General features: G+C 69.0%; 94 protein-coding genes, 2 tRNA genes and 4 pseudogenes. 59 read left to right on the forward strand and 41 right to left on the reverse strand.

The features are described 5' to 3' along the window. Both ACYVK3_RS02120 and eccE read right to left on the reverse strand, forming a co-directional pair. Window positions 1-425, reverse strand: a pseudogene (locus ACYVK3_RS02120) (hypothetical protein); the annotation flags it as partial. Beyond that, a complete protein-coding gene (gene eccE, locus ACYVK3_RS02125; RefSeq protein WP_460495610.1) occupies window positions 422-1675 on the reverse strand; it encodes a type VII secretion protein EccE in 1254 nt (417 codons plus the stop codon). The gene eccE and the pseudogene ACYVK3_RS02120, both read right to left, overlap by 4 nt. A gap of 130 nt (window positions 1676-1805) precedes the next feature. Here eccE and ACYVK3_RS02130 point away from each other — a divergent pair, with 130 nt between their 5' ends. Beyond that, entirely contained in the window at window positions 1806-3140 is a 1335-nt protein-coding gene (locus tag ACYVK3_RS02130) for a S8 family peptidase (protein ID WP_460495611.1), read from the forward strand. A 67-nt stretch (window positions 3141-3207) separates the two neighbouring features. On the opposite strand, the gene ACYVK3_RS02135 is transcribed toward ACYVK3_RS02130, so the two are convergent. Then, window positions 3208-3489 (reverse strand): WXG100 family type VII secretion target, encoded by a 282-nt coding sequence (locus ACYVK3_RS02135; RefSeq protein WP_460495612.1) that lies wholly within the window; start codon window positions 3487-3489, stop codon window positions 3208-3210. 34 nt (window positions 3490-3523) lie between these two features. Continuing rightward, window positions 3524-3832, reverse strand: coding sequence for a WXG100 family type VII secretion target (locus ACYVK3_RS02140; protein WP_460495613.1), 309 nt, complete (start codon window positions 3830-3832; stop codon window positions 3524-3526). A 624-nt stretch (window positions 3833-4456) separates the two neighbouring features. Between ACYVK3_RS02140 and ACYVK3_RS02145 the strand changes: the two genes are divergently transcribed. The 3 genes from ACYVK3_RS02145 (at window position 4457) to ACYVK3_RS02155 (ending at window position 7245) form a co-directional block, all read left to right on the forward strand. Continuing rightward, window positions 4457-4621: a hypothetical protein gene (locus ACYVK3_RS02145; RefSeq protein WP_460495614.1), complete on the forward strand. Its 165-nt coding sequence runs from the start codon at window positions 4457-4459 to the stop codon at window positions 4619-4621. Window positions 4622-5380: 759 nt separating this feature from the next. Then, entirely contained in the window at window positions 5381-5944 is a 564-nt protein-coding gene (locus ACYVK3_RS02150; protein WP_460495615.1) for a hypothetical protein, read from the forward strand. 50 nt (window positions 5945-5994) lie between these two features. After that, on the forward strand, window positions 5995-7245 hold the full coding sequence (locus tag ACYVK3_RS02155; RefSeq protein WP_460495616.1) for a WXG100 family type VII secretion target: 1251 nt from the start codon (window positions 5995-5997) through the stop codon (window positions 7243-7245). 89 nt (window positions 7246-7334) lie between these two features. On the opposite strand, the gene ACYVK3_RS02160 is transcribed toward ACYVK3_RS02155, so the two are convergent. Further along, entirely contained in the window at window positions 7335-8765 is a 1431-nt protein-coding gene (locus ACYVK3_RS02160; protein ID WP_460495617.1) for a S8 family serine peptidase, read from the reverse strand. A gap of 640 nt (window positions 8766-9405) precedes the next feature. Here ACYVK3_RS02160 and ACYVK3_RS02165 point away from each other — a divergent pair. Next, a complete protein-coding gene (locus ACYVK3_RS02165) occupies window positions 9406-9540 on the forward strand; it encodes a hypothetical protein (protein ID WP_460495618.1) in 135 nt (44 codons plus the stop codon). A 263-nt stretch (window positions 9541-9803) separates the two neighbouring features. Continuing rightward, the gene (locus tag ACYVK3_RS02170; RefSeq protein WP_460495619.1) at window positions 9804-10079 is read left to right on the forward strand and encodes a hypothetical protein; all 276 of its coding nucleotides are present in this window, start codon (window positions 9804-9806) and stop codon (window positions 10077-10079) included. A 20-nt stretch (window positions 10080-10099) separates the two neighbouring features. Here the strand turns inward: ACYVK3_RS02170 and ACYVK3_RS02175 are convergent, their stop codons facing one another. The 3 genes from ACYVK3_RS02175 to eccCa all read right to left on the reverse strand — a co-directional run bounded on the left by ACYVK3_RS02175 (window position 10100) and on the right by eccCa (window position 16740). Further along, window positions 10100-11554, reverse strand: a complete 1455-nt coding sequence (locus ACYVK3_RS02175) for a plasmid pRiA4b ORF-3 family protein (protein WP_460495620.1) — start codon at window positions 11552-11554, stop codon at window positions 10100-10102. Between the two features lie 48 nt (window positions 11555-11602). Further along, window positions 11603-12640, reverse strand: coding sequence for a hypothetical protein (locus ACYVK3_RS02180; protein ID WP_460495621.1), 1038 nt, complete (start codon window positions 12638-12640; stop codon window positions 11603-11605). 74 nt (window positions 12641-12714) lie between these two features. Beyond that, the gene (eccCa, locus tag ACYVK3_RS02185) at window positions 12715-16740 is read right to left on the reverse strand and encodes a type VII secretion protein EccC (RefSeq protein ID WP_460495622.1); all 4026 of its coding nucleotides are present in this window, start codon (window positions 16738-16740) and stop codon (window positions 12715-12717) included. A 245-nt stretch (window positions 16741-16985) separates the two neighbouring features. Between eccCa and eccD the strand changes: the two genes are divergently transcribed. The 3 genes from eccD to ACYVK3_RS02200 all read left to right on the forward strand — a co-directional run bounded on the left by eccD (window position 16986) and on the right by ACYVK3_RS02200 (window position 20896). Next, the gene (gene eccD / locus ACYVK3_RS02190; protein WP_460495623.1) at window positions 16986-18401 is read left to right on the forward strand and encodes a ubiquitin family protein; all 1416 of its coding nucleotides are present in this window, start codon (window positions 16986-16988) and stop codon (window positions 18399-18401) included. Between the two features lie 41 nt (window positions 18402-18442). Then, window positions 18443-20008 (forward strand): type VII secretion protein EccB, encoded by a 1566-nt coding sequence (gene eccB, locus ACYVK3_RS02195; RefSeq protein ID WP_460495624.1) that lies wholly within the window; start codon window positions 18443-18445, stop codon window positions 20006-20008. Between the two features lie 81 nt (window positions 20009-20089). Then, window positions 20090-20896, forward strand: coding sequence for a nuclear transport factor 2 family protein (locus tag ACYVK3_RS02200; RefSeq protein ID WP_460495625.1), 807 nt, complete (start codon window positions 20090-20092; stop codon window positions 20894-20896). 58 nt (window positions 20897-20954) lie between these two features. On the opposite strand, the gene ACYVK3_RS02205 is transcribed toward ACYVK3_RS02200, so the two are convergent. Further along, window positions 20955-21725 (reverse strand): SGNH/GDSL hydrolase family protein, encoded by a 771-nt coding sequence (locus tag ACYVK3_RS02205; RefSeq protein ID WP_460495626.1) that lies wholly within the window; start codon window positions 21723-21725, stop codon window positions 20955-20957. Window positions 21726-21923: 198 nt separating this feature from the next. Further along, on the reverse strand, window positions 21924-22697 hold the full coding sequence (locus tag ACYVK3_RS02210; protein WP_460495627.1) for a GntR family transcriptional regulator: 774 nt from the start codon (window positions 22695-22697) through the stop codon (window positions 21924-21926). A 231-nt stretch (window positions 22698-22928) separates the two neighbouring features. Here ACYVK3_RS02210 and ACYVK3_RS02215 point away from each other — a divergent pair, with 231 nt between their 5' ends. The 10 genes from ACYVK3_RS02215 to ACYVK3_RS02260 all read left to right on the forward strand — a co-directional run bounded on the left by ACYVK3_RS02215 (window position 22929) and on the right by ACYVK3_RS02260 (window position 33909). Next, the gene (locus tag ACYVK3_RS02215) at window positions 22929-23852 is read left to right on the forward strand and encodes a transporter substrate-binding domain-containing protein (protein WP_460495628.1); all 924 of its coding nucleotides are present in this window, start codon (window positions 22929-22931) and stop codon (window positions 23850-23852) included. 11 nt (window positions 23853-23863) lie between these two features. After that, window positions 23864-24640, forward strand: coding sequence for an amino acid ABC transporter permease (gene ehuC, locus ACYVK3_RS02220; RefSeq protein WP_460495629.1), 777 nt, complete (start codon window positions 23864-23866; stop codon window positions 24638-24640). Further along, a complete protein-coding gene (locus ACYVK3_RS02225) occupies window positions 24637-25305 on the forward strand; it encodes an amino acid ABC transporter permease (RefSeq protein ID WP_460495630.1) in 669 nt (222 codons plus the stop codon). Before ehuC ends, ACYVK3_RS02225 begins: the two co-directional genes overlap by 4 nt. After that, the gene (ehuA, locus tag ACYVK3_RS02230) at window positions 25286-26101 is read left to right on the forward strand and encodes an amino acid ABC transporter ATP-binding protein (RefSeq protein WP_460495631.1); all 816 of its coding nucleotides are present in this window, start codon (window positions 25286-25288) and stop codon (window positions 26099-26101) included. The genes ACYVK3_RS02225 and ehuA overlap by 20 nt, the downstream gene beginning before the upstream one ends. A 276-nt stretch (window positions 26102-26377) precedes the next feature. Next, a complete protein-coding gene (locus ACYVK3_RS02235) occupies window positions 26378-27058 on the forward strand; it encodes a potassium channel family protein (RefSeq protein WP_460495632.1) in 681 nt (226 codons plus the stop codon). A gap of 1 nt (window position 27059) precedes the next feature. After that, window positions 27060-28409, forward strand: coding sequence for a TrkH family potassium uptake protein (locus tag ACYVK3_RS02240; protein WP_460495633.1), 1350 nt, complete (start codon window positions 27060-27062; stop codon window positions 28407-28409). Window positions 28410-28498: 89 nt separating this feature from the next. Continuing rightward, complete coding sequence (locus ACYVK3_RS02245; RefSeq protein ID WP_460495634.1) at window positions 28499-30931, forward strand: sensor histidine kinase; 2433 nt, start codon at window positions 28499-28501, stop codon at window positions 30929-30931. A gap of 19 nt (window positions 30932-30950) precedes the next feature. After that, entirely contained in the window at window positions 30951-31349 is a 399-nt protein-coding gene (locus ACYVK3_RS02250; protein ID WP_460495635.1) for a roadblock/LC7 domain-containing protein, read from the forward strand. Between the two features lie 235 nt (window positions 31350-31584). After that, complete coding sequence (gene ctaD, locus ACYVK3_RS02255; RefSeq protein WP_460495636.1) at window positions 31585-33261, forward strand: cytochrome c oxidase subunit I; 1677 nt, start codon at window positions 31585-31587, stop codon at window positions 33259-33261. Between the two features lie 93 nt (window positions 33262-33354). After that, window positions 33355-33909: a cysteine hydrolase family protein gene (locus ACYVK3_RS02260; protein ID WP_460495637.1), complete on the forward strand. Its 555-nt coding sequence runs from the start codon at window positions 33355-33357 to the stop codon at window positions 33907-33909. 3 nt (window positions 33910-33912) lie between these two features. Here the strand turns inward: ACYVK3_RS02260 and ACYVK3_RS02265 are convergent. Both ACYVK3_RS02265 and ACYVK3_RS02270 read right to left on the reverse strand, forming a co-directional pair. Beyond that, window positions 33913-34674: pseudogene (locus tag ACYVK3_RS02265) on the reverse strand (isoprenyl transferase); the annotation flags it as partial. A gap of 148 nt (window positions 34675-34822) precedes the next feature. Further along, window positions 34823-36649: a phosphoenolpyruvate carboxykinase (GTP) gene (locus tag ACYVK3_RS02270; protein ID WP_460495917.1), complete on the reverse strand. Its 1827-nt coding sequence runs from the start codon at window positions 36647-36649 to the stop codon at window positions 34823-34825. A gap of 166 nt (window positions 36650-36815) precedes the next feature. Here ACYVK3_RS02270 and ACYVK3_RS02275 point away from each other — a divergent pair, with 166 nt between their 5' ends. Then, window positions 36816-37022, forward strand: coding sequence for a hypothetical protein (locus tag ACYVK3_RS02275; protein WP_460495638.1), 207 nt, complete (start codon window positions 36816-36818; stop codon window positions 37020-37022). A 215-nt stretch (window positions 37023-37237) separates the two neighbouring features. Beyond that, the gene (locus ACYVK3_RS02280; RefSeq protein WP_460495918.1) at window positions 37238-37591 is read left to right on the forward strand and encodes a VOC family protein; all 354 of its coding nucleotides are present in this window, start codon (window positions 37238-37240) and stop codon (window positions 37589-37591) included. Between the two features lie 1058 nt (window positions 37592-38649). Here the strand turns inward: ACYVK3_RS02280 and ACYVK3_RS02285 are convergent. The 6 genes and pseudogenes from ACYVK3_RS02285 to ACYVK3_RS02310 all read right to left on the reverse strand — a co-directional run. Then, window positions 38650-39783, reverse strand: a pseudogene (locus ACYVK3_RS02285) (HNH endonuclease signature motif containing protein); the annotation flags it as partial. A gap of 364 nt (window positions 39784-40147) precedes the next feature. After that, window positions 40148-40702, reverse strand: coding sequence for a hypothetical protein (locus tag ACYVK3_RS02290; RefSeq protein ID WP_460495639.1), 555 nt, complete (start codon window positions 40700-40702; stop codon window positions 40148-40150). A gap of 61 nt (window positions 40703-40763) precedes the next feature. After that, window positions 40764-41435: a hypothetical protein gene (locus ACYVK3_RS02295; RefSeq protein WP_460495640.1), complete on the reverse strand. Its 672-nt coding sequence runs from the start codon at window positions 41433-41435 to the stop codon at window positions 40764-40766. Window positions 41436-41444: 9 nt separating this feature from the next. Further along, window positions 41445-44054, reverse strand: coding sequence for an FtsK/SpoIIIE domain-containing protein (locus ACYVK3_RS02300; protein ID WP_460495641.1), 2610 nt, complete (start codon window positions 44052-44054; stop codon window positions 41445-41447). Further along, a complete protein-coding gene (locus ACYVK3_RS02305) occupies window positions 44051-44830 on the reverse strand; it encodes a hypothetical protein (RefSeq protein ID WP_460495642.1) in 780 nt (259 codons plus the stop codon). The genes ACYVK3_RS02300 and ACYVK3_RS02305 overlap by 4 nt, the downstream gene beginning before the upstream one ends. A 14-nt stretch (window positions 44831-44844) precedes the next feature. Beyond that, window positions 44845-45111 (reverse strand): hypothetical protein, encoded by a 267-nt coding sequence (locus tag ACYVK3_RS02310; protein WP_460495643.1) that lies wholly within the window; start codon window positions 45109-45111, stop codon window positions 44845-44847. A gap of 182 nt (window positions 45112-45293) precedes the next feature. Between ACYVK3_RS02310 and ACYVK3_RS02315 the strand changes: the two genes are divergently transcribed. From ACYVK3_RS02315 to ACYVK3_RS02325, 3 genes are all read left to right on the forward strand, one after another. Then, window positions 45294-46598, forward strand: coding sequence for a PhoH family protein (locus ACYVK3_RS02315; RefSeq protein WP_460495919.1), 1305 nt, complete (start codon window positions 45294-45296; stop codon window positions 46596-46598). A 70-nt stretch (window positions 46599-46668) separates the two neighbouring features. Continuing rightward, a complete protein-coding gene (locus ACYVK3_RS02320; protein WP_460495644.1) occupies window positions 46669-47364 on the forward strand; it encodes a lysozyme family protein in 696 nt (231 codons plus the stop codon). Between the two features lie 107 nt (window positions 47365-47471). Further along, window positions 47472-47918 (forward strand): DUF2784 domain-containing protein, encoded by a 447-nt coding sequence (locus tag ACYVK3_RS02325; RefSeq protein ID WP_460495645.1) that lies wholly within the window; start codon window positions 47472-47474, stop codon window positions 47916-47918. Here ACYVK3_RS02325 and ACYVK3_RS02330 read toward each other — a convergent pair. Further along, window positions 47828-48556 (reverse strand): DUF998 domain-containing protein, encoded by a 729-nt coding sequence (locus ACYVK3_RS02330; RefSeq protein ID WP_460495646.1) that lies wholly within the window; start codon window positions 48554-48556, stop codon window positions 47828-47830. The genes ACYVK3_RS02325 and ACYVK3_RS02330 overlap by 91 nt on opposite strands. Window positions 48557-48720: 164 nt before the next feature. Between ACYVK3_RS02330 and ACYVK3_RS02335 the strand changes: the two genes are divergently transcribed. The 5 genes from ACYVK3_RS02335 (at window position 48721) to ACYVK3_RS02355 (ending at window position 56146) form a co-directional block, all read left to right on the forward strand. After that, the gene (locus tag ACYVK3_RS02335; RefSeq protein ID WP_460495647.1) at window positions 48721-50490 is read left to right on the forward strand and encodes a thioredoxin domain-containing protein; all 1770 of its coding nucleotides are present in this window, start codon (window positions 48721-48723) and stop codon (window positions 50488-50490) included. Window positions 50491-50660: 170 nt separating this feature from the next. Beyond that, complete coding sequence (locus tag ACYVK3_RS02340; RefSeq protein ID WP_460495649.1) at window positions 50661-52349, forward strand: ABC transporter ATP-binding protein; 1689 nt, start codon at window positions 50661-50663, stop codon at window positions 52347-52349. Next, complete coding sequence (locus tag ACYVK3_RS02345; protein ID WP_460495650.1) at window positions 52346-54097, forward strand: ABC transporter ATP-binding protein; 1752 nt, start codon at window positions 52346-52348, stop codon at window positions 54095-54097. The genes ACYVK3_RS02340 and ACYVK3_RS02345 overlap by 4 nt, the downstream gene beginning before the upstream one ends. A 109-nt stretch (window positions 54098-54206) precedes the next feature. After that, window positions 54207-55112: an alpha/beta fold hydrolase gene (locus tag ACYVK3_RS02350; RefSeq protein ID WP_460495651.1), complete on the forward strand. Its 906-nt coding sequence runs from the start codon at window positions 54207-54209 to the stop codon at window positions 55110-55112. A gap of 59 nt (window positions 55113-55171) precedes the next feature. Further along, window positions 55172-56146 carry an aldo/keto reductase gene (locus ACYVK3_RS02355; RefSeq protein ID WP_460495652.1) on the forward strand — a complete coding sequence of 325 codons (975 nt, stop codon included), beginning with the start codon at window positions 55172-55174 and terminating at the stop codon, window positions 56144-56146. Between the two features lie 39 nt (window positions 56147-56185). Here ACYVK3_RS02355 and ACYVK3_RS02360 read toward each other — a convergent pair whose 3' ends face one another. After that, a complete protein-coding gene (locus tag ACYVK3_RS02360) occupies window positions 56186-57100 on the reverse strand; it encodes a glycoside hydrolase family 19 protein (protein ID WP_460495653.1) in 915 nt (304 codons plus the stop codon). A gap of 384 nt (window positions 57101-57484) precedes the next feature. On the opposite strand from ACYVK3_RS02360, the gene ACYVK3_RS02365 reads away from it, so the two are divergent. Continuing rightward, window positions 57485-58498: a potassium channel family protein gene (locus tag ACYVK3_RS02365; RefSeq protein ID WP_460495654.1), complete on the forward strand. Its 1014-nt coding sequence runs from the start codon at window positions 57485-57487 to the stop codon at window positions 58496-58498. A gap of 118 nt (window positions 58499-58616) precedes the next feature. Here the strand turns inward: ACYVK3_RS02365 and ACYVK3_RS02370 are convergent. From ACYVK3_RS02370 to ACYVK3_RS02385, 4 genes are all read right to left on the reverse strand, one after another. Then, a tRNA-Ala gene (locus ACYVK3_RS02370) sits at window positions 58617-58692 on the reverse strand. A 90-nt stretch (window positions 58693-58782) separates the two neighbouring features. Next, window positions 58783-60333 (reverse strand): dolichyl-phosphate-mannose--protein mannosyltransferase, encoded by a 1551-nt coding sequence (locus ACYVK3_RS02375; protein WP_460495655.1) that lies wholly within the window; start codon window positions 60331-60333, stop codon window positions 58783-58785. Window positions 60334-60364: 31 nt separating this feature from the next. Beyond that, a complete protein-coding gene (locus ACYVK3_RS02380) occupies window positions 60365-62506 on the reverse strand; it encodes a transglycosylase domain-containing protein (protein WP_460495656.1) in 2142 nt (713 codons plus the stop codon). Window positions 62507-62676: 170 nt separating this feature from the next. After that, window positions 62677-63324 (reverse strand): hypothetical protein, encoded by a 648-nt coding sequence (locus ACYVK3_RS02385; protein WP_460495657.1) that lies wholly within the window; start codon window positions 63322-63324, stop codon window positions 62677-62679. Between the two features lie 123 nt (window positions 63325-63447). Here ACYVK3_RS02385 and metG point away from each other — a divergent pair, with 123 nt between their 5' ends. Further along, the gene (gene metG, locus ACYVK3_RS02390; protein WP_460495658.1) at window positions 63448-65238 is read left to right on the forward strand and encodes a methionine--tRNA ligase; all 1791 of its coding nucleotides are present in this window, start codon (window positions 63448-63450) and stop codon (window positions 65236-65238) included. Window positions 65239-65372: 134 nt separating this feature from the next. On the opposite strand, the gene ACYVK3_RS02395 is transcribed toward metG, so the two are convergent. Then, a complete protein-coding gene (locus ACYVK3_RS02395) occupies window positions 65373-66488 on the reverse strand; it encodes a hypothetical protein (protein WP_460495659.1) in 1116 nt (371 codons plus the stop codon). A 272-nt stretch (window positions 66489-66760) separates the two neighbouring features. Here ACYVK3_RS02395 and ACYVK3_RS02400 point away from each other — a divergent pair, with 272 nt between their 5' ends. Beyond that, window positions 66761-67594: a TatD family hydrolase gene (locus ACYVK3_RS02400; protein WP_460495660.1), complete on the forward strand. Its 834-nt coding sequence runs from the start codon at window positions 66761-66763 to the stop codon at window positions 67592-67594. A gap of 384 nt (window positions 67595-67978) precedes the next feature. On the opposite strand, the pseudogene ACYVK3_RS02405 reads toward ACYVK3_RS02400, so the two are convergent. Next, a pseudogene (locus tag ACYVK3_RS02405) lies at window positions 67979-69397 on the reverse strand (copper resistance CopC/CopD family protein); the annotation flags it as partial. Here ACYVK3_RS02405 and ACYVK3_RS02410 point away from each other — a divergent pair. Beyond that, complete coding sequence (locus ACYVK3_RS02410; RefSeq protein ID WP_460495661.1) at window positions 69282-70007, forward strand: DsbA family protein; 726 nt, start codon at window positions 69282-69284, stop codon at window positions 70005-70007. The pseudogene ACYVK3_RS02405 and the gene ACYVK3_RS02410 sit on opposite strands and share 116 nt — an antisense overlap. A 1-nt stretch (window position 70008) precedes the next feature. Here the strand turns inward: ACYVK3_RS02410 and ACYVK3_RS02415 are convergent, their stop codons facing one another. Genes ACYVK3_RS02415 through ACYVK3_RS02430 form a run of 4 tightly spaced genes read right to left on the reverse strand, consistent with a single transcriptional unit; the run spans window position 70009 to window position 72577 of the window. Continuing rightward, entirely contained in the window at window positions 70009-70758 is a 750-nt protein-coding gene (locus tag ACYVK3_RS02415; protein WP_460495662.1) for an energy-coupling factor ABC transporter ATP-binding protein, read from the reverse strand. Next, window positions 70755-71516 (reverse strand): energy-coupling factor transporter transmembrane component T family protein, encoded by a 762-nt coding sequence (cbiQ, locus tag ACYVK3_RS02420; protein ID WP_460495663.1) that lies wholly within the window; start codon window positions 71514-71516, stop codon window positions 70755-70757. Before cbiQ ends, ACYVK3_RS02415 begins: the two co-directional genes overlap by 4 nt. Continuing rightward, window positions 71513-71869: a PDGLE domain-containing protein gene (locus tag ACYVK3_RS02425; protein ID WP_460495664.1), complete on the reverse strand. Its 357-nt coding sequence runs from the start codon at window positions 71867-71869 to the stop codon at window positions 71513-71515. Before ACYVK3_RS02425 ends, cbiQ begins: the two co-directional genes overlap by 4 nt. A 3-nt stretch (window positions 71870-71872) precedes the next feature. Next, window positions 71873-72577, reverse strand: coding sequence for an energy-coupling factor ABC transporter permease (locus ACYVK3_RS02430; RefSeq protein ID WP_460495665.1), 705 nt, complete (start codon window positions 72575-72577; stop codon window positions 71873-71875). Between the two features lie 201 nt (window positions 72578-72778). On the opposite strand from ACYVK3_RS02430, the gene bcp reads away from it, so the two are divergent. From bcp to ACYVK3_RS02475, 9 genes are all read left to right on the forward strand, one after another. Continuing rightward, a complete protein-coding gene (bcp, locus tag ACYVK3_RS02435) occupies window positions 72779-73249 on the forward strand; it encodes a thioredoxin-dependent thiol peroxidase (protein WP_460495666.1) in 471 nt (156 codons plus the stop codon). A gap of 736 nt (window positions 73250-73985) precedes the next feature. Next, window positions 73986-74219, forward strand: a complete 234-nt coding sequence (locus ACYVK3_RS02440) for a mersacidin/lichenicidin family type 2 lantibiotic (protein WP_460495667.1) — start codon at window positions 73986-73988, stop codon at window positions 74217-74219. A gap of 20 nt (window positions 74220-74239) precedes the next feature. Beyond that, window positions 74240-74479, forward strand: coding sequence for a mersacidin/lichenicidin family type 2 lantibiotic (locus tag ACYVK3_RS02445; RefSeq protein WP_460495668.1), 240 nt, complete (start codon window positions 74240-74242; stop codon window positions 74477-74479). 92 nt (window positions 74480-74571) lie between these two features. Then, the gene (locus ACYVK3_RS02450) at window positions 74572-77871 is read left to right on the forward strand and encodes a type 2 lanthipeptide synthetase LanM family protein (RefSeq protein ID WP_460495669.1); all 3300 of its coding nucleotides are present in this window, start codon (window positions 74572-74574) and stop codon (window positions 77869-77871) included. Next, window positions 77858-78352: a hypothetical protein gene (locus tag ACYVK3_RS02455; protein ID WP_460495670.1), complete on the forward strand. Its 495-nt coding sequence runs from the start codon at window positions 77858-77860 to the stop codon at window positions 78350-78352. Before ACYVK3_RS02450 ends, ACYVK3_RS02455 begins: the two co-directional genes overlap by 14 nt. After that, complete coding sequence (locus tag ACYVK3_RS02460; RefSeq protein WP_460495671.1) at window positions 78349-80490, forward strand: peptidase domain-containing ABC transporter; 2142 nt, start codon at window positions 78349-78351, stop codon at window positions 80488-80490. The genes ACYVK3_RS02455 and ACYVK3_RS02460 overlap by 4 nt, the downstream gene beginning before the upstream one ends. Window positions 80491-80498: 8 nt before the next feature. Continuing rightward, window positions 80499-80969 carry a hypothetical protein gene (locus tag ACYVK3_RS02465; RefSeq protein ID WP_460495672.1) on the forward strand — a complete coding sequence of 157 codons (471 nt, stop codon included), beginning with the start codon at window positions 80499-80501 and terminating at the stop codon, window positions 80967-80969. Next, window positions 80966-81688 carry a P-loop NTPase family protein gene (locus ACYVK3_RS02470; RefSeq protein WP_460495673.1) on the forward strand — a complete coding sequence of 241 codons (723 nt, stop codon included), beginning with the start codon at window positions 80966-80968 and terminating at the stop codon, window positions 81686-81688. The genes ACYVK3_RS02465 and ACYVK3_RS02470 overlap by 4 nt, the downstream gene beginning before the upstream one ends. After that, complete coding sequence (locus ACYVK3_RS02475; protein WP_460495674.1) at window positions 81685-82551, forward strand: ABC transporter permease subunit; 867 nt, start codon at window positions 81685-81687, stop codon at window positions 82549-82551. The genes ACYVK3_RS02470 and ACYVK3_RS02475 overlap by 4 nt, the downstream gene beginning before the upstream one ends. Before the next feature lie 64 nt (window positions 82552-82615). On the opposite strand, the gene ACYVK3_RS02480 is transcribed toward ACYVK3_RS02475, so the two are convergent. Then, window positions 82616-83422: an AfsR/SARP family transcriptional regulator gene (locus ACYVK3_RS02480; RefSeq protein WP_460495675.1), complete on the reverse strand. Its 807-nt coding sequence runs from the start codon at window positions 83420-83422 to the stop codon at window positions 82616-82618. A 1210-nt stretch (window positions 83423-84632) separates the two neighbouring features. Between ACYVK3_RS02480 and ACYVK3_RS02485 the strand changes: the two genes are divergently transcribed. Further along, window positions 84633-86912, forward strand: a complete 2280-nt coding sequence (locus ACYVK3_RS02485; RefSeq protein ID WP_460495677.1) for an NACHT domain-containing protein — start codon at window positions 84633-84635, stop codon at window positions 86910-86912. Window positions 86913-87030: 118 nt separating this feature from the next. On the opposite strand, the gene ACYVK3_RS02490 is transcribed toward ACYVK3_RS02485, so the two are convergent. Further along, window positions 87031-87112 (reverse strand) — tRNA-Leu (locus ACYVK3_RS02490). A gap of 125 nt (window positions 87113-87237) precedes the next feature. On the opposite strand from ACYVK3_RS02490, the gene rph reads away from it, so the two are divergent. The 3 genes from rph to ACYVK3_RS02505 all read left to right on the forward strand — a co-directional run bounded on the left by rph (window position 87238) and on the right by ACYVK3_RS02505 (window position 89489). Beyond that, window positions 87238-87963, forward strand: a complete 726-nt coding sequence (gene rph, locus ACYVK3_RS02495) for a ribonuclease PH (RefSeq protein WP_460495678.1) — start codon at window positions 87238-87240, stop codon at window positions 87961-87963. A gap of 7 nt (window positions 87964-87970) precedes the next feature. Beyond that, entirely contained in the window at window positions 87971-88561 is a 591-nt protein-coding gene (gene rdgB / locus ACYVK3_RS02500; protein WP_460495679.1) for a non-canonical purine NTP pyrophosphatase, read from the forward strand. Between the two features lie 73 nt (window positions 88562-88634). Beyond that, a complete protein-coding gene (locus ACYVK3_RS02505) occupies window positions 88635-89489 on the forward strand; it encodes an SDR family oxidoreductase (RefSeq protein ID WP_460495680.1) in 855 nt (284 codons plus the stop codon). Window positions 89490-89502: 13 nt separating this feature from the next. On the opposite strand, the gene ACYVK3_RS02510 is transcribed toward ACYVK3_RS02505, so the two are convergent. After that, window positions 89503-89961: a peroxiredoxin gene (locus ACYVK3_RS02510; protein ID WP_460495681.1), complete on the reverse strand. Its 459-nt coding sequence runs from the start codon at window positions 89959-89961 to the stop codon at window positions 89503-89505. 192 nt (window positions 89962-90153) lie between these two features. Between ACYVK3_RS02510 and ACYVK3_RS02515 the strand changes: the two genes are divergently transcribed. Then, window positions 90154-91290: a lytic polysaccharide monooxygenase gene (locus tag ACYVK3_RS02515; RefSeq protein WP_460495682.1), complete on the forward strand. Its 1137-nt coding sequence runs from the start codon at window positions 90154-90156 to the stop codon at window positions 91288-91290. An 82-nt stretch (window positions 91291-91372) separates the two neighbouring features. Further along, complete coding sequence (locus tag ACYVK3_RS02520) at window positions 91373-92254, forward strand: hypothetical protein (RefSeq protein WP_460495683.1); 882 nt, start codon at window positions 91373-91375, stop codon at window positions 92252-92254. A 110-nt stretch (window positions 92255-92364) separates the two neighbouring features. On the opposite strand, the gene ACYVK3_RS02525 is transcribed toward ACYVK3_RS02520, so the two are convergent. From ACYVK3_RS02525 to ACYVK3_RS02535, 3 genes are read right to left on the reverse strand one after another with little or no spacing between them, the layout of a single operon-like run. After that, window positions 92365-94005: a DUF885 domain-containing protein gene (locus ACYVK3_RS02525; protein ID WP_460495684.1), complete on the reverse strand. Its 1641-nt coding sequence runs from the start codon at window positions 94003-94005 to the stop codon at window positions 92365-92367. 21 nt (window positions 94006-94026) lie between these two features. Then, a complete protein-coding gene (locus tag ACYVK3_RS02530; RefSeq protein ID WP_460495685.1) occupies window positions 94027-94554 on the reverse strand; it encodes an NADH-quinone oxidoreductase subunit J family protein in 528 nt (175 codons plus the stop codon). Next, window positions 94551-95018, reverse strand: a complete 468-nt coding sequence (locus ACYVK3_RS02535) for a 4Fe-4S binding protein (RefSeq protein WP_460495686.1) — start codon at window positions 95016-95018, stop codon at window positions 94551-94553. Before ACYVK3_RS02535 ends, ACYVK3_RS02530 begins: the two co-directional genes overlap by 4 nt. A 152-nt stretch (window positions 95019-95170) precedes the next feature. Here ACYVK3_RS02535 and ACYVK3_RS02540 point away from each other — a divergent pair, with 152 nt between their 5' ends. Beyond that, entirely contained in the window at window positions 95171-95638 is a 468-nt protein-coding gene (locus ACYVK3_RS02540; RefSeq protein WP_460495687.1) for a hypothetical protein, read from the forward strand. A gap of 4 nt (window positions 95639-95642) precedes the next feature. Further along, window positions 95643-96362 carry a class F sortase gene (locus ACYVK3_RS02545; RefSeq protein ID WP_460495688.1) on the forward strand — a complete coding sequence of 240 codons (720 nt, stop codon included), beginning with the start codon at window positions 95643-95645 and terminating at the stop codon, window positions 96360-96362. A 477-nt stretch (window positions 96363-96839) separates the two neighbouring features. Here the strand turns inward: ACYVK3_RS02545 and ACYVK3_RS02550 are convergent, their stop codons facing one another. The 5 genes from ACYVK3_RS02550 to ACYVK3_RS02570 all read right to left on the reverse strand — a co-directional run bounded on the left by ACYVK3_RS02550 (window position 96840) and on the right by ACYVK3_RS02570 (window position 102787). Then, entirely contained in the window at window positions 96840-97655 is an 816-nt protein-coding gene (locus ACYVK3_RS02550; protein ID WP_460495689.1) for a sugar phosphate isomerase/epimerase family protein, read from the reverse strand. Then, window positions 97652-98743 (reverse strand): dihydrodipicolinate synthase family protein, encoded by a 1092-nt coding sequence (locus tag ACYVK3_RS02555; RefSeq protein ID WP_460495690.1) that lies wholly within the window; start codon window positions 98741-98743, stop codon window positions 97652-97654. The genes ACYVK3_RS02550 and ACYVK3_RS02555 overlap by 4 nt, the downstream gene beginning before the upstream one ends. Beyond that, window positions 98740-99894 carry a Gfo/Idh/MocA family protein gene (locus ACYVK3_RS02560; protein ID WP_460495691.1) on the reverse strand — a complete coding sequence of 385 codons (1155 nt, stop codon included), beginning with the start codon at window positions 99892-99894 and terminating at the stop codon, window positions 98740-98742. The genes ACYVK3_RS02555 and ACYVK3_RS02560 overlap by 4 nt, the downstream gene beginning before the upstream one ends. 196 nt (window positions 99895-100090) lie before the next feature. Next, window positions 100091-100453 carry a hypothetical protein gene (locus ACYVK3_RS02565; RefSeq protein ID WP_460495692.1) on the reverse strand — a complete coding sequence of 121 codons (363 nt, stop codon included), beginning with the start codon at window positions 100451-100453 and terminating at the stop codon, window positions 100091-100093. Further along, window positions 100454-102787 carry an SseB family protein gene (locus tag ACYVK3_RS02570; protein ID WP_460495693.1) on the reverse strand — a complete coding sequence of 778 codons (2334 nt, stop codon included), beginning with the start codon at window positions 102785-102787 and terminating at the stop codon, window positions 100454-100456. A 249-nt stretch (window positions 102788-103036) separates the two neighbouring features. Between ACYVK3_RS02570 and ACYVK3_RS02575 the strand changes: the two genes are divergently transcribed. The 9 genes from ACYVK3_RS02575 (at window position 103037) to ACYVK3_RS02615 (ending at window position 110638) form a co-directional block, all read left to right on the forward strand. After that, a complete protein-coding gene (locus ACYVK3_RS02575) occupies window positions 103037-104110 on the forward strand; it encodes a S8 family serine peptidase (RefSeq protein ID WP_460495694.1) in 1074 nt (357 codons plus the stop codon). 56 nt (window positions 104111-104166) lie between these two features. Then, window positions 104167-104925 carry an endonuclease III domain-containing protein gene (nth, locus tag ACYVK3_RS02580; RefSeq protein ID WP_460495695.1) on the forward strand — a complete coding sequence of 253 codons (759 nt, stop codon included), beginning with the start codon at window positions 104167-104169 and terminating at the stop codon, window positions 104923-104925. Beyond that, window positions 104922-105497 carry a TlpA family protein disulfide reductase gene (locus tag ACYVK3_RS02585; RefSeq protein ID WP_460495696.1) on the forward strand — a complete coding sequence of 192 codons (576 nt, stop codon included), beginning with the start codon at window positions 104922-104924 and terminating at the stop codon, window positions 105495-105497. Before nth ends, ACYVK3_RS02585 begins: the two co-directional genes overlap by 4 nt. Beyond that, a complete protein-coding gene (locus ACYVK3_RS02590; protein ID WP_460495697.1) occupies window positions 105494-106177 on the forward strand; it encodes an NUDIX hydrolase in 684 nt (227 codons plus the stop codon). The genes ACYVK3_RS02585 and ACYVK3_RS02590 overlap by 4 nt, the downstream gene beginning before the upstream one ends. Before the next feature lie 29 nt (window positions 106178-106206). Continuing rightward, the gene (locus tag ACYVK3_RS02595; RefSeq protein ID WP_460495698.1) at window positions 106207-107403 is read left to right on the forward strand and encodes a MarP family serine protease; all 1197 of its coding nucleotides are present in this window, start codon (window positions 106207-106209) and stop codon (window positions 107401-107403) included. A 336-nt stretch (window positions 107404-107739) separates the two neighbouring features. Continuing rightward, a complete protein-coding gene (locus ACYVK3_RS02600) occupies window positions 107740-108417 on the forward strand; it encodes a Crp/Fnr family transcriptional regulator (RefSeq protein WP_026924818.1) in 678 nt (225 codons plus the stop codon). A 157-nt stretch (window positions 108418-108574) separates the two neighbouring features. Beyond that, window positions 108575-108853, forward strand: a complete 279-nt coding sequence (locus ACYVK3_RS02605; protein ID WP_460495699.1) for a F0F1 ATP synthase subunit epsilon — start codon at window positions 108575-108577, stop codon at window positions 108851-108853. A 3-nt stretch (window positions 108854-108856) separates the two neighbouring features. Then, complete coding sequence (locus ACYVK3_RS02610; RefSeq protein ID WP_460495700.1) at window positions 108857-109291, forward strand: DUF2550 domain-containing protein; 435 nt, start codon at window positions 108857-108859, stop codon at window positions 109289-109291. Window positions 109292-109405: 114 nt separating this feature from the next. Continuing rightward, window positions 109406-110638 carry a serine hydrolase domain-containing protein gene (locus tag ACYVK3_RS02615; protein WP_460495701.1) on the forward strand — a complete coding sequence of 411 codons (1233 nt, stop codon included), beginning with the start codon at window positions 109406-109408 and terminating at the stop codon, window positions 110636-110638. Window positions 110639-110643 lie beyond the last annotated feature (5 nt).

Consider the following 110643-nt stretch of genomic DNA (forward strand, 5'->3'; position numbering starts at 1 on the left):
GGGGTCTGCGGGGTCGCCGGGCGGGGCGGCTGCGCGGCACCCCCTCGGGCAGGCGAAGGCGGTGAGGCGGATCCATGGCGCGCCGGGGAGACCGGCGGCACCGGGGCTTGGGCACCCGTGCCGTAGACGCGCGGGGCGCCGGGCGCCGGCGGGCGCTGCGCCTGCTGCTGGGGCCGCCCCGCGGGGGCGGCGGGCGGCGGCGGAGGCGGGGTGGACGGCCTGCCTTCCGGGCCGCCGCGGCGGGCGACCTTGACGGTGCCGCCCTCATCGTCGTCGACCGGGGTCTGGCGCGCGCTGTCGCGCTGCTCCTCGTCCTCGTCGCCGTCCTGGTGCCGGCCGCCGCGGTAACCGCCGCTTTGGTAGGTGCCGCCCTGGTACGTGCCGCCGCCGTACACGTTGCCGTTGCCGTTGCCTCGGTCGCTCATCGGGGACCTCCTCCGGTCGGGGCGGAAGCGTACGCGGCGGGGCCGTGTTCGCCGTCGAGTCGCTGCAGACGGACACCGAGCTGGTCGGCGACGTTGAGCATCTGGTTCTGCGCGGACTCCCATGACGCCTGGTCGAGCGCCAGGCGGACCACGGCGTCGACGGCGAGCTGGCGGCCGGTGACGCGGCCGTCGGGGTTGACCTTGCCGGACGTGCCGGCGGTGACCACGATGGAGACGGTCACGAACGCGGCGGGCACGCCGGACAGGGAGTCGACGGTGCGGTGCAGGGCCTGGGCGTCGCTGGGCCACTTGGTGATCCGGTAGGCGACGTGGCGCAGGCCGTCGGCGTACCAGTGGCTCCAGTCCTCGGCGGTGCGCTCGCCGGGCACGGGCGCGAAGGCGACGCCGAGCGACTGCTGGACGGCCTCGCGGACGCCTTCGGCGTCGAGGATGCGGTTGGGGACGCCGACGTTGCCGAGCAGCTTGGAGACGCGCTGGGCGGTGGAGGCCAGGGCCTTGTAGACGCCGTCGACCTCGCCACCGCGGTCGGCGGTGGCCTCGCGGGCGTCGCGGGCGCCGAGCCGGACGGCCAGCCACGCCTTGTGGTGGACGACGGCCGGGTAGTCGCCGAGCAGTTCGCGGTAGGAGCGGGCGGCGGCGCTGTTGTCGTAGGCGGCCAGGCCGACCGGCGTGGTGTGGCCGACGAGCTGGACGGCGGTGACGGGCACCGACGTCTCGTCGAAGAGCCGTTCCAGCCGCTCCAGCGGGATCGCCTTGGTGACGCCGTCGCTGGAGCCGATCTCGATGACGGCGAACCAGCCACCGTTGTCGTGGCCGATGCCGACGTTCTCGTCGCGGTCCTCGACGCCGGTGATGCCCAGGTCGGGGGCGATGCGGTGGAGGACCTCGGTGAGCTGCTCGGGGTCGAGCGCGCGGACGCGGCGCTTGAGCCGGGAACGCAGCGGCACGGTCTGGTACCACCAGTAGTCGCCCTTGCGCCAGAACGCGACGATCAAGATGGCCAGCGCGACGCCGCCGCAAGCGGCCTGGACGGGCAGCGAGAACCCCAAGCCCGCCAAGGCGATCGTCAGGGCTACTTCGACCGCGATCAGCTGCGAGACGGTGAGCGGGCCGAGCTTGCCCGACGAGCGCGTCGTGAACACGACCGTCTCGCCCGCGGTCGGCCCGCCCTGCTGCGCCTGCACCGACGCGGTGCCGCGAGCTTGCTGCTGCCCCTGCAACATCGTCATTTTGCGACGTCTCCATCATGAAGGTGAGTGGTCGTACCTATCGTAAGCGGACGAGTCCACCCAGCGGTGACCACCCGAGGCGTGGTGCGGGTGAACGTGCTCGTTGGCGGCCCGACGCTAGACTGTGCGGGTGCGAATCCTCCCGCGTCTTCCTCTCTATACAGCGGTCGCCGCATTGGCGGCGACTTGCACCCTGGTCATGTCCGCGACGCCGGCTTCGGCCCAGGACCTTGAGGACTGGGCCGCGAACCGGGGCGAGAACCTCGATCCCGTCCCGTGCGACGCTCCGGCCGAGGACGGCGCGGGCATCAACGGCAAGCCGTGGAACGTCGACGCCGCCGGCCTGCCGCTGGCGCACGAACACAGCACCGGCGTGAAGCCCGACGGCACCCCTGTCAAGGTCGCGGTCATCGACTCCGGCACTGAGGACGAGCACGCGACCTTCAACGGCAACGTCCTGCCCGGCGCCGACCCGTACGACCCCGGCAGCAGAGCGCAGTGCGACCGGCACGGGCACGGCACGGCGGTCGCCGGCATCATCGCGGGCGGCCACGACGAGCAGGGATTCGTCGGCGTCGCCCCGGAAGCCCAGATCGTCCCGTTCCGCCTCTACCCGACCGGGGAGGAGGGCGGCAACAACGATGAGATCCCCGATCAGATCGCCGACACGATCGACACCGCGGTCGCCGCCGGCGTCGACGTCATCAACATCTCGATCGCGGTGCTCCCGAGCGATGCGCTGGCGCAGGCCGTGGAGGACGCCTGGGACGCGGGTGTCGTCATCGTCGCCGCCACCGGCAACGAGCGGAAGCAGATGGACGACGAGCGGAACGACCCCGATAAACAGGTGTACTACCCGGCGAACTATCCCAAGGTGATCGCGGTCGGAGCGACCGACATCAACGGCGCCCTCTACGCCGAGGAGAACTTCGGCGAGAACATGGACCTGGTGGCGCCGGGCGAGAACCTGACCGTCCCGTCCAACGGCACCGACGGGTACCTCTCGGGCCAGTCCGGCACGAGCTTCGCCGCGCCGCACGTCGCTGGCGCGGTGGCGCTGCTCATCGCGAAGTACCCGGACCTGGCCACGCCGCAGTGGATCACCGATCGGCTCATCGCCACGGCCACGCCTCCGGCGGACGGCTTCAACCAGTACCAGGGCCACGGGCTGCTGAACATCCCGAAGGCGCTGACGGCGTCGATCGACGCGGACGAAGAAGAAGAGGAGCCTTCGGATGCGGCGGTGGTAGAGCCACGGGGCATTCAGCCCTTCCCGCCGGACTACGACCCGCTGGCGAGCGAGAAGACGATCGCGTGGGCGAGCCTGGGCGTCGCGGCCCTGCTCATCACGCTGGTGCTCGTGCTGAAGAAGATCATCCCGAGAGGGCGCCGGCGCGGCTGGCGACCCGGGAGCCGCAGATCCGACAACCTGCCGGCGACCGTGGAAACGGCGGAGACGCCGTAGCGCGGACAGCAAGAAACCCGGGCGATCCCGCGATCGGCCCGGGTTTCCGCTTGGTGCGCGGTAGCGCTTAGCCGAAACGGGCCGCGTTGGCGGCCTCGGTCTCCGCGAAGCGCTCCTTGGCGTTGTTGACAGCGTTGCCCACGCCGATGAGGATCTCGTTGATCTTCGCGAAGGCCTGGTCCCACTGCACCTTGGCCTCCTCGTAGGCGACTTTGTCGTCACCTTCCCAGTCCATGTTGTCGAGCTGGGTACGGAGATCGGTCAAGGTCCCCTCCATCTCGCCCGACTGCGACTGGATCTGGGCGTACGCGGACTCCAGGTCCTCGTAGCTAAGTTGGATACGTCCCATGACGGTTCACCTCTTTCCTTGCTTGGGGGTTTGGTTAAAGCTCGCCCTCGAAGGGGCTGAAGTCGGCGCCGGACTCGGCGTCCTGCTCGGCGGTCGCCGCAGCGCTCGAGTCGAGCTGGTCGGCGATGTCCTGCAGGGCGTCGAGCAGCTTGGCGGCCTGAATGTCCCAAGCCTCCATGACGCGCTGGAACGCACCAGCACCCTGGCCGGTCCAGGCAGCGGCGAGGTCGTCGCAGAGCGCCTTGAGGCTGTCGAGGTTTCCATCGACAGACAGCTTCGCGTTAACGGTGTCGATAGCAGCTTGACGGACTGTTTCTTCGTCCATAGCGATTAGGCCGCTCATCGTCTCACCTCCATGTGATAGAACCGGGGGCCGCGGCACTAGAGGACCTAGGCCGACAGGGGTATCCCAGTGAGTTTTTCATCGATTCGCAGTCACCTTAACCCGTCCGTGCAAACTCACCGGGTTGGCGGTGCGGCTCTCAGTTTACAAGTTCACCGCCCACCGCGTGTATCCCTACATCGTGCCAAGGCCCACAAGCCAGGCGAACACGCCGACATGGCCCCGTACGCCCCTCAATCACCCCCGCGACGCCGACAAGCAGGAGCCGTACGACACGGTCGGCGGCTTCGCGCAGCCGATCCGGCGGCGATCTCCTGGACGTGCGCTCGTGAGGAGTCCGAGACTTCTCTCGCAGGCTGCACTTAGGACCCGCTTCAGCACTACCTGTGGCACGACGACCTCGGTCGCGCGCTGCCGAGCCCTCGATCAAGACGGAACCAGCCGCACCTTGATTCACTGGATGCTTCCTCCGCGCTCTCTGCGGACCCGCCCCGAGCTCCCTGCGCGGGCCGGGCGAGCCGCTCAGGGAGTGGCTCATCCTGCGCGAACACTGCCGCCAGCCAAAAATCGTTGTTTGTGCCAATTTTGACACTTTGCACGAACTTCATGCCTACGATCGAGGGCATGTGGACAGTTCTCTGGATTTTGATCGTTGTCTGGGCGGTACTGGCGATCGTTGGTTTCGCCCTTGAGGGCCTGCTCTGGCTGGCCATCATCGGCATCGTGCTCTTCATCGGCACCATCGTCTTCGGGTTCATCAGACGAGCGGCAGGCCGTAAATCAGTCTGACGCGCCGATCCGGCCGCGACGGTTCGACCATCGGCCGGTTATCCAACCTCGCCGGCAGGGCCAACGCCCAGGCCGGCGAGGTGACCGAGTGCGCCCGCGAGCCCAAGTTCCTCACCAGGCGAACCGCTGCTTCAGGAGGAGGAGGCGGCGGCGGCTGTGCCGCGCCAAGCGGGCGACATCGAGGACCGTGACGGTGATGCCCCGCCTTGAGTGCTCCGGTCGGCCGAGTGACGGCAGGGGCTCCGCCTGAGCAGCGTCGAAGTCTGGGAGCGGGGCGCCTGGTCGAGTGAACCATCGGCGAAGGCTCGATGAATTTCTGTCGGGCCGTAGTGAACCCTACCGCTGACAGCGACCATGGAGGGTCTCCTTCCAATGGTTGCCGGGCGACCCGACGACTTTGATTGATACTCGGCTGACGGCGGCTCGCCTTCAATGCGAACCGGGCTTGAAAAGACGCGCACTACGCGTATCAAGCAGCGACACGCCGACTGTCCGGAAACGTCCGGAGAACGTGAGCGGAGTCCCACAGGCGTCTAGATCCGGATGTCGATCCTCGATGGAGTGCCTCCGCCTAGGCTTGCTCGCCTCTGGCGCGACATCCCCTGTTCGTGCCATGACCTTCGACCAGGTCTGCCCAGCTTGCGCCTTCTAGCTATGCTGGATCCAGCAAGCAATGGGCGGGTGGCCGTGCCCGGCAAGCGTGCCACCCGGCCTTCACCGCGTTAGCCCCCTGACCGAACTTCCTTGAGGTGAAATTCGATGGCACACATCGTAGGCGACAATGGAGAGCGGATCTACGTCGTCCAGGATGACTCCGCCGATGGGTACTCGCTGTACTCCTCGGTAGAGGGCAAACTCATTCTCGTTGACGAGGACGCGGTCAGCAACCTCAGCACGAAACTCGCCGGCATCCAGACCGAGCTCGATGACACCCGCCAGTTGGTGACCGGTGGGGACCTGACCCGGATCCGAAGTGCCACCTTCGCGTTCATGCCGCAGATCCAGTTCGAGCAGGTGGACGCCTTGAACCTCAAGCTCGGCGGCTTCGACGACGCGCTCGAGCTTCAGGAGGCTTACCGGGAGAACTTCTACAAGGGCAAGGCCCAGCAGATCGAGCGCATTCACCACGGCTACGCGACCGGGGAACAGGTCAGCCGGGACATCATGACCAACTATCTCGACGAGGACGGCAACGTCGAGGCCGACGTGACCCAGGTGGGCTCCGGGTTCGAGTCCAGTGGTGGGATCACTGAATCTGATGTGAATGAAGCCGACGACCTGCCCGCGGGCCAGGGCGACGACGGCGACAATCCCCAGACCTAGACCGGCTACGACAAGATTTTCAGCCTGAGCCCCAAGGAAGGAGTCCGGTTATGGCTGGTAAAGGCTTCGATTACTACCGCAACTCGTACACTCATGAGCAGCTCTGGGAGATGCTCGTCACTCAAGGTGACGCATGGAGCGTCGAGCAGGCAGGAAGTGTCTGGACGACCGCGAAGGGCGGTCTCGAATCCGCTCGCGACCAACTCGATGCCAGCATGCTCGAAACAGTCGACTACTGGCAAGGCCCCGCATCTGAAGAGTTTCAGCGCCGCATGCGCCTCGTCTACGAATACAGTCAGACGGCTGAAGAAGACATGATGCAGGCCGCGGAGCAGACGATTCCCGGTATCGCCCAGGACCTGGTCGATGCCCAGAGCAAGGCACAGAATCAGGACCTGTCGCCCGCGAGCGAACTCGAATACGAGGATTGGCTCGAAGAGGTCAAACAGGTCAAGCCGGAAGATCCGGATTACCTCGAGAAGCAAGAGCAGTACCGCACCGAGTACGAGCAGTACAAAACCGATCGGCATGATGCCATTGCGAAGATTGTGGCCGACCTCGGAGATCGGTACTCCGAACACAAGTCGATCCTCGAAGACCCGCCTGCACCTCCGCCCAGCGACATGCCAGGCAATTCGACCTACCAACCTCCGACTGGTGGAGTTTTCGGAAACGACGGAATGAACTCTGCCAGCTCCATGTCAGGCGCTCCCGGCATCGGCTCGGAGTCCGGGCCCGGCTCCGGAATCGGTGACGGAACTGGCTCCGGTGGCGGAATCGAGAACTCGGACTTGGACGACCTTGATCCTGTCGACGGCTGGGAACCCGGTTCGTATGACGACCTCGACTCCGACATCAGCGGCGGTCTGGCTGGCGGCGGGCCCCTCGCTCCTGTCGGTGGTGGCGGCTTTAGCGGTGGTGGCGGTGGCTTCACCGCCACCGGCGGTGGCTTCACGAGCGCCGGAACCGGCTTGTTCGGCCCTGCAGCGGGAGGCGGCTCAGGCTCCACCTCAAGCCGCGGGCCCGGAACCAACAGCCCTGCACGGAGTGGCGCAGCCAAGTCGACCACCGGACCTTCGAACACACGCGGCTCTGGTAGTGGCGGGCGTGGTGGCACGAACCCAACCAGTGGCCGTGGCGCTGGGCGCGGTATGGGCCGCGGCATGGGTCCGAATGGCGGCACCCGATCCGGTTACCACGACGATGATGAGGAAGAAGAGACGACGCGCGAGACCTGGCTGAAGGAAGACGACATGAACTGGAGCGCGAACCGCACTCCGGAGGAAGAAGTCGACGACTGACAGCTGGAGTTCGACAGAATGGGTGAGGGCGAACGATCAAGATCGTTCGCCCTCACCCATTCTGCTCTTGGCTTCTGGAAGAAGCGCTCCTAGCGCCGCTGATTCGGGTCGCCAGCTTGCCAAGGAGGACTCGGCTCTCCAGTATTTGGAGGCGGGCTGTAATTCGGTTGGCCTCCTGTCGGCGGACCACCGTATTGGCTCCCCGGCGTCGGAGCCGCACCATACTGCGGCCGATGCGGCTCCTGCGGTGCATAACCACTCCGAAACTGTTCGCCCCCCGGCACGAAAGCACCCGGCGAATCAGAGGTCGATGGTACTGACTTTCGACTGCGACCTCGGAGTACCAACCAAACCACGACCGCTGCACCCAGCAACACCGTAGCAGCCGCGACAATGATCACGGTGGAAATGCCGGTTCCAGATTTCTCAGCTGCGGCAGCTGACGGTCCCCCGCCTTCGGGCTCTCCTTCGGTTGCCCCAGCATTCTCATCGCCAGAATCCGCTCCGCTGGCTCCGGGCCCTCCTAGGGGGTAGCCGAGCGGGTTCTCGTCCACGGTCTCGATGCCCTCAGCGTTCACGGCTTGATCAGCGTTGACCACTCCGTACCCGAATACCTCAGTACGGTTATCACCACCGCCATCACCAGAGGTCTGGATCAATCGATTGACGGCATTGTTTCCATCCATATCGGAGTCGGACGCCAACATGAGAGCCACGGTTCCGCCCACGAGCCCAGTCGCTAGCGAGGTTCCTCGGCTGGTCTCATAGAGTTCTTGCTCCGGGTCATCACCCCATCCGAGAGACTCCTCCTGAAGCTTGGGGACCGTCATTTCGGATGCAGGAGCAGCAACTACCACTTCAGGCCCTGTAGTGCTCTCAGACCATGAATTGCCGGATTGATCCGTACCCGAGACTGCCACCACACCGGGAATGGACGCTGGATATGGAATCTCTCCGTCCGGCTCATTACCCGCAGCCGCGACGACGACAGTCCCGCTGTCGAGCGCATATTGGATCGCTTCGGTGAACTCTGGCCTAGGTTCACCGCCGAAGACGCCCCAGGACATCACCATTACGTCCGCACCATTGTCAACGGCCCATCGGATCGCTTCAACTTCGGTTTCGCCTCCAACGCCACCAGTGAGACCTTGGGTGGAAAGATCCGCGCCGGTACCATCGCGAACTGGGAGAATAGTCGCCGCAGGCGCCACGCTCAGAACCATGGCAGCGACTGCCGTCCCGTGCCCGTCCTGATCATTCCAAGCATCCTCTTCCTCTGAGAAGATCGAGTACCCGCGCTCGACACTCTTGTCCTCAAAGTAGGGATGTTCTGACATCCCCGTATCCACGACCGCCACCGTCACATCCTCGCCCTGAGTGGTTTCCCAAGCTCCATCAGCCTGGATTTGATCAGTGACCCACGTATTCGCGGTCGCCAGTTCGTCGTCTTGGGCAAGTGCGGCGGTCGGGGTGGCCGCGATGGCGCCGGCCAGCGCGAGCGTACCGATTCCTGCACCCACGGCGGTCCTCGCGCGGCTTGGAAGCTCGGTCAGACCTGGTCTGCGCTTGCGGAGTGTGGGATCGAGAGGTGTCGCCATGGGGATGGCCCCTTCCGTAGGTGAACCGATACAGCGCTGTCCGCTCTGTCCCACAAGATACCGGACCAGGCTCGGCCAGATAATCCCCAGCCAGCGGTCGTCAAGCGTTGGACCGGGGATTCAACTGCCGTTCAGCACTGCGACCGACCGTGGCGCGGGCTGAATCGGCCACACCGGACAACACGCCAGAGATGTGCCTGTTCTGAGGAGGATCCGGACTGCTAGCTTGTGTGCCGACCTCAGCACTACCGATAGGAATCAAGTGGTCACCCCACCGGTCTCCGTCCGCGGTTTGTCGCGCACATGTCCTCGCTCGGCCGATGTCGATCCCGTTGAGGGGACTTCGTAAGGTCCGGCGCTGACGTCTTCACCATGGAGCCCGATCAGTTCATCGGGCCGTGGATGCACTCTTCGGCGTTGAGGCGGAAGTCGAACGTGCCGGCGCTGCGCTGGCCGACGAGTGCGAGTCGGCGCGATGATCCTGTCATCGAGTCATACCGCCGTGGGCTCTGCCCTGGGGATCGCATCGTCTTGGTGGTGTGATCAGCGCGCTCTCGGATTCATGAGCCTGATCGGCAATCGCGGCGAGTACCTGGCCGTCTGTGCCGAGCAGGCGGTCGAGATCGACGACTACAACAACGCGACTTCGCCCGCTATCCCGGCCGTGATTCGGCCCAGGCTTCCGCCCGACTGGTAAGGGGCCGCAGTGAGCATCATCGGTTGGCAGTACGTGCGCGAATCTGATTTCGGTGTGCTGGAGTCGATTGCGCTCTCCTGGGCCTCGTACGTCGAGTCGATGGTGGACGGGCAGAGGCGCTCACCGGCACGATCGTCAAAGCGACGCTTGCAGAAGCGCATACGGACCTCACCGCGGCACAGACCGATCTCGACGACCTGTTGGTTTCCATCGAGGTCGGCAAGTAGTCGATTGTCGGTCCACCTGATGGCTATAGCGTTGTCGTGTCCGAGGATCTGGCCGCCGACATCGGCGGTTTCGACGTGTCGGCATCGCTCATGAGCCGGGCGGGTGTCACCGAGGCCCATCTCGCATCGGAATGGTGCTTCGAGAGCATTGGGCCTCGCTGGAATACGAGGCCTACCTTGATGACATTCCGCCGTCAGGAGGCATTGCTCCGGGCAGTGAGCGGGACCTGCCCCGAGGGGATTCCCGCGGAGCGGCTTTCCCCCGGCGCGATCGAGCCGTTCGCTTCGGGCTCTGCCGGCTCCTCGGGTTAGCCCCTGGCGTCCGGACTCTGTCACTCGGGAATGGTCGGGGTCCTCAGGCGAGCGTTGATGTTGCTGGGATCGAAGGGCTCCAGGTCCCCCTCGACGAATTCGTCGATCAGCTGGCGGTGGTCGGGGTGCGCCGGGTCCGCCAGGGCCTCTCGCAGGTGCTGCCAGGCCTCCATGCCTCCGGCCTCCTCCGGCGGGGCCGCTTCGGCGCCCGCGATGCAGCGAGGGTAGGCCTTGTCGTCCTCCGGGTCGTGCACCGCCTCGACGGTGATCGTGTGGTCCCAGTTGTCGGCGAAGTCGTACATGTAGGTGATGGCGTCCTCGGGCTCGCTCAGCACCTGCTCGATCGCGACATCGGCCTCGTTCTCGCAGGTGAGCGCCGCGTCCGCGCCGAACTCGCCGAACGGGGTGACGAAGCAGTGAGCGTGGCTTCCGGTCCAGGCGAAGGCGGCCTGGAGGATGTCGTGCAGCTCGGCCAGAGCGGTGTCGGCGGGGACTTCCAGGCGACGCCAGATCGGGGGGTCGGATCGGTCCAGGTCCACCCTGAGTTGGAAGATCCGGCTCGCCCGGCTCGACCGTTTCGGCGGCAGCGGCAACGCCTGGAAATCGAGCTCGGTGATCACCGTGTCGGCTTTCGCTCGGGCCGGGATGTGGCCGCCGTGTCCGGGCTGCTCGCCCACCAGGCCGGCCTCGTTGAGCCTTCGCCCCAGGAGGATGATCCGGCCGGGCAGCAGATCCGCCTCCAGGTCGTCCTCGGGTCCGTCGTCGTCCTCCTCGGCCCAGTGGTCGAGGGTCGCCCCGATCGCCCCGTCGAGGAAGACCCGCGCCTGCTCCTCGTCGAGGTCCTCGGCGATGGTCGGGATGTCGTCGAGCAGTTCGCCCGCTTCGACGCGTTCGACCAGGTCGTGGACGTGGCCTGGCGGGACGGGGTCGAGCATCGTGATCGCGCCGCAGTCGGTGTAGTCGACGCCGACGAGGAAGCCGTGCTCCTCGTTCGAACGGCGGAACAGCGCCAGCAGCCAGGCCTCCATCCGGTCGCCCGGGACCGTGATCTTCGTGAAGCGGGTCGGTTCGACCGGCAGGTGGAGCGCGTCGGCCCAGACCGGGTCGGCCACGCCCGCCGCGCCGAGCACGGCGTCGGCCTGACGGGCCAGGCTCGCCAGGTTCGGGTCGGGGCCCAGGCCCATGAAGACCAGCAGGGCTCGCGCACTGGTGTCGCCCTGGAGTGCGACGTCCTCCACCAGGCGGAGCGCCGCCCGCTCGGAGTCGAGCTGTTCGAGGCCGGCGAGGAGCCCGAGGATCGCGCCTCCCGCGAGTTCGGCCTCGAACGGGTCGGTCACCGCGGCCAGATCGTCGCCGATCGCCGCCATGTGCGGGCGCATCATCGCTACCAGCTCGTCGATCTCGCCCGCGTCGTGCCTCGCGGCGGCCCGCTGGTCGATACGCTCGCTGCGTCTTCGCTCACGTCGCCTGCTCATGACCCCATGCTGTCACTTCGGCGGGACCGTGGGAACCCCTCAGCCGTTCTAGTCCTCTTCGGTGCAGGGCAGTCCTTTGATCGTGTCCGCCTCGGGCATGACGCCGCCTTGGGCCTCCAGGCATTGGACGTGGGCGTCGACCCGTTCCAGGCAGCCGCTCTGGACCTCCAGCGCCGCGTCGTCGCCGAGGTTCAGGAACAGCGTCAGCTGGTCGCTTCTGCGGGCCGTCATCGTGGTGTGGTCCTCGTAGGTCGTGCCGTCGTGCAGGATCTCGTGGTCATCGCCGCTCCAGCTCTCGCGCACCGCGTCGGTGAACGCCGCCTCGGTGGTCGCGAAGTCGGCCAGCTCGTAGACGATCCAGTACCGGTAGGTCCGCAGGCCCGCCTCGGTCCGGTAGCCGCACGGCGTGACCTCGACGGTGCGGCTGACGAAGCCGGGGAAGCCTTCGAGGCTCACCGCGCTGCCGGTCACGGCCTCCTCCATGCGCGGCCAGACGTCCGATTCGTCGTACTCCCCCACCGGCGGGCCGGTCTCGGTGGACGCCTCCACCCATTCGCCCATCGAGAACGTCACGCTCACCGCCAGGATCGACCCCATGGCCCAGCAGAGGCTATCGGCGGCCACGAGCCTCTGCACGGGACGCGGTTCGGCCCGGTGGAGCCAGCGTTTCGACTTGTCGGTCATCGCGAGCGCCAGCGCGGCGAACGCTACGGGGCCGATGAACAGCGCGAAGATCACTCCCGCAGCGATCGACCGGCCGGGGTCGACGGGCGTCAAAAGGAGGATCTGCTGGACCGAGACCAGGACCCCGGCGGTGACGAGGTACAGCTGCGACCGCCTGCCGCCCCTGCCGAGCCAGACGATCGCCAGCAGGTTCACCGGGATCGTCGGCGCGAGCACCAGGAGGTACGACAGGCCGCGCTCGAACAGGTTCGTCTCGACTCCGCCGCCGACCCAGGCGTAGCCCTGCAGCGCGCGCCAGACCCACAGCCACAGGGCCACGACCATGGCGGTCTGCACGAGCAGCGCCGTTCGGAGGATCTGGACGCGTTTGGGTGGCCTGGTCTTCGGGCTCGGGGTGCCCATCGGTCTCCTGCAGGTGGGGGTCGGGCATGGGGATGGCCGCCGACGCAGCGCGGTCGGCGGCCATTCGGTTGTCGTTACGAGCCGTTCGGCGGGAGCAGCGTCGTCTGGATGAGCTGCTCGCCGTCCTTGCGGCGCACCAGGGTGCCACGGCCGGCGGGCTGCGGGCTGGGCCGCAGCTTGCCGAAGATCGCGCCCTCCTCCTTGCGGCCGCTCATGAGCAGGCCGGGGGATTCGAGCTGCTTGATCTGGCCCATCACCGGGTCCATCATCGAGCGCCCGGCGCCGGTGCAGCGGCGGGCGATGATGATGTGGAAGCCGATGTCGCGGCCCTGCGGGATGAGCTCGGTCAGGATGCTCATGGGGTTCTGCCTGGTCGCCACCATCTCGTAGTCGTCGACGATGAGGTACAGGTCGGGCCCGGTCCACCAGGAGCGGTCGCGCAGCGCCGCCGGCGAGACGTCGTCGCCGGGCAGCCGCTTCTCGATCGGCCCCTTGAGGTTCTTGCAGGACTGCTCGAACTGCTTGCCGGACATGGCGTAGTCCAGCAGTGTCGGCTTCGCGATCTCCTCGAGCATGCCGCGCCGATAATCGGCCATGATGACCTTGGCCTCCTGCGGCGTGTACGTCGACTGGATCTGCTTGGCGATGTGCCGCAGCAGGTTCGTCTTGCCGCACTCGGAGTCGCCCAGGATGAGCATGTGCGGCTCCTGCTGGAAGTCCAAGTACACGGGCTTGAGGCCGGCCTCGTTGAGGCCGATCGGGATGCCCGGTTTGGACCGGTCGACGGCTTGGAGGAAGTCGGTGACGTGCAGCTCGCGCGGCAGCAGCCGCACCGGCGGGCACGCCGGGCCCCTCCAGGCCTGCTTGACCTTCTTGACGAAGTCCTCGACGCCGCCCGAGAGGTCGTCGCCGTCGCGGATCCCGTCGATGCGCGGCACACCCGACAGGAAGTGGAGCTTCTGGAGCGACAGACCGCGGCCGGGCCGGTTCTTCGGCACGTTCGCGGCCTTCTTGCGGTCGATCTCGGACTCCATGTTGTCCGAGAGTTTCAGCTCCAGTTTGAGGCCGAACATGTCGCGCATGTTCATGCGGATGTCACCCCAGCGGGTGCAGGTGACCATGACGTGGATGCCGTAGGCCAGACCGCGGTTGCCGATGGCCCTGACCTGGTCGACGAACGGCTCGAAGTCCTCGCGCAGGGTCAGCCAGTTGTCGACGACGAGGAAGACGTCGCCGTACGGGTCGTCTTGGAACCGCCCTTCGGCCTTCATGCGCCGGTAGGAGCCCATGCCGTCGATCTTGTTGGCGGTGAAGAAGGCCTCGCGCTCGTTCAGGATGGACATGACCTCCTGAATGGTGCGCCGCACGCCCTCTTCCTCCTGGCGGCCGAAGACGCCGGCCACGTGCGGGAGGTCCTCGATGCCGCGCAGCGTGCCGCCGCCGAAGTCGAGGCAGTAGAACTGGACCTCGCGCGGCGTGTGCGTCAGCGCCATGGAGCCGATGAGCGTCCTGAGCATCGTCGACTTACCGGACTGTGCCCCGCCCGCGATGGCGACGGTGCCCTGCGCGCCGGACAGGTCGACGATGAATGGGCTGCGCTTCTGCTCGAACGGCCGGTCCTCGTCGCCGAGGACGGCGTGCAGCTTCCCGTTGAGCGCGAAGCCCGTCGGGGTGAGCCCGCGCACCGGGTCGGTCTCGAGCGGCGGCAGCAGCTGGTCGAGCGTCGGCGGCTCGTTCAGCGGCGGCAGCCACACCTGGTGGGCCGGGCGGCCCATGCCGAGGCAGTTGTTGACCATGACCTCGAGGTCGGAGAGCTTCTCGTTCTCCTCGTCGGCCGCGGTCTGCGGCAGCTCCTCCTCCGGTTCCTCGTCGACCTCGGGTTCGGGCGGCAGTTCGACGCGGCCGGGCAGGAACCGCTGCACCTTGTGCTGGACGGCGGCGATGCGCTCGGCGCGGGAGGCGACCCGCTTCGGCGGCTTGTAGGCGCCACCGACGTAGGCGGCGCGGAAGCGCACCAGGTCTTGGGTGCCGACCTGGAGGAAGCCGTGGCCCGGCTGCTGCGGCAGCTCGTAGGCCGCGCCGGTGCCGATGACCGTGCGCGACTCCTGGGCGGAGAAGGTGCGCAGTGCGACCCGGTAGGACAGGAACGTGTCCAGGCCCTTGAGCTTGCCTTCCTCGAGGCGCTGGGAGGCCAGCAGCATGTGCACGCCGATCGAACGCCCGATGCGTCCGATCTGGAGGAACAGGTTGATGAACTCCGGCTTCGCGACGAGCATCTCGGAGAACTCGTCGGCGATGATGAGCAGCGTCGGCATCGGGTCGAGCGGCTGGCCCGCGGCGCGGGCCTTCTCGTACTCCCACCGGTTGGTGAAGTTGCCGGCCCGGCGCAGCTCCTCCTGGCGCCGTACCAACTCGCCCTCCAGGGCGTCCTGCATGCGGTCGACCAGCTCGATCTCGTCGGCGAGGTTCGTGATGACCGCCGAGACGTGCGGCAGCTCGTCGAGGGCCGCGAACGTCGCGCCGCCCTTGAAGTCGACGAGGATGAAGTTGAGCTCCTCGGAGGAGTGCGTGGCGATCAGGGAGCCGACGATGGTGCGCAGCACCTCGGACTTGCCCGAACCGGTCGCGCCGATGAGCAGGCCGTGCGGGCCCATGCCGCCGACGGCGGCCTCCTTGAAGTCGATGTCGACGATGCCGCCGTCCGGGCCCGGTCCGATGGGGACCTTCAGGTAGTCCTTGATCGGCTTCTCGCGCCAGTGGATCGCCGGGTCGAGCGCGGCGGAGTCGTTGAAGCCGAGCATCTCCGGCAGGCTCGACGGGTTCGCCATCGGCGAGGCGTCCTCGTCGCCGGACTCGGTGGAGCCGCCGGCGCCCTTGAGCGTCAGCCGCCACGGGCTCAGGCTGCGGGCGATGCCCTCGGCCTGGTTGTAGGAGAGGCGGTCCGGCTTGCCCAGCACGCGCTTGCGTCCGGCCTGGTCGGTGCGGATCTCCTCGGGGGTGACGTCGAACAGCTTGATGTGCGGCCCGGGCTTGCGGGGCAGATAGCCGGAGAAGTCGAAGACCGTCACCCCGGCCATGCCGTCGGCGGCGATGATGCCCGTCGGGTCGATCTCGCCTCCGTCGAGGATGATGAGCAGGTGCCGCTCGCCCTCGGCGGCCGTCGCCCCCGGCGACCACCCGGCGCGGCTCGACAGCTGCTCGCGCAGCGCGGTCTCGAGCTGGCCGGTGGAGTTGTAGAACATGCGCACCGGTCCGGCGCCGTCCTCTTCGGACGGGTGCTGGAGGTGCGGCAGCCACTTCATCCAGTGCCACTCGGGCATCCGGTCGTTGTCGGCGACGACGGCGACCAGGACGTCGTCGGGCGAGTGCAGCACCGCGAGCTGGCAGATCTGGGCCCGCAGGTTGTCCATCACCAGGGCCCGCTCCCCGCGCAGGACCATGCGCCCGGCCTCGGTGTACTTCATGGACCTCGGGATGTCGATGACGTTGGAGTGCGCGGCCACGAAGCGGCGCAACGCCATCGACGTCATCGGCTCCAAGTCCTCGACCGGTTTCGTCTCCGGTGGCACCAGCTTCATCGTCATGCGCTGCTTGCCGACGCCGACGCGCACGTCGAGCGCGTCGTCGTCCTTCGAGCGCCGCTCCCACATCCGCCTCGAGCCGACCAGCGACCACAGGGCGCGCGGATCGGGGTGGCGCCAGCGCGCCGCCCGCCACTGCCGCTCCGCGCCCTTCCGGGCGCGGCGGCGGACCTGGTTGAGGTAGCGCATGTAGTCGCGCCGGTCGGCGTTGAACTCGGCCTTCTTCTGGCCGCGGTTCGAGGTGATGTTGGTGGCCATCATGCCGATCATGGACACGCCCATCATGGCGCCCATGGCCATCATGAGCGGGTCGATGCCACCGCCGGTCGCCCCGCCGCGACGCATCATCATGAGCGTCATCGCGGCGGCACCGCACAGCATCGGCAGGATCATCAGATACTGGCCGATGGATTTCGGCTGCGGGTCGGGCATGTCCGGCGGCGACTCGAGCAAGATGTCGCCGCGCGGAGCCTGCGGACCGCGTTTACGCGGCGGCCTGCGGAACAGTTTGGTCGTCACAATGGGTCCTTGTACTCACCGGGGGACGCGCCACCACGGCGCAGCTTGCGAGCCGTGATTCGGGATCCACGGTGAAGCTGGCGAGCCGTAATTCAGCGTTGCCGTATAAAAGATATAAGTGCGCTCTGTCGAGTATCGCACTATCAGGGTAGAGCCGCATCGCCACTGGGCGCGCGTGCCCGCTTGCGCGGTGGCCTTATCCTGTACAAGTCCCCCAAACTCGACCCGACCCGGAGGTTCGTGCGGTGAGCACCAAGTCGGCCACCCTCAGCAGGGTGACGATCGTCAGTCCTCGGACCAGGATCGACCTCGCGCTGCCCTCAGACGTTCCTCTATCGGACCTGCTGCCGACGATCCTGCACCAGGCCGGCGAGTACTACATCGACGAGGCCGGCGACAACGGCGGCTGGATCCTCTCCCGGCTCGGCGAGGAGCCGCTCGACACGGGGCACTCGTGCTCGCAGCTGTCGATCAACGACGGCGAGATGCTGTACCTCAACCCTGCCGACGCCGCCAAGCCCGAGATCGTCTTCGACGACGTCATCGACGCCGTCGCCACCGCCACCGAGCAGCGCGGCAACCGCTGGGACCACATGGCGACGAAGCGCTTCGCCGTGGGCGTCGGCACCGCCGCGCTCGCCGCCGGCGCGATCGCGGTCCTGTTCACCGGGCCGCCGCAGCTGCCGGGCGCGATCGTGGCCCTCGGCGTCGCGGCGATCCTCGTCGGCGCCTCGGCGCTGCTCTCGCGCGCCGTCGGCGACTCCCGCGCGGCCACCTACTTCGGCGTCACCGCCGTGCTCTACGCCGCCGTCGGCGGCCTGCTCATCGCGGCCGGGGACGCCACGATCTCCGAGCTCGCCGCGCCGCACGTCATGATCGCGGCGAGCGCGATCCTGCTGTTCAGCGTGCTGGGCATGGTCGCCGTCGGCGACATGGCCTCGGCCCCGGTGTTCATCACCTCGATCCTCGGCGCGATCGTCCTGGCCATCGCCGTGGCCTTCATGATGCTCATCGACACCTCCTCGGACCCCTCGACCGCCGCGACGGGCGCCGCCATCGCCGCGCCGCTGGCCCTGGCGATCCTGCCGGCCGCCCCGCGGCTGTCGCTCACCATGGCGATGGTGCCCACCCCGCAGCTGCCGTCCACCACCGAGGAGCTCAAGGAGGGCGATTCCGACCCCGTCGACGGCAAGCGGATCCTCAAGCTCTCCGAGCACGCCGGGAACTACTTGGAGGCGCTGTACGCCTTCGCGGCCGTCGTCGGCCTGGTCTCGGCGATCGCGCTGGCCTTCTCGGGCACCGTGCCCGGCGTCATCCTGGCCACCGTCATCGCACTGGTCCTGCTGAGCCGCTCGCGCACGATCGAGGACCGCCCGGCCCGCATCGTCATGCTCGCTTCGGGCATGGGCGGCCTGGCCGTCGTGCTCACGGCGATCTTCCTCGGCGGCGACACCCTCGTCCGCCTGGTCGCGATCCTCGGGGCGCTCGCCCTGCTGACGGTGATCGCGATGGTCTACGGCCTGGCCGTGGCCGGCAAGAAGATCGCGCCGACGTGGGGCCGCCTGCTCGACATCTGCGAGGCGCTCCTGATCGTGTCGATCCTGCCGCTGGCCGGCTGGATCTGCAATCTGTACACCTTCGCGCTGTCGATCAAGGGCTAGCTCCCCGACCCCCGAGCCGTTTCCGAGAGAGGCGAATTTCGATGCCGCAGATGCGTTCCCGCCGCGAGCAGGTGGACGCCCACCGCTTCATCACGTCGCGGATGAACCAGGCGCTGGTCCTGGCCAACCCCGACTCGGTCGAGCGCCCGCTGCGACGCATCGGCGTCTCGATCTTCGCGTCGGTGATGATCATGGTGCTCATCCTCGGCGGGTTCCTCATCGCCGCGCTGCTCAACAAGGGCAACGACGATCCGATGGCGAACCACATCATCTTCGAGAAGGGCACCAACGCGATCTACGTCTACACGACGATGTCGGGCAAGGAGCCGACCGAGGACGACCCGCTGAAGCTGTGGCCGGTGGCGAACTACACCTCGGCGCTGCTGCTGCTGTCGAGCCCCTACCAGGACGAGCCGCCGACGCAGTCGTTGAAGCCCGAGTCGCTCTCGGGCTACCCGCGCGGTTTCACGATCGGCATCGAGGGCGCCCCGCCGTCCCCGCCGCCGCCGGACAGCCTGCTGCAGAACGAGCTGTGGCACGTGTGCTCCTCGCCGGTGCGCGACGGCCGCAACGAGCACCTGGTGCAGGTGGCGGTGGCCAAGGACAGCGAGCCGGACATGCCGGCCGCCGAGCCGCTCGGCGAGCAGTGGCTCTACGCGCGGACCGTCGAGGGCGACATCTACCTGCTGACGAGCAACCGCAAGTACAAGATCGCCGACGATGAGTACTTCAACAAGGTCGGCCACGACGAGGACGACGTGGCGACGGTGAAGAAGGAAGTCATCGACACCATCTCGCCCGGACCGGACCTGGCCATCACCCCCCGGCCCGAGTTCGGCACCCCCTCGGACGTGACGATCGACGGCATCGAGGCGAACTACGGGCAGCCGGTCCAGGAGGGCTCGTCGCTGTACGTCCTCATCGAAGGGGCCGACGGGGCGACGTTCGCGCCGATCTCCGATGTCATGCGCCAGCTCCTCGAGCCGGAGTACGGCGCCGGCGTGACTCTCGAGATCAACTCCACGCACCTGACCGAGCACGGCGCACAGGGCGACTACGAGGAGGGCTCGTTCCCGGCGGCCATCCCTGCCGAACCGGTCACGGTGTCCGGCAACCGCCCGGCGGTGTGCAGCACCTTCGACCCGACCGCGACCGGCGAGGCCGCGAACATGGTGATCGGCACGTACGAGACGGCGCCGAAGCTGCTCACAGACCACGCCGAGTCGATCACGATGGACGACGGCACGATCATCGCCACCGGCGACCCGGTCGCCCAGACGGTCCTGCCCTCGGGACACGCGGCGCTGGTCAGCCCCCAGCAGCAGCCGGGCACGACCGTCAAGAGCGTCACGTACCTGATCGACAGCCTCGGCTACAAGTTCGGCATCCAGGACTCCGGCACGCAGCACGGCTCCACCAAGGCCCTGCTCGGCTACAGCAGCGTGGAACCGGTCGGGGTGCCCGAATCGGTGCTCTCGCTCGTGCAGGCCGGCGCGGTCCTCGATCCGGAGGAGGCCCGCAGCGAGCTCGACCCGAGCGGCGAGAGCCAGGTGCCGTTCGATTCGGGCGAGAGTGAGGAGGCGGCGGCCGAGGAGGGCGGCGAGTAGCCGCGATCTCGCGGGGGCATGTCCGAGTCGCACCCGCGTGTTAACTTGGTGCGACAGCACCGTAAGACATGAGGACGCATCATGGCCTATCCGCCGCAGAACCCGGGTTACGACCCGAACCAGCAACCGCCTCAAGGGCAACCCGGCGGCTACTCCCCGCAGCAGCCCGGCTATGGACAGCAGCCCGGCTATGGGCAGCAACCGGGGTACGGCCAGCAGCCGCAGCAGCCGGGGTACGGCCAGCAGCCCGGCTATGGGCAGCAGCCTGGCTACGGCCAGCAGCCCGGATACGGGCAGCAACCTGGCTACGGCCAGCAGCCCGGATACGGCCAGCAGCCTCCCGGCTTCCCGCCGGCGCCGCCGCAGAAGTCGAAGACGGGCCTGATCATCGGCGTCTCCATCGGCGCCGTCGTCCTCATCGCCGCGATCGCCCTCGTGATCTGGCAGCCGTGGAGCGGGGGCGCCGGTGACGCGCCTTCGGCCGGGGACTCCCCGGAGACCGTCGTCCAGAACTACATGGACACGACGATCTCGTCGCTGGAGGCGAACGGCTTCTCCGACCTGCCGGGCTTGTTCGAGGACATTCGACCGTACCTGTGCGAGAGCGCGCAGAGCGACATCGACACCATGATCCAGGAGTCCACCGACGCGGCGGAGCTGGAGGGCATGGAGGAGATGCTCGAAGGCGCCGAGTACAGCGCCGACTACGAGATCACAGGATCCTCCGAGAGCGGTGACACCGCTGTCGTCGACGTGACGATGACCGGCGAGATCACGATGGCCGAACTGGGCTCCACGCCCATCGACACCGAGATGAGCCTCGACATGGTCAAGGAGAACGACACCTGGCTGATCTGCGACAGCGAGGCCGCCAACCTCATGGAATAGATCCGACGGATTGTGAGGGCCCCGCCGGACTCACCGGCGGGGCCCTCGTCGTCTCGTGTCACAGCACGTTGGACAGTGCGCCGAAGTAGCCGGCGTTCTGGCCGTCGCGGTTGGGGTGGTAGGACTCGGCGATGGGCCAGGAGATCCCGTTGAGCCATTCGGCGTCGTCGCAGACCGAGTGCCCGTCGAAGCGGCCCCGGACGTCGACGTACCGGAAGCCGTAGTCGCCGGCGACCGAGCCGATCGCCGCGGCGAGCAGATCGGCGGCGGAGTTGAGCCGCGCCTGCTCTGCGGGGCTGATCCTGGTGATGGCGTTGCACTCCTCGCCGTTGAACAGACGCGGGTACCCCAGCACGATCACCTCGGCGTTCGGCGCGGCCCTGACGATGGCGTCGTAGGCGGCGCGCAGGCGACCGGGCAGCTCGCTCTGGATGTAGCGCTCGGCCGCGTCGATCTGGCCGTCGCACGTCAACGGGTAGGGGTAGGCGCACTGCTGGATCACCGAGGACCAGCCGGTGTCGTTGCCGCCGATGGTGACGGTGACCAGGTCGGTGCCGGACGACAAGGAGCCCAGTTGCTCGGCGATGAGGTCGCCGGTCTTGGCGCCCGAGCATGCGGCGAAGGTGAAGTCCGCGCCGAGGTCGCCGGCGAGCAGGCTCGGGTAGGCGTACTCGCTGCGGCTGCAACCGGAGCCGTCGTCGAGGTAGGCGCGCGTGCCAAGCCCAGAGGCGTAGGAGTCGCCGAGTGCGACGTATTCGACGGTCTGCGCCTGGGCCGAGGCGGGGATGAAAAGGACGGCGGTGAGCATCGCGGTGATGGCAGAGCCCACCAATGTGGAGATTCGCCGGGGATATATCATTTTGGGCTCCGTCTCGAGTTTTGTCCGGGGGACTGGAGCCCTGTTTATATCAATTTCACAACGGACAATCCACGAGCGGAATGTGAAGAGTCGGAATAATGACGCAGCCCGTTCTACTTGAGAGGCAGCGTGATCAAGGGCGAGCTTCGGGGGCCGGCGGGACCGGGCTCAGACGCCTTCGGGCAGATCGAGGCGGTCGAGGGGCTGCGGTTCGTCGGGAGTCTCGGCCTGCAGACGCTCGTCTTCGTCCTCTTTGGCCCGCTCGGGCTCGGCGAGGAGCCGCCGGACCTCCTCCTTGAGATGGGACTCCAGCAGCGAGCCGAACCGTTCGGCGTCGCCGTCGGTGAGCGCGCCCAGCAGGACCACATGCTCGGCGGCGAGATCGCGGTGGACCTCGAAGTTCTCGTACATCGAGAAGGTGCACAGGCGCGTCTCGATGAGCAGGGTGCTCATCATGCGCTCGAAGCGAGCCGATCCGCCCGCGGCGGCCAGGAGCCGGTGGAAGTCGAGGTAGGCGTCGCCGAGCTCGCGGGCGTCGTCGTTGCGCAGGGCCCGCTGCATGCGCCTGACCTCGGCGGCCATCTCCTTGAGCATCAGCCGCCGCTCACCGGAGGGCAGCTTGAGGAGCCGGCGTCCGAGCTCGGGTTCGATCCGTGCGCGCAGCCAGTGGACGTCGCGGACGTCGTCGGCGGTCATGGTGCGCACGGCCAGACCGCGGCGGCGCGGGATGACGAGCAGGCCCTCGGCCGTGAGCCGCTGCATGGCCTCGCGCAGCGGCCCGCGGCTGACGCCTAGCTGGTAGGCGAGTTCGGCCTCGCCGAGCGGCGCGCCGGGCGGGAGGGCGCCGTCGAGGATCGCGTGGCGGATGGTGTCGGCGATGAGATCTACCGTCGAGGTGCGCCGAACCGGGGCCAGGCGCCCCACCTGACGGGTGCTCGACAACCCGCTCCTGCGATCCGACACGGCCGTCAACTCTCCTTCTGCGCCTACTGGTCAGCATCCTAGCGCCACCCGTAAATCACGCTCGGACGAAACGTTGGGTTGCGGTGTGCGTCAAATGCGTGGTTTCTCGACGGATTCGTTACCGAACGTCGATCATCGGATTGTCGACAAACTTACAGTAGACCGCTAGGGTCGGCAATGTACACGAGAAAGTTTCTGGAGGAGACCACCGTGTCAGACAATTTGAAACTGAACCGCCGCCACCTGATGCTCGGAGCTTCGGGAGGTGCGGCCGCCGTCGCGCTCGGCGCCTGCTCGCGGACCGACTCCGGCGGAGACGGCGAAGACGGGGGCGGTGGCCTCCTGGAGGACGCCCAGGACGGCGGCACCATCCGCGTCGCCTATGCGAACGAGAATCCCTACGCCTATACCGCCGAGGACGGGTCGGCCACCGGCCAATCGGTCGCCGTCCACACCTACCTCCTCGAGCAGCTCGGCATCAGCGCCGACCAGATCGACTGGAGGCAGACCGAGTGGGGCAGCCTCATCCCCGGGCTCGGCACCAACCACGACATGGTCATCGCCGGTATGTTCATCAACCCCGAGCGGTGCGAGGAGGTCGCGTTCGCCGAGCCCGACTACGTCATGCCCGACACGCTCCTGGTGCCCGCCGGCAACCCGCTCGGACTGTCGGACATCAACTCCGTCGCCGAGCACGACAGCGCGGTCATCGGTGTGATGAACGGGACCACCGAGCACGCCAACGTCGAGGCCATCGGCATGCCCGAGGACCGCATCAACGTCCAAGAGGACCTGTCTGCGCTGATCCTCGAGCTCAAAGCCGGGCGCGTCGACGCGATCGCGCTGACCCAGATGAACCTCCAACTCGAGGCCGAGGCCGACGACGAGCTGGAGACCACTGAGGGCTTCTACCCCGTCGACGAGAACGGCGAAGAGATCATCGGCGCCGGCGCCGCGGTCTTCCGCCCGGCCGACACCGAGTTCCGTGACGCCCTCAACGAGGAGCTCGCGAAGCTGCTCGACGACCCCGAACAGTGGGAGAGCCTGGTCGCCGAGTTCGGATTCACCCGCGAACTCCACTTCCCGCCGGAGGACCTCACCGCCGAGGAACTCTGCGGCGGCAATTACCAGTAGCGGAGCAGACCATGGACTGGTCGAGAGTCATCGACTCACTCCCCGGCTACCTCGACCCGCTGCTGGTGACCATCCAGGTCACCGTGGCGGCGTCGGCGCTGGCGCTGGTGGTCGCCTTCGGGCTGGGGCTGGCGACCAGCTCCAAGCACCTCATCGTGCGAACCCCGGCGCGGGCCTTCGTCGAACTGATCCGCGGTTCCTCCGTGGTCGTCCAGCTGTTCTGGTTCGCCTACGCGATGCCGGTCATCCTGGGCATCCAGTTCGACTACCTGATCCTGGTGGGGATCGTCGCGCTGGCGCTCAACTACGGGGCCTACTCTTCCGAGGTCGTGCGGGGCGCCATCGCCGCGGTCCCGAAGTCCCAGTTGGAGGCGGCGACGGCGCTCAACTTCACGCAATACCAGAAGATGCGCCTGGTCGTCATCCCACAGGCCTGGCCGGAGATGATCCCGTCGCTGACCTCGTTCGCGATCATGCTGCTCAAGGCCAGCGCGCTGGTCTCCATGGTCGGCATCGCCGACATCACCTTCCGGGCCGACGTCCTCGGCAGCGCACCGGGGCAGAGCCCGGTTCCGCACTTCACCGTCATCCTGGTGATCTACTTCGTGCTCGCCTGGCTCATCTGGACCGGGATGCGTGCGCTGGAGAGCCGGGCCAAGCGCGGCATGGGCATCGAGAGGCCCACCCGGAAGGCCCGCAAGGGCTCCGCCAGCGCTCTCGGCGGCTTGGAAGACGACGAGACGGCCACCGCCGAGGCCGAGCTCCGACGAGGAGGTGACCGGTCGTGAACGGCTGGAGCAATGAGATCGCCGCCGAGGTCTTCCCGATGGTCCTCCAGGGCTTCTGGACGGTCCTGCAGGTCACCGCGGTCGCGGGCATCATCGCCGTGGTCCTGGGCCTGGTGGTCGCCATCGTCGAGCGGATCTCCCCGCCCTGGCTCCGGCGGCCGGTCAGCTGGTTCATGCAGTTCGTCCGCAACACGCCGCTGCTGGTCCAGGTGCTGTTCGTCTGGTACGCCACCAGCCTCTACATCAATCCCGAATGGAGCGCGTTCGCGGTCGGCTCGGCGGTGCTGGGACTCCACTACGCGTCCTACACCTCGGAGTCCTACCGGGCCGGCATCGAAGCGATTCCGGTCGGCCAATGGGAGGCGGCGACCGCGCTGAGTCTGCCGACCCACCGCACCTGGTTCGCCGTGATCCTGCCGCAGATGATGCGGCGCTCGACCGCGGCGGTCGCGAACTGGATCATCGCCATGTTCAAAGAAGTGCCGGTGCTGTTCGCGATCGGCGTGATCGAGATGATCGCCCAGGTCCAGAAGTACCAGGGCCTGAATTACTCCGGCGCACTTGAGGGTTACACCATCGCGGGCCTGTTGTTCCTCGCCGCCTCGTATCCGGTGGCGGTCGCGATGCGCAGATTGGAGATCCGTCTTGCCAAGTCCCACTACTGATACCGAGCCCATTATTCGCTTCGACAGAGTCAACAAGTCGTTCGGCGCCCTGGAGGTGCTCAAGGGGCTGACGTTCGACATCGACCCAGGCGAGCGTGTCACGCTCATCGGGCCGAGCGGCTCGGGCAAGACCACGATCCTCAGGCTCCTGATGACCCTGGAGCGCGTGACTCCGGTGAAGCATGCCGAGAAGAACGGCGGCGTCATCTGGGTCGAGGGCGAACCGCTGTCGCATATGAAGCGCGGCAGCAAGCTGGTCCCTTCCAATGAGCGGCACCTGCGCCAAGTCCGCCAGAAGGTCGGGATGGTGTTCCAGCAGTTCAACCTGTTCCCGAACATGAAGGTCATGCGCAACGTGACCGAGGCCCAGGTGCACACGCTGAAGCGGTCGAAGGACGAGGCCGAGGCCAAGGCCCGCGAGCTGCTCGAGCTGGTGGGGCTGTCGGACAAGATCGACAGCTACCCGAGCCAGCTCTCGGGCGGGCAGCAGCAGCGCGTGGCGATCGCCCGGGCGCTGGCCATGGATCCCGACATCCTGCTGCTGGACGAGGTCACCTCGGCGCTGGACCCAGAGCTGGTCGCCGACGTCCTCGGCGTCCTGCGCGACATCGCCGACAGCACGAGCATCACGATGCTCATCGTGACCCACGAGATGGGCTTCGCACGCGACGTCTCCAACCGCGTCATGATGTTCGACAAGGGCGTCATCGTGGAGGAGGACACGCCGGAAAAGATGTTCTCCGACCCGCAAGAAGAGCGCACACAGGACTTCCTCAGGGCTGTCCTGACGGAGTAGAATCGGAATCTCCTCCATCCTTGGAGAGTGTTAGGGGTGTTCGAGGGGGCGGTCATGAGGGGTTTAGGGCCGCCCCCTCTTTTCTGTGAGCGCCGCTCGATCCGGCGCGCCGCCCCACTCGGTCCCGCGACGCCATCGCCGCGCGGAGTGACGCCGCCGGTATGAATCGCGATCACGCTGGGTCAGTGGCAGAATCTAACAGCGAGTCAACGCGTACCCGTGAAGGATCGCGCTCATGAAGCTGTTCGGTGAGGACGAGTGCGAGGATCCACGCTCATGAACCTGTTCGGAAGAACCGAGGTCGCCACCGGCGAGGCCGTCGCCGTCATCGGCCTCGGCCGCTTCGGCACGGCCGTGGCCCAGTCGCTGACCCGGATGGGCCACGAGGTCCTCGCCATCGACGAGCGCCCGGACATCGTCCAGCGCTACTCCGAGTCCCTCACCCACGTCGTGCAGGCCGACTCGACCGACACGGCCGTGCTCAACCAGCTCGGCGTCGGCGAGTTCGACCACGTGGTCGTCGCGATCGGCACCGACATCGAGGCGAGCGTGCTGACCGTCCTGGCCTGCGAAGAGGCCGGGGTCCGCGAGATCTGGGCCAAGGCCATCAACGCCAAGCACGGCCAGATCCTGCACCGCACCGGCGCCCACCACGTCGTCTATCCCGAGGCGGCGATGGGTGAGCGGGTCGCGCACCTGGTGAGCGGCAAGATGATGGACTTCATCGAGTTCGACGACGGCTTCGCGATCGTCAAGACCAAGGCTCCCGCCGAGGCGATCGACCGGTCCCTGGGCGAATCGAAGCTCCGCTCGAAGTACGGCGTCACCGTCGTCGGCGTCAAGAAGACCGGCGAGGACTTCACCTACGCCACCGCCGACACCGTCGTCCTCGAAGGCGACACCCTCATCGTCTCGGGCAGCACGAAAAAGGTCGAGGCGTTCGCCGCCACCACCTGAGATGAGCGCCTTTTCCAGCTGGTTCGCCCGCCACCCCGTGCGGCTCGTGCCCTTCGGGTTCGCCGTGACGATCGCCATCGTCTCCCTGCTGCTGTACCTGCCGGTCGCGCACACGGGTCCCGGCGACACGAAGCTGGTCGACGCGGTCTACAACGCCACCTCGGCCGTCACCGTCACCGGTCTGGTCACCTTGGACACCCCGACGCACTGGTCGCTGTTCGGCGAGATCGTCATCGTGATCGCCATGCAGATCGGCGGCCTGGGCATCATGGCGAGCGCGGCCTTCCTCGGTCTCGTCGTCAGCAAGCGGCTCGGTCTGCGCTCGCGCCTGATGGCACAGGCGGAGACCAATCACGCGATCGGCATGGGCGACATCAAGGGCGTCCTGTTGCGGGCGGTCACGGTGATGGCCACCGTGGAGTTCGTCGCCGCCACGGTCCTGGCGCTCCGCTTCCACTTCGAGTACGGCTTCGGCGGCCTGTCCGCGACGTGGCAGGGCGTGTTCCATTCGATCAGCTCGTTCAACTCCGGCGGCTTCAGCCTGTTCTCCAACTCGATGGAGGACTTCGCGCACGACCCGTGGATCATCGGCACCATCGTCATCGCCTCGATCATCGGCGGCCTCGGGATGCCGGTCCTGTTCGAGCTGGCGCGCCGCAACTGGGGCCACAAGCAGTGGACCCTGCACACCAAGATGACGCTGACGGGCACCACGATCCTGTTCGTCGGCGGCTTCTTCGTCTTCCTGGTCTTCGAGTGGTCGAACCCCGCCACGCTCGGGCCCATGAGCTGGCCCGACAAGCTGCTGCCGGCGCTGATGCAGGACGTCATGCTGCGCTCGACGGGGTTCAACACCTTCCCGGTCGGCGAGATGCACACCCACTCGGTGCTCGTCGGCGTCATCCTCATGTTCATCGGCGGCGGCTCGGCCTCGACCGCCGGCGGCATCAAGGTCACGACGTTCTTCGTGCTGCTGTGGGTCATCTGGTCGGAGATCCGCGGCGAACCCGACTCCTCGGCCTTCCGGACCAGGCTCAGCGAGGCGGTCGTCCGCCAGGCGTTGTCGGTCGCGCTGCTGTACGTCGCGTTCATCGCGGCCGGGGCGATCCTGATGCAGATGTTCGAGCCGCACGTTCTGTTGCACGACATCCTCTTCGAGGCGACTTCCGCCGGCGCGACGGTCGGACAGTCGACCGGCATCACCGGCGACCTCTCCACTCCCTCTAAAGTGGTGTCCATCGTCCTCATGTACGGGGGCAGGATCGGCCCGGTGGTGTTGGCCACGTCCCTCGCGATCCGCACGAGGCACCGGCTGTACCGTTATCCCGTGGGGCGTCCCCTCGTCGGCTGAGGCCCCTCCTCACGCCCGCGCCCCTACAAGCGAAGATAGTCACAGCCTTACCGCAGCGCGGTTCGTCGCCTCAGAAAGGACGCCCTCCGATGTCCCGTAAAGCCCGGCAACGCACCAGTCGACTTCCGATCCGGATGCAGCTCATGCTGCCGATCGCTGCCGCGCTGATGGGGATGCTGGTGCTGGGTCTGTTCCAGACCGTGCACGTGTGGGGCGAGTACCAGGACGCCGCCGACGCCGAAGTGCTCGTCGAACTCGCCGACGCCATCGCCCACACCCTCGACGCCCACCAAGAGGAGGGCGGCCCGCTGCTGGAGGCGGTCCTGACCGGCTCGCCCGACATGGTCGACGTCGACGCCCTGCGGGCGGAGACCGACCGCGCGGTCGCGCACCTGGGAATGGCCTCCGAGGCGGCGCTCGCCCGCTTCCCGGTCCTGGAGAACAGCCTCACCGAGCTGCTCGTCCAGGCCGACCGGCTCGACACCGCCCGCGGCGGCCTCGACGGGCTCGCCGCCGGCGAGTACTCCTTCGAGGACGAGGAGGTCGTCGGCGCGTTCGGCATCTACCAGAACCTGGCGAACAAGCTCGTCAGCATGGCCGCCCGCCTCCCGAACCTGGTCGACAACTCGCAGATCTCCTCACAGCTCGACTCCCTGGCCGCGGCGCTCCAGGCCGGGCGGCTCGCCGCCGAGATCCAGTTCCGCGTCACCTCCGACCTGATGGCCCTCGCCGCCGAGGAGGCGATCCTGGTCGAACGCGTGCCGCTCGCCGAGGCCTCCTATCTCTCGGGCTCCTACGACCGGCAGATCGTCGTCTTCCAGTCCAACGCCTCGCCCGAGGTCAGCGAGACCTACCAGCAGGAGATGAACCGCGAGGAGGTCGAGAACGCGCGCGAGGCCCTGGGCATCTACGTCAACGGCGACATCCCGACCATGTCCCCCACCGAGTTCTCGGCGGCGCAGGGAAGCGTCGTCGAAGCGCTCCACGCGACGCAGGCCGAGGCCCTCCAGATCCTGAGCCGGGACGTGGGCGCGCTGCGCGACTCCTCGACGCGGACCCTGTTGACCACCTTCGCCCTCATCCTCGTCCTGGCGCTGACGGCGATCATCTCGGCGGCGATGCTCGCCAGGCGCATCAGCCTGCGCGTCGACTCGGTCCGCGAGTCCACGCTGACCGCCGCCTACGACACGCTCCCGAAGACGGTCGCCGCGGTCTCCCAGGCCTCCAACGCCGACGAGGTCGACCGGCTGCTCCAGACCGCGAAGAAGCAGACGGTGATCGCCACCGACGCCCGCTACTCCGACGAGCTCGACAGCCTCGCCGAGGCGTTCAGCGCCGCCCACCACCAGGCGCTGCGCCAGACCGCGAACCAGGCGCTCCTGCGCATCGACGTCGAGGCGATGATGAAGACCCTCGCCCGCCGCGGCCAGAGCCTCATCCGCCGCCAGCAGCAGGTCATGGAATCCCTCGTCGACGGCTCGGACGCCGACTCGAAGATCCCCGAGGAGTGGCGCAGCGTCTACCACCTGCTCTCGCGCATGCGCCGCAACGAGGAGAACCTGCTGCTCCTCGCCGGCGGCGACCCGCAGCGGCGGTACAACCACGCCACCGACGTCGAGACGATCATCCGCGACGCGGTCTCCGAGATCGAGGGCGCCGGGCGCGTCGTGGTCGAGAACCAGGTCTCGGCGCGGCTGGAGACCAAGCCCGCCGGCGACGTCGTCCGCATCCTCGCCGAACTGCTCGACAACGCCGCCTCCTACTCCCCGCCGACCCAGCAGGTGCGCGTCACCTCGAGGCGCTCGGGCTCGGAGATCGTCATCTCCATCGCCGATGACGGCATCGGCCTCAACCCCGAGCAGATGGCCGCGATCAACCGCCGCCTCGCCGAACCGACGCAGCTGAACTCCGAGCTCACCGCGACCATGGGTCTGCTGGTGGTCGGCCGGCTCGCCGCCGAGCACTCGGTCAGCGTCCAGCTGCACTCGACGATGGGCAAGGGCACGCTCGCGCTGGTCCGGATCCCCGCCTCGGCGCACGCCGACTCCTCGACCGCCCCGGCGGCGGTCGGTCCCCGCGCCTCCTCGGCGCGGCTGGCCCTGTCGGCCCACGCCGCGAACCTGCCGATGACCGGCACGGGCGCCGACACGGCCGCCGAGGGCGCCAACGAACCGATCGTGCCCAAGCCCCGCAAGGCCGGCGTGACGCCTGAACCACGGCCGGTAGCTGGACAAACTCACAGCTCCGCAAGCGTCGCCGAGCGTTCTGAAGTCACTGCGGGCCTCGCTGCGGAGTCAGTGGATGTTACCTTCAGGAAGGTGAACAGAGCACTCGAATCCGCCGGAGGTCCGAACGGCACGGAACTACCGCGGCGGGCGCCGGGGACCAAGCTCCTTCCAGGAGCGGTTCCGGGCGCCAAGACCGGCTCCGGTGGCGTCGACCTCGATCCTGCCGAGATCCGCGACCGGCTGACGAACTTCGCCTCGGGCATCGCCGCGGCCTCAGAACAAGAACAACGCTAATACAGTAGAAAGCAGCGAGATGGATACCAAGGACAACACCGTCGGTGAACTCGACTGGCTCCTGACCTCCTTCGTGGAGAAGGTGCCTGACGTGTCCGAAGCCCTGACCGTCTCCGTCGACGGCCTCGCCCTCGCGGCGTCGCAGGGCCTGTCGACCGACCGCGCCGACCAGCTCGCCGCCATCACCTCCGGGCTCGCCAGCCTGACCACGGGTGCGGCGAAGGTGCTCAACGCCGGCCGGATCCGCCAGTCGGTGATCGACATGGACGAGGGCGTCCTGCTGCTCATGGCCGTCGGCGACCGCGCGCAGGTGGCCGTGCTCGCCAATGCCGGCTGCGACCTCGGCCAGGTCGGCTACGAGACCGCGCTGCTGGTCAAGCGGGTGTACGCCGCACTGGAACCCGACGCCCGCAACTGAACCGGCCCCCGAGCCGTAGGAGATTGCTCACGAGTCGGCGCCGCCCCCTCCGGGCGGTGGCCTGGCCTCGTCCCGCTGCGCGGACCCATCCCGCGATTGACCAGCGACAACTACCGAACGCACATCGCCAGATCACGCTCCGCCACGCCGCTCGGCGCTTCCCCCTCCGCAGCGTGACGTCGGCGAAAGGCTATTCTGCGTTCGCTACCTGGAATCAGAATCTGGAGGCCCACAGGTGACCACGGTTGAGCCTAAGGTCGAACCAACGCCTATCGTCGCGCGCCCCTGGCCGGTGCGCCGCGAACCGAAGGGCTCCTGGCTCGCCCGGACCCTCCGCACCACCGACGCCAAGCAGATCGGCCTGCTCTACTTCGTGACGTCGATGGCGTTCTTCGGCATCGGCGGCGTGCTCGCGCTGCTCATCCGCGCCGAGCTGTTCCGTCCCGGACTGCAGATCGTCTCCTCCGAGCAGTACAACCAGCTGTTCACGATGCACGGCACCATCATGCTGCTGATGTTCGCGACACCGATCGCGTTCGCCTTCGGCAACTACCTGGTCCCGCTGCAGATCGGCGCCCCCGACGTCGCTTTCCCGCGGCTGAACGCCTACGCCTACTGGCTGTACCTGTTCGGCTCCTCGCTGGCCGTCGCCGGCTTCATCACCCCCGGCGGAGCCCCCGCCTTCGGGTGGTTCGCCTACCAGCCGCTGGCGAACGCGGTCCATTCTCCGGGGGTCGGCGCCGACATGTGGTTCGTCGGCCTGACCATCTCGGGTCTGGGCACCATCCTCGGCGCGGTCAACATGATCACCACGATCGTGACGATGCGCGCCCCGGGCATGCTCATGTTCCGCATGCCGATCTTCACCTGGAACATGCTCATCACCAGCCTGCTGATGATCCTGGTGTTCCCGATCCTGGCCGCGGCGCTCCTCGCGGTCGTCGCCGACCGCCAGATGGGCGCCCACGTCTTCGACCCGGATACCGGCGGCGCGATCCTGTGGCAGCACCTGTTCTGGTTCTTCGGGCACCCCGAGGTCTACATCGTGGCACTGCCGTTCTTCGGCATCATCACCGAGATCATCCCGGTCTTCAGCCGCAAGCCGCTCTTCGGCTACAAGACCATGGTGGCCGCCACACTGGCGATCGCGGGACTGTCGATGGCGGTGTGGGCCCACCACATGTACGCCACCGGCGCGGTCATGCTGCCGTTCTTCTCGCTGATGACGTTCCTGATCGCCATCCCCACCGGCATCAAGTTCTTCAACTGGATCGGCACCATGTGGAAGGGCCAGCTCACCTTCGAGGCGCCGATGCTGTGGAGCCTCGGCTTCATCGTGACGTTCCTGCTCGGCGGCCTGTCCGGCGTCCTGCTGGCGAGCCCGCCGATCGACTTCCACGTCTCGGACTCCTACTTCGTCGTGGCCCACTTCCACTACGTCCTGTTCGGCACCATCGTGTTCGCCGTCTTCGCCGGGGTCTACTTCTGGTTCCCGAAGGTCGCCGGGCGCATGTACGACGAGCGGCTCGCGAAGGTGCACTTCTGGCTGACGTTCATCGGCTTCCACACCACGTTCCTGGTGCAGCACTGGCTGGGCAACGAGGGCATGCCGAGGCGTTACGCCGACTACCTCATGTCGGACGGCTTCACGGTCCTGAACATGATCTCGACCGTGGGCGCGTTCATCCTCGGACTGTCGACGCTGCCGTTCGTCTGGAACATGTTCAAGTCCTGGAAGACCGGCCGCATCGTCGACACGAACGACCCGTGGGGCTACGGCGGTTCCCTGGAGTGGGCCACGAGCTCCCCGCCGCCGCTGCGCAACTTCGACCGGCTCCCGCGCATCCGCTCCGAGCGCCCCGTCTTCGATGAGAAGTGGGGCCACCTCGTCGGCGAGGTCAAGGGGCACTGACACGGCATGGAAAAGGCCCGGGAGCGAACCGCTCCCGGGCCTTTTAGGTCCCACCCCTGACACATCGATACCCGCGTCGCTAGGCTTTAAAACATGAGCAGGGCATTGATCGTGGTAGACGTGCAGAACGACTTCTGTGAGGGCGGGTCGCTCGGGGTGGCCGGCGGGGCGGCGGTAGCCGCCAAAGTCACGGAACTCATCAACGAGGAACGGGAACGGTGGAACCACGTCGTGGCCACCCGCGACTGGCACATCGACCCCGGCGGCCACTTCTCGGCCGAGCCGGACTTCCGCGAGTCGTGGCCGCCGCACTGCGTCGTCGGCACGCGGGGCTCGGACTTCCACCCCGACTTCGACGACGCGCTCGCCGAGGCCGTGTTCGACAAGGGCGCCTATGAGGCGGCCTACTCGGGCTTCGAGGGCTCCAGCGGGGAGACGAGCCTGGCCGACTGGCTGCGTGAGCGCGGGATCGACGAGGTGGAGGTGGTCGGCATCGCCACCGACCACTGCGTGCGCGCCACGGCGCTGGACGCGGCCCGCGAGGGCTTCAGGACGACGGTCCTGGCCGACTACACCGCGGCCGTGGCCGAAGAGAGCAGGGAGCGGGCCCTCCAGGAGCTCTTCGAGGCGGGCGTCGCGGTCCGGTAACTTGCCGTAGCGGCGATTGCGCGTCGCGAACGAGCGGACGGCGCGCAGGAAGTCGACGCGGCGGAAGTCCGGCCAGTTCGAGTCGCAGAAGTAGAACTCCGAATACGCCGACTGCCACAGCAGGAAGCCCGAGAGCCGCTGCTCCCCCGAGGTGCGGATCACCAGGTCGGGATCGGGCTGCCCGGTCATGTACAGATGCCGGGCGATCGCTTCGGCGTCGACGACTGCGGCGGCCTGCTCGAGGCTCAGGCCGGCCTCGGCGTGCTCGAGCAGCAGCGATCGGACGGCGTCGGCGATCTCCCGCTGCCCGCCGTAGCAGACCGCGAGGTTCACCCGCACGCCCCGCTTCTCGGCGGTGCGCTGCTGGGCGTCCTTGAGGCGGGCCTGGTGCTCCGGTGGGAGGAGGTCGAGCGCGCCGACCATGCGCAACTGCCACGGCTGCTCGGTCTCGGCCAGCTCGCCGGCGAGCTCGCTGATGATGTCGAGCAGCGGGTCGAGCTCCTCCTTCGGCCGCGAGAGGTTCTCGGTGGACAGCAGCCAGATCGTGACGTGCTCGACGCCGAGCTCTTCGCACCAGCCGAGGAACCGCTCAATGTGCTTCGCCCCGGCGCGGTGGCCATCGTTCGGATCGGTGAGCCCCATGTCGCGCGCCCACCGGCGGTTCCCGTCGACCAGGACGCCGATGTGCTTGGGCAGCGCCTTGCCCGCCAGCTCACCGTGGAGCCGACGTTCATAGATGCGGTAGAGCAGGTTTGCGATCGCCACGAGCGCCAATTGTAGGCTCTCGCCAAAACAGGCCCACAAGCTTGGCCGCGGGTGTACGTGCACGGCCCGCACGCTTCGGCGTAGGCGCACCGATCGCGCCCACGAGCTTTGGCCGTGCCGGTCGTCCCGGCACGGCCGCTCGCCGGAGCTAGCTGACGTTCAGGCGGTTCTTCAGGGCGTCGAGCTCGCTCCACAGCATCGTCGGCAGTCGGTCGCCGAACCGGGCGAACCAGCCCTCGATGAGCGGGATCTCGGCGGCCCACTCGTCCCGGTCGACCGCCAGGACCGCCTCCAGGTCGGCCTCGTCCATGCCGAGGCCCTCGACGTCGAGCGAGCCCGGCGTCGGGCAGTACCCGATCGGGGTCTCCACCGCCTCGGCCTTGCCTTCGAGCCGCTCGACGACCCACTTGAGGACCCGGCAGTTCTCGCCGAAGCCGGGCCACAGGAAGCCGCCGTCGTCGCCGCGGCGGAACCAGTTGACGTAGAACACCTGCGGCATGAGCGACTCGTCGACCGCCGACTTGCCCATGTCGATCCAGTGGCCGAAGTAGTCGGCGGCGTTGTAGCCGATGAACGGCAGCATCGCCATCGGGTCGCGGCGCACCACGCCGACCTCCCCGGCCGCCGCGGCGGTCGTCTCGGAGGAGAGCGTCGCGCCCATGTACACGCCGTGGATCCAGTCGCGCGCCTGCGTCACCAGCGGGATCGTGGTCGCGCGCCGACCGCCGAACAGGATCGCGTCGATCGGGACGCCCCGTGGGTCGTCGTACTCGTCGGCGAGCACCGGGCACTGCTTGATCGGTGTGCAGAAGCGGCTGTTCGGGTGGCTGGAGAGCCCCTCGGAGTCGGGCGTCCACTCCTCGCCGTGCCAGTCGATCGCCCGCTGCGGCGGCTCGCCCATGCCCTCCCACCAGACGTCGCCGTCCTCCGTGAGCGCCACGTTGGTGAACAGGGTGTGACCGCGCTCGATCGTGCGCATCGCGTTCGGGTTGGTCCGGTAGTCGGTGCCCGGGGCGACCCCGAAGAAGCCGTACTCGGGGTTCGAGGCCCACAGGCGCCCGTCCTCGCCGAAGCGCAGCCAGGCGATGTCGTCGCCGAGCGTCTCGACCTTCCAGCCCGGGATGGTGGGCTCGAGCATGGCGAGGTTCGTCTTCCCGCACGCCGACGGGAACGCGCCGGTCACGTGGTAGACCTTGCCCTCCGGGCTGGTCAGGCGCAGGATGAGCATGTGCTCGGCCATCCAGCCCTCGTCGCGGCCGATGACCGAGCCGATGCGCAGCGCGTAGCACTTCTTGCCCAGCAGCGAGTTGCCGCCGTAACCGGAGCCGTAGGACCAGATCTCGCGCTCGGCCGGGAAGTGCGAGATGTACTTGGTCTCGTTGCACGGCCACGGCACGTCCGACTCGCCCGGCGCCAGAGGCGCGCCCACCGAGTGCAGGCAGTGCACGAAGTCGGCGTCCTCGCCCATCCGCTCGAGCACCTTGGTGCCCATGCGGGTCATGATGTGCATGCTCGCGGCGACGTAGGCGGAGTCGGTGAGCTCGACGCCGAACATCGGCTTCTCGGCCTCGAGCGAGCCCATGCAGAACGGAATGACGTACATGGTGCGCCCGCGCATCGATCCGCGGTAGAGCTCGGTCATGGTCTCGCGCATGTAGTCGGGCGCCGTCCAGTTGTTGGTGGGGCCGGCGTCCTCGGGGTCGGTCGAGCAGATGAACGTGCGTTCCTCGACGCGCGCGACGTCGCTCGGGTCGGTGCGGGCGATGAACGAGTCCGGCTTCGCCGGCACGGGCTCGAGCGTGCCGAACGCGACGAGTTCGCTGGTCAGGCGCTCCCACTCGGCGTCGGAGCCGTCACACCACACGACCTGGTCGGGGGTGGTGAGGTCGGCGATCTCGGCGACCCATGCGAGCAGGCTCGGGTGGTTCGTGGGCGGATGCGCCAGCCCCGTCGTCGGTTCTGCGGTCTTGGAAATTGTGCTCACGGTCGCTCCTTTGTTCAAGGGCAAGTGGTCGATCTCAGGCGGGATCACCGGCCGGGACCGGTCCTTTGGACGCTACGTGAGTACCCGTTCTCGCGCAGGTACTCATGTGCGATTCATCCGGTCTTGAACAGGCCTTCCTCGACCCGGCTCCCGCCTCATGCTCATTCAAGCTCGAAACAAGCAGATCTACTTGCACTTCAGGCGTGATCAATCACTTACAGTCATCGAAAAACTGTTTCTGGCCGCCAGGCCAATGGAAGGGATCGGCTTCGATCATGGAATGAGCGCGTTAGAGCGCCGTCGTGAGGCGCTTTCGATCACCGAGCGGTCGGATTCGGTCGTTTCCCGGCACAGCGCGGCCTGATGTATGAGGATCGGCGCATATCCACATCGAGCACTGGAGGCGGGGATGGCGCACCGCAGGGAGCAGGGCGAGACGCCGCGGGGGCATCACGTCAAGACGTGGACGATCGGGTCGGCGATCGTGGTCGCGTTCTTGCTGGCGGTCGTCGTGGCCGTCCTGGCGCTCCGCTGAAGACGGAGTGGGCGGGTATCGGACCGGCTGGGTACGTTCGTGTCATGACACAGATCGGAAGCGCGTTCGTGCCGGTCAGCGACCCTGCGGCGGCCGCGGAGTGGTATGCGTCGGCGTTCGGTTTGAAGGTCGCGAGCAGCGAGGCCCACGCGGCCGTATTGGAGACCGGGGAACCGGTGCGAAGGCTGACGCTGCTCGGTCCCGCGAGCGGCATCGCCGCGAAGCCCGGCCTGGCGTGGGCGACGTGCAACCTGATCGTCGACGACCTCGAGACGACACTGAAGCTCCTGAAAGACGGTGGCAGCGAGGTGAGCGGGGTCAACGGCGATGAGCAGTCCTGCCTGTGGTTCACCGCCACCGACCTCGACGGCAACAAGCTCCTGATCTGCGACCGGTAGAGGGTCAGACCGCACCAGTAACGAGTAGCCAGTAACGAGTAGCCAGTAACTACGCACCGGCCCGTCGAACTGACGGCGTGCACGTGCGAATCTTCGTGCCGGTGTGGTCCGGCGGGATGGCCTGCTGGGCCCGGCAATGGCCGCGGGGGCGTTGGCGGGGACGGGCGGGCGTGATGGTCGTTCTGCGCAATGGCAGCGATGACGAGGTGGCGGGGTGGCGGGGGCGGGTGTTTGGAGTAGGCGCTGCTGTGGTCGGGCGGAGTGGCCTGCTGGGCCCGGCAATGGCCGCCGGTGCGCTGGCGGGGTCGGTGTTGTGGCTGGCCCGGCTGCGCTATGGCGGCGACAAAAGCTGTGGCAGGTGGACGGTGGAGGCGGTCTGCCGTCGCGGAGGCGGTCGGTGGGCTCGTGCCGGGTCGGATTGAGTTCTGCCGTGAGGCGGGTACGGGGTGGCTGGTGGTCCGGTTCGGGGCCTGGGCATGGGAAGGGGCTCGAAGCCGTTGCCGGTTTCGAGCTGGCGACCTATGAGGTCCCTTCCCCACCACGGCATCCCGCAGCGGGCGGGTTAAGACCGGCGGTGGTCTGTAATCGAGTGCCGGTGCGGCACTGACGAGGTCGCAAGCCCGCCTCGGTTCAGTGAGTGGTGTCGAAGTCTCGTATCCCTGTCCCTGCCCTGGTTCGGGTGCCGGTGCTGAAGCCGGTTCGAGTGCGGTCGCGGGGTCGGGTGTCGGAGTGGTGAAGCGTGCTCGTGCTTTGGCGCGGGCGGTTTTCGCGGCGGCCATGACCTGTTCGGTCTCGGCCTGCTCGGCAACCGCTTCGAGGTCGGGTTTCAGTGTCTCGGACCATTCTTCGGGGTACAGGCCGGTGGGGAAGGCGTTCGCGATGTCCTCGGCGAAGTCGGCATCCAGGTCGGTGTCGGTGCGCCAGTCGGCGCACCCGCATTTCAGGTCGGGGTCGGTGTCCTCGTGCCCGTCGTGGTGGACGATCAACGCCTTACCCGGTCCGGTCTTGGTGATCGTCCAGCCGGGGGTGTGGATGCGGCCGTGGTGGAACCGGCACAACAGGATCAGGTTCTCGGCCACGGTCGGTCCACCATTCGCCCAGTGGCGGATGTGGTGGGCTTCGGTCCACTGGACGGGGGCGTGGCAGCCGGTCCAGGCGCACCCGCCGGGCTGCTCCAACTCCAACTTCCGCCGCAGGGCGCTGTTGGGCAGGCGCAGGGCCCGGCCGAGTTCGATCGCTTCGCCGGTGCGGTAGTTGAACACGTTGGGGATGACCAGGCCTTCACAGGCGAGCAGGCGGGCCTTCCCGAGACTGATCGGGTCGCCTTCCAAGGTGGCCACTCGTCCGGTGTCGTGTCCGGCGAGGGTGTCGATGTCGACTGACAGGTGCAGGGTGGCGGTGTGCCCGTGCCGCTTGGCCGCGTCCGGGTCGGCCCCATGGGCCGCGACCATCTGATGGAAGGCCTCGGCCCGCCGGTTCGCCGCCGGCGGCAGGCACCCGTCCTGATCGACCTCGTCCTGACGCGGCGGCGGCACCGCTGTCGTCAGGAGTTTGGCGAACAGCTTCCCGGTGTCGGCCGACAGGAGCCCGGAGAGGACGAACATGCCGTTCTCGGTCTCCACCAGATCCAAGCGTTGCAACGACTGCTGCCCCAGCCCGTCCAACAGCTCCTCACCCGAGTCGAGGGCGGCCTGGAGCTCGTCGAGCTGGGCGTGGACGTCTTTGACGGTGGCGTGGATGCAGTACTGCGCGATCAGATGCTCCGGCGTCGGGCACGACACCTCAGCGTCGAAGGGGGAAGGGACCGGCTCTTGGTAGGGAGCCCGCGCGTAGACGCGCAGGGCCTTGGTCGCGTCCAGGCGGCGCACGGCTGCCGCGACCCGGTCAATCCGCGCCGCAGCCGACGTCGCCGTCTCAGTCAACACCTGGAACTTGCCTGCGGTGCGGGCGATCGCGGCCAGGTCGGCCGCGACGCGCAGGTGGAAGTCGAAGGTCGACACCAGCCACTCGCGCAAGGCCGAGAAGCCGTCGCAGTCGCGGTGGATGTTCCAGGCTTTCGCCTCGATCACCCGAGCGAGCACCTGGGCCTGCATCGAGTTCATCAACGCGGCAGTCTCATCGAGTTCGGTGTGGATGACTTTGGCGCGTTCGCTCCGCTCGGTCCTGCTGGGCTTCATGCTCGCTTTGGCCATCTGACACCTCCCTCGGTCCTGAGGTCTCGTACGAACCTGCTGTTTCCGCCGGTTCGTGCTATACCTCTATTCTCCCAGGACACAAGGCCCCTGTCATCACCCATTAGGGTGGGAAAACACTCACGTTTCCGCCGCCCGGGACCACGATAATCCTTGCCCCGCAATACAAACCAGACACCACACGGCTCGCCCGCGCAGAGGCCAGCGCTCACACCCCACCGGCACGCCCGCCGACCCGACCTCCACAGAGCACACACCTCTTCGTCGCTGACGCCTTTAGGGCAGCCCGACCATCAACCCCACACCGTTCCCGCCAGCGCCCCACCTTCCATTGCCGGTCTCCCCAGGCGTCAGCGCTCCACGACTAAACGGCCGGGCCGCGCCTGCGCAGGTCGTCCACACTCGTCATGGCCTCTCGCAGCTCCTTGAGCCAGTCCTCGGCGTGCTGCTCGACCAACCGCACACACCACGCCAGCGCGTCCGAGCGCGACGAAGCCACCCCTGACCCCACCAGCGTGTCCAGTACCAGCCGCTCGGGCTGCCGCAGCCGCGTCGTCACCGGGATCGACTGGTGCGTGAACACCATGGTGGTCGCGCCGCAGCGGGCGCCCCATGAGGCCTGCCGCTGGTAGCGGTACTGCAGCTGCTGGGCGATCTGCACGCGCAGGTCCCGGGTGGCCTCGCGGAAGCGTGAGATGCGGCCCTCTTCGGTGGCGGCGCGGTCGGATTCGGTGGCGTCGCCGGGGTGGTCGGGCGCGGGGAGCGGGCAGATGATGATCATCTCGTCGCGGTCGACGGTCACTTCGGGCATGCCGGCGATCCAGCCGTCGGGCACGATGCCGTAGATCCAGGCGGGGGCGTCGTCGGTGGACGGCAGCGGGCCGTAATGCCATGAGCTGGTGTCGTCGATCCCTGGCATGGACGCGTCTCCTCACGTTTCTGTGACGCATCAGGTGTACCTCATGGCGGCAACCCGCTCGTCACATCCCCCGGAGGAACGCGCCGGCGAGCGCGCACGTGGCGGCGACGGCCGCGGCGGTGCACGCGACGATCTGTGTGGGCCTGGGCCGGACGCGGTACTGCCACGACAGCCACGCGCCGAGGACGATCGGGCCGGTGGCGACGCCCAGGAACAGGGTCGCGGCGGCCAGCGCCTGCCGTACCGCCTTCGCGGCGCCTTCGGCGTCGCCGCTGAGCGTCCAGGCGGCGAGGGCGACGGCGATCGCGCCGATGACGGCGCCGATGGCGCCGGCGGTGATCTCGGTGTGGCGGGGCGCTTCGATGGGGAGTTCACCCCGGCGGGCGAGGTCGAGGAGTCGCCCGGCGCGGGAGAGCCGGGCGCGGACGGCCTTCGCGTCGGGTTCGCCGCGTCCGGCGTCGCTGTAGGGCGTGGGCCCGGTCCGCCGGTGGCCGACGAAGCCGCCGAGTGCCCGCCACATGACGGCGACGGTCTTGTCGGTCTCGGCGACGAGGGTGGCGGCCTCGACGGCGGCGCGGTTGGCGTCGTCGCGCCGTTCGCGGGCGGTGTCGACGGTGGCGGTGAGCGCGGCGGTCTCGGCCCGGTAGGCCTCGTCGGCGGCGCGGATCTCGGCTTCGGCGGCTTCGCGTTCGCGCAGGTAGGCCGCTATGGCGTCGGTGTAGTCGGTCTCCATCGCACCCCTCTAGGGCAGCGGGCCGTCGAGGACGGCGTCGGGTCGGGGCAGTCGCTCGGTGGCGTTGTAGGGGATGACGACGTGGGGGGCGCGGTGGCGGGCGCGGTCGAAGAACAGGCCGCGCCGGAGCCGGGGGTACCAGGCGGGGCCGCCGGAGGCGGGCGAGAGGGGCGCGAGTTCGGGGCCTTGGACGTCGAGGGCGAGCCAGGCGTCGACGGCGTCGAAGCGGGCGGAGAATCCGCCGAGGTCTTCGCGCAGGCGGGGCACGGAGCGCCACCAGCCGAGGGTGTGCAGGTGGCGTTCGGGTCCGTCGAGGAGCATGGCGCGCAGGGCGGCGGATCCGGCGGCGTCGAGTCTGGCGGAGCCGGCGTCGACGGCGTACAGCAGGACCAGGCGCAGCGCGCCGTCGGCGCGCTGTTCCCAGTCCTTGCAGGTCTGGGCGAGGCTGTCGTGCCAGGTGACTTCGGCGCCTTCGGTTTCGAGGGCGGCGGCGAGGCTGAGGGCGCCGGCGGCGGCGTCGGGTTCGAGGCAGCACAGGTCGACGGCGACGTGGTCGGCGCGGGCGAGTGAGAGCGCGGCGGTGGCGAGGATGTCGGCGGCTTCGGCGGTGCGGGTGCCGAGGACGGCGAGGTTGCGGCCGGGCGCGCGGTGGAGGGCGAGTTCGGCGGGTCTGGCGGCGACGTCGATGGTCTGGCCGAGGATCGCGGTCTCGCGTGGGGGCACGACGCTCGTGAGGTCGGGGACGTGGTCGCCGTCGAACAGGGCGGGCGGGGTGTTGTCGGCGCGCCGGGCTTCCCACAGGCGTCGCTGGAGGGGTTCCCAGGCGGCGGCGTGGCCGGCGTTGGGGAGGGCGACGGTGCGGTTGGCGCCGCTCACGCCGGATTCGTCGTTGACGATGGCGTGGAAGCGGGGGACGGTGTCGGCGGCGTGGTTGTTCTCGGCGAGGACGCGGCGGGCCTTGGGCAGGGCGATGCGGAGGGTGAACTGGGCGACGAGGCTGGGGCGGCCCCAGAGCGCTTCGATGCCGGCGATGTCCTGGGAGGCGAGGACGAGGTGGATGCCTTGGCTGCGGCCGCGTCGGGCGAGGTCTTCGAGGAGCTGGACGGCGGCTTCGGTCACGGAGTCGCGCGCTTCGAGGAGGACTTGGAACTCGTCGACGACGGCGACGATGCGGGGCCAGTGGCCGTCGGGGTCGGCCGCGCGGAGTTCTTCGAGCTTGGTGGCCTCGTGGGCCTTGGCGGCCTCGGCGCGGCGGCGCAGTTCCTCTTTGAGGTGGCGCAGGAGCGCGAGCCCGAATTCGCGGTCGTCGTTGATGTTGACGCCGACGAGGCGGACGTGCGGCAGCCAGGTGGGGTCGCGCCTGCCGGAGGCGAAGCGGGCGAAGGAGACGCCTTCTTTGAAGTCGAGGAGGTAGAGCGCGAGTTCGTCGGGGCTGTAGGTGGAGGCGAGGGCGGCGATCCACGCGTACAGCAGGTTGGTCTTGCCCGATCCGGAGGGGCCGCCGACGAGGGCGTGGGGTGGGTTGTCGCCGAGGCTGACGCGGGCGGGGTCGCCGGTGGGGCTCTCGCCGATGGCGGCCTCCAGGCCGGCCGCGGAGCTCGCGGCCCACAGCCGGGCGGGGAGCAGGTCGACGAGCCGGGCGGGTTCGCGGCCGGCGCTGTGCTTCTCGGCGATGGCCTTGGCCGCCTCGGTGACGGTCCGCGCGGGCGGCGGGCCGTCGAGTCTGATGGCGGCGCCGCTCAGTTCCGTGTAGGCGCCGGAGTCGAGGCGGGGGAGGTCTTCGGCTTCGTCGCCGACGACGATGAGGTGGACGCCGGCGGCGATGCCGGTGCGGCGGAGGCGGGCGAGCTGGGCTCGCTCGTGGGCGGGCCAGGAGGCGATGTCGGCGTTGAGCAGGACGAGCACGCGCCACGGCTCGGGGCGGCGCCCGGTGGCGGCGGCGAGTTCGGCGAGGGAGGCGTGCTCGCCGGCGAGGACGTCGGCGTTGACGCGCCGGACGTCCTCGACGAGCGCGTCGAGTGCCTCGCGGAGGCCGGAGGGGCCCACGAAGGAGAGCAGTCCGGCCTTGCCGAGGGGCGCGAAGGCCGCGAGCGAGCCGCCGAGGTGCTCGGGGTCGTAGACGTGGAGCCGGACGAGGCCGGCCGGGACGGAGCCGACGGCGCGCAGGAGGATGCCCGGGAGCGCGTCGGCGGCGTCGGCGGCGATGCGCAGATGGGCGCGGTCGAGCAGGCCGATGAGGGCGGGGAGGGCTGCCTCGTCGTCGATGGCGCCGACGCGCAGCATCGGGGCGGGGCCCTTGCCGAGGGCCGGGTCGGGGGCCCACTGGTCCCAGCGGGCGCCGGCGGCGGCCGGGGCGGCGAGCGCGGCGGAGCGGGCGGCGTTGTCGATGCCCGAGCGCAGGGTCTGCTCTTTGCGGGCCTCGAGGGTGGCGATCATGCGGCGGTGGATGCCGATGAGTTTGGCGTGCCGGCGTCCGGCGTCCTGGATGGCGGCGTCGGCCTCGCCTCGGGCGGTCTCGGCCGCGGCGGCGGTGCGTTCGGCCAGGAGGCGGGCCTCGGCGCGGGCGGTGCCCAGTTCGTCGGCCAGAGCGGCCACCAGTCGTCTGCGCCAACTGCTCATCGTCGCGCCTTCCGCTCGGTCTTGGCCAGTCGGTGGAGGGCGGCGACCAGGGCGGGGCCGACCGCGGCGGTGGCGGCCGCGTCGCCGCTCTCCTCGCCCTGCCTCGGCGGGCCGAGGGTGCATGCGGAGGCGAGGGCGGTCTCGATGTGCTCGGCTTCGATGCCGGGGACGAGGGAGCGGATCTTGTCGGCGGTGCGGTCGCGCAGGGCGGGGATGTCGCGGGCGCTCGGGGTCCGGCCGAGGTGTTCGGCGGCGAGGCTGCGCACGAGGGGCCAGGCGAGTCCGGGGAGTTTGACGCCGGTCTCGGGGCCGGCGTCGCGCAGACGCCGGTGGTAGTGGTCGGCGGAGCCGTCGGCGGCGGCGCGCAGGAGCTCGTTGAACAGCTTCGTGGGCGGGGTCGCGGTGCTCTCGGCCTGGCCGGTGCGGCGGCACAGCTCGTTGACGCGGTCGGTCCACCAGCGTGAGGGGTCGACGGGCGCGGCCTTCGGCGGCGCGGGCGCCGCGGTCGCGGTGACCGGCGCGCCCGGCCCGGCGCCGATGGCGTCGAGGTAGTCGTGGACGGCGCCCGAGGCCTCGGCGAGGCGCTTGCGGGCGGCGCCGACGTGTTCGCGGGCGGCGCCGAGCCGGTGGAGGCCCACTTCGGCGCCCGATTCCCGGGAGGCCTCTTTGAGTTCGGCGAGGGCCGCTTCGAGATGCGCGTCGGCGGTGTCGAGGCCCGGCGTCGGGAGGTCGGCGGCGACGGCGCGGAGCCGGCTCGCGAGGGCGGCGACGTCCACTGGGGTCTCCGTTCTTAGAGGGTCGCGGCGTAGGCTTCGGCCTGCTCGGCGGCGGCGAAGGTGGCGGCGAGGGACTGTTCGAGCTCGGAGGCGGCCTGGGCGAGGGCGGCCTGGGCGGTGGCGACGGCGTCGTGCCCCGATCCGGTGGTGACGGCCGTCAGGGAGCCTTGGGCGGCCCCGATGCTCTGGCTGGCGGCGGTGATGGCGGCCTGGCCGTCGCGGACCTGCTGGAGGGCGGCGGCGATGGCCGACTTGAGTTCGGCGACGCTCACGTTGGACACGATGTTCATTCTCACCGAGGATCGGTCGAGTTTCAGTGGTAGCGCGATTACTCGGCGTGTCTGCTTTGTCGGATTCCTGACGCCCCAGTGACCAGCAGTTACTGTTTCAATGCATTTAACGGTGGCGAAGTGACACACCTCCCAACTAGAGTGTGAGTACCAACGGGGCTCGTCCCCCACACATCGACACCCGGGAGGCGACCGTGCTGACACAGCGCACCTACGTCCTCGATACCTCGGTTCTGCTATCGGATCCTGGAGCGTTCTCACGGTTCGACGAACATCATGTGGTCATCCCGCTCGTCGTCATCAGCGAGCTGGAGGCCAAACGCCACCATCCCGAACTCGGCTGGTTCGCCCGCGAATGCCTCAGGCGCCTCGACGAGCTCCGCATCGGGCACGGACGCCTCGACGAACCGATCGCGATCGGTGAGGCGGGCGGCACGCTCCGGGTCGAACTCAACCACGTCGACACCTCCGGCCTCCCGGCCGGTTTCGCGGTCGACTCCAACGACTCCCGCATCATCGCCGTGGCCCGCGCGCTCGGCCTGGAAGGGGCCGACACGGTCCTGGTCACCAAGGACATGCCGCTGCGCGTCAAGGCCGCGGCCGTCGGCCTGCCCACCGAGGAGTACCGCCACGGCCAGGCCGTCGACCCCACCTGGTCGGGCATGAGCGAGCTCCATCTGTCCGATGAGGAGCTGTCGGGTCTCTACAACGGTGACCTGGTCGACCTGCCGCCCGAATCCGATCTGCCCTGCCACACCGGGCTCGTCCTCGGCGGCAACAACGGCTCGGCGCTCGGGCGCGTCACCGCCGACAAGAAGATCCGGCTCATCCGCAACCGGGAGGCCTTCGGCATCCACGGCCGCTCGGCCGAGCAGCGCGTCGCGCTCGACCTCCTGCTCGACCCCGAGATCGGGATCGTCTCGCTCGGCGGCAAGGCCGGCACGGGCAAGTCCGCGCTGGCGCTGTGCGCCGGGCTTGAACAGGTCCTCGAACGCGAGACGCACAAGAAGGTCATCGTCTTCCGTCCGCTGTACGCGGTCGGCGGGCAGCAGCTGGGCTACCTGCCGGGTACCGAGGGCGAGAAGATGAGCCCGTGGGGCCAGGCCGTGTTCGACACGCTCGGGGCGGTCACCACCGACGTGGTCATCTCCGAGATCCTCGAGCGCGACATGCTCGAGGTCCTGCCGCTCACCCACATCAGGGGCCGGAGCCTGCACGACGCGTTCGTCATCGTCGACGAGGCGCAGTCACTCGAACGCGGAGTGTTGCTGACCGTGCTCTCACGCATCGGTCAGGGCTCCAAGGTCGTGCTCACCCATGATGTGGCGCAACGAGACAATCTCAGAGTCGGCCGCCACGACGGCGTCGCCTCGGTCATCGACGTCCTCAAGGGGCACCCACTCTTCGCTCATGTGACGCTGACACGCAGTGAGCGTTCGGAGATCGCGGAGATGGTGACCAACCTGCTCGAAGTCTGACCGATCACCTCTGGCATGCTGTGTCGCGGGCGTGTGTCCACACGCGCGTCCGCGACACAGGAGTTGAGAGATGATCCCACTGCTGACCCGGTACGGTTCGAAGCTCGCTGCCGTACTCGTCCTCGCGCTCGGCGCGGTCATCGCGGTCAACGCCGCCACCGACGACGTCGCCGAAGAGGACTCCCGCCACCCCAGCCAGGCCGCCGCCGAACAGCAGGCGGAGGCCGAAGCGGCATTCGAGGAAGTCCGGTACCGGCACGTCAACTACATCGCCGAAACCGCCGGCGCCGACGTCGCCACCAAGGCCGAAGCCGTCGCCGACTACGCGCTCGCCAAGGCCGACGGCCTCGACGACGCCGAAACGGCCGCGCAGGAGGCGGCCGAGGCCGAGGAGGCCGCCGCCATCGAAGAGGCCGCCCAGAACGCCAACCCCACCTCAGTGGACATCCCGGCGAGCTGCGACGAGTTCTCCGGCAACCGGGCCACCGGCTGCGCCATCGCCCTCGACAGCGGCTTCGACCTCGAGCAGTTCGGCTGCCTGGAGGCGCTGTGGACCCGCGAGTCCGGCTGGAACGAGTACGCCGCCAACTCCATCGGCGCCTACGGCATCCCCCAGGCCCTGCCGGGCTCCAAGATGTCCAGCGAAGGCAGCGACTGGGAGACCAACCCGGTCACACAGATCAACTGGGGTCTGGGCTACATCGCGGGCCGCTACGGCACCCCCTGCTCGGCCTGGGAGCATTCCGAGAACAACGGCTGGTACTGACCGCCCGCAACCCCGAGTTCGAGGTCGAAGGCTTCTACTAGGCCGCCCCAGGCCGGTGCACCCGGGTCGATCGTGGGTACACCCCCATCGGGGAGGAGGTGCACTCAGTGGGCTACCGGATCCTGGCCGACGCCGCGATGATCGTCCATTTCCTGTTCGTCGCGTACGTGGTGCTGGGCGGATTCCTGGCATGGCGCTGGCCGAAAAGCTGGTTCCTCCACGCGCCGGTGGCCCTGTACGGCCTGGTGATCACCGTGTACGGCTTCGTGTGCCCGCTGACGCCCGTCGAAGACCACTTCCGTCGGCAGGCCGGCCAGGAGGGCCTGGAGCCGACCGGCTTCATCGACACCTACATCGAAGGCGTGGTCTACCCCGGCGAATACGCGGCGGCCGCCCAGTGGGCCGCCGCCGCGGTCGTCGCGATCTCCTGGATCGGGGCGCTCCTGCTCCACCGGCGCCGCCGTCAGGCCGCGACGAGCTCCCGCTCGCGGACCGCCGGCGACGCCACGGGGACCGACTCCGACGCGGGCCCAGGGACCGGTTCGGGGCGCTGAGCGCCACGGCGCAGCCGACCGCCCAGCAACGCCAGCGCCACCAGCTCCGAGCCGACCGTCATCCGCTGGTTGAACCCGGCCGCGTCGGTCCAAGCCGGGGCCTCGGCGCCGAAGAACGCGAGCACGTACGGCAACGACGTCACCGTCAGAGCGAGGAGCGCCACCCAACTGCACGCCGCAACGGCCCGGGCGGCGCGGTCGGCGCGCCCCAGCCAGCGGCTGAACGCGAAGCCGACCACGACCATGGTGCAGAACGCGGCGAACGCCGCGTAGCGGTGCACGAAATGGATCGCCGAATGGTCCTCGCTCGCGGGCGGGTCGGTCGGGAAGAGCGCCACGAGCATGATCAGGCCGCTCCACACGAACAGCATCGTGCCGAGCCAGCGCGGCGCCGCCGAGGCGCGCGCGACCACGCCGAACGCGCTCGCGCCGAGCGCGAACAGGCTCAGCGAGACCGGCAGCAGCCAGCCCAGCGGCGAGTACAGGGTCGTGCTGATGACGTCGAGCGCCAGGTCGGTCCCGGCGGTGGCGTGCAGGACGACCATGGCCGCCAGGCCCGAGGCGAGCCCGGCGAAGCCGACCACGGTCGCTCCCTTGAGGAGTGACTTCCGTTGGTGAAGCGGTGCAGCTGAAATCATGTCTCAAGACTCGCCGCGAAACGCCTCGTGCGCAGTGAGGTGAGCTTCCCAATGCCGCGCACCGCCAGCCCCCGTGCGCAGGTACAGCCAGCCCTACCGGGACCGGCCCGCCCGCCGCGCGCCGGACCGCCCCCGGGGATCGTCGCATGTGTCAGGCTGGAGGGATGAATGAGCTCGCCGAAGCACTCTCGCCGTACCTGCGCCAGCACGCCCACAACCCGGTGGCGTGGCGCCAGTGGGGGCCCGAGGCACTCGCCGAGGCCGCGCGCCGCGACGTCCCGCTGCTGATCAGCATCGGCTACTCGACCTGCCACTGGTGCCACGTCATGGCGCACGAGTCGTTCGAGGACGCCACCGTCGCGGTGTCCATGAACGAGCGGTTCGTGCCCGTCAAGGTCGACCGCGAGGAGCGCCCCGACCTCGACGCGGTGTACATGCAGGCGACGATGGCGATCACCGGCCAGGGCGGCTGGCCGATGACCGTGTTCGCCTTCCCCGACGGCACGCCGTTCTTCGCCGGGACCTACTTCCCCAAGCCGCACTTCCTGCGTCTCATGGACGCGGTGAACACCGCCTGGACCGAGCAGCGCGAGGAGCTGCGCCACCAAGGGGCGGCCATCGTCGAGGCCGGCGCCCAGAGCGGTCCAGCGTTCGCCGACATCACCGCCGCCTGCCCGCTGGACGGGCCATGCCCGCCCGCGCCGCCGGTGCGCACCGAGTCGCTCGACCGCGCCGCCGCGGCGCTGCTGACCTCCGCCGACCCGGTCAACGGCGGCTTCGGCACCGCCCCGAAGTTCCCCAGCGTCCCGGCCCTGCGGTTCCTGTGCGACTACTACGTGCGCACCGGCGACGAGGCCGCCCTCGACCACGTCCGGCTGACGGCTGAGCGGATGGCGCGCGGCGGCATCTACGACCAGCTCGCGGGCGGCTTCGCCCGCTACAGCGTCGACGAGGCGTGGATCGTGCCGCACTTCGAGAAGATGCTGTACGACAACGCCGAGCTGCTGTGGCTGTACTCGCGGCTGTACGGCGAGGGGACGCTGTTCGCGCGGATCGCCGACGAGACCGCCGCGTTCCTGCTCGAGCAGTGCACTACCGCGGAGGGCGGCTTCGCGGCGGCCTTCGACGCCGACACGAACGGTGTGGAGGGCCTGACGTACGTCTGGACGGTTCAGGACCTCACCGAGGCCCTCGGCGTCGACGACGCCGCCTGGGCCGCCGGAGTCTTCGGTCTGGAGGCGCAGCGGCCGAACTTCGAGCACGGCGCGAACGTGCTGCTGCTGCCGTCCGACCCCTCCGACGACGCCCGGTGGGCCGCCGTGCGCCACCGGCTGCTGGCCGCGCGCCGGCACCGCCCGCAGCCCGGGCGCGACGACAAGGTCGTGGCCGCATGGAACGGTCTGGCGATCGCGGCACTGGCCGAGTACTCCTCGCGGACGGGCCACAGGGATTCGCTACTGGCCGCCGAGAGCGCCGCCGAGGCCCTGGCGCGGGTCCACATCGCCGAGGACGGCCGCCTCGCGCGGGCCTCGCTCGGCGGTGTGGCGTCGGAGGCGCCCGGCATCCTCGAGGACTACGCGGCCGTGGCGCTGGGGTTCCTGCGGCTCGGCGGCGAGTGGACCGAGCGGGCGCGAGCGCTGCTGGAGCAGGTGCGTGAGCACTTCACCGACGGCATGGGCGGCTTCTTCGACACGGCGGCCGACGCCGAGGAGCTGGTGACGCGTCCGGCCGACGTCCATGACGGCCCGACCGCGTCGGGATGGGCGATCGCGGCGGCGGCGATGCTGGAGGCGTACCAGGTCACCGGCGACGAGACGTACAAGGACGACGCGTGGCGGGCGATCGCCCGGGCCGAACCGGCGATGAGCGCCAACCCGCGCTTCACCGCGGGGCTGCACGCGGCGGCGGAGGCGCTGGTGCGCGCGCAGAAGTGAACCTGGCGCACCCCGAAGCGGGTAGCCCGGAGGGGACCCCCGGCGTCACGTCTACGGGGCTCCGACGGGAACGGGCGGCCGGTCCATCGGGAAAGTGCGGGGCTGATCACATCACGCGCCGTCGGTAAACACATTGCCGCCGCCGGGGGCCGCGCATACGTTTGACGACTGTGAGCCCGAACCCGCTGCGAGCCCTCCCGCCGTCCCCGGCAGCCATACCGACCAGCCCGTGGCGCTACCTGTGGCGAGTCGCCCGGGTGCAGACCGCCCGCGTCCTCCTCGGGTTCCTGGCGCTGAGCCTCTCCGGCACCGCCTGGATCCTGCTGCCGTGGGTCATCGCCAAGATCGTCGACGAAGTGCTCGTCGCCGGCACCACCGAGCACCTCCTCCCCTGGTCGATCGCGCTGGTCGTCACCGCCGTCGCCAGCTCGTGGGTCTTCGTCGCCGGCTACCGCTTCCTGTTCTTGGCCGAGTCGCACTCACGCGTCAACACCGTCGAGGAGCTCACCGACCACCTGAACACCGCCGGCACCGGCGTGCGCGGCGCCATCTCCCCAGGCGAGATGGTCAACCTCTCCACCGAGGACGCGCACAAGACCGGTTCGTTCATCTTCCAGCTCGGCTTCGGCTGGATGGGCCTGGTCATGCTCGGCGTCGGCACCGTCGTGCTGTGGAACATCCATGCCACGCTCGGCATCGTCGCGGCCAGCGGCGTGTTCGTCATCGGCTTCCTCGTCGGCCCCATGCTCAGCCGGCTCCAGCACCACCAGATCGCCTACCGCGCCAGCGTCGCCACGCTCACCAGCCAGGCCGCCGACGTCGTCCGCGGCCTGCGCGTCCTGCGCGGCGTCGGCGGCGAGAACCAGTTCTCCGCGCGCTACCGCTCCGCCTCCGGCGACCTGCGCGACGCCGGCTATGACGTCGCCACCGCCGACTCGTGGGTCCAAGGGCTGCGGGCTAGCCTGCCGCTCGCCCTCATCGCCGCGATGACGTGGGCCGGCGCGCGCCTCGCCCTCCCCGGGACCATCAGCATCGGCGAGCTGTCCGCCGCGTTCGGCATGACCGCGCTGCTCGCCCAGCACGCCGGCGCGCTCATCGGCCTCGCCCAGGCCTTCATCGCCGCCCGCGTCTCGGCCCGCCGCCTCACCGCGTTCTTCGCCACCTCCACCGACATCGCCGACGAAGGCGCCCACCGCGAAGCGCGCGGCGAACTGCGCGACCCCGACACCGGCCTGGCCGTTCCCACCGGCGCCCTCACCGTCATCGTCAGCGCCGAGGGCAAGCCCGCCGCCGCCGCACTCGAACGCCTCGCCCGCTACCGCGACTCCCCCGCCGAATGGGGCTCGATTCCCCTCGCCGACATCCCGCTCGACGAGATCCGAGCGCGCATCCTGCTGCTGCGCGACGACTACCTGTTCGCCCAGACCCTCGGCGAGACCCTCCGCGTCGACCCCGAGGCGGCGCTCGCCGCCATCGACGCCGCCTGCGCCTCCGACGTCCACTCCAGCCTCGGCTCCACGCTCGACGGCGAGATCACCAACGGCGGGCGCAACCTCTCCGGCGGCCAGCGCCAGCGCCTGCGCCTCGCCCGCGCCCTCGCCGCCGAAGCCGAGATCCTCCTCGCCGTCGAACCGACCTCCGCGGTCGACGCCCACACCGAGTCCCTCATCGCCGAACGCGTCGCCGCCGCCCGCCGCGGCCGCACCACCGCCGTCGTCACCGCCTCCCCGCTCTGGCTCGCCCGCGCCGACCGCGTCGCGTGGATGTGGGACGGCAAGATACGCGCCGTCGGGACCCACGCCGAACTCTCCCACGACGGCGAGTACCGCAGCCTCACCTCCCGACAGGAGTCCCGATGAGCGAGCCCGACACCGACAAGCGGCTGCCGATCGCCGGCCGCGCCGAGATGATGCGCGCCGTCAAACGGCTCATCCTCGACGACAAGGCCGCCTTCAGCGCCGTCATCGCCCTCTACATCGCCGCAGCGGGCGCCGGCGCGGCCCTGCCGGTCATGCTCGGCGAGGTCATCGACGGCATCGGCACCGGCTGGACCGCCGACCGCGTCGACCTGGTGTGCGCCGTCATCGTCGGATGCGTCCTCGCCCAGTTCGTGCTCATGCGGACCGGGCGGCGCCTCGGCTACCGGCTCGGCGAGCGGGCCGCCGCGAGGCTGCGCGAATCGTTCATCGACCGGGTCCTGCGCCTGCCGCTGGGCACCGTCGAGCGCGCCGGGACCGGTGACCTGTCCACTCGCACCTCCGGCGACGTCGCCGCCGTCGCCGAGCTGCTGCGCAAGACCGGCCCGGAGGTGGCCGTCGCCGCCATCGAGGTCGTCGTCATCACCGTCGCCGCGTTCGTCGTCAGCCCGAAGCTCGGCCTGCTGTTCCTCGTCGGCGCCCCCGTGCTCGTCATCGCCGCGCGGCGCTACATGCGCCTGGCGAGCCCGGTGTTCCTCTCCGAGCGCGCCGCGATGAGCGAGATCGCCGAGACGCTCACCGCCTCGGCCGCGGGAGCGCGCACCGTCGCGGCCTACCGGATGCAGTCCGAGCGGCGCGGGACCGGCTACGGGCGCGCCGCGACCCACATGGAGCGCCTCAAGGGCATCGTCCGGCTCCAGACGTGGTTCTTCCCGGCCACGGACCTGTCGTTCCTCACCCCGGCCGTCGTCGTCACCATCGTCGGCGGGCTGTGGTACCTCAACGGCGGCGTGAGCGTCGGCGAGGTCGTCGCGGTGGCGATGCTGACGCTGCGCCTGGACGGCCCGGTGTTCCGGTCGATGATGTCGCTCAGCGAGTTCCAGATGGGCGGGGCGGCGCTCGCGCGCGTCGAGGGCGTGCATCTGATGCCCGACGACGAGCGCGACGCGGACCCCTCGGGCGCCGACGTCCGGCTCGACGACGTCACCTTCGGCTACGGCGACGGCCCGGACGTCCTCCACGGCCTGAGCCTGCACCCCCGGCAGGGCGAGCGGCTGGTCGTGGTCGGACCCTCCGGCGCGGGCAAGTCCACGATCGCGCGGCTCATCGCGGGGATCGACCGGCCCCGTTCGGGAGCGGTCACGCTCGGCGGGGAGCCGGTCGCCGACATCGCACTCGAGACGCTGCGCCGCAAGGTCATCCTCGTGACCCAGGAGCACTACGTGTTCACGGCGACGCTGCGGGACAACCTCAACCTGGCCGCGCCCGAGGCCGGCGACGAGGAGCTGTCGGCCGCGCTGGAGACCGTCGACGCGCGCTGGGCGGCCGATCTGCCCGAGGGCCTGGACACGATGCTCGGCGAGGAGTACTCCGAGCTGAACCTCGCCGAGTCGCAGCAGCTGGCGCTGGCGCGGGTGATCCTGGCCGACCCGGACGTGGTGATCCTCGACGAGGCCACCGCCGGGATCGACCCGGGCAGCGCGGGCAATGTGGAGGCGTCGCTGGCGGCGGCCCTGCACGGGCGGACCGTCATCGCGATCGCGCACCAGTTGCAGGCCGCGGAGGCGGCCGACCGGATCGCGGTGGTCGAGGACGGCCGGATCGCCGAGGAGGGCACGCACGAGGAGCTGCTCGCGGCGGGCGGGGCGTACGCGAGCCTGTGGACGGCGTGGAAGGGCGTTCCCGCCTGAGCGACATATCCTCGGGCGCGCCACAAAATACCAGAAATTCGCGTTTGCGGCATTAAGGTGACCTCTCGTATCTCCGCATCACTGACGTGATCACCGAACGGGAGCCTCCATGCCGCACACGCCAGTCACCCCGACCGTCCATACGCACCGCTGGGAGGGGTATAGCTACCGCTCGCGCGTCGCCCGCTCGCCCGCGCCGCGGCTCGACCCGGTGGTGCTCATCGGTGGAGCCATGCAGCGCAAGGAGGACTGGGGGCGCGTCGAGCAGGGGATGCTCGAAGCGGCCGACGTCGTCACGGTGGACCTGCCGGGCTGGGGCGAGGCCGATTTCCTGCCGCCGCACCACGGCTCGGAACTCCTCTCGGACGCGATGACGCGCCTGCTCGACGACCTCGGGATCGAGCGCGTCAACGTCTTCGCCGGCTCGTACGGGACCGCGATCGCCTACCGGCTGGCCCAGGTCCACCCGGAGCGGATCGCCCGGATGGTGCTGGCCGGGACGATGAGCGAGATTCCCCAGGCCGCACGCCCGGGCATGCACGCCGTCCTCGACCTCATCGCCGCGGGCGGACGCGAGCGCTTCGGGCAGACGGCCGTCGAGATGCTCATGAACCCCGACCCGCTGGCCGACGTCGCCTCGGCCGCGGTGGTGCGGCGCATCCTGACGCTGCGGTTCGGGAACCTCGGCGACGACGAGCTCAAGAAGTTCGTCGCCAACACCCGGCGGCTGCTCGAGCGCGAACTCATCGACACCGCGGTGGGCCCGGCGATGCCGGTGCTGTTCACCGTCGGGGAGCACGACACGCTGACGCCGCCCGAGCTGTGCCGCGAGCTGGCGCTGACGTGCCGCGAGAGCTGGTTCGTGGAGATGGCCCGCGCCGACCACCTCGTCCACCTCGAGCGGCCCGCCCAGCTCGTCGACCTCATGACGCGGTTCTTCTCGCTGGAGGAACCGGCGGAGCTGCCGTACGCGAACCGGATCGAGGACCTGCGACGCCTCCCGGTGCTCACCTGAAGCGGAAAAGGTTTTCCGCACGGAGTTAGCATGAGGGTCCACCATCGCCGGGAGGAACCATGGAGTACACACGGCTGGGCCGGAGCGGCGTCAAGGTCTCGAGGATCGTCCTCGGCACCATGAATTTCGGGCCGACCACCGACGAGGACGAGGCGCACCGGATCATGGACCGCGCGCTCGACCTCGGGGTCAACTTCTTCGACACCGCCAATACTTACGGGCGCAAACCGAACCAGGGCTGGACCGAGGAGATCATCGGCCGCTGGCTCGCCGAGCGTCCGGCCGCGCGGGACGAGATCGTCCTGGCGACGAAGGTGTACGGGGTGATGGGCGAGGGCCCGAACGAACGGGGTCTGTCGGCGTACCACCTTCGCGCGCAGATCCACGCGTCGCTGCGACGGCTCCAGACCGACCGCGTGGACCTCTACCAGTTCCACCACGTCGACCGCGACGTGGAGTGGGACGAGATCTGGCAGGCGGTCGACGTGCTCGTCGGCCAGGGCAAGGTGGTCTACAGCGGATCGTCGAACTTCGCGGGCTGGACGATCGCCAGGGCCAATGAGCAGGCGGCGCGGCGCGGGGGCCTCGGGCTGGTCTCGGAGCAGTCGATCTACAGCCTCGTCAACCGCCACATCGAACTCGAGGTCGTCCCGGCCGCGCGGCACTACGGGCTGGGCGTCATCCCGTGGTCGCCGCTCGCAGGCGGGCTGCTCGGCGGCGTCCTCGGCGCGACCGCCGAGACCGGGCGTCGGGCCTCCGAGCACATGGCCGAGGCGATTGAGCGGCACCGGCCGCAGCTCGAGCGCTACGAGGCGATGGCCGCCGAGAAGGGCGTCAGCCCCGCGGGCCTGGGCCTGGCGTGGCTGCTCCATCAGCCGGGCGTGACGGGCCCGATCATCGGCCCGCGGACCGTCGAGCAGCTCGAAGACGCCGTGGCCGCCTTGGAGATCGGGCTCGACGAGTCCGAACTGGCCGAACTCGACGCGCTCTTCCCCGGCCCGGGAGGCCCGGCGCCAGAGGCCTACGCCTGGTAGTGCGGGGCCGGCCTCCACGAGGAAGCCGGCCCTGTCGGATCAGCAGCTGAGGTTGCCGCCGGTGGGCACGCCCAGGATCTGGGTGTACCGCTGGTAGTTGGCGATGCGGCTCTGGACCTGTGCGGGGTTGCGGCCGTCGCACTCGACCGAGCCGTTGATGGAGCGAATGGTCGCGCCGAAGCCCGCCCCGGTGGTCATGGCGGTGTGGCCGGACATGGAACCCGGCCCGCTCTGGGTGTTCCAGTACCACAGGGCGGTCTGCCAGGCCACGGTCGCGTTCTGCTCGACCAGCCACGGGTTGTTCAGCAGCGGCAGCCCGAGCGCGTTGCCCGCGGCGTTGTAGTTGTAGTTCCAGCTCAGCTGCATCGGGCCGCGCCCGTAGTAGGCGGACTGCCCGGCCGGGCACCCGAAGGGCCGGCTCGGCTCGCAGTAGTGGGAGTAGTTGTCGGTGTTCTGCTCGACGATGTGGACCAGTCCGCCGGTCTCGTGCGCGATGTTGGCGAGGAACGCCGCGGCCTCCTGGCGCCGGACGGTGTCGCTGCCGGTGTTGGTGAACGCCGGGAACGACGAGGTGGCCTGGACGAGCCCTTGATAGGTGTAGAAGGAGTTCCGGTTCGGGAACATCTGGTTGAACTGGGCCTCGGAGACGAGGAAGCCGCTCGGGCTCGGGTCCCCCGGGTCGCCGCCGGAGCCGCCGCACGGCACGGCGTCGCGCCAGACGCCCCATTCGCCGGTGGTGCCGGGCGTCTCGCCCTGCGTCCACCACTGAGCGGTCCAGTTCTGCCCGTTGTGGGATGCGACGTCTCCGGCGGTGTAGACCGAGCCGCTGTTCCACGGGGCCGCGCAGGCGACCTGGGCGTTGGCGGTGAGCGAGGGCAGCCCGGCCGCGAGGGAGGCGGCGAGGACGAAGGCACCGATCAGCGCCAGCAGCCGTCGGCGTTGTCGAAGAAGCATGGGATCACCTCAATTTTTTTAAGGAAACCTTCCTTATGGATAAAGGTAACGATCCGCGCGGAACCGCACAAGGCTGCGGACACAATTGGATACAGACGAACGCCGATGGGATGAAAAGGCATTGTAGGGACAGGATCACAGTGTCGATGACCGCGGCGATCACCGTCCGTCATGAGAAAGCAGCCCGGGCCTCTCCCTCGGCGGCCGATTCACGGGCGGACAGATCTCGCCGCCCGATTACGATACGTTCACTACGGCGAGCCGTTCGAAGGCGACGACGAGGGCCGCTCGCCGGTTGCTCACCACGATCGGCCAGACCCTTCGAACGGCGACCGCTACACCCCAGCCCTGCGGGAGAACGGACGACGAAGAAGTGAGTGTGTGATGAGTCTGCTGGTCGGAATACTCGGCGGCGTCCTGGTCGTGGTCGCGTTGGCCGACGCCGTGGTCACCACGCTGTCGCTGGCCACGTCCACCGGTCCGGTCAGCGGCCGGGTGGCCGAGGGGGTGTGGCGGCTCTTCCGCGCCGCCGGTACCGGATCACCCGGGCGCAGGAGGCTGCTGCGGTGGAGCGGGACTTGCACACTGCTATCGACGTTCGTGGCCTGGACGATGCTGCTGTGGGCCGGGTGGTTGCTGGTGTTCACCGCGTACGAGTCGGCCGTCGTCAACTCCCACACGTCCGTGCCCGCAGACGGCTGGGACCGGGTGTACTTCACCGGCTACACGATTTTCACGTTGGGCCTCGGCGACTACGCACCCGGCACCCCGGGGGCACAGGTGGGCACCGCCCTCGCGTCGCTGTCGGGCCTGTTCCTGGTGACCTTGTCCATAACCTATCTGGTGCAAGTGATCCAGGCGGTGATCCACAAACGCGAGGTGGCCGAACAGATCCACTCGCTTGGACAGGATGCCGAGCAGATCATCGCCTGCGGGTGGACCGGGAGCGGTTTCAGCTCCATGTTCGAGCAGCATCTGGTCTCCCTGACGGCCCCGCTGCTGCGCATGGGCGAGCAGCACCTGGCCTTCCCCGTCGTGCACTACTTTCACTCGACCGCACCGCGCAAGGCTCCCGCCCGCGCTGTCGCCGCCCTGGACGACGCCCTGCTGCTGATCGAGGGCGGCGCGGCTCCCGACGCCCGACCGGACCCCGCGGCGACCGGCCCCTTGGACAGGGCGCTGGATCAGGTACTGGAGAACTTCCGGGGCCAGTTCTTCACTTCGGCGGAGCAGGGGCACTCCGCGCCCCCTTTGTCGGTGCTGCGCCGGGCGGGCGTTCCAGTAGTGAGCGAGGAGGAGTACGCCGACGGGGCGCGGGAGTACGCCGGACGACGGCGGGCCGTGCGAGGTTTCCTGCACAGTGACGGCTGGCGAGAGGGCCCGACCTATAGGGACTGACCGCGGCGGCAGCGCGCCTTTGAGGGACTACCACCGCCGGGAATGCGAAAACGGCACCCGCCGGAAGGCGGGTGCCGTGCGCGGTCGCTTCATGGTCAGGGTTCTTAGCAGAACCCTGTGGTGGAGCTTAGGGGATTCGAACCCCTGACCTTCTCATTGCGAACGAGACGCGCTACCAACTGCGCCAAAGCCCCAGGCGCCGACAACTCTAGCACAGGGGCGCAGCCGCTTCGCGGGTGCCGAGTGTGGTCCGGCTCTCGGCCCGACCTGCCGACGGCGGGCCGTCAGATCCAGGAGTCGAGCCACATGCGGGCGCGCCATTCCTCGTAGGGAAGGGCCTGGCCGGTGTAGATCGGCCAGAAGTAGGCGAAGCACAGGACGACGACGGCGATGAACGCCCCGGCGATGAGCGCGCCGGTCAGGCGGCGCTCCGGCGAGCCCGAGGCGGCCCCGCCCGGCCGGTGCCGGCCGATGATCATGCCCAAGCACCAGGTGACCGCGCCGATGAAGAAGGGCACGGCCGGGGCGGCGTAGAAGAAGAACATCGTCCGGTCGGGGTAGGCGAACCACGGCAGAATGCCCGCGCCGATGCCCGCGAGAAGGAACCAGGCCCGCCAGTCGCGCTTGAACAGCGCCCAAGCGAGCACCGCCACGGTCGCCGGCACGAACGCCCACCACAGCAGCGGCGTGCCCAGCAGGAGGATCTCGGCGGCGCACCGGTCGGCCCCGCACGGCACGTCCGAGCCCCAGTAGAAGACCACCGGCCGCAGGTTGAACAGCCACTCGAACGGCACCGACTGGTAGGAGTGCTCCGAGTCCAGGTTCGAGTGGAACTCATAGACGCTCAGGTGGTACTGGTACCAGTTCACCAGCGCGCCGATCACCGGCGGCTCGCTGTGCCCGTTGTCGGCCAGCCAATGCCGGTAGGAGCCCGTGTCGTTGGCGAACCAGCCGGTCCACGTCGCCAGGTAGGTGCCGATGGCCGACAGTCCGAACCACAGGTTCTGGCCGAACTCGTAGATGACGGTGTCGCGCAGGGGCTTGCGGGCTCCGGCGTCGACGCGCAGCCGCCAGTCCCAGACGACGAAGAGCACGATGCACAGGATGATGTACCACAGCGCGCTCCACTTGGTGGCCATGGCGAGTCCGAGCAGCACCGCCGCCGCCACGCGCCAGGGCGACACGCCGAGTCTCGGCCGTTCGCGCAGCGGATCGAGACCGTCGTCGATGGCGGCCAGCCAGCCGGCCCGGCGCCAGTCCCGGTCGCGCACCAGGCAGTACATCGCCGCGAGGATGAGCGTCGCCAGGAAGATGTCGAGCAGCGACGCCCGCGAGAGCACGAAGTGGCTGCCCTCGACGGCGAGCAGGAGCCCCGCGGTGCCGCCGAGCAGTGTCGAGCCGGTCAGGCGGCGCATGAGGCGCACCAGGATCGCGACGCCCGCGACGCCGGCCGCCACGGCGGCGATGCGCCAGCCGACCTCGTCGAAGCCGAACGCGGCCTCGCCGGCGGCGATGAGCCACTTGCCGAACGGCGGATGGGCCACATAGGCCGACCCGTCCGAGGCGGCGTCCCATTCGACGCCGTGCGCGAGCAGCGCGTGGGCGTCCTGGGCGTAGTAGACCTCGTCGAAGACCAGGCCCTTGGGGTGGTTCAGTCCGATGAGCCGCAGTACCGCGGCGATCGCGGTGACGCCGAGGGTGACGAGCAGTGCGCGGCGGCGGTCGTCGGGCAGGCGACTCTCGAGCCGTGCCCTGACGCTGGGGAGCGGCCCTGAGGGCAGGCTCGGCCGCCAGGAGGCGGGCGGCTCTGCGGGCCGGACGGCGGTGGCGCTCACCGGGGTGAGTCTAGGGCACGGGACACACCCGTCAGTTCACCAGTTCGGTCGGCGGGATGAAGTCCCCCTCGCCGTTGAGCTCCCACTGGGTGGCGAGGATGTCGGCGACCGCGTTGGCGGGCTTGCCGAGGTTCGAGGCGCCGACGTAGTTGTTCGGGCCGTCGGGGTCGGCGATGAACGACGCGGCGGCGGCGTTCGGCGTGAAGCCGATGAACCAGTTCGTGGAGTTCTCGTCGGTGGTGCCGGTCTTGCCGGCGACCGGCCCGTCGACCGCCTCGCCGACCTGCTCGGCGGTGCCCCACGTGCAGTCGCCTTCCGCGGCGCCGTAGCCCGTGGGGCAGCGGGCCGCGTCGACGGCGGCGCGCGCCACCTCCGGTTCGATGACCTGGTCGCACGTGGTCGCGAACTCGATCGTGGAGCCGGTGCCGGTGATCGCCGAGGTCACCGGGATCGGCTCGCAGTGCAGGCCGTCGGCCGGGAGCGTGGCGTAGGCGGCGGCCATCTCCATCGGCGTGTTCTGGGTGACGCCGAGGGTGAACGGCCCGAAGCCCTCGGCCCGCTCGCCGGTGGTGAGGCTGAGGTCCTCGGCGTTGTGGAACTCCAGGCCGAGACGCTTGGCCATCTCGATGGCCTTGTCGGCGCCCACACGCTCGACGAGCTGCACGAAGTAGGTGTTCACCGATTCGCCGAAGCCGGTCCACATGTTGTAGTTGCCGACCTCCGATTCCGAGGCGTTCTTCGGGCACCAGTAGTTCCCGCACGAGGCCACGCCGTCACCGACGACGTACTGCGAGGTGTACTGGTACGGCGAGTAGATCGTCGTCGACAGCGGCATCCCCGCCTCGAGGGCCGCGAGCATCGTGAACAGCTTGAACGACGAGCCCGCCTGGTAGCCGGGCACGGCCGCGTTGCCGGTGAGCAGCGGGTTGGTCGTGTTCGGGTAGGTGCCCTGGCCCGGCCCTGAGGTGTTGGGGCCGTTGTCGGAGATGTCGTTGGAGAAGTTGCGGTTGACGGCCATCACCTGGACCGCGCCGGTGCCGGCCTCCAGGACGACCGAGCCGAGCGCGAACTCCGAGCCGGTCTCCAGCTCCTCCTCGATGGCGTCCTCGGCGGCTTCCTGGAGCTGGACGTCGAGGGTCGAGACGATCTCGTAACCGCCGCGGTAGAGCCGGGCCTTGCGCTCGTCGGGGCTGTCGCCGAAGTCGGCCTGCTGCTCCCACCACTGCTCGAAGTAGTCGACGAAGAAGCCGTACTCGGAGTCGATCGCGCCACCGGAGGTGTTGTTGGCGTTCTGGGGGTTCAAACTCAGTTCCTCGGCCTTGGCCTCATCGCCCTGGGCCTCGGTGAGGAAACCGGTGGCCACCATCCGGTTGAGGACGTGGTTGCGGCGGGCCATGGCGGCCTCGGAGGAGCCGTCGATCGGGTCGTAGGCGCTCGGCGACTGCACCAGGCCCACGAGCATCGCCGCCTGCGCGACGGTCAGCTCCGAGGGCGTCGTGCCGTAGTAGACCTGCGCGGCCGCGCCGATCCCGTAGGCGCCGTGGCCGAAGTAGACGGTGTTGAGGTAGTTGGTGAGGATGTCCTCCTTGGGCATCTCCTCCTCCAGCGCCAGCGCGTAGCCCATCTCCTGGACCTTGCGTTCGACGGTGACCTCCGAGGCCGCGGCGACCTCCTCGGGGCTCGTCGCGGTGTACGACAACACCTGTCGCACGTACTGCATGGTGATCGTCGAGGCGCCCTCGGTGGTCTCGCCGGCCGCGACGTTGGTGACCAGGGCCCGCATGATGCCCTCGGGGTCGACGCCGTTGTGCTCGTAGAAGTTCGCGTCTTCGGTGGCGACCAGCGCGTTCTTGACCGACTCGGGGAGCTGGTCGTACTCCAGCTGCACCCGGTACTGGTCGCCGAACGTGGCGATCACGGTCTCGCCGTCGTCGGCGTACAGGGTCGAGGATTCGGGCGCCGGCGGCAGGACCAGGTCCTCGGGGAGTTCGAGCACGGACTCGGAACCGACCTTCGCGGCGCCGCCGAAAGCGCTCGCGAGCGGCAGGAACGCCAGGGCGACGACGAGACCGAACGCGACCGCCACCGGCACGATCGCGAACATGGCGCGTCGCTGCACGGCGGTGATGGGTCCGAACCAGGTCTGCGCCACCGGTTTCGAAGATGCACTCACGCTGTCTCCCGAGGAGCCCTACGAACAGGGATGTACGGTCAATTCACTTGGGCGCGCCTGAAGGCGGCATGGACGCGTAAAACCGGGGCAGGTCTCACTCTACGACCCGTCCGGCGCCGTCCGCACCGGCAGTGCCCCGGCGGTGGGCACGGTTACAGGAGCAGGCGGACTCACCAGGCGAACGCCATGGCGGCGGCCCAGACCGCGCCGGTCGCCGCCCAGCACAGGCCGATGGCCGCGCCGCGGCCCTCGTAGAGGCGGGTGGCGCCGCTGGCGACGACGAGCGCGAAGCCGCAGCACATGTAGAGGAAGACGGCCGGCGCCCAGCGCAGCAGGAGCCCGTAGGCGTCCCCGACGTAGGCGCTGGAGGTGTCGGGGCCGGTGGCGCGGGCGTCCAGCTCGGCGCCGATGTCGGCCTCGGTGACCGCGCCGGTCAGGCGCAGCTCCTTCGACCAGTCGTCGGTCGCGAACACGCCCTTGCAGCCGGGCGCGAAACCGCCCGAGCAGGAGGTGACCGTGACGGTCCCGGAGTCGCCGTGGCCCATCGTCATCCACAGGGCCGGGGCGCTCACCCACGCGAAGAACATGAGCAGGCACGCGCACACGAGGATGCCGACGAGCGATCCGGCAAGGCGCTTGGGCTCGCGGGGGCGAGACGGCCCGGGCTTGGCCCGGCGCCGCTCGGTGTCGGCGGCCCGTTCCCACACCGCGCGGATCGCGTCCATGCCGTCGGTCTGGGAGCCGATGGGACTCCACTGGGCCTCGGGTCGGGCGGCGATGTCGGCCCCGGGTTCGGCCGCGCGGCGAGTTCTGGACATACCGGTATTGCACCACCGAAACCGCGCCCGCAGGCGCAATCGCGGAAGACTCGCCGTGTCGGTGGACCCGGCCGGGGCCCGGAGCTGTGGAGCGGCCCCCGAGAGGCCTCTATCATGGGGCGCATGACTCACGTATTGACCGCGCTGGCCTGGCCTTACGCCAACGGCCCCCGCCACATCGGACATGTAGCAGGTTTCGGGGTTCCCGCCGACGTCTTCGCCCGCTACATGCGCATGCGCGGTCACGAGGTGCTCATGGTCTCCGGGACCGACGAGCACGGCACTCCGATCCTGGTGCAGGCCGACGCCGAGGGCCTGCGGCCGGGCGAGGCCGCCGCGAAGTACAACCGGGTCATCGTCGAGGACCTGGAGGCGCTGGGCCTGTCGTACGACCTGTTCACGCGGACGACGACGGGGAACCACTACAAGACCGTCCAGGAGCTGTTCACGACGCTCTACGACAACGGCTACATCCTGCAGAAGAAGACGCTGGGGGCGATCAGCCCGTCGACCGGCCGGACGCTGCCGGACCGCTACATCGAGGGCACGTGCCCGCATTGCGGCTTCACGTCGGCGCGGGGCGACCAGTGCGACAACTGCGGCCGGCAGCTCGACCCGATCGACCTGGTCGAGCCGAAATCGCGCATCAACGGCGAGACCCCGAAGTTCGTCGAGGAGGACCATTTCTTCCTGGACCTGCCGGCGTTCGCCGAGGCGCTGAACGCGTGGCTCGACACGCGGACGGGGTGGCGCACCAACGTCGTCAAGTTCTCCAAGAACCTGCTCGAGGACATCCAGCCGCGGCCGATCTCGCGCGACCTGGACTGGGGCGTGCCGATCCCGCTCGAAGGCTGGAAGGACCGGACCGACAAGCGCCTGTACGTGTGGTTCGACGCCGTCGTCGGCTACCTGTCGGCGTCGATCGAGTGGGCGCGGCGGCTCGGTGAGCCCGAGAAGTGGCGGCAGTGGTGGTCGAACCCGGAGGCGGTCTCGTACTACTTCATGGGCAAGGACAACATCGTCTTCCACTCCGAGATCTGGCCGGCGATGCTCTTGGGCAACAACGGCGAGGGCGCCGCCGGCGGTGAGCCCGGCTCGCTCGGGAGGCTCGACCTGCCGACCGAGGTGGTCTCCTCGGAGTTCCTGACGATGGAGGGCAGGCAGTTCTCCTCCTCGCGTCGCGTGGTGATCTACGTGCGGGACTTCCTGGAGCGCTATTCGCCCGACGCGCTTCGGTACTACATCTGCGCGGCGGGACCGGAGAACCAGGACTCGGACTTCACGTGGGCGGAGTTCCTGCGCCGCAACAATGACGAGCTCGTGGCCGGCTGGGGCAACCTGGTGAACCGCTCGGTCGCCATGGCCGCGAAGAACTTCGGGGGCATCCCCGAGGCCGGAGAGCTGGAGCCGGTCGACACCGAGCTGCTCGCGGCGACCGGCGAGGCGTTCGACACGGTCGGCGACCTCATCGGCGCCAACAAGATCCGCGCCGCTATCGGCGAGGCGATGAAGACGGTGGCGGCGGCCAACAAGTACCTGGCCGACACCGCGCCGTGGAAGCTCAAGGAGGATCCCAAGCGGCAGGGCACCGTCCTGCACACGGTCCTCCAGGCCGTGAGCGACCTGAAGACGATCATGAGCCCGTTCCTGCCGCACTCCTCGCAGCAGGTCCACGAGCTGCTCGGCGGCGAGGGCGTCTTCGCGCCGATGCCGCGCATCGAGGAGGTCGTCGACCTCGACGAGGGCGGGGCGACCGAGGGCACGTACCCGATCCTGACCGGCGACTACTCGGACGTCCCGAAGTGGGAGTCGGTGCCGATCCAGGCGGGCACGCCGCTGGACAAGCCGGTGCCGATCTTCACCAAGCTCGACCCGTCGATCGTGGACGAGGAGATCGAGCGGCTGCACAGCTAGCGGACGAACGAGAACGGTCCCGGTCCGGAGCGGCTCGGGACCGTTGTCGTGCCGGGCGAGTGCGCTGAGCGCGCGCCGGACATTGCGCGAAGTAGGACGTACATGGTCCGGTATGCCCGGTGCGGCGTACGGGTTCAGCCGAGCTGAGTGAGTTCGGCTCGCGCGACCCACTTCTCGTAGACGCCGCGCCGGACGGCTTCAACGCCGGTGCGCGAGAGCGCCTCCGGGCCCGGCCTCGAGAGCCGGAAGCGGCCCCATTCCTCATCGGCGTCGACCAGTGAGCCGGGCTCGCCGTTCCACACCACCCTCGTGGGCTCCCTGAGGATGCGCCGCACCGGCGCCGGCCGGCCGAGCTCGACGCCGGGGACGTCGACGACGCCCTCGGCGGTGAGCGGCGCCCACTGCCGCCCCGAGTAGGCGAACAGCTCGATCACCGAGCCGTTCTGGTCGTAGGCGACCATCTGCGCGCCTTCGGGCAGCGGCAGGTCGACCAGGTCGGCGGTGACGTACTCGGGCAGCAGGTGCCCCGCCGAGAGCGCGAAACCGGTGCCGAGCACCGGCATCCCGCGCCGGTCCGACGACGGCATCGCCGTCAGCCCTTCGTACTCGGGCGCGACCGGCGCGTCGTAGTCGCCGGGGTCGGCCACCGCCCAGCGCAGCGCGAACACCCACCGGTCCCCCGGTTCGGTCTCGCCGCCGAGGACGCTCCGCGAGGACGGCGTGCGCAGGTGCGCGACGTCCCTGCGGCGGTAGCAGAAGCCGCCCGGGACGGCGGCGGTCTCCAGCAGCCGCGCGATCTGCGGGGCCGTCATCGGCCGCTCCATGAGCTCGCCTGCGGCCAGCGGCGAGGACTGCCGCACGCGGTCGAGCAGGAGGCGCGCGGCCGGGTCCAGGTGCGGGGTCTGGGTGAGGCGCCGCACGTACTCCAGGTCGAGTCCCGGAGCGAGCGGCACCATCAGGGACCGCTCGTCGCCGACGCCGACCGGGATGCCGTCGCGCAGCACCTCGGCGGCCGACACGAACCAGCGGTGCGGATAGTCGGTGCCCTGCCGCGGGTTGGGGACGAAGTCGGGTCGCGGCAGCGCCGAGAACAGCTCCCAGGCCGCCCCGTCGGCGAACGGCGCGGCGGGGTACTTCTCGCCCTGCCACTCCACGGTGACCAGCCGGAGCTGCGGGGACGGCTCGGCGGAGGCCAGGCGTTGCTGGAGCGCCGCGGCTCGGTTCCGACGGGACGCGAGGTCACGTGTCATGGGCGGCTCGATTCGACGCTGGGGGCGGGAGGACGTCTGGCGCGGTGCGACACCGCTGCCGCCGAAGACGGCGCGGCGGGTGCGCGTCGACGGCCGGTGTACGGCTGAGCGCCAACGTAGGCTCCGGCTGTCAGGTTCACATGTCGGCAATGTGAAGTTGCTGTTACGGAGTGAGCCGCACCGCTCTCTAGCTGCGGTAAGACGGGATACCCGACGGTGCTCGCGGCGCGACGTGGCATGGTTGAGGCGTGTACAGACCCGATCCAGCGCCATTGCCCGAGCCCCTCCCGGCTCCGATCGCCGACAGCCACACGCACCTCGACATCGTCGGATCCGGCTACCCCGCGGACGAGGCGGTCACGCCCGAGCCGGCGAGCGAGGAGATCCGCGCACTCATCGACCAGGCCGCCTCGGTGGGCGTCGCCAGGTTGATGCAGGTCGGCACCGATGTCGCCTCCTCCCGCTGGGCCGCGGACCTCGCCGGGGCCGACGGCCGGGTCCTGGCCGCCGCCGCGCTGCACCCCAACGAGGCCCCGATGCTGGCCGACCTCGACGGCGCCCTCGCCGCCGTCGACGCGATCGCCGCGCACGAGCGGGTCGCGGCGCTCGGTGAGACCGGCCTGGACTACTTCCGCACCGACGAGAGCGGGCAGGCCGCCCAACACGCCTCGTTCCGCGCCCACATCGAGATCGCCAAGCGCCGCGGCAAGGCCCTGATGATCCACGACCGCGACGCCCACGCCGACGTCCTGTCCATCCTGGATGAACAAGGCGCGCCGGACCGGGTCGTCATGCACTGCTTCTCAGGCGACTTCGCGTTCGCCAACGAATGCGCCAGGCGCGGGTTCTACATGAGCTTCGCGGGGAACGTGACGTTCAAGAACGCCGAGGCGCTGCGCGGCGCGGCCTCGGTGGCCCCCGCGGAGCTGATCCTGGTCGAGACCGACGCCCCGTTCATGGCGCCGATGCCGGTCCGCGGGCACCGCAACCATCCGGCGCTGACGAACTACACCGCCCGATTCCTCGCCGACCACCTCGGTCGGGACCTCGAGAAGTGGTGCGTGCAGCTGTCCGAGAACGCCCGGGCGGCCTTCGGCGACTGGTAACGAGACGTCGATGGCGACCTCGGCCGTGTGGCCGCGGCCCTCGGCGTCGGTGAGCGTGACGGTGAAGATGTAGCGTCCGGCCTCCGGCAGGCTCACCTCACCGCCGAGGATGCCGGTCCGCAACTCGATGAGCCTGAGCGTGTCGGGCTCGGCGCCTTCGAGCCCCCAGAGGGCCTCCCACTCGGCGACGTCGAAGGGCTGCCCCGCGAGGTCCCACACGATGATCCGCACCGAGTTCGGACCCGGCCGGCCCGGCTCGAGGACCACCTGACCGGTGTACATGTCGGTCGAGATCGCCCCGGCGACCCCGGTGGACTCCACGGTCGTCGCCTCGCTCTCCAGCAGCGCGGTCTTCGCCGGGACGACCTGCACCAGCACCACCACGGCGGCGAGGACGGCCGCCGCCAGCGCCACTTCGGCGCCGGCGAGGCGCCGCAGCGCCGTGCGGCCCTCGGTGCCGCGCAGGAGCGCCCGGCGGGTGCCCAGCCCGACGGCGACGATGACGACGAGGATCGCGGCCTTGAGCACGACGAGGCGCCCGTAGGTGGTGTCGGTGAGGGCTTCGAAGGAGTCGATGTGGAGCAGCGCGCTGGAGAGACCGGCGACGATGATGACCGCCATGAGCCACGGCACGAGGGCGACCCAGAACTCGCGGGCGCGAGGGGGCACCTCGCCCTCCGACTTGATCGCGAGGACGAGCAGGGCGGCGACACCGCCGGCCCAGGTGAGGCCCGCGGCGGCGTGGAGCCAGTCGGCGGCGAAGGCGGCGACGACGGGCTCGGTGGCCATCGGGTGCCCCGCGAGGGGCCAGGTGGCGGTGAGCGCGAGCCCGACGCCCGCGAGTCCGGCCAGCGCCGGAGTGCCGGGCCGGTCCGTGGTGATCAGCGCCCGCAGCAGGGGCATCGCCAGGAGCACGACGAGCAGCCGCAGCAGTGCGGCGAGGCCGACGTTCGACTCCATGACCGACTGGAGCGCGGCCGCGTCGAGCGCTGAGACGGCGACGCCGGATTCGTAGGCGGCCTGGAGGACGATGCCCGCGACGGCGCTGATGGCGACGGCGCTGAGTCCGACGGCGACGAGCCGTGCGCCGAAGTGCCGGGGCCGGGCTCCGACCGCGAGGAGGACGCCGGTGCCGAGGGCGAGCGCGAGCCCGGCGTAGCCGACGCCGCGCTCGGCGTACAGCAGGCCTTGGACGAGAGGGTCGGTCTCGGCGGCGAGCGCGTCGGCGCTGGGCGGCTCGGTCTCGGTGCCGACGGAGAACGTGAAGGTGCCGGAGACGGGGTGTCCGTCGTGGGAGACGACGCGGTACCCGACGAGGTAGGTGCCCTCCTGCTGGGCGTCGAGGCCGATGACGACGGTGGTGTCGTCGCCCGTCTCGACGATGCCGGTGTCGGCTCGGTCACCATCGGGAGCTACGACGCCGGTGGCCGCGTCCACGGGGGTGACTGGCTCGTTGAACTCGACGACGACCTCGCCCGGAGGCGAGTCGAGGACTTCGTCCGAGGCCGGGTCGGTTCCAGTGGCGAGGGCGTGCGCGTTGGCGGGCGAGGCCCACAGCGCGCCGAGAACCGCCGCTGCGAGAGGCAGCCAGGCGAGGCGGAGCGGGTGTAGGCGAGACATCGAAGCTGAGACTACTCGAGTCCGCCTCGCAAATCGACCGATGGTGTGAGAGGGGCGTTGAGTCGACATGGGGAAGTCGGAGCGCAGGCAGGCCGCGGAGGCCCTGAGGAAGCGGCAGGCGGCCGAGGCCCGGCGCAAGAAGATCCTGTTCGGAGTCGCGATCGGCGGGGCGGTGGTCCTCATCGGCGGGCTCCTCGGTCTCGGCATCTGGATGAACCGGGAGCCCGAGTACGAGGTGAACGCCCCGACGGCGACCACGTCCGACGACTACGCGGTGCAGCTCGGCTCGGGCCCGACGCAGGTGGACGTCTACATCGACTACATGTGCCCGGCGTGCAATCAGTTCGAGTCGGCCTACGCCGAGGACATCCAGTCGTGGATCGACGCGGGCTCGGTCACCGTCCATTATCACCCGATCGCGATCCTCGACCGCCTCTCGCAGGGCACCGAGTACTCCTCGCGGGCCGCCGCGGCGGCCGTGTGCGCCGCCGACGTCGGCGAGCAGGAGTTCCTGGACTACACGCTCGCGCTGTACGAGCACCAGCCGGCCGAGAACACCACGGGCCTGACCGACGCCGAACTGGCGCGGATCGGCGCCGACATGGGGCTCGGCGCGGAGTGGAAGCAGTGCGTCGCCGACGAGACCTACATGGGCTGGGTCCGCGAGGGCACCGAATCGGCCACGAACGAGCAGGGCGTGAACGGCACGCCCACCGTGAAAGTCGATGGCGAGACCGTCGAGCCGGCGGACTTCGACTCGCAGGTCGAAGCGGCGATCGCGAACGCCTCCTGATTCACCTCTTGGCGGCCAGCGCGGCCTCCAGGGAGAAGCCGAACGGCAGCTCGAGCCGGTGCCGCTCCAGCAGGTCGGCATCGGCGAGGATCTCGCCGGTGGGGGCGTCGGCGACGATGCGGCCGGCGTCGAGCACGACGGCCCGCTCGCACAGCTGCAGCGCGTACGGCAGGTCGTGGGTGACCAGGAGCAGCGTCGGGGCGGTCTCGCGCAGGATGGCGGCGAGCTCGCGGCGGCTGGCCGGGTCGAGGTTCGCGCTCGGCTCGTCGAGCACGACGATCTCGGGCCGCATCGCGAGGACCCCCGCGAGCGCGGCGCGCCGCTGCTGGCCCACCGAGAGGTGGTGCGGCGGGCGGGCGGCGAGATCGGTGAGTCCGACGTCGGCGAGCGCGGCGTCGACGCGCGCTTTGAGCTCGGCGCCCTTGAGGCCGAGGTTGGCCGGGCCGAAGCCGACGTCGTCGGCGACGGTGGGCATGAACAGCTGGTCGTCGGGGCTCTGGAAGACGATGCCGACGCGGCGGCGGATCTCCGCGAGGGTCTGCTTGGACATCTGGAGGCCGCCGACGGTGACGGTGCCTTCGGTGGCGTCGAGGAGCCCGACGAGGTGGAGCATGAGCGTGGTCTTCCCGGCGCCGTTGGGGCCGAGGACGGCGACGCGCTCGCCGTCGTGGAGGTCGAGGTCGACCCCGTCGAGGGCGCGGTGGCCGTCGGGGTAGACGTGGCGCAGGCCGGTCACCTTGAGGGCGGTCATGCGCCCACCGCCGTCCAGACGGCGATGCCCGCGGTGATGGCGGGGGCGGCCATGGCGGCGCTCCACTGGCCGATGCCCGCGCCGGCGGGGCTGACGTCGAGCGGGAGGCGCCCGCTGTAGCCGCGGGCGGACATGGCGTGCCAGACGCGTTCGCCGCGTTCGTAGGAGCGGATGAAGACGACGCCGAGGCTGCGGGCGATCGCGCCGGCCTGCCACAGGAACCTCGGGTCGTCGCAGCGGGCGAGGCGGGCGCGCCGCATCTGGACGGTCTCGGCGACGGTCAGGTGGGCGTAGCGGATGGCGAAGGCGGTGATCTGCAGGAGGATCTCGGGGCAGCGCAGCCGCGAGAGGCCGGCGAGGAGGTCGGCCACGGGCGTGGTGGCGCCCAGCAGGAGCGCGGCCCAGACGCCGAGGGTGGCCTTGGCGATGAGGTTCCATCCGGCCCACAGTCCCTCGACCGACAGCTCGAACAATCCCCAGTGGACGGTCTCGCCGCCGGTCATGAACGGGAATGCGAACGCCAGCAGCACGAACGGCGTTTCGATGAGGCTGCGCGAGGCGACCCAGCCGGCCGGCACGCGCGCGAGCGCGAACAGCGCCGCCAGGAGCGCGGCGTAGACCCCGAAGGCCCACACGGCCTCTCTCGGGGTGGCGACGACGGCGAAGGTGAGCGCGACGAGCGCCACCAGTTTGGCCTGCGGGGCGAGCCGGTGGAGCGGCGTCCGGCCGGGCCGGAAGAGCCCTTCGGAGGCGTTCACGCACCCTCGCCGGTGGGCCCGGCGGGGCGGTTGCCGCGCGCGAGGAGCCAGAACAGGCCGGTGGCCAGGCCGAACACGAGCAGGACGCCGATGATGCCGGCGAGCGAGCCGCCGAGGGTCTCCGAGCCGACGAAGGACAGGCCGTAGTCGGCCAGGGGCCCGCCGATCTCGTGCTCGCCGGCCCGCTGGGCGGTGCATTCGCCGCCGGTGATCTCGCCGTCGGCGCTGGTGCGGCAGCCCTCGAGCATGACCGATTCGAGGCCGTCGGGCGAGGAGGAGGCGAACAGCGCGACGCCGCCGCCGAGGACGAGGGCGACCAGCGCGCCGAAGAGGACGAAGCGTGAGGTCTTCATGGTCTAGGCGGTCTCCTTGAGGGCATGCCCGGTCTCGGTGAGGCGGGTGCCTCTGAGGGCGTGGACGAGGTCGGGGCGGGCGAGCGCGACGGCGACGACCGCGGCGGCGGTGATGACGCCCTCGCCGATGCCGATGAGCGCGTGGACGGACAGGATCGCGGCGGCGACGGAGGCGAACGACTCGCCGATCGGTTCGCCGCCGATCCAGAACTGGAGGAGGAACCCCGCCGAGGCGGCGACGACGCTGACGACGGAGGCGGCGACGACGGCGACGGTGAGTCCGAGGCGGGTGCGCGGGAGGACCTTGAGCGCGAGCGCGATGACGCCGTAGGAGACGAAGGTCGCGATGACGGCCATGTTGATGACGTTCAGGCCGAGGGCGGTGACGCCGCCGTCGGCGAACAGGAGCGCCTGGACGCCGATCACGACGGTCACGCACAGCGCGCCGAGCCACGGGCCGAGGAGCGCGGCGGCGAGCGCGCCGCCGAGCAGGTGCCCCGAGACGCCGGGGAGGACGGGGAAGTTGAGCATCTGGGCGGCGAAGATGAACGCGGTGGCGAGCCCGGCGAGCGGCACGAGCCGGTCGTCCAGGCCGCGGCGAGAGGCCGCTATGCAGATGCCGACCGCGATGACGGCGGCGAGACCGAAGGCCAGGGATGTGGGGATGCCGATGATGCCGTTGGAGATGTGCAGCGCGAGGTCGGACACTTGGGCGTCGCCGCCTTTCAACCGGGAGGTTGCCGGCGCCGTGCTGGCTACAGGACGCCGACTGCGGAATCAACAACCCACCGTTGGGCTATTGCCATAATTTTGCAATAATCTCCGGCTCGCGTCAAGGCGTGGGCCGTGCAGCTTCCGTCGAGGGAGCTCCCAGGGGATTGTCAGGTACGGACGGTAGTGTTTCGATCTGTGAACGTACGACTTCAGCCTGGTGAAGCAGCACCTGATTTCACGCTTGCCACCGATACCGGTGACACGGTGACCCTGTCGAGCCTCCAGGGGCGCAAGGTCATCCTCTACGCGTATCCGCGCGCGATGACCCCCGGCTGCACGAAGGAGGCCTGCGACTTCCGCGACAGCCTCGCGAGCCTGCAGGCCGCCGGCTACGCCGTGCTGGGGATCAGCCCCGACAAGCCCGAGGACCTCGCGAAGTTCGTCGAGCGCGACGGCCTGACCTTCCCGCTGCTGTCCGACCCCGAGCACAAGGTGCTCGAGGCGTACGGGGCGTGGGGCGAGAAGAAGAACTACGGCCGCACGATCACCGGCGTGATCCGCTCGACGTTCGTCATCGACGAGCAGGGCGATGTCGAGCTCGCCCAGTACAACGTGAAGGCCACCGGCCACGTCGCGCGCCTGAAGAAGGAACTCGGCCTGGACTAGCGCTCGTGCCGAGCCCCTTCGCACGAGCTCCATCGCCGTGCGGCCGAAGGCACCACCCGCCGGCCGTGCCCGATCCGCCGACGGCCCCTCCCCCACCCCTCCCGCGCCGCGCGCCTCATGCGCCCGGTGCCCTCTGCGCTGCCCAGACACACGCCCTGGTGGTCACTGCGCTGAGCTCGTAGCCGGCGATGTGAAGGCTTGGAGCCCCAGGGTCTCGGCGCGTTCGGCCGCTTCCTCGACATCGGCCGCTTTCCGAGCCTGAACGCCGACCAGCGCCCCGCGTACGGCCGCGGTCGATCAACCGGGCCAAGTCTCGTCAGTCGCGGCGGACGAGGGTGTCGATGGCCGCGCGCTCGCAACCGGTCACCGACCGGTCACCGACCGGATCGACGCCTTTGGCCACATCGTCCCGGACACGCATGGGCGAGCGCCGGCTCGGCGGCATCCGGCCCGACATTCACAGCGCGAGAGCGCCAATTCTGGGCGTCCACCAGCGGCGACTCGGGTCAGATGCCCACCGGACATGCAAGCAATGCGAAACCTATGCAATTCCGATGCGATCGGGTCCGAGTATGGATCCCGTCGGCTCATGCTCTGGTCTGCGATTCGTCGCGGTGGGCGCGTGCCGACATGAACGGGGATGGACCTGAATCCTGCGAGGAAGTCCATCCCCCTCCCACGATCCCTTATGGGACTCGTGACCGAACGATCTTACCTCAGAAGGAGGTCGGCAATCATGGAATCCACGCGTACGTGGAAAGACCCCGAATATCGGCGGGAACTGGGCGAATCCGCCCCGGACAACCCGGCGGGCCTGGTGGACCTCACCGACGACGAACTCTTCGGCGTCGCCGGTGGAAGCAGCAGCTGGGGCTGCGTCACCACCACGGTCACCCTCACCGTCACCGTCTGCTCTCCGACCGGGACCCTGTGCGGCAGCTGCCAAATGGGCACCCACGGCTGCTGCTGATCCGATAAGGAGAAGAACGCATGGACGTCGTACGTTCCTGGAAGGAACCCGAATACCGTCGCTCACTCGGCGAGGACGCACCGGAACACCCCGCCGGAGCGGAACTCACCGAGATCAGCGAACTCACCCTCAGCGAGGTCGGCGGTGCCCAAGGCGGCACCAAACACCTCGGAACCCTCGGATGCTGCTGGTGCCTGCCGTGGTATTCCGGCTTCACCCGTTGCGGCCTGGCCTGCAGCCCCAGTAGTCCCTGCGCCTAGACAGGGCCCTCCCCCGGGGCGGTGGCGGCGACGCCGCCGCCCCTTTCGATCCCCGAATCCCTCTGGCCTTACCAATCGGAAGCGGACTCATCGTGAACCATGCATCGCCCAATGAGGCGCCCTTCGGCCCCGAGCTTCCCTGGCATCTCGCTTCGACGCTGCCCGAACGCCGGTCCTGGAAATCGACGCCCAGCGAGACGGACGCCGATCGCGGAGCCCGCCGCCGGGAAATGTGGAGTGAACTCAAGAGCTTCAGCGAAGAGGGACGTGAACTGTCCGACTGGCTCGAATCGATCGGCCTGTCTGATGAGGATTTCACCGCTCTTCTCGGCGAGACCGAGCCGTCCCTGCGGTCCCGTCGCGGTGACGAACCGGAATGGCACCGCACCTTCCAGCGGTGGTGGAACCTGACGCGGCGCTCGCATCTGCGCCGACTCCGCGGAGACCTGCAGCTGCTCGAATGGGCCCGGCCCCTCATCGAAGGCGCCATGGAAGAGCTCTCCGTCGAACTCACCGATCGCTCGGCTGCCCAGTCCGATCCGGTCCTCAAAGACGACCAGGTCGTGGAGCGGCTGCTCGACACGGTGCCGCTGCAACACCTCCATTCCCTCATGCAGCGCTCGGCAGTGCTCGAACTGAACGTGTTCCGCGTCGAAGGCCGCCTCTCGGGGGACGACGCGGGCGCCCGTTTCCATGACTTCTGCCGCCGGCTGTCCACCGAGGAGACCGCGGTGCCGCTGTGGCAAGAGTATTGCGTGCTGGCGCGGCTGGTGGTGACGCAGCTGGGCTTCTGGATCGAGACGCAGATCGAGCTGTTCCAGGCGCTCGCCGACGACCTCGACCTGATCAGGTCAGCGATCCCCGGCATGGCCGACGCCAAGCGACTGGAATCCGTATCCATCGGCGAGGGCGACCGCCACCGGCACGGGCGGTCGGTGGGGATACTCCGATTCGATGAGGGCACCGTCGTGTACAAGCCCCGGGACCTCGCCATGGACATGGCTTACATCGGTCTGATCGATTGGGTCAACGCCGGCCGGCTGAGCCACGATCTGGTCTCGGTCGCCACGCTGAACCGCGGGGACCACGGCTGGGCCGAGTTCCTGGGGTCCAATCAGGCGATCGACGCGGCGGGGGCACGACGATTCGCCTGGCGCATCGGGGCGCTGTCGGCCGTGTTGTACGCCTTGCACGCCACGGACTTCCACTTCGAGAACATCATCGCCAGCGGGGACCATCCGATCCTGGTGGACCTGGAGACGCTGCTGCACTCCGACAAGACCGACGCGGTGGCCAAGGTCGAGGGGACGACGGACGTCACGGCCATCGCGCTCGCCTACTCGGTCCACTCGACCGGGCTCCTCCCCGACCCGATCGTCATGCGCGACGACGACGGCACACACGCCCTCGACATGTCCGGCGCGAGCGGTCGAAGCGGCCAGCAGACCCCCATGCCCGTGCCGATCTGGGAGGGCGCCGAGACCGACGCCATGAGGCTGGTGAAACAGCGAGCGGAGATGGACGTCGAGGGCAACCAGCCGGTCGACGAGGAAGGGACGCCGTTCGACATCGCCCACAACCGTGACGCCGTCGTCGCCGGCTTCTCGGAGGTGTACACCCTCTTCCAGAACCGCGCGGAGGAACTGCTCGCCGAGGACGGCCCTATCGCGCCCTTCGAGCATCTGCAGACGCGGCACATCGCCCGCCCCACCCACGTCTACGGCACCGTGCTGCAGGAGAGCACCCACCCGGACTTCCTCCGCGACGGCCTCGACCGGGACCGATCCCTGGCCCGGCTCCACCTCGGTCACGAGTCGCGTCCCGAACGCGACGCCATGATCGAGGCCGAGATCGCCGAACTGGCCACCGGCGACGTCCCGGTCTTCACCATCGAGACCTCCACCGGCGTGCTGTACGGCGACACTCCGGCGCGAGCCGTCGGCCGGCGGACGAAACCGATCGCCGATGTCAAGGACCGGATTCGCGGCCTGTCCGAAGACGACCGCCTTCGCCAGCAGTGGATCATCGACGCCTCGATCGCCGCCACGACGATGGTCGGCAAAGAGGCCCGATGGCCGAACTGGTCGCAGCCGATGCCGGCCGACCCGGCCGGTACCGGAGACTTCGAGGAGCAGGCCCTCCAGATTGCCAGGCGCATCCAGTCCCTCCTCATCCGCGACGAGGACACGATGGGCTGGATCGGACTCGACCTGGTCGACGAGCGGCACTGGATGCTGGCTCCCGCACCCATCGGGCTGTACAACGGGGTCGGCGGCATCACCCACGCATTGGACGCCGTCGCCGCCGTCACCGGAGACCGGAGTCTCGCCGAGGACACCGAACAACTGCACGACTACGTCGTGAGGCGTACGCAGATACTGGTCGACACGCTCGAGGATCCCGATTCGGGACCGCCGTCGATCAAGTTCACCCCGATCGGAGCGTACAACGAGGTCGCGGGCTCGATCTACGTGCTCGCGCACGCCGCATCGAGACACGGCCGCCCCGATTACACCGAGGCCGCGCTTCGCCTGCTACCGATCCTCGAGCTGCTGGTCGACCAGGACACGAATCTCGACATCGTCTCGGGCTGTGCGGGTCTGATGCTGGTCATGGAGTCGCTGGAGTCGGTCGCCCCCGGAAGCGGCGCGATCGAACTCGCCCACCGCGCGGCACGCCGGCTGCTCAGCACCCGTGAAGTGCTCGAATCGGGCTGGGCATGGGCCAGCCCGATGAACGACGGCGCCGCCCTCAACGGGTACTCCCACGGGACGGCGGGGATCGCGGCGGCGTTCGCCCGGCTCAACGCGCTGCATCCCGACGAGCGATACCGCGAGGCCATTGCTCGCTCGCTGGCGTACGAGAACGCCACCATCGACGCCGAAAGCGGCATCTGGAAAGACCTGCGACCGGACAACCCCGGCGGTCGAACGGTGATGAACGCCTGGTGCCACGGCGCGCCCGGCATCGGCCTGGGCCGCCACATGATCCTCGGCATCGACGGCCACGGCATCGACCCGGCGCGTCTGGAAGCCGACCGGAACCGGGCGAGCCGCATCCTGTATCAGGCCGGTTGGGACTCCGACCCGGTCACCGGAACCGGCAACCACTCGATCTGCCACGGTGACGTGGGCAACCTCCTCATGCTCGACGCGATAGCCGTCGACACCGACATCCGGCAGCGGCTGCCGTACCTGTGGAAGGCGATGCTCACCGACGGCGCGACGAACGGCTGGCTGTGCGGAGTGCCCCACGGCGTCGAGACGCCCGGCCTCATGACCGGACTCGCGGGCATCGCCTGGGGGCTGGCGCGCAAAGCGAACCCGGCCCGAGTGAGCGACCTGCTGCAACTCGAGACCCCTCGCGGAGGCGCAAGCCATGACCGAACCTGAGCGACCGAGCGGCATCTACCGCCAAGAAGCCCTCGACAACTACGCCCGGATGGACCGGCACGACACCGCACCCTCGTTCAACCCCGCGGCCATGCTGCCCCGCTGGTGGGCGGTCGCGGCCGGCATGATCAGCCTCGTCCTGCTCGGAGTGGGCGGGCTGTGGCACCAGGTCGACCAGGGCCCCAGGGGGATGGTGGTCGACGTCGCGGACGACAGCGTCATCGTCGCCTTCAGCGACACACCCCCGAACCTGGTCGGCGAGGCCGTCGTCCTGGCCCTCGGGGACGGCACCGAACTCGAGGGCACCGCATCGGACAGCGAACAGGTCACCGGCAACGGCGCCACCGGGACCATGCTGCTGGTCGACCTGGAGACGTTCGGCGCCGCAACCGGATACGAAGGCGAAACCGTCACGGTCAACTCAGGGAGCGCCTCCCTGCTGACCGACATCTTCAGCGACCGCGGGGAGGGCCGGGCATGAGGCGTCCGAAAGTGCCGCTGCAACTCCAAGCCTCTCAAGTCGAGTGCGGAGCCGCTGCACTCGCGATGGTGCTCGGCTACTACGGGCGCCACACGCCGATCTCGGAACTGCGCGAGTCGATGGGCCTGGCCCGCGACGGCGCCACCGCCGCCGAGATCCTGACCCAGGCCCGCGCCCACGGCATGGAGACCCGTTCCTACCGAGCCGAGCCGAAGGCGCTCCGCGAGCTCGTACTCCCGGTGATCGTCCACTGGAACATGAGCCACTTCGTGATCGTTGAGCGGTTCACCGCCGGCGGCGTGATCATCGTCGACCCCGCCGAAGGCCGCCTGCACGTGACCGGCCAGGAGTTCAGCGATCACTTCACCGGCATCGTCCTCGAGCTCGTCCCGGGCGAACGGTTCGAACCGCGCCGCAGACAGGGCTTCGGGCTGATGTCGTTCATGGCACCGCACTTCCCCCGCAACCCGCGAATTCTCGGCGTCATCGTGCTCGCCTCAGCCCTGCTGACCCTCCTGGGACTTCTCCCGGCCTTTCTGACCGGCTACGTCATCGACAGCGTCCTGCCGACCCGCAACGAGGACCTCCTGTGGATCCTCGCCGGCGGCGCCGCCGTATTCGCCGCCACGAACGGCCTGATCACACTGGCCCGATCCGAGCTCCTGCTGTGGTTCCAGACGCGCACCGACTGGTCGATGATGACCGGATTCCTCCGACACCTCATGTCGCTGCCATACCGCTTCTTCCAGATCCGAAGCGGCGGCGACATCATCGTCCGCGTCTCCTCGACCTCGTATGTGCGCGACCTGATCAGCAGCCAACTGCTCGCGGTCGTCTTGGACCTGGCACTGCTGGCGGTCTACCTCGTCGTCATCGGGCTCCATTCACTGCTCTTCGTCGGAGTCATCATGCTCGTGGCGCTCGCGCAGCTCGTGCTCATGGCCTCCACCGCCCACCGCGCCCAGCGGCTGACCGAACGCGAACTGCACCTGCTGGGCGAGGCCCAGTCGACGATGCTCGAAGCCGTCAACAGCGCCGAGACTGTCAAGGCCACCGGAGCCGAGAAGGTCATGATCCGTCGCTGGTCGCACCGGTTCTCCTCGCAGCTGCAGGCCTCGATCCGCCGACAACGGCTGGACAACGGCATCGACGCGACGATGACGCTCATCGCGGTCGTCGCACCCATGCTGCTGCTCACCATCGGAGCGTCCCTGGTCCTCCAAGGACAGCTGCGGATCGGCATGCTCATGACGCTCATCGCGCTGTCGGGCGCGGCGTTGGCCCCGGTGACGCAGTTGGGCCGCAACATCAAGAACTTCCAGATCGTCCGCGTGCACCTCGACCGCCTTCGGGACGTGCTCGATGAGAAGGCCGAGCAGGAGGAAGGGGACAGGCCGGCACCGGACCTGGATGCACCGATCAGGGCCAGAGGCGTCGCCTTCAGGTACTCGGGCACCGGACCCTATGTCCTCGAGGGCATCGACCTCGACCTCGAACCGGGCACCACGACCGCGATCGTCGGTGGCAGCGGCGCCGGGAAGTCCACGCTCGCTCGACTCCTCCTCGGGCTCTACCGCCCCAGCGTCGGATCGATCCGCTTCGGCGAGCTCGACCTGGACGATGCCGACATCCACTCCCTGCGGCAGCGGGCGGGCATCGTCACGCAGGACTCGGACCTGTTCGGAGGCACCATACTCTCGAACCTCACCATCGGCAGCGACGACGTGGAGCTCGCGACGGTCATGGAGGCCGCAGCGCTCGCCTGCATCCATGAGGACGTCATCGCGGCGCCGATGGCATACGACACCATGCTGGGCGAGGGCGGCACCGGCATGTCCGGCGGGCAGCGCCAGCGGCTCGCGCTGGCGCGTGCGCTGGTGCGGCGGCCGAAGCTGCTCCTGCTCGACGAGGCCACCTCCCATCTCGATGCGGCCACCGAGGAGCGCGTGCACCGCAACCTGCAGACGCTGGCGTGCACGAAGGTCATCATCGCCCACCGGCTCTCCACCGTGCGCGACGCCGACAGGATCCTCGTCCTCGATCGCGGCCGGATCGCCGAACTGGGAAGTCACGACGACTTGATGGCCCGCAACGGCACCTACGCGAACCTCATCGACCGTCAGCTCCAGAAGGCCTAGGAGATCGTTTGAAACATCGAGTGATCGCCAAGCTCCGGCGCGAGAGCGGCATGATGATGGGGTCGGCGATCGTCATCTGGATGACCCTGAGGCTGGCGACGGTCAACGATGACCGGTCCATCTCGGGTTTGTCGATCGCGGCGTTGCTGGCGCCCATGGTGATCGCCGCGCTCTATTACGGTGCCGAGTCGCGGCGCCTCGCCCGCGGCGACCGCCGCCTTCGGGCGGCGAAGCCGCTGCTGCGGGCCGGCCAGGGCGCCTGCGTCGTGCTGCTGATCGCCGCAACGGCCGATCTGGTGTGGCGATGGGACCGGATCGGGACGACCACAGGCGTCGCCACCGCCGTGGTCGTGACCGTGGCCGCACTGACCTACTTCGGCTACTTCCACCGTCGAGTCGCCGCGAACGCCGACCGCGGATACCGATTCGCGCGGACCCCGATCCACCGGATGCTCACCACGAAGGGGAACAGCACGTGAACCATCCGATCCTCGTCGCTCGGGGCCTCACCAAGCGGTACGGGCGCAGGACCGTCGTCGACGACCTGTCGTTCGAGGTGGGCGCCGGGGCGGTCACGGCGCTGCTGGGGCCCAACGGCGCGGGCAAGTCCACCGTGCTTCGCATGATCTTCGGGCTGGCGAAGCCGACCTCGGGAACCGTGGCCCTGGAGGGATCGGCGTACCGCGATCTGCCGAACCCGGCGTCGGTCGCCGGGGCGCTGCTCGAGAACCACGGGTTTCATCCCGATCGGAGCGCCTACGACCACCTGCGGATCGCCGCCGCCGCGGGCCGGTTCGAACCAAGCCGGTGCGACGCGGTGTTGGCGTCGGTCGGGCTGGCCGAGCGCGCCCGGGATCGGGTCCGCACTTACTCCCTCGGCATGAGGCAGCGCCTGGGGCTCGCGGTCGCCATGCTGGGGTCGCCTCGCATGCTGATTCTGGACGAGCCCATGAACGGCCTGGATCCCGAGGGCATGCACTGGCTTCGCGAGTACTTGCGCGATTTCGCTTCGAAGGGCGGCTCAGTGCTCGTCTCCAGCCATGTGCTCGCGGAAGTGGAGCAGCTCGCCGACGAGGTCCTCATCGTCGACCGCGGGCGGAAGGTCGTCGCCGGCACGCTCTCGGCGATCGTCACCGAGGGGAGCAGCCTCGAGCGGACGCTGCTGGCCTTGACCGCGTCGAAGGAGGCCGGCGCATGAGAGCAGTCCTGATCAGCGAGTACCTGAAGTACCGGACTTTGCCGCTCTGGCGCTGGTTCGCGCTCGGGACCGCGGCTTGCGCGCTGGTGGCGTCCGCGTGGACCGCCGTCCAGATGAGGGCGTTCCTCCAATCCTTCGACGACTACCTGGCGGCGTCGATACTTCGACCTCGCGAGGAGCTCTCCGAGGCGACCGTGGCCCAGATGCGGCTGAACTACGATTCGTTCTCCGACCCCGACACCATGTTCGCGCTCTTCCTGACCAGTGGGCAGTACGTGGGTCTGCTCCTCGCCGCGCTGCTGGCGGCGACCATCGTCACTTCGGAGGTGCGGCACCGGACGCTCGGAGCGAGTTTCCTGGCGGTACCGCGGCGGGAGAAGGTGATCGCCGCGAAGTTCCTCATCTCGGTGGCCTCCGGAGTCCTTCTGTGGGGCATCGCCACGGCTGTGAACCTGGCCGTCACCGTCGTCTTCGCGATGACCACGAGCGCCGACTTCCGACTGCCGCTGGGCGCGGTCGCCGTCAACCTCGGCGCCTACGTCACATGGTCGATACTCGGATCGTCGGTCGCGACGTTCTTCCAGAACCACACGGTGGCCGCGGTCGTCCTCGCCGTCGGGTACGTGGCGAGCTCGACCGGAGTCCAGTTGTTCTTCGAACTGGTCGATCAGTTCGTGTACCACTCCGAGTGGCTCTACCGGCTGCAGGTCCTCGTGCCCGGGGTGGCCTCTCAGCTGATGACCGCCGTGGAACGGGAGATGCCCCAGCTTCCGGACCCTTGGGTCGGCGCGGTCGTACTGCTGGGTTACGCGGTCCTCGCGGGGACCGTCGGGTCAGTGGTGCTGCGCAGAAAAGAAGTGTGAAACGGGCGGTCCATCGGTCGCCTCAAGGGAGCCGGCATCGCAGGGCGCCTTCACGGCACTCGGCTCACACACGGCCCAGCGCCCGCTGTACCTCGGCGACCACGCTGGCGCGGTCCTCGTTGAGAATCGACAGCTGCACCCTCCGGAGCAGCCTGGGAAGATCCACGCCATAGCTTTGGTAGTGGGCCGACTCCCGCCGGATACCGTCGAGCGACTCCAACGTGTCACCCGCCAGAAAGTTCGCCGCGATGGCGAGGGCCGAGAGCTGCGGATCGTCGCGTTCGGCCAGGCGGGATCGCGCCTCGTCCCGTGCGTGCTGGAAATCGCCGAGCACGATCCTGAGGGAGATCGACATCTTCTCCAACAGCATGCGGGTGTTCAGCAGGGACACGCGTGTCGCCTCGAACCATTGAGTGGTGTGGAAGTCGACCCCGAATCCCTCCAAGTTGATCTCCAACAGCGCATGACACTGTTGCAGAGCGGCGGCGGGGCACTCGGTGCAGCGGGCTCGCACCGCGCGGGTGTGTTCGTCGAGTGTCAGCAGGTCGACCAGCGACGGGTCGGTCTCGATCCGGTAGCCGCCTTCGCCGCCCCAGGCGGCACGGTGGGTCACGATCCGAATCCGGTCGTCGAGCCCAGCGCGGCGCACCTGTGCCCGCAGGTTCGCGACCAGTGTCCGGATATTGGCCTTCGCGGAGTCCGGGGGACGGTCCCACAGAATCTCTGCCAGCTTGGCCTGGGTGACCACGCGGTTCGGCTGTAGTGCCAGCACTGCCAGCAGCGCTCGGGAGCGGGCGGGCGTCGGACCGACGGTGGCGGAGGGGCCGACGAAAGTCACTGGGGGGAGGAGTTGTATTGGGGCTTCGAGCATCGAGGGTGCTGCTCCTTGGATGCGACTACTGCTCTGCTCGCTGTCGGGGTGACCTGTCTGATCACCGGGTCGGTTCGGTGCTGGACGGGGTGCCTCGGCGGTGCCGAGGCCATGGAGCGGAACGACCCTCATGCGGCGGGCCGGCAAGCGGAGGAGCACACCTCTGCTGAGAGCGGCGTCGGCGGCGAGCGGGTCCTGTTCCTAAGAGCACTGTCGTGGGGTTCACGGGGGATGCCTGTCGATTTTACCACAGCCGCACCGCATGCGGTGGCATAACGAAACCCGTTGCGAACCGTGAGTGACGACTCCGGCGACGACCGCCGCACCGATCGTCCCCACGCGACACTACGAACCCGCCCGCGCGAACGGATCGAGACGCCACCCGCAGGAGCCCGGCAGAGCCTGAAACCCGACGGAGGCGAATCCGCCATGCCCCGCCCGATCCGGCTGTAACCTCATGTTCGGCGCGTTCGGCAGCGGCTCTGGATCCCGGGGGTACTCGCTTGTTATATGAGGTTCCCGACCCGGAAGCGCGGCAAGCACAACGGCATCTCGGGGGTCACTTCTCCACCATCCGGTCGCGGAGCCGCATCACGGCCCGCATACTCGGCGCTCACTCGGTGGCGTCGGAAGCGGCGGTGGCACGTTCCTACTAGTTTTGACACTTAAGACTCCGATCCTCGTCCTTCAACTCGGCATAGTCGCACACACCGCAATCGATTGATGAGCCAAGCCCACCGAAGCAGAATTTCACCGAGCTCATCCGAGCAGCGCTATGTGTCTCCGCGAGTCTCTCCACCTCCCGCAATCTGAAGCCAAAGTAGCCAGACATCTGCGTCCCAGATTCATCCCCGCAAGCTCCATCGGAGCTGGGCGTGCTTCAAGATCCTTGTTCTGATGAATTCATCCCACCAGACACTATAGTGCTCAGCAGGCACAGTTACAGTACTCAGAACCGAACTACTCGATACCGTACGGGATAGCGCGGCAATCAAACCCAATGCTAAATTAGAGTCAGCTAGGTACCGACAGCATCGGTCAATTCGGGCGAACCATAGGATTTCGCGCGATAAGCACATCGGTCCAAAGCTACTGCACAACTCTGATTGCCCGCAATCTTCTGAAACACGATGAATAGCCTCTTTGGCATGTCACCCACTCACTTGAAATATTGTAATTAGGTCGCACCATTCCCTGCTGGAGGCCACTAATGAGCCGCATCAACGAATCGGACAATGCTTTTGAAAATCGCGCTAGAGAAATTGCCCGAGCGATACATGACCCTTACGGTCTCCAAGGAGCAATAATGCATCGCGGCAAGGAACGCGACGCTGTGTTCATCTTGGAGGATACCATCCATGCCTATGAGTTCACGGTTTCAGGAAGCAGCTCCAAGGCTCGACAGGACGCCCGAAAGCTCGGCGAGCTCCTAAATGATCTAGGCAAGATGTCGGAAAACAGTTTCAAGACAAAGACTGGTTGGTTTATCACACGAAATGAGCCTACGGCCGACCAAAGGAGGACAGTTTCGGAGGAGTCTCGAAAGGCACAAGTAACTATTCACCCAGCAAGCATTAATACACTCCAACGACGCATCTGCGATTCGACTGCTTACCTTCGAGCAAGAGATGAAGCCCCGTTTGGCAGCATTTCATATCTGCGCGACACAGCACGACTTAATATCAAGGTTGATGTCTCATTTTCGGACGAGGCCGAAGACAGTATCGGAATCAGGAAGTTCGCTAGTAAACTTCGAGAAGGATATCGATCACTAATTCTCGGAGAATTCGGAGTAGGAAAGAGCCACGCCTTGCGGGAACTCTACCATGAACTTCGTAAGCGTCATTTGAAGGATAGTTCCCTAACACCATTTCCAGTCCATATCAACCTACGGGACTGTGCAGGACTCAGAAGCCCAGCCGAAATTCTTCGAAGGCATTCAGAAGAGATTGGCTTTGCCAGCGAGCGGAGTCTAATTTCAGCATGGCGTGCCGGTGCGTGTATCTTGCTACTTGATGGATTCGACGAGATCGTACCTACAAGATGGCTGGGAAATGCAGCTGATCTAAAGGAAGTGCGTCGCGCAGCACTTGAGCCTGTACGTCGATTGGTTGAAGAAACACCTGATGGAACAGGTGTTGCGATCTGCGGCAGATCACACTATTTCTCGTCTGAAGTCGAAATGATAGAAACACTCGGATTCGAATCCTCGGATAATCTTACCTTCATCCAGGATTTCACACAACAGCAAGTCGATGAATATCTGAAGGCCGCTGGTGTTACATGGAACGTACCTGACTGGCTTCCGGCACGACCGCTACTAATCGGATACCTTGTAGCCATAGAGGCGCTCGCTGATCTCAATGCAACCAGCTCTAGCAACCAGGCTGCAGCCTGGCGCAAGTTCTTCAACGCCATCTGCGAGCGGGAAGCCAAGATGTTCAGCGCTGTGCGCCCCGACACAATTCGTAGAATTCTGTCTCGCGTTGCAACACTTGCAAGGTCCAAGGGAGACGAAACTGGACCTATTGATATGGACATGATGAAAGATGCGTTTATTACCATCAACAATCGACAACCCGATGGGGAAGGGTTGCAGCTTCTGCTTCGTCTTCCTGGATTGGCAATGTCAGGGGACGAGAACCGCGTCTTTGTAGACCGAAATCTCGCAGATACAGCGTATGGCGAAGATCTTGCATTCTATATCTCGAATCCGTATGATGAGCACCCATTGTCAAAAGTAAGCTCATGGTTCAGTGCCGCAAGTGAGCTTGGAATTGAAGTCGCAGCAAAGGGGCTCGAAGACAACAACATTACCTCCCGTGCCGCGTTGTCGGTTGCAACACGACGACAGAATGCCAATCGATTTGATGCAGTTCTATCCGACATGCTGAGCTCAGTATCAGCGCTTGAACCCGAAACAGTTGAAACGGGAACCACCTTCCTAATCGAAGGTGTGATCTATGAACTTCTATCTGTCAACTCCGACGATCCGCTGTCTGGCCGGATTTCGTATCAAGATTGCATTATTCAGACGCTTGATATTTCAATGACAGAAAGAGGGCAAGATTTTCCTGCGTTCCACCGTTGCCTGATCGGTTTCTTGGACGGAGCAACGTCAATCCCTTCGTGGCTTGATGGAAATTTTATTGACTGTGACATCGAGCAATACTCAGTTCAGTCTCATACAACCGCGGGAATTCTGCAGCTCAATATGGATCCAGAGCTCAAAGTAGCCCTGACAATCCTGAAAAAGATATACTATCAGCGAGGATCTGGTAGGAAAGAAGGTGCACTTTCACGCGGACTTGACCAGGCCAGCAAAGACTTGGTTCCAGCGGTCATTGTGCGCCTCCAGTCCGCAGGATGGATCATTCGGAGCTCAACCAGGAGCGATGTCGTATACCGCCCCGTCAAGAATCGCTATACAGCTGCTCTCCGAGCCCTGGAGAAGCCAGGGGAATTTAGGATATTATCGACTCTCAGTTGAGTGAAACTTCCGTATGAGTTCAATTTTCAGCAGTCTTAGTTGCTCTATCCGCAGGCCTTGGTGATAAGTTACCTAAGCGACTTTCCAAAGCACCTGGTCCCTGAAAGGGAACCCTACGTGCACGAGGGGGGACTCGAACCCCCACGCCCGAAGGCACAGGAACCTAAATCCTGCGCGTCTGCCAGTTCCGCCACTCGTGCGAAGCCGAGTGGGACAACCGGAGGTTCGGTCGCCACTCGTGCGTGTGCCCGCGGAGCGGGCACAATGCCGCTCAGGGCAGCAACCAGTGTGTCACACGCCTGTTCGTTCCCGTACGCTGGTGGAGATGACTCGACCCGACAAGCGCGCGGCCGATGAGCTGCGCCCCGTGAAGTTCACCCGATCCTGGACCGACCACCCCGAGGGCTCCGTCCTCGTCGAGTTCGGCCGCACCCGGGTGTTGTGCACCGCCTCCGTCACCCCCGGGGTGCCCCGCTGGCGCCGCGGCAGCGGCGAAGGCTGGGTGACCGCGGAGTACTCCATGCTCCCCCGCTCGACCCACTCCAGGTCCGACCGCGAATCCATCCGCGGCAAGATCGGCGGGCGCACCCACGAGATCTCCCGCCTCATCGGCCGGTCGCTGCGTGCCTGCGTGGACTTCAAAGCCTTGGGCGAGAACACCATCACTCTCGACTGCGATGTGCTGCAGGCCGACGGCGGTACCCGCACCGCCTCGATCACCGGCGCTTACATCGCGCTCCACGACGCGGTCGGCTGGCTGCGAGACCAGAAGCTCGCCCGCAAGCCCGAGAAGGTCCTCACCACCTCGGTCGCCGCGATCAGCGTCGGCATCGTGAACGGCGCCCCGGTCCTCGACCTGCCCTACGAGGAGGACGTCGCCGCATCGGTCGACATGAACGTCGTGTGCACCGGCGAGGGCGACTTCGTCGAGGTGCAGGGCACCGGCGAGGAGGCCACGTTCAGCCGCACCGAGCTCGACCAGCTGCTCGACCTGGCCATCAAGGGCTGCAAGGAGCTCGCCACCCTCCAGGCCCGCACCCTCCTGTCGTAGGCGAGCCGTGAAGATCCTCCTCGCGACCCGCAACGCGGGCAAGATCGCCGAGCTGCGCCAGATCCTCGCCGAGGCGTCCCCCTCGGTGGAACTGGTCGGGCTCGACGCGGTCGAGGCGTTCCCCGAGACGCCCGAGACCGAACTGACCTTCGCCGGCAACGCCCTGCTCAAGGCCCGCGACGGAGTCGCGCACACCGGCCTGGTCACCATCGCCGACGACTCGGGCCTCGCCGTCGACGCCCTGAACGGCATGCCCGGAGTGCTCTCGGCACGCTGGGCCGGCCGCGCCAAGGACGACGAGGCCAACAACGCGCTCCTGCTCGACCAGCTCGCCGACCTCGCCGACGACCGGCGCGGCGCCAAGTTCGTGTGCGCCGCCGCCCTCGTGCGCCCCGACGGGCGAGAGACCGTCGTCCACGGCGAGATGGCCGGTCGCATCGGCCGCGCCCCGCGCGGGGACAACGGTTTCGGCTACGACCCGCTGTTCCTCCCCGAGGGCTACGACCTCACCAGCGCCGAGCTGAGCCCGGAGGCGAAGAACGCGATCTCCCACCGCGGGAAGGCGTTCCGGGAGCTCGCCCGGCACCTGGCCGCGTAGTTCGCCCTTGCCCTGACAGGTCTGGCCGACTGTGTTTCGATGGTCGCTGGGGCACGCATGAGGGGAGAGCGACATGATCGCCGTCACCGGGGCGACGGGCAATCTCGGCCGTCTCGTCATCGAGCATCTGCTGGAGCGGCAGGTCCCGCCGGAGCAGATCGCCGCACTGGTCAGGGACCCCGACCGGGCCGCTGACCTGGCGCGGCGCGGCATCGACGTACGCCACGCCGACTACGACCACCCCGACACGCTCCGGCCGGCGCTCGCGGGCGTCGAGAAGCTCCTGCTCGTCTCCGGCTCCGAGGTCGGCAAGCGGCTGACCCAGCACCGCAACGTCATCGACGCGGCGGCGCACGCCGGCGTCGGCCTGGTGCTGTACACGAGCATCCTCAAGGCCGACACCTCGCAGGTGGCCCTCGCCGACGAGCACCTCGGCACCGAGCGCCACCTGCGGGACTCGGGTCTGGCCCACCTCATCTTGCGCAACGGCTGGTACCTGGAGAACTACACGCAGAACCTCGACCAGGTCATCGAGTCGGGAACGCTGTACGGCGCGGCCGGGAAGGGCCGCGTCGCCGCGGCCGGACGCAACGACTACGCCGAGGCCGCGGCGGTGCTGCTGACCGAGGACCACGGCGTCGACAAGGTCTTCGAGCTGTGCGGAGACGAGCCGTTCGACTACGACGAGCTGGCCGCCGCGATCGCCAAGGTCGCCGGGACCGACGTGGTGTACGTGAACATGGACCCGGACGCCTACACGCAGGCGCTGGTGCAGTCGGGCCTGGAGCTGCCCGCGGCGACGGGCATCGCCGACGCCGACCAGGGCGTCGCGCGCGGGGAGCTCGACTCGAACTCGACGGACCTGAGCGACCTCATCGCTCGCCCGACGATGCCGCTGCACGACGCGCTGCGCGGCGCGATCCTGTAACGGGCATCGGGCCTTAGGACGACTGTCGCTCCCGCAGGACCTCGATGGCCCGGTCGGCGTGGGCGTTCATCTTCACTTCGCTCTTGACGGCGCCGATGATCTTGCGGTCGGTGTCGATGACGAAGGTCTTGCGCTTGGTCGGCATGGCGCTGATCTTGCGTTTGACGCCGAACGCGGCGGCGACCTCGCCGTCGGCGTCGGACAGGAGCGGGTAGCCCAGCGAGTGCGTCGAGGCGAATTCGGCCTGCTTGGCGACGTCGTCGGTCGAGACGCCCACCGGGCTCGCGCCGAGCTCGGCGATCTCGCCGGTCAGGTCGCGGAAGTGGCAGGCTTCGGCGGTGCACCCGGCGGACATCGCCATCGGATAGAAGAACAGCACCACGGGGCCGTCTTCGAGCAGCTCGGAGAGCCTGCGCGACTCGCCGGTCTCGTCGGGGAGGGAGAAGTCCGGAGCAGTGTCGCCGATGTCCATGACGCCAGTCTATCGAGCGGGCGGCACCTCGCCGAGCGGGCCGTTTGCAGAAACGCTCAGTACATCGATATAGTCGAATATCACAATGCAGGTTTCCGAAGTTGCATTGGCCGCAGATCAGCAGCACAGCAGTTTGGCGCAGGTTCGACAGAGCCGGTTGGGAGCGCTCCATGATTGACAGAGGAGAACCTCATGTCCACAGCAGCAGCCGTGGGCCTGCGAAGCAGGCGCCGCAGGCTCGTCGCCATCCTGGCGCTCATCGTCGCCGCCGTGGTGGCCGCGACCCTGTCGACGGTGTTCACCCAGTCGAAGTCTGAAGCGCACGGCGCGACGGTCTTCCCGGGCTCACGCCAGTATTTCTGTTACTTCGACGGGCTGTCCGGCAGCGGCGCGCTCGACCCGTACAACGAGGCCTGCCAGAAAGCGCTGGACGAGGCCGGCTCGGGCGCGTTCTACAACTGGTTCGGCAACCTCGACTCCAACGGCGCGGGCCAGACCGTCGGGTACATCCCCGACGGCCGGCTCTGCGACGGCGGCGGACGGGGCCCGTACAACTTCGAGCCGTTCAACGACCCCGGCAACTGGCCCCGGACCCACGTGACCGCGGGCGACACCGTCGAGTGGCGCTACAACAACTGGGCCCACCACCCGGGCAAGTTCGACCTGTACATCACCAAGCCCGGCTGGAACCCGAACCAGCCGATCGGCTGGGACGACATCGAGAAGTTCCACACCATCCAGGACCCGCCCCAGACCGGCGGTCCCGGTTCGGACTCGAACTACTACTACGCCAACCTGACCCTGCCCCAGCGCTCGGGTTACCACGTGGTCTTCACGCACTGGATCCGCTCGGACAGCACGGAGAACTTCTACGCCTGCTCCGACGTGGTCTTCGACGGCGGCAACGGCGAGGTCACCGGGCTGCGGCCCGGCACGAACCTGCCGGGCAACGACGGCGGCGTGACCAACCCGGGCCCCGACCCGACCACCGACCCCGGGACCGACCCGGGCGAAGAGCCGGTCGAGGGCGAGTGCGCCGCGACGGCCAGCGTCAACAACTGGGGTTCGGGGGCGACGGTCGAGATCACCGTCGCCAACACCTCCGACGCGGGCATCAGCGACTGGATGATCCACTGGCTGTGGCCGCCCGACTCGGGCATCACGATCACCAACTCGTGGAACACCGAGATCTCCACCATGGGCGACATGCAAATGGCCGGCCCGTCGGGCTGGAACGCCAATATCGCCTCCGGCCAATCGATCACCTTCGGTTTCAACCTCAACGGGTCGCTGACCCAGATGCCGGAGCTCGACTGCATCGTCGGTTAGACGAGACTCCGAATCGTCAAGTTCGGCTCCTCCTCCCGGCAGCGCTGCGATACTGATGCAGAGCCATCCGGGAGGGGGAGCCATGTCCGCGACCACCACCGCCGGCGGCCTCCGCGCCGAGCGCGCCGCCGCCCCGATGCGGGCCGGCGCCGTCGTCAAGGCCTACATCGCCGACCAGGTCGACGCCCTGGGCCGCGCCATCGCCCGGACCGAGCGCTACGAGCCCGGATCGGTCGCGCTGACATGCACCGCGATCCACCGCATCCGCGCGGCTCTGCGCGGCTACCGGCACCTGTTCGCCGAGGCGCCCTCCGGCGGGCCCCGGCTCGACCGGCTCCTGGCGGCCCTCAAACGCACCGACGACCTCGAGGCGCTGCGCGTCCACTTCGCCGACCGCTTCGCGCAGCTTGGCCTGACGGCCGCCGACCACCCCCGCTGGTACGCCGCCCTCGAAGCCCAGCAACGGGACTCCTACACGCAGATCGAGCGCATCAGCTCCCAGGCGTGGGTGGCGATGCTGCTCGGCCAGGTGCGGATGTTCGCCGAGCACGCACGCTTCACCCCGGACGGCGACCGGCCCGCCTCCTCGCTCATGCCCGTGCTGACGCGGGCGAAGACGCACCTGCTCGACACCTACGCGCGACTCGGCCGCGCCGCCGATCTGACGACCGCCCTCGAAGCGACCCGCGCGGCCGCGCTGGACGCCCGCAGCCTCGCCGAGGCGGCGCAGCCCGCGCTCGGGCGCGCCGCCGACGACATGATCGCATCGGCGACCGCCATGGAGGAGCTGCTCACCCGGCACCGCCTGGCCGTCATCGCCGGGAACCGGCTGCGGCGCCTGCCCGGCGCCGACCGGGCCGACCGGCTCACCACCCGCCTGGCGGACCTCGAGCAGCAGCAGCTGCGCCGGCTCGACGACGAGCTCGACGGCGCCGCCGCGGCCCTGGCGGAGCTGTGGCGCTGACGCTCCTCGTCCTCGCCGTCAAGGCGCTCGGGGCGAGGCTCGGAGTCGCCCAATGACCGACCCCGTACGTGGGGAGGGAGCCGGTGACCGGCTCCCTGCTCGCGCACGCCTTACCCGCGCATGACCGCGGCGAGGTTGTCGAGGCCGATCGGGCCGAGATTCAGGGCCTTGGTGTGCCAGGCCTTCAGGTCGAAGGCGGCCCCGGCGGCGGCCTTGGCCTCGTCGCGGGCGGCCGTCCAGGCGCGTTCGCCGAGCTTGTAGCAGATCGCCTGGGCCGGCCAGCCGGCGTAGCGCACGATCTCGGCGTGACCGCGGTGCGGCGCTATGCCGCCGCGCTCGCGCAGCACCTCGAGGGCCACGTCGAAGTTCCACCGCTCGCCGTGCCGCTTCGCCTCCGATTCGGGCAGCGGCAGGTCCAGGTGCCAGCCGATGTCGATGACGACGCGGGCCGCGCGCATCGCCGAGGCCTTGAGCATGCCCAGGCGCGTTCCCGGGTCGGCGTGCCAACCGAGGTCGTCGGCGAGCCGCTCGGCGTACAGCGCCCAGCCCTCGGAGTGGCCCGACAGCGAGCCGGACACCTTCGCGAAGCGGCTCAGGCCGTCGCCGGCGAGCTTCGCCTGCCCGATCTGGAGGTGGTGGCCCGGGACGCCCTCGTGGAAGACGGTGGTGAGCTCGCGCCAGACCGCGAACCGCTCGCGCTCGGCCACCGGCCACCAGGTGCGACCCGGCCGTGTGAGGTCCTCACTCGGGCCGGTGTAGTACGGCGACCCGGCCGAGGAGCCGTGGACGAGCTCGACGTCGAGCCGCATCAGGCGCGGGTCGATGTCGAAGTGGACACCGTCGAGCGCCTCGAGCGCGGACTGGTGCCGCTCCCGCAACCACGCCAGGTAGGCGCCGTGATCGGTGATCGCGGCGGCGTCGAGATGGTCGGAGACCTCCTCGAGGCTCGCGCCCGGCAGGATCTTGCCGGCCTCGGCGGCCATCTCGGCCTCGACGCGGCGCAGCTCCTCCCAGCCCCAGTCGTAGGCGTCGCGCGGGTCGAGCTTCGCGCCGAGCGTGCCGCGGGCGTGGAGCAGATAACGCTCCTCGCCGACGCCGTCGCCCGGGACCGCGTGGGGCGCGTAGTGGGTCTCAAGGTACTCGGCGGTGGCCGCGAACGCGGCGTAGGCCGCCTCGGCCGCCTCGGCGAGATCGCCGGCCTGGCGTCCGTCGCCGTAGGCCCGCACGTGCTTGTCGAACACGCGCGACTCGGCGTTGCGGCGGGCCTGCTTGGCACCCTCGAGCGCCTGGCGGACCGCGACGGTCTGCCCGGCCTCGATCCCGGCGTTCATCGTCCGGCGCCACGTCGCGAGCATCTCCGGGATCGCCCGGATGCGCGCTACGGTGGTGCGCCACTGCTCCTCGGTGCCCCTCGGCGCGAGGTCGACATACGAGCACAGGCTCTGGATGAGGCCGTACGGCACGCGCAGCGCGCGGCGCCACTCGCCGGCGTCGAAGAGCGCGAGCTGCGACTCCAGACGCTCGGCCATGTGCAGGCGCGCGAGATCGTCGGCCGCGCCGGTCGACGCCAGTGCCCGCAGGCGGGCGAGCGTGTCGCGCGCCAGCTTCGCGCGCTCGGCCTCGGCGTCCGGCCCCAGGTCGGAGGCGACGCCGAAGTCGCCCTTGATGCCGAGCGAGCCCGCCGCCATAGGGTGCAGCCGGGCGAACGAGGTGATGTACTCGTCGGCCAGTGCGAAAATCGGTGAGATCATGAACCGTAGCTTACCGCGCGGCTAGTGAGCCTTCGTCCGATGATCGCGACCCGCCGCGTCGCGCGTGGAGACCACGATCGCGCCGACGAGCGCGGCCAGCAAGAGCAGCGAGAGCACCTCGAACGGCAGCACCCAGTTCGCGAAGATCTCCTCGCCCATGGCGGCCGCGTCCCCGCGTTCGCGCTCCCCCAGGCCGACGCTCGTCCAACCGAACGCGCCGACGAAGACCGCCGCGAGACCCAGTCCGACGCCCCCGGCGATGACCGCGCCGGGCGCACGGCCCCGGTCCAGCTCGTCCGAGGCGTCAGTCGGGGCCTTCGTGAGCATCGTCGCGAACAGCAGCAGCACCACGATCGCGCCGACGTAGATCAGCACGAGCACCCACGCGAGGAACTCGGCGGTGAGCACCAGGGCCGCCCCCGCGATCCCGGCGAACGCGACCGCGAGCCACAGACCGGCGCGCACGATCCGCCTCGTGGTCACCACCGCGAGAGCGGCCCCGATCGCGAGCAGCCCGAAGGCCAGCAGCAGGACGTCGGCAAGCGTCATTCCTCCCCCGCTCCCTGCGGCAGCGATGACGCCGGGACGCGCTCCATCCACTCCCCCAGGTGCTCCTTGTCGTGGAGCAGATCGCGGATGTCGCCCTCGGCGTAGGCGAAATCGGGGGCCCAGAACAGCGCGTCGAACGGGCACACGTCCACGCAGATGCCGCAGTACATGCACAGCGAGAAGTCGATGTCGAAGCGGTCGAGGACGTTCACCTGGCGCGGGCGGGCCGCGCCCTCGACCTCGACGGTCTCCTTGTGCGAATCGATGTAGATGCACCAGTCGGGGCACTCGCGCGCGCACAGCATGCACGAGGTGCAGTTCGTCTCGTGCAGGGCGATCACGCCCCTGGTGCGCTCGGGCAGCTCCGGCTCGTGCTCGGGGTACTGGCTGGTAACGGCGCGGCGCGTGGCAGTGCGCGCCGTCGCGGCGAGGCCGCTGACAAGGCCGCTCCCGGGAAGCTTCATGCCCCTATCGTCGCAGATCACAACGATGTTCTCCACCCCGGAGAGCATCCCGAATTTTCCTCGAATAGCGATCGGAGGCTCCGCGCTGCGATTACGGTAGTCGACATGGGACTCCGGCGCCACGGCGCGCCGGGACGACCGGGAGGAAACCCATGTTGCAGGCACTCAGGAGACTCGCCGCGGCGGCGGCGCTGGCGACGGGCCTGGCGATCGCCTCCACCGCCCCCGCGAACGCGGCCGTCACCGTGACGCTCACACCGACGACGGCGACCGCCGGAACCACCGTAACGATCATCGCCGCGAGCTGCGCGCAATCGGCCACCGCGGCGGTCGAGGGCACCGACCTGAGCGTGGACATGCCGACCGAACACGAGCAGGCGAAGGGCACGTTCGTGGTGCCGAACGAGTGGCCGACCGGCACCTACTCGGTCGCCGTCACATGCGGCGAGGACACGGCGGCGGCGCTGCTGAACGTCACCGACGGCTCCGGCGCGAAGACCGGTTCGGGCTCCACGGCGACCGACCCGACCGCCGCGATCGCGCTCACCGGGGCGGCGGCGGTGGTCGTGGCCCTCACCGGGCTGTGGTTCCTGAGGCACCGCAGCAAGATCACCACCTGAGCCGATGGGCCGCACGGACAGCGACCACCGGCCGGGACCGGCACGCCGGCCCGGTGTCGCCGTCGCGCTGGCGATGCTGCTCGCCGGCGGCCTCGGCCTGGTCCTCGGCGGGCTCACGCCCGTACCGACCTTGCGCTGGCCCGACTGGACGGAGCGCCCGGCGGGCGATCAGGTGTACGCGGTGGACGCCGATGACTGGCTGGACCGTTCGGAGCCGCTCCGGGTGGACGCGGAGGCGGTGGGACTGCACGCGCCGCTGGTGGACCTGGGGATGAGCCGCCAAGGCGAGTTCGAGGTGCCGCCGCTGTCGCAGCCGCACGTGGCCGGCTGGTTCGAAGACGGTTCGAGCCCGGGCGAGTTCGGGCCGACGGTGCTGCTGGGGCACGTCGACACCGAGCTCAGCGGCCCGGCGGTGTTCTTCGGGCTGCAGAGCCTCGATGACGGCGACCGGATCGAACTGACCCGTGAGGACGGCATCGTCGTGGCCTACGAGGTGACCAAGGTGGAGTCGTATCCGAAGGAGGAGCTGCCGTACGAGGAGGTCTTCGGGATCGAGCGCGAACCGGTGCTGCGGCTCATCACCTGCGGCGGCCGGTTCGACCGCGAGGTGGGCGACTACACCGAGAACCTGGTGGTGTACGCGACGTACGCCGACCACCGCGAGGCGACCGAGGAAGACCGGTCGCGCCCGTTGAACGACCGTGACGACTTCATCGACGAGTGACCTGGGCTGAGCCCGGGCGGAAGTCCACGGTCAAGGGTGATCCGCCGCCCCCTATGCGGATATCCACATGGCAAAGAGCACCCGTGACCATTCCATCCCTCCGATCACAAGCCCACTACCAGCGACAACAGCAATATCCACAGCAGTTGTCCACAGGCGGGAAAAACATTCCTTGAGTGTGTTGCGCTTCTGTGTAACGCTGGCCGGAGTTTTGGTGTAGGTAGGCGGTCAGTGGGGGTCAGACCGCGGATCGCCGGAAGTTCGCAGCGCGGGATAGCGTCCCGCGCCGCGGCACCTCCGCCAGACTCCCGGGAGTAAGCGCGAGCGGCCGGGCCCGCAGGGCCCGAGGGCCCGGCCGCGAGCGCCGATGCAGGAACCGGTGGGCAGGACCAGGCTTCGGGGGCTAGCCGGCCGACCCCTGCCCACCACTGGCTGCGAGCCCGTCGGTGCCGAGGACCGGCTACCGGCTGTCGCCGCTCAGGAGAGCACGCGCTCGAATGCCGCGCGCGTCTCCTCGAACACTTCGTGCCCGGGCCTGGCCCACAGGTCGTCATTGAACAGCTCGACTTCGATGGGGCCGTCGAAACCGGTCGCATCGACGGCTTCCTGGTAACGGCGCATCTCTATGCAGCCGTCGCCGAGTTGGCCTCGGCCGGTGAGGACGCCGGCGGGCAGCGGAGTGATCCAGTCGGCGAGCTGGAACGAGGCGATGCGGCCTTCGGCTCCGGCTCGGGCGATGTCGTTCCAGACGTTCGGGTCCCACCAGATGTGGTAGGTGTCCACGACGACGCCGACGGCTTCGGCCGGGTGTGGTTCCGCCAGGTCGAGGGCCTGCCCGAGGGTGGAGACGACGCACCGGTCGGAGGCGAACATCGGGTGGAGCGGTTCGATGGCGAGGGTCACGCCCCGCTCGGCCGCGTAGGGGGCGAGCAGCGCGAGGGCCTCGGCGACGCCCTCACGGGCGCTGTCGAGGGTGCCGCCCTCGGGGATCGGACCGGAGACGAGGACGAGCGCGGGCGCCCCGAGCTCGGCCGTCTCGTCGATGGCGCGCTTGTTCTCGACGATCGCCTGCGGGGTGGGGTCGGTGAAGAAGCCGCCGCGGCACAGGCTGGTCACGGCCACTCCGGCGTCGCGGACCTGCTTGGCGGTGGCTGCCAAGCCCTGCTCGGCGACGGGCTCGCGCCACAGGCCGATGCCCGAGCCGGTGCGGGCGCACGCCTCGATGGCCTCGCGCTGATCCCAGAGCTTGGCGGTGGCGTGGTTGAACGAGAAGCGTTCGAGGACGGTGCTCATCGGCGTCCCCGCGGGGGCTGCCCGGCCACCTTCAGCAGGGCGTCGAAGCGCTCGGCCGCGAGGTTCGCGTCGGGGAACAGCCCGACGGCTTCGGCGAGGTCGTAGACCTCGGTCAGGTGCGTGATCGAGCGGGCCGCTTCGAGGCCGCCGACCATCTTGAAGTGGTCTTGGTGGCCGCAGAGCCACGCGAGGAACACCACGCCGGTCTTGTAGTTGAAGGTCGGTCGCTCGAAGACCTTGCGTGCCAGGTCGACCGTGGGATCGAGGATCGCGCGGAAGCCGTCCGGGTCATTGTCGTCCAGGCGCTTGACGGCCTTGGCCGCGAGCGGTGCGAGCGGGTCGAAGATGCCCAGGAGCGCGTCGGAGTGGCCTTGATCGTCTCCGGCGATGAGCCGCGGGTAGTTGAAGTCGTCGCCGGTGTAGCAGCGCACGCCCTCGGGGAGCCTGCGGCGCAGGGCGATCTCGGCGTCGGCGTCGAGCAGGCTCATCTTGATGCCGTCGATCTTGGAGGCGTTCTCGGTGATGATCTCCACGAAGGTGTCGGCGGCCTCGTCCAGGTCGCTCGATCCCCAGTAGCCATCGAGGGCCGGGTCGAACATGGGGCCGAGCCAGTGGAGGATCGCCTTGCCGCTCACTTCGTGCAGGAGCTCGGCGTAGAGCTGCTTGTAGTCGTCGGGGCTCTTGGCGGTGGCCGCCATCGCGCGCGAGCACATGAGGATGGTGCCGGCTCCGGCGTCCTCGACCACGGACAGCTGGTCGAGGTAGGTGGCCTTGATCTCGTCGAGGGTCGTCGGCGCTGCGGGGAGCAGGTCGGTGCCGACGCCGCAGGCCAGGAGGTCGTCGGGGCCGGCGGCCTCGGCGGAGCGGCGGATGAGCTCCTTGGTCGCCTCCCAGTCCAGGCCCATGCCGCGCTGGGCGGTGTCCATCGCGTCGGCGACGCCCAGGCCGAGGTCCCACAGGTGGCGGCGGTAGCGGATGGTCGCGTCCCAGTCGACGGTCGCCGGGCGGCCGGGCCCGTTGTCGGCGAGCGGGTCGGCGACGACGTGCGCCGCCGAGTAGATCACGCGGGAGTGGAACCGGCGGCTCACAGCTCGAGCTCCTCGAGTTCGATCCGGCGCCCTTCGAGGGCGGAGCGGTAGCCGGCCTCGGCCAGTTGCACGCCGCGGGCGGCGGCGAGGAAGTCGTGGTGCCACGGTGCGTCGTCGACGACGTGGCGCAGGAACTCCTCCCACTGGAGCTTGAAGCCGTTGTCGAAGTCGTCGTTGTCCGGCACCTGGTGCCACTGCTCGCGGAAGGCGATCGGCTGGTCGATGTCGGGGTTCCACACCGGCTTGGGGGTGTGGGCGCGATGCTGGGCGCGGCATTTGCGCAGCCCGGCGATGGCCGAGCCCTCGGTGCCGTCCACGTGGAACTCGACGAGCTCCTCGCGGTCGACGCGGGTGCACCAGGACGAGTTCATCTGCACGACGGTGCCGTCGGTGAGCTCGAAGATCGCGTACGCGGCGTCGTCGGCCGTGGCGGCGTAGGACTTGCCCTGTTCGTCGAAGCGCTCGGGGATGTGGGTGGTCACGTGGGCGGTCACGGACTTGATGGGGGCCAACGTCCCCTCGAAGACGTAGGACCAGTGGGGGAACATGTCGAGGACCATGCCGCCGCCGTCTTCGGCGCGGTAGTTCCAGGAGGGGCGCTGCGCGTCCTGCCAGTCGCCCTCGAAGACCCAGTAGCCGAACTCGCCGCGGACCGACAGCACGCGCCCGAAGAACCCGGAGTCGAGCAGCCGCTTGAGCTTGCGCAGACCCGGGAGGTAGAGCTTGTCGGCCACGGCGCCGTTCTTGATACCGGCGTCGCGGGCGGCGCGGGCCAGGTTGAGGGCGTCGTCCAGGTTCGTCGCGATGGGCTTCTCGGTGTAGACGTGCTTGCCGGCCTTGATCGCGGCGTTCACGGCGGCGAGGCGGTGCTGCGTGGTGAGGGCGTCGAAGTAGATGTCGACGCTCGCATCGGCGAGCGCCTCGTCGAGGCTCGTGGTGTACCGGTCGATGCCGTGGCGCTCGGCGATCTCGGCGAGCTTGTCGGCGTTGCGGCCGACCAGGGTGAGCTCGGGCCAGATCACCGATCCGTCCGCGCGCTCGACGCCGCCCTGCTCGCGGATGGCGAGCAGCGAGCGCACCAGGTGCTGGCGGTATCCCATGCGCCCGGTGACGCCGTTCAGGGCGATGCCGACGGAAATTCGTTCTGTCATAGGGGTCTGCTCCAGACAATGACTATGTCAATTTACGGCTCCGCAAGCGCCGGCCGCGGAGCGGCAAACGCTTTCTCAAGGGTTTGACAGAAGCATACAGCAAAACCGCAGTCGCGTGAAAGCGGTCGCATGACAGATTTCGGTGGAGAAGAGGCCTGCTCGCGGACCCTGCGGAGCCGGAGAGAGAGCCGGGGCTCTAGAGGTACTGCTCCGCGATGTCGCTGACCTCGCCCAGCGGGGCCCAGATCTGGTACACGCCGTTGTCGTACGGCTCGAGGCCGAGGCTCCGGGCCACGTCGCTGCGTCCGCCCCGGTACTCCAGGCGGAGCCAATCGCCCGACTCGCCGAGCACGATGAACGGCTCGCCGCGCCAGGTGCAGGTCGTGCGCACATAGAAGAAGTCGTCGAGCTCGGTGACGGGCACGCCGCGCCGGAAGCGACCCTCGGCGACCTGCACGAAGCCGTCCCCGCCGGTCGGCGAGTACAGGCGGACGTGCGCGCCGTCGGGGCTGGAGTCGTACTCGGCGCCGTTCCAGCGCGCGATGTAGCCGTCCCTCATCTAGGCCCCCTTCCAATCGCGGTGGTCGAGCGCGGACGCGGCCCTGTCGTCGGGAGCCGGCCGCACCAGGTCGTAGTGGCCCTCGGACGGGTCGGGGCCGAACGCGTCGCCCAGCGCCGAGCTCTCGTAGCCGGGGACGTCGTAGCCGGGAGCGGCCTCGCCCATCGGTCCGGACTGCATCGGCCCGTTGCCGGAGGACGAGGACGGGAGCGCCTGTGCGGAGGGCGCCTCGATGGCGGCCGGGCCGCCGTAGGCGCCGTCGACCGGCGCCCACTCGCGGGTGTCGGAGTCGAACACGGCGACCTCGGTGACCTCGCCGCGCGAGTCGATCCGGAGGATCTGCGCGCCGTGCGGGAGCCGCACGGAGTCGACCTTGTGCTCGGGGATGCGGTCCTCGGGCGATTCGGACGGCGCGTAGCCGTCGCCGCGGAACGGGCCGGGCTCGACGATCCAGCCGCCGCGCGATTCGGCGGTCGCGTCGTCGTTGCCGCCGAGGGCCGGGACGTACAGGTCGGTGCGGTAGCCGGCCCAGCGGAGCACGTGCACCGAGTCGTCGGTGGGGCTGAAGTCCTCCGAGGAGCGGATGAGGCCGAGTGCGAGGTAGAGCTGCGCGGGGGTGCGCAGGTGTTCGACCGCGGACACCGGGTGGACGAAGCCGCCGACGCGGTCGTAGCCGCGTTCGAGGTAGAACGGCACCTGGTGGTGCGGGATGGTCTTCTGCCACAGCACCGGCTTGACGCGCTGCGAGGGGGCCTTGGCGCGGGCCTCGGCGGCCTGGCGGCGTTCCATCTCGGCGGCGAGCCGGAGCAGGTTCTTGGCCTCGGCCCACTTGATGAGCGGCTCGATCTCGGGGCCGGACATGTTCGCGCCGACCTCGGTGCCGGGGTTGACGTAGAGGGCGTACTCGACTCCGGGCCAGTGCTGGATGAGCCAGCCGAAGGGCACCTCGGTGTACGGGGTGTCCTCGCCGACGCGGGCGCGCATGCGGTCAACCGTGGTGTAGACGGTGATGCCGTGGATGCCGTCGACGATGTCCGAGGCCCAGCGGAAGGCGGCGTCGCCGACGCGGATGGCGGTGGCGTCGGGGTCGCCGACCGGGAGGATCACCGAGGTGCACAGCAGCGTTTGGAGGAATCCGGCCGTGTCGCCGTTCGCGGCGGAGTCGGCCAGGATCGGCTCGGCGTCGGCGCCGGACAGCTCGACCGGGACCGGCCGGCTCGGCTCGGCCCGCTGCGGCGTGGGCTCGGCCTGCGGGCTCGGTTTGCGGCCGAAGGCGCTCGACATGGACGCGAACGCCTCGGCGGAGGGCGCTCCGGCCTGCTGCGGCTCGGGCGGCGGCGCGTACGAGCCCGGCTGGGGCTGGTAGGAACCCGGCTGGGGCTGGTAGGAGCCCGGCTCGGGCTGGTACGCCCCGGGCTGGGGCTGCGGCGAACCGGGCTGCGAGCCGGTGCCCGGATGCGATTGGAACATCCCGGGCTGCGACTGGAAGGGATCCGGCTGCGGCTGGTAGGGCTCGGCCGGTTCGCGCTGCGGGAGCGAGGCCGGGTCGGACTGCTGCTCGCGCAGCCAGTCGGGGGCGTCGGGCCAGTCGGCCTGCTCGTTGGGCCACTGCGGCTGCTCGGGGAACGGCGCCTGCGGCGGCTCGGAGGTGTAGGCGCGCTCGCCGAAGGAGTCCGGCTGGGGGGCGGGGCCCTCCGGCTCTCCCGGGGGCGGTTGGCGCAGCGGCAGGCCGGCTTCGGTGGTGCCGGCGACGGTCGAGTACCCGCCGGAGGCCGCGTCGTTCGGGTGCGGGGCGCGCCGCGGTGCGGGCGGGACGTCGGGGACGGGCGGGGCGGCGGGCATGAAGCTGTTCTCGCGGACCGGCGGGGCCGGCTCCATCGGGTTGGCGAAGGGGTCGGAGGGCGCCATCGACGAGAAGGACTGGTCGGCCTGCGGCGGCGAGGAGTCGGCCGGGACCGTCGTCATGCCCTGCGCGACCTGCGACACGAACCATGCCGGGAGGTATCCCTCGATCGGCAGGCCGGGGTTGACCGCCAGCCACCACTCGTCGTCGGGCCAGGCGTCGGCCAGGGCGGTGAATCGGACGCGCCGGGACGATCCGGCGTTGTCGCGCAGGCACATGGAGAGGGCGGTCTCGGAGGTGAAGGCGAGGATGTGCGTGCGGTCGTCGGTGGTCCAGGTGGCCCAGGTGTCGGCTCCCAGCCCACTCGGGTCCTCATAGGACAATGGCAGGACGAGCTCGATCTGGGAGAGTATGCGGAAGTATCCGTCCTGGTCATCAGCGCGGAGCGCTTCCCGAAGACGGTGCTCGATCTCGTTACTCGGTTCCCACATCGATCCCATTCAGCCCTTCCCCCCTACCGGTCCTCGATGGGGCAGCGACGAGTGAACGCGGCGTTCTCTCGCGATCGTCACCGTAACGCGAGGCTGTTGTCAAGTTTCCGTCAGTAGGGCAAAAATAACGAATCCATAAAGACGAGCGCGTGTCATTCCCGTATGCGGACCCTCCCCCTGTGTAACGATCCGATGCTCATGGGGGACCGGACTGCACGCATCACTATCGCATACCTGGGTTCGACGTTGTTGGCGGTCATACTGATCGCGCCGACGTCGGCGTGGGCGTCGCCCGCCCTGGCCTGGCATCTGCTGGCCGTCGGCGCCGACCGCGCCTGGACGTCCTCGACCGGGTCGGGTGTGACGGTCGCCGTCATCGACTCCGGTGTGGACGCCGATCACCCGGACCTGAAGGGGAAGGTCCTGCCGGGCCGCAGCTACGTCGAGGGCGACACCGGCACCGAGCCGCGGCTGCTCGCGCTCGGGGCCGGTGCGGGGCCGGAGTACGAGCGGGCGTTCGCGCAGGCCGACCCGGTCGGGCACGGCACCGCCGTGGCGGGCCTCATCGCCGGCCGCGCCGCGGCCCGACACCCCGGCGTCGCTCCGGGGGCGGCGATCCTGCCGGTGCGGGTGCTCGACGACGAGAACCGGTACCACGACTCGGCGATGGTGGGGGACGCCGTGAGGTGGGCGGTGGACCACGGCGCCGATGTCGTCAACCTCTCGCTCGGCGGCCACTACGCCTCGCCGGAGTTCGCCGAGGCGATCGACTACGCCGAACGCCGTGACGTCCTGGTGGTGGCCTGCACGGGCAATCAGGCGAGCGGCGAGACGGGCGAGGACGTGTGGTTCCCCGCCCGCGAGTCGGAGGTGCTGGCGGTCACGGGCGTCGACCGCTCGGGCCAGCGGTGGCCCACGGCGGTCACCGGCGCCGAGACGGACCTGGCCGCCCCGAGCGCGCGGTTGACCGCACCCGCGCCGGGCGGCGGCCACGAGACGGTGACGGGCACGTCGTTCGCGGCGGCGATCGTATCGGGGGCGGCGGCGCTGGTGCGCTCGGCGCATCCGGAGCTGAGCGCGGCCGAAGTGCGCCATCTGCTGACGGCGACGGCCGAGGCGGGCGGGGACGGTCTGGGCGCGGGCACGGTGGACGCGGGCGAGGCGCTGGGGGCCGACCTGGACCGCCTGCCGCCGCCCCCGCTCGAGGCCTCGGCCGCCGGGGAGGTCGCGCCGATGTGGTCGGCGGCGGTGACCACGGCGGGCGGCGCGCTCCTCGGGGCCGCCGCGCTCCTGCTGCGTTGGCGGCGCGGCTCTCCGGCGTGATCGACGGCGCCTCGGACGGATTCGGCCCGGGCGCGGATGCCGCGTAACATGGCGGGGTGACCGCCGCCGACGCCCGCAAAGGAACCGAGAGCGACCTGGCCAGGAAGCGCCGTGCTCGCGTCATCGACCGGCTGCTCGCCGCCGCCCACCCGGATGCCAGGTGCGAGCTCGACTTCTCCGACCCGCTGGAACTGGCCGTCGCCACGATCCTGTCGGCGCAGTGCACCGATGTGCGGGTGAACATGACGACCCCGGCCCTGTTCGCGAAGTACCGCACGGTCGAGGACTACGCCGAGGCGAACCCCGAGGACATCGAGGCGATCATCCGCCCGACGGGCTTCTACCGCAACAAGACCAAGTCGATCATCGGGCTCGCGGGGGCCCTCGTCGAGCACCACGACGGCCGCCTGCCCCAGCGCATGGAGGACCTCGTCAAGCTGCCGGGGATCGGCCGCAAGACCGCGAACGTGATCCTCGGCAACGCGTTCGGGATCCCCGGCATCCCGGTCGACACCCACATGATCCGCGTGAACGGCAGGCTCGGCCTCGTCGAAGGCGAGGACCCGGTCAAGCTCGAGTTCCAGTTGCAGCAGCTCATCGACAAGCGCGAGTGGACGATGTACGCCCACCGGATCATCTTCCACGGCAGGCGCGTGTGCAACGCGCGCAAGCCGGCCTGCGGGGCGTGCACGCTCGCCGCGCAGTGCCCGTCGTTCGGGACGGGCCCGACCGATCCGGCCGAGGCCGTGAAGCTGCTGCGCGGCGACAACGTCGAGGAGCTCGCGAAGCTCGCCGGCATCGAGGCGGACCTATGAGGACCGCGCTCGGCGGCCTGGCGGCGGCGATGCTGCTGGTCCTGGCCGGCTGCACGAGCGGCTCCGCCGGCGAGGACGGCGCCACCGCCGCGGCCTCCGGCGCCGAGCCGAGCTGGTCGGTGGCGTGCGAGGCCGGCACCGCGCCGGTCGAGGCGATCGGCGAGCTGGAGCTGCCGTGCCTGGGCGACGAGTCGCCGACCGCGATCGGCGTCCAGGGCGGCCGTCCGCTGGTGATCGTCCTGTGGGCCAGCTGGTGCGGGCCGTGCGTCGAGGAGGCGCCCGAGGTCGAGGCGTTCTGGCGCTCGCACGGCGATCAGGTCGACGTGCTCGGCGTCGACAGCGCCGACACCCGCGACCGGGGCCGCTGGTTCGCCGAGGATTTCGCGCTGACCTACCCCTCGGTGTTCGACGCCGACGAGGAGGTCCGGACCGCGCTCGGCGTGCCCGCGCTGCCGGGGGTGGCGTTCATCGCCCCGGACGGGACCGTCGCCGAACTCGTCGTCGAGCCGGGCGTGACCGCCGAGTCCCTCGCCGAGTCCGCCGAGTCCGCGTTCGGTCTGGAGCTGCGGTGAGCGCCGAGCCGCGGTCGCGCCAGGACGTCGCCACCGCCGTGCCCCCGTGGTGGGACGCGCTCAACGCCGCCGCCCACGAGGCGAGCGGCCCCGAGGTGCCGCACGTCGCCAAGTCGTCGGCGCCGCGCCACTCCCCCGACGACGCCCGCGCCGCCTCGGTGCTGGTGCTGCTCAGCGATCGCGGCTCGGGCCCGTCGGTGCTGCTCCAGCAGCGCGCCTCGGGGCTGCGCCACCATCCCGGCGAGGTCGCCTTCCCCGGCGGCGCCGCCGACCCGGGCGACGCCGACGCGACCGCCACCGCGCTGCGGGAGGCCGCCGAGGAGTGCGCGGTCGACCCGGCCAGCGTCGCCGTCGGCGCCGAGCTGCCGCCGATCTGGATCCCCGTCTCGGGCTTCGCCGTCACCCCCGTCCTGGCTCTGTGGACGGTGCCGCACGCGGTGACGCCCGTCGACGGCGGAGAGGTCGCCGCCGCGCACCAGGTGAGCGTCGACCGGCTCGCCGATCCGGAGTCCCGCGGCACCGTCCGCTACCCGTCGGGCCGCACCGGACCGGGCTTTCGCGTCGCGGGCGTTCCCCTGATCTGGGGCTTCACCGCCGGAGTACTGTCGTGGCTGCTCGACCTGGGCGGTTGGGCCCGACCATGGAACACTGGCCGGATGCTGGAGCTCGAAGGGTTCTGACCCGCTGAGCGAGACGCGAGGAGGGACCGATGGGGGCGACCGACGGCGGCCTGCTGGTCGACGTGATCATCGTCCTGCTCGCGCTGATGTTCGCCATCAACGGCTACCGGCAGGGCTTCATCATCTCCGCGGGCACCTTCCTCGGCTTCCTCGGCGGCGCGCTGCTCGGCGTCCAGCTGGCCCCGTTCGCCGCCGACATCTACGCCGACCCGCTCGCCAAGCTCATCGCCGCGCTCGTCGTCGTGTTCGTGCTCGCCCTCGGCGGGCAGGCCGTCACCACCGCGCTCGGCTTCAAGCTGCGCAAGCGGCTCAGACGCAGCGGCCCCAAGAGGCTCGACCAGCTCGCCGGTCCCGTCGTCTCGGTCGTGGCGGTGCTCCTGGTCACCTGGATGGCCGCCGCGCCGCTCGCGAGCTCGTCCATGCCGGCCGTGGCCGCCGCCGTCCGCAACTCCAGCCTGGTCGTCGGGATCGACGAGCACATGCCCGACGCCGTCAACGGCGTCTACGAGTCGATGCGCGAGTCGCTCAACACCTCCGAGATCCCGGACGTGTTCTCCGGGCTCGACCCGACGCAGGTGCGGCCGGTCGAGCCGCCCGATCCCGAACTCGCCGCCTCCGGCATCGTCACCGGCGCCGAGCCGTCGGTGCTCAAGGTCCACGGCTCGGCCCCCCAGTGCGACCGCCAGATCGAGGGCTCCAGCTTCGTGTACGCCGAGGGCCTGGTCGTCACCAACGCGCACGTCGTCGCCGGCACCGAGCGGGTGCGGGTCGAGGCCGACGGGGACCTGCTCGACGCCGACGTGGTCGTCTTCGAACCGGAGAAGGACCTCGCGGTCCTGGCGGTGCCCGGCCTGGACGCCCCGGTGCTGCCGATCACCGACACGGTGGCCTCCTCCGGGGAGGACGCGATCGTCGTCGGCTACCCCGGCGGCGGCCCGTACACGCCGGTCGCCGCGCGCGTGCGCGAGGCGCGCACGGTCTCGGGCCCGGACATCTACGACTCGGGCACCGTCACCCGCGACGTCTACCAGCTCTACGCCCACATCATCGGCGGCAACTCCGGCGGGCCGCTGCTCAACACCAGCGGCGAGGTCTTCGGCGTGATCTTCGCGGCCGCGGTCGACGACCCCGAGACCGGGTACGCGCTCACCATGGCCGAGACGGCGCCGGTCCTCGCCGAGGGCCGCTCCGCCTCCGGCGCGGTCGACACCGGATCGTGCACCTGAGCGATCCCATTACGGGATCGGTGGGACGCGCCGACACGGCCGCATACTCATGTGATGTCAACTCACTGTTGGGCGTGGCGTCACATTAGCGGTAGGCTGTACCGGTCGTCGCCGATCGCAACTGCCGCTTACGAGCAAAACCCCTGCTCATTGCGTGAGTCAATGCTCACGCTGTGATACTCGGAAGCGCCGGAACTCGTCATTGGGATACGAATGTCGATTTCGGCGTCGACGGTGCGCATGTGGATTTACGGGGGTCTCGCTCCCGCAATGCGGACAAGAGGCATAGACTCAGTACTTGCACTAGCGGTGCGTTGAAGAAAGGTGCGAACGGACATGGAAGATGTATTGGCCAGGGCCGCCCTGTTCAAGGGCGTCGACCCCGAAGCTGTCGAGTCGCTCATCAAAGAGATGGAGTACGTCGACGTCAACAAGGGCCAGACCGTCTTCACCGAGAACGAGCCGGGCGACAGTCTTTACATCGTCATGTCCGGCAAGGTGAAGCTCGGACGCCGTTCCGCCGACGGCCGCCAGAACCTGATCGCGGTCATGGGCCCCTCGGACATGGTCGGCGAGCTCGCCCTGTTCGACCCCGGCCCGCGCACCGCCACCGCCACCGCGCTCACCGACACCCGCATGGCCCGGCTGTCCAAGACCGCGCTGCGGCCGTGGCTGGCCAACCGGCCCGAGATCGCCGAGCAGCTGCTCCGCGTCATCGCCCGCCGCCTGCGCCGCACCAACGACTCCATGGCCGACCTGATCTTCACCGACGTGCCCGGCCGCGTCGCCAAGGCGCTGCTGCACATGGCCAGCCGCTTCGGCACGCGCGACGGCGGCGTCCTGCGCGTCACGCACGACCTGACGCAGGAGGAGCTCGCGCAGCTCGTCGGCGCCTCCCGCGAGACGGTCAACAAGGCGCTCGCCGACTTCGCCGGCCGCGGTTGGCTGCGCCTGGACGGCAAGAGCGTCATCATCATGGACCCCGAGCGCCTGGCCCGCCGCGCCCGCGTCTAGCGGATCGGACGACCTCGAGGCCCTCGGCGAAAGCCGGGGGCCTCGTCGCTTCCGCAAGGGTGATCTTCCGGTCCGGGGCGGGTGGGGGATTCGACGTTGGCGCTCCCGCCGTCTAGACTTCCCGTAACCATCCTCGGAGTTTGCTTTAAGGAGCGTTGTGGCCAAGCAACTGAACGTCGAACTCGTAGCCGTCGAGTCGAAGGTGTGGTCCGGCGACGCGACGGCGGTCTACGCCCGCACCACCGAAGGCGAACTCGGCATCCTGCCCGGTCACCAGCCGCTGCTCGGTGAGCTCCAGGGCAACAGCCAGGTCCGCATCAAGACCGACGACGCCGAGCGCGCCTGGGACGTCGACGGCGGCTTCCTCTCGGTCACCACCACCGGGGTCACCATCCTCGCCGAGACCGCCGAAGCGGCCGAACCGACCGCGGCCTGAGCCATGGTCGAAGCACTGCTCATCGCCGCCGCTCTCGCAGCGGCCGTCGCGGTGTTCCTGGTGCTGACCTACGTCCGGCGGTCCATCATCTCCAAGCGCGGCGCGGTCGCGATGGCCGCGAGGCTCTCGCGCCGCATGGCCGGGCGCGGCTGGGCCCCCGGCTTCGCGGTGTACGAAAGCGGATCACTGCGCTGGTACCGCATGTTCTCCCTCGCCCTCGGCCCCCGGTACACGCTCTCGCGCACCGACCTCCAGATAGCCGAGCGGCGAGAGCCCTCTGGAGCGGAGGCGCAGATCTTCCCATCGGAGGTCGCCGTCCTTCGCTGTAAGAGTTCGACCGGTGAGGTCGAGTTGGCGATGACCGACTCCGCCGTCACCGGTTTCCTCTCCTGGCTTGAGGCCGCCCCGCCTGGGGCGGCCTATTTTGACGGCAGATGAGCCCTCCTCCTCCCTCCGGAGGACTCGGGCCGCTTCGCCTCCTCCCTCCGGTTTAGCCGAATTTCCCTCAGATTGCGGTGCTATCGGCCGCCTTGAGCCCCTAGGCTCGGCTCCATGAGGAAACGCATACTCCCCACCGCGGCTCTGGCCCTCGGCCTCATCGCGGCGCCCGCCGCGGCGCACGCCGCACCACCCGCCGGCGACGAGCTCGACACCGAGCTGCTCGAGGCCAAGCTCGAAGACTTCTACAAGGCCGGCGACCACTCCGTCGTCATCGAGGTCCGCTCCGGCGACGAGACCTGGTCCGAGGCGATCGGGCCGCGACGCTTGGACGGACACGCCGATGCGAAGGCCGACGACCGCGTCCGCATCGCCAGCCTCACCAAATCGATGGTCACCGTCGTCATGCTGCAACTCCAGGCCGAAGGCGCGCTCGACCTCGACGACACCGTCTCCGACCACCTTCCTGACCTCCTGCCCTACGAGGACGAGCCGACTCTCCGCCAGCTCATGCAGCACACCGGCGGACTGGCCGACTACTTCCCGTACCTGTACGCCTCGCTCTACGAGAGCGGCGACATGACCGACTTCTACGAGCACTACCGGGACTACTTCTCGCCCCATGAGCTGGTGGCGATCGGCACCCAGGACCCGCCGCTGTTCGCACCAGGCACCGACTGGCGGTACTCCAACACCGGGTACATCGCCGTCGGGCTCGTCATCCAGGAGGTCACCGGCCACTGGATCGGCCATGAACTGCGCGAGCGGGTCTTCGCACCGGCCGGGCTGCACGACACCTATTTCCCGCTCGGATTCACCTCCGGCGTCTGGGGCCCCAACCCGGTGCCCTACGTGACCACCGGCGAACCGGCCGATCCGTACGTCGACTCCACGAAGCTCTCCAACAGCCAGCTGTGGTCCGCCGGGGCGGTCATCTCCACGATGGAGGACGTCAACGACTTCTACGACGCCTTCCTCGACGGCACGCTCCTGAGCGACGAGCAGCTCGCCGAGGCCACGGCGTTCACCGACACCGAGATCGGCTACGACTACGGCCTCGGCCTGCTCGGCACGTACGGCTGCAGCGCCGACGACCGCGTCGTCGGCCACACCGGCGGGGGCCTGGGCCACCTGACCTACTCGTTCCACTCGCTCGACGGCGAACGTCAGGTCACGTTCACCTGGAACGTCGACGACTGGCACGGCCAGACCGATCCCGATGCGTTCAGCGCGGCCCTCAGCGGCCTGCTGGTCGCGGGGCTGTGCGGCGTGGACGTCGACGCCCCGGGCGCCCAGACGTTCGCGGACCCGCCGGCGGCGGACGGCACCTGGCCGCTCCTGCGATAGGACGC

It is taken from the genome of Glycomyces tarimensis (genome assembly GCF_054776215.1).

Bases quoted from the DNA above. Each gene is read 5' to 3' on its own strand.
- ACYVK3_RS02155 (WP_460495616.1), top strand. From the start codon at position 5,995: ATGGCTGGTAAAGGCTTCGATTACTACCGCAACTCGTACACTCATGAG.
- ACYVK3_RS02565 (WP_460495692.1), bottom strand. From the start codon at position 100,453: ATGAGGGACGGCTACATCGCGCGCTGGAACGGCGCCGAGTACGACTCC.
- ACYVK3_RS02515 (WP_460495682.1), top strand. From the start codon at position 90,154: ATGTCCACAGCAGCAGCCGTGGGCCTGCGAAGCAGGCGCCGCAGGCTC.
- ACYVK3_RS02365 (WP_460495654.1), top strand. From the start codon at position 57,485: ATGAGTCTGCTGGTCGGAATACTCGGCGGCGTCCTGGTCGTGGTCGCG.
- ACYVK3_RS02485 (WP_460495677.1), top strand. From the start codon at position 84,633: ATGAGCCGCATCAACGAATCGGACAATGCTTTTGAAAATCGCGCTAGA.
- ACYVK3_RS02320 (WP_460495644.1), top strand. From the start codon at position 46,669: ATGATCCCACTGCTGACCCGGTACGGTTCGAAGCTCGCTGCCGTACTC.
- ACYVK3_RS02250 (WP_460495635.1), top strand. From the start codon at position 30,951: ATGGATACCAAGGACAACACCGTCGGTGAACTCGACTGGCTCCTGACC.
- ACYVK3_RS02595 (WP_460495698.1), top strand. From the start codon at position 106,207: ATGGGGGCGACCGACGGCGGCCTGCTGGTCGACGTGATCATCGTCCTG.
- metG (WP_460495658.1), top strand. From the start codon at position 63,448: ATGACTCACGTATTGACCGCGCTGGCCTGGCCTTACGCCAACGGCCCC.
- ACYVK3_RS02150 (WP_460495615.1), top strand. From the start codon at position 5,381: ATGGCACACATCGTAGGCGACAATGGAGAGCGGATCTACGTCGTCCAG.
- ACYVK3_RS02360 (WP_460495653.1), bottom strand. From the start codon at position 57,100: ATGCTTCTTCGACAACGCCGACGGCTGCTGGCGCTGATCGGTGCCTTC.
- ACYVK3_RS02140 (WP_460495613.1), bottom strand. From the start codon at position 3,832: ATGAGCGGCCTAATCGCTATGGACGAAGAAACAGTCCGTCAAGCTGCT.
- ACYVK3_RS02540 (WP_460495687.1), top strand. From the start codon at position 95,171: ATGTTGCAGGCACTCAGGAGACTCGCCGCGGCGGCGGCGCTGGCGACG.
- ACYVK3_RS02585 (WP_460495696.1), top strand. From the start codon at position 104,922: ATGAGGACCGCGCTCGGCGGCCTGGCGGCGGCGATGCTGCTGGTCCTG.
- ACYVK3_RS02165 (WP_460495618.1), top strand. From the start codon at position 9,406: ATGAGCCTGATCGGCAATCGCGGCGAGTACCTGGCCGTCTGTGCCGAG.
- ACYVK3_RS02145 (WP_460495614.1), top strand. From the start codon at position 4,457: ATGTGGACAGTTCTCTGGATTTTGATCGTTGTCTGGGCGGTACTGGCG.
- ACYVK3_RS02550 (WP_460495689.1), bottom strand. From the start codon at position 97,655: ATGAGCACCGTCCTCGAACGCTTCTCGTTCAACCACGCCACCGCCAAG.
- ACYVK3_RS02280 (WP_460495918.1), top strand. From the start codon at position 37,238: ATGACACAGATCGGAAGCGCGTTCGTGCCGGTCAGCGACCCTGCGGCG.
- ACYVK3_RS02300 (WP_460495641.1), bottom strand. From the start codon at position 44,054: ATGAGCAGTTGGCGCAGACGACTGGTGGCCGCTCTGGCCGACGAACTG.
- ACYVK3_RS02235 (WP_460495632.1), top strand. From the start codon at position 26,378: ATGAACCTGTTCGGAAGAACCGAGGTCGCCACCGGCGAGGCCGTCGCC.
- ACYVK3_RS02455 (WP_460495670.1), top strand. From the start codon at position 77,858: ATGACCGAACCTGAGCGACCGAGCGGCATCTACCGCCAAGAAGCCCTC.
- ACYVK3_RS02275 (WP_460495638.1), top strand. From the start codon at position 36,816: ATGCTCATTCAAGCTCGAAACAAGCAGATCTACTTGCACTTCAGGCGT.
- ACYVK3_RS02410 (WP_460495661.1), top strand. From the start codon at position 69,282: ATGGGGAAGTCGGAGCGCAGGCAGGCCGCGGAGGCCCTGAGGAAGCGG.
- ACYVK3_RS02180 (WP_460495621.1), bottom strand. From the start codon at position 12,640: ATGGGCACCCCGAGCCCGAAGACCAGGCCACCCAAACGCGTCCAGATC.
- ACYVK3_RS02615 (WP_460495701.1), top strand. From the start codon at position 109,406: ATGAGGAAACGCATACTCCCCACCGCGGCTCTGGCCCTCGGCCTCATC.
- ACYVK3_RS02395 (WP_460495659.1), bottom strand. From the start codon at position 66,488: ATGACACGTGACCTCGCGTCCCGTCGGAACCGAGCCGCGGCGCTCCAG.
- eccB (WP_460495624.1), top strand. From the start codon at position 18,443: ATGCCGCAGATGCGTTCCCGCCGCGAGCAGGTGGACGCCCACCGCTTC.
- ACYVK3_RS02480 (WP_460495675.1), bottom strand. From the start codon at position 83,422: ATGCTCGAAGCCCCAATACAACTCCTCCCCCCAGTGACTTTCGTCGGC.
- ACYVK3_RS02505 (WP_460495680.1), top strand. From the start codon at position 88,635: ATGATCGCCGTCACCGGGGCGACGGGCAATCTCGGCCGTCTCGTCATC.
- ACYVK3_RS02445 (WP_460495668.1), top strand. From the start codon at position 74,240: ATGGACGTCGTACGTTCCTGGAAGGAACCCGAATACCGTCGCTCACTC.
- ACYVK3_RS02260 (WP_460495637.1), top strand. From the start codon at position 33,355: ATGAGCAGGGCATTGATCGTGGTAGACGTGCAGAACGACTTCTGTGAG.
- ACYVK3_RS02335 (WP_460495647.1), top strand. From the start codon at position 48,721: ATGAATGAGCTCGCCGAAGCACTCTCGCCGTACCTGCGCCAGCACGCC.
- ACYVK3_RS02245 (WP_460495634.1), top strand. From the start codon at position 28,499: ATGTCCCGTAAAGCCCGGCAACGCACCAGTCGACTTCCGATCCGGATG.
- ACYVK3_RS02460 (WP_460495671.1), top strand. From the start codon at position 78,349: ATGAGGCGTCCGAAAGTGCCGCTGCAACTCCAAGCCTCTCAAGTCGAG.
- ACYVK3_RS02535 (WP_460495686.1), bottom strand. From the start codon at position 95,018: ATGAAGCTTCCCGGGAGCGGCCTTGTCAGCGGCCTCGCCGCGACGGCG.
- ACYVK3_RS02355 (WP_460495652.1), top strand. From the start codon at position 55,172: ATGGAGTACACACGGCTGGGCCGGAGCGGCGTCAAGGTCTCGAGGATC.
- ACYVK3_RS02600 (WP_026924818.1), top strand. From the start codon at position 107,740: ATGGAAGATGTATTGGCCAGGGCCGCCCTGTTCAAGGGCGTCGACCCC.
- ACYVK3_RS02425 (WP_460495664.1), bottom strand. From the start codon at position 71,869: ATGAAGACCTCACGCTTCGTCCTCTTCGGCGCGCTGGTCGCCCTCGTC.
- ACYVK3_RS02475 (WP_460495674.1), top strand. From the start codon at position 81,685: ATGAGAGCAGTCCTGATCAGCGAGTACCTGAAGTACCGGACTTTGCCG.
- ACYVK3_RS02345 (WP_460495650.1), top strand. From the start codon at position 52,346: ATGAGCGAGCCCGACACCGACAAGCGGCTGCCGATCGCCGGCCGCGCC.
- ACYVK3_RS02385 (WP_460495657.1), bottom strand. From the start codon at position 63,324: ATGTCCAGAACTCGCCGCGCGGCCGAACCCGGGGCCGACATCGCCGCC.
- ACYVK3_RS02175 (WP_460495620.1), bottom strand. From the start codon at position 11,554: ATGAGCAGGCGACGTGAGCGAAGACGCAGCGAGCGTATCGACCAGCGG.
- ehuC (WP_460495629.1), top strand. From the start codon at position 23,864: ATGGACTGGTCGAGAGTCATCGACTCACTCCCCGGCTACCTCGACCCG.
- ACYVK3_RS02510 (WP_460495681.1), bottom strand. From the start codon at position 89,961: ATGGACATCGGCGACACTGCTCCGGACTTCTCCCTCCCCGACGAGACC.
- ACYVK3_RS02290 (WP_460495639.1), bottom strand. From the start codon at position 40,702: ATGCCAGGGATCGACGACACCAGCTCATGGCATTACGGCCCGCTGCCG.
- ACYVK3_RS02520 (WP_460495683.1), top strand. From the start codon at position 91,373: ATGTCCGCGACCACCACCGCCGGCGGCCTCCGCGCCGAGCGCGCCGCC.
- ACYVK3_RS02560 (WP_460495691.1), bottom strand. From the start codon at position 99,894: ATGACAGAACGAATTTCCGTCGGCATCGCCCTGAACGGCGTCACCGGG.
- eccE (WP_460495610.1), bottom strand. From the start codon at position 1,675: ATGACGATGTTGCAGGGGCAGCAGCAAGCTCGCGGCACCGCGTCGGTG.
- ACYVK3_RS02295 (WP_460495640.1), bottom strand. From the start codon at position 41,435: ATGGAGACCGACTACACCGACGCCATAGCGGCCTACCTGCGCGAACGC.
- ACYVK3_RS02200 (WP_460495625.1), top strand. From the start codon at position 20,090: ATGGCCTATCCGCCGCAGAACCCGGGTTACGACCCGAACCAGCAACCG.
- ACYVK3_RS02525 (WP_460495684.1), bottom strand. From the start codon at position 94,005: ATGATCTCACCGATTTTCGCACTGGCCGACGAGTACATCACCTCGTTC.
- ACYVK3_RS02350 (WP_460495651.1), top strand. From the start codon at position 54,207: ATGCCGCACACGCCAGTCACCCCGACCGTCCATACGCACCGCTGGGAG.
- ACYVK3_RS02440 (WP_460495667.1), top strand. From the start codon at position 73,986: ATGGAATCCACGCGTACGTGGAAAGACCCCGAATATCGGCGGGAACTG.
- ACYVK3_RS02570 (WP_460495693.1), bottom strand. From the start codon at position 102,787: ATGTGGGAACCGAGTAACGAGATCGAGCACCGTCTTCGGGAAGCGCTC.
- ACYVK3_RS02330 (WP_460495646.1), bottom strand. From the start codon at position 48,556: ATGATTTCAGCTGCACCGCTTCACCAACGGAAGTCACTCCTCAAGGGA.
- rph (WP_460495678.1), top strand. From the start codon at position 87,238: ATGACTCGACCCGACAAGCGCGCGGCCGATGAGCTGCGCCCCGTGAAG.
- ACYVK3_RS02545 (WP_460495688.1), top strand. From the start codon at position 95,643: ATGGGCCGCACGGACAGCGACCACCGGCCGGGACCGGCACGCCGGCCC.
- ACYVK3_RS02530 (WP_460495685.1), bottom strand. From the start codon at position 94,554: ATGACGCTTGCCGACGTCCTGCTGCTGGCCTTCGGGCTGCTCGCGATC.
- ACYVK3_RS02610 (WP_460495700.1), top strand. From the start codon at position 108,857: ATGGTCGAAGCACTGCTCATCGCCGCCGCTCTCGCAGCGGCCGTCGCG.
- ACYVK3_RS02135 (WP_460495612.1), bottom strand. From the start codon at position 3,489: ATGGGACGTATCCAACTTAGCTACGAGGACCTGGAGTCCGCGTACGCC.
- ACYVK3_RS02240 (WP_460495633.1), top strand. From the start codon at position 27,060: ATGAGCGCCTTTTCCAGCTGGTTCGCCCGCCACCCCGTGCGGCTCGTG.
- ACYVK3_RS02415 (WP_460495662.1), bottom strand. From the start codon at position 70,758: ATGACCGCCCTCAAGGTGACCGGCCTGCGCCACGTCTACCCCGACGGC.